This is a genomic window from Mesorhizobium sp. BHbdii (assembly GCF_053848045.1).
The window spans coordinates 57,672-158,523 of the sequence record NZ_JBSPKX010000008.1; the positions used below are offsets into that span (position 1 = coordinate 57,672).

Consider the following 100,852-nt stretch of genomic DNA (forward strand, 5'->3'; position numbering starts at 1 on the left):
CCGACGTAGTTCCGCTATCCCTCCCAGGACAGACGTCTCGGGAACCGAAGAGAGAGGAGCCCGCCTCATCGAGGATCAGGATCTCCGGATGCCGGTACAGAGCCCACGCCAACGCAAGACACTGTTTCTCGCCGCCGGAGAGGCGTCGCCGTTGTTGCCGGATAGGGCCGGAAGCCACCGGGCCAGTGCGCTGCTGTATCCCTAATTTAGCAGACTTGCTGGATATTCTCGATGTCCGGCTCGAACTCGCCTATCATGCTGTTGAGAAGTTCACCTGCGAGCGATGAAATCTGCGCGCGTCGCGTTGTTGAAGCAGGATTTTTGCCGTGTAATGGAAGCGTCTTGTTGGATTTCAGTCCTGCCGTGGCCTCTTGTCCATTCCGTCATTGCCCTGGCAGGAGAAAGCGACATAATTGCCCCGCCCGCGCCGAACATCTACCGGTGACGCAGCCGAGGCGAATTCACCGGACCCGTTGGGCCCGAAGAGGATGTAGCCGGGCTCCACCATGTTGCGATAGCTGTCAACATAGTCGGGCATCTCAACGATCCGCCAGCGGCCGAGCAGGTTCATGCCGTGGCAGCCAAATGCCTCGGCAGGCGAATGAGATTGTAGGCCGCCAGGTTCAAGGTGAAGGCAGCATTCACACGGGCACGTCGTCCAGCTTGACCTTGGCCATGCCGGCGGATGACTTGATCCACCAAACACCTCCTCGATCCGCTCGCGGCAGCGCTGGCTGGCGGCAAAACTTTGCCCTCGCGCAGGTCCCTGATGAAAGCGCGCACGTCATAGGCTTTGTCGGTGCCCAGCGTATGCGCCCTTCGTGAGGGCCGGCGCTTCACCATGGCTAGCGCCGCTCCCGCTCGGCCGATCCTGTCGGCAGAGTGACGCCGTCAATGCCGTGCTCCTGGACAACATGTCGGTCGAGCAGCTTGCTCGCGCGGTGGCGATGGTCGGCGCCGTGCGCGATCACAGAAGCACTATCGAGTAGCCAGGCTTCGGTCAGAGCCACTGGATCGAACCCGTGGCATCGAGGCGAACGGGTCGTTAGGCTGCGGGTGGCGTTCCATAACGCTGGTAAATGGCTTGAATTCCATCGAGGACCTCGCGTGAAAGGCTGACGTCCACACTGGCGATGTTGTGCTTCAGTTGCAGCACGGAGGTGCCGCCCACGAGCGTACTTGCAACGAACGGGCGGCTGGTGACGAACGACAACGCGCCATGCACCGGGTCAATGCCATGTTCTCGAAAAAGCGTGGTGTAGGCGAGGGCCGCGTGCTGGGCCCTTTCATTGCTGTAGCGAAAGAACCGTTTGAACAAGTTCAGCCGAGAGCCTGCTGGAAGCTGCCCCCCCAAATACTTGCCAGTCAATGTACCCATCGCCAGCGGCGAATAGGCTAGGAGGCCGACGCGTTCGCGCTGAGCCATCTCGGCAAGGCCGTTCTCGAAGTCGAGGTTGAGCAGATTGTACGGATTTTGTATACTTACCACGCGGGTCAAACCGTGTATTTCCGCGTAATGCAGGAAGCGCGCAAGACCCCAAGGTGTTTCGTTGCAGAGCCCGATGTGACGAACCCGACTGCTTTTGACGAGCGCGTCCAACGCTTCCAGCGTCTCCCGGATCGGGACCGTATCCTCGTCGAGTTCGTACTGATAGTCTAGCGATTGAAAGACGTTGGTGCTGCGGTCGGGCCAGTGCAGTTGGTACAGGTCAATATAGTCCGTCTGGAGCCTTTGAAGGCTGGCGTCTAGGGCCTCAAACAGATTGGCGCGTGTATAGCTGACGCGGCCGCCGCGCACATAGGGCAGGTTCGCCTTGCCTGCTCGAACCGGCCCGATAGCTTTGGTCGCGAGCACGACGTCTTGCCTGCGGCCGGTGTTGTTGCGTAGCCAACTGCCTATATAGACTTCCGAAAGTCCATGTGTCTCCGCGCGGGGTGGCACAGGGTACATCTCGGCCGTGTCGACCAGGTTTATGCCAGCCTCTAGAGCTGCATCCAGTTGCGCGTGCGCCTCGGCTTCGGTGTTCTGCTCTCCCCAGCTCATAGTGCCCAAGCCGAGCGCGCTAATCCTCAGGCCGCTCCAGCCAAGTTCACGATAGTGCATCGGGTATCTCCTTCTTCTCGTATTTGTGGTAAGTGCACCAAGGTATCAGGCGTCGACGCAATAGTGCCGCCGAAACGCCTCGATTGAGGCTCTGCCAAACGAACAGAAGGGTTTCTCTCGAGCCGGGCTGCAGACGATCATCCTCAAGGTCCCAAGTTTGAGCTTCGAATTCTTTAATGCAGCACCTTCTAAAATTGGCAAAATCGATTGTTTTGATGGCATTCATCCAAGTCGTGGATGAGGGCGCCGCGAACCTGAGCAGCATCAAGCACGACCAGCTTTCGCCCATTCCGTTTGACGCGTCTTATGTAAAGGCCGATGCGACACCATTATGCCAAGTCAACCTTGAGCAAGGCGGCCCGCTCTCGCGGGAGGATCTACAGTCGAACAGCCGACGAAAGCGGCATCAGAACGGGCTAGTTCAAGAATTTCCGTTGCAATGCCCATAAGGCGGGGGCCGCAAACATCCCACTGTAAGAGACCCACCGCAGCCGCGCCGAGAAGGGCAAGAGCGTAACAGAGCGATAGTGGGAAGGGGCGACGGCGATTCTCGAGCCGGCAGCATAGGAAGCGCCAGGATCGGATACGCCGTTGCGGGAATGTTTTCCTGTTGCGACACAACGACGTGGTCGAGGCCGTGAATGGTGGCGCCAGTCACCCTGAAAGCGCGAGAACTCGTGCTGGCGAGAGATCATGTCACGGTACTCGTCCACAAGCAGAAGCTGGGCCAATATCGCATGGCGGTGAAGATTTGGATGCCACATGCGCGCCCCCACCGTCGAGCCACTGCGCCTAGGGCAGGTAAGCTCGCGTCCGCCGGAACCCGGAGCCTAACGAGGGACAGGCCGTCATGTGAGATTGGGACGATCCTTCAGATGGTCACCGACGTCAAAAAATCTCGCATAAGGTCCGCCTGCGAAATGGCGCCGCAACTCTTCAAAATTTTCTATCGTTTGATCCAGGGGGCGCGCTTCCTGGCGCTTAAGGATAGGGTTACCAGACAGCCCAAACGCCGGAACCCCCAGGAAATCCCAAATCTTAGCCAAGCACGCCGACGGTTTGCCAAGAAGGCTCTCGTACTCGACCACATGCAAGTCAGTGGACGCGAAGGAGTGTGCGACGCGATTGTGGAATTCGTCCGCGGCCTCGAAATAAGCTTCGCAGCAGGCGATTGCCAGTTTGACGGATGGAGCCGCATCGTTGTCCGAACTGACCTTCAGCCACTGCCGGGTTTGCCTCGCCTGTGTCAGTGATCGCAGCGATTCCAAGGTGTTTTTGCGGACCAGCAGAATGACCTTGAGGCCTGGCCATCGGGCGAGCTCAGCAAAAAACCCCGGACGCTCATTGAACTGAGGTTCGTTGATCTTGCAACCAACACGCGTCACCTTCTTGTTGGTTCCGTTGGGGTAGCGCAAGTAGGCAAGCTCAAGAAGCGCGCGATCGCTGCCTGCCAAGCGATCTTTATCGAACCAATTCGTATCGTAGGTGTTGAGCAACTCACCGTTGCTCAACACGTTCGGATGCTCGTTCAGCAATTCTTCCAGGTAGTGCGTGCCCGTCCTTGGCATCGCAAGGATCACAAATGGGCCAGGCGACGGCATGGGATGGCTCATTGCCTCTGTCTCCGATCAACATTGCTGATGATAATTCGTCTGGGCCGAAAGCAAGGCAAGTGAACAGCCTCTTTATATATGTCTGAAGGTAGCTCTCGCGATTGAATTTTTTCTATGCAGGACTTAACAAACCGCGTAAAATTGATTGTTTCGATGTATCCCATCCGCGTCATGGATAATGACACATGCGCTTCAAGGGCCTTGATCTAAACCTGCTCGTCCCGCTTGACGCTTTGATGAACGAGCGGAACCTCACCGCTGCCGCACGCAGCATCAATCTGAGCCAGCCCGCCATGAGCGCGGCCGTCGCCCGGTTGCGCGACTTTTTCCGCGATGAGCTATTTACGATGAGGGGCCGCGAACTTGTCCCCACTCCGCGTGCGCAAGATCTCGCCCCCGCGGTTCGCGAAGCTCTGCTTCACATCCAGCTCTCAATCATTTCCTGGGACAGGTTCAACCCAGCACAGTCGCAGCGCCGCTTCAAGATCAGCCTTTCAGATTTCATGACCCTTATATACTTTCAAAAGGTCGTAGAGCGTGTCGCGCGGGAAGCTCCCGCCGTCAGCTTCGAGTTCGTACCTCTCACCGATCACCCTGACGAGCTTCTCCGCCGCGGTGAGATCGATTTTCTCATCCTTCCGGACGTGTTCATGTCGAGCACGCATCCCAGAGCAGCACTGTTCGACGACACACTCGTGTGCGTCGGCTGCCCCACAAACAAGCATTTATCACGCCCGCTTACGTTTGAGCGATATATGTCGATGGGACACGTTACGGTCAAATTCGGGCGTACGCGGCAGTCCTCTATCGAAGAATGGTTTTTGCTCGAGCACGCTCGCAAGAGACGTATCGAGCTCATCGTGCAGGGCTTTAGCATGATCCCGGCTATGCTGTCAGGCACAGAGCGGATAGCGACCATACCCTTGCGGTTGGTGGAATATTTCGCACAGCTGATACCGCTGAGGATTGTCGAACTTCCACTGCCCGTTCCCGTGTTCACCGAGGCCGTGCAATGGCCCGCCCTTCACAACAGCGATTCGGCAAGCATCTGGATGCGGGAGATATTATTGCAGGAGGCATCCCGCATGGCTTGTTCGCACGACGCTGGAGCGCTCAAGAGCTCCTAGTTTCGAAGAACGCAAAGAGGTTTCCATGCTGATTGCCTTGCCCAATCCGGCCTGAGGACAGTTCTTCTAGCCGTACGAGACCTCAGCAGGGGACCGGCCGCGTGGCTAACGGGGCGACATGCCCGACTCGTGTGGTTTATACTCGCCCCCACGGCGTGGGACCTGTAGGCGGAAGGCCGTACTCGAAGGCAGGTAGCGCACTCCCATTCATGACGTCGATGGTGTTAATCCAAACAACAAATTTTACCAACCTCGGCCGGGTGTTGCATGAACCACGCCCAGAGTGAAGCAGCTGTGCCTGGCACCGGACCAGTGCTTCGAATGATGTAAGCAAGGGGTAGCGTCCATGAGCTCTGAAGTGCGGTGGAAATTGTGTTGGGAGAGTGAGCTGGAACTCTCCGATCACAAAGAACTCGCCGAGTTCTTCAGAACTATCTTTGCACGGACCGGGTCCTTCAACGCGAAGCCATTCGAAAGCCACCGCAGTTGGGCCGGTGCCAGGCCTGAGCTGCGCGCAATCGCCTACGATTCGCGCGGCGTAGCGGCTCATTTGGGCGCTCTGCGCCGTTTCATAAAGGTTGGCGATGAAGATCTGCTGGTGGCCGAGCTCGGATTATACGGTGTGCGCCAGGATCTTGAAAGGCTTGGGATAAGCCATTCAATCAGCGTCATGTATCCGACGTTGCAGCAGCTTGGCGTGCCCTTTGCTTTCGGTACCGTTCGGCACGCGATGCGCAGCCACATGGAAAGGTGGTGTCGGGGCGGTCTAGCGGCCATCAAATCGGGCGTGCGCGTCCGGTCGACCCTCCGGGATGTGTTTGCCGACCTGCCGCCCACTCGCGTCGAGGACGCACTCGTGGTCGTTGTGCCAGTTGCGCGCCAGATCAATGAGTGGCCCTCGGGTACCTTGATTGACCGAAACGGCCCGGAGCTATGAAAGGACACCTATGCCCACTATCCGACAGGCCAACCAGATTTCTTGGAGCAACCGGCCGTCCTCAAACGCAGGGGCGCGGTGCTGGCACTGATCGCGGGCCCGCTGGCCCCCATCGGCCGCATGTCGAAGGAATGGGAAGGGGCCGCAACGCGCGATGCGTGCCTGCCTGGCCGATGCCGGGCAGGACGTCGAGGAAGTTGACTGTTTCAACGCGCACGGCAGCGGCACAAAAACCAACGAAACCGGAACAGTCGCGATCAAGCGTCGCCTGCGTGGATGGCCATATGTGAAGGTGTCGTGCCGCCTACGGCCAACTATCGTGAGCCGGATCCCGATTGCGATCTCGACGTTACGCCCAAGGTGGCGAGCGAGAGCGAGAGCGAGTGACGCTGAGCAACAACACTTTCGTTTTTGGCGGCACGAATGCCGTTGTGTTCCAGGAGGGTGTAGGCATCCGACACCGGACCTTGGTGACGAAGCTGTCGCCATAGGAGCGCCGCCAGCCGCACTCATCTCAGCCGGGGGCGTGATCCAGTGTCGGCTGGAGCCTGGCTCAACGGTCCTGGCCACTTGGTAACAGGCCTGAGCCGGCAAGCCGAGCCGCAGCTTCGCTTATCGGCATGTCAATGACTGTGACTGCGCACGCTGCCAGGAAACGGCGTTCGTTTCTGGTCAGCACCGACCCATCGATTAGCGCGAAATGTGGGCCGTCGGAGCGCTTCATGATCTGCCGGGCATAGGTGCGCAGCATCTGATCGTCGAAGCGGCAGCCGACGAAGAAAAACCCCCGATTGCTGCGCCGCTGCTTCACCTGATCAGGGATCGGCGTCTGGATGTCGATGTCTGTCAGCGCTTCGACATAGTCGGAATCTGAGATCAGGAAGTTTGCCGCCGGCCTGACACTGCCATGAGGCACATAGAGGACCGTCTCAACCGGTGGTACCGCGTCGAGTTCGTTTCCGGACAAATCATAGGCTTTGGTCCAAATGTCCCTGGTTTCTTTCGCCCGCGTGACGCCTTGTATCTCGACGACATCCGTTCGGCCGGTCGCGACCAGGGCCGCGCGCATGGCGCCATCATACCAACTGTCGACGATGAGCGAGAGCGGCAGCGTGGCGAGCCAGGCGTGGAGGACCGTCGGCGCTGCCGGCGCGGCGAAGATCTCGGCCATCCAACCCTGGAGCGTCCGGCGACGCCGGCGCTGCTCAATAAACTGCGCGACAGACCACATATTGGTGCGGATCTTGGATGGAGCCGGGGCGCGCTTGGTAAGGGCCGCGGCCACCGCCTCAGGACTATGCGGTACAACGGGCTTTGCGCAGCCGAGCTGGAGGAGACCCGGGCCAAGGTAAGGAATGATCGCGTCGGCGGCGAGCGCTCCCTTGAGCAGGTCAAGCCGCGTGTCTGCATGGCTGTCCCGAGTGATTAAAAGATGGCGCGGGAAGGTGTTCATGCTCAGTCCTCTTGGCTTCATGCCGTCAATCCGCCGTCCTAATCCCCGTCGGATATTTTCCTGGCCTCAACGGTGATTGGCAGGCGCGTATCTCGCGGAAGGTCGGGCAGGACGAAGCGCCAGCCGTTCCTGAGCATTACGGCCCCGCCCCACAAGCCTTCATTCTCAACCTGAATGATCGGCTCTTCGAGATCCTTCTTGGGAACATAGGCCGACAGGCCGGCGCTGGTCCTGCGGATCATCAACTTCATCCGGCTGCTCCCTTGCTAGGAGCAGACGTAATTTCCGCGCTACGAAGAGCCCCGGCATTCTCGAGGCTCACCATTTCGCGCGTCCGCATTCCCACGACTGTGCCACGGCCGATCCATTCGACCGCATAGATGTAGAACTGCTGGAGAAAGGTGCCGATGTCACGCACGTACCCTTCGTCACCCTTCAACACGAGGTTTTCTCCGATCTCCCTGCCGGGGTAGGTGCCGTCATTCTTGATGTGGCGGGTGGCGCGGACCCGTTCACCCGGCATGAATCGTGGAGGCTTGCGGATTTCGACCTCCTGTTCGCGCCAGAGCGTCATGGCTTTTCTTCCTTTTCGCGGTTGGAGGTTGGAATGAAGAACTCAAGGCGCCTCGCGAGCCGATCAGACGTCAGGCGGGAACGCAGGTCATCTCCACCGGACAGACCGAGGCGCATTGCTGTGCATCGAAGGTGTCCTTGCATTCGGTGCACTTCTCCGCGTCGATAACGTAGGCCTCGCCTTTGAATTTGATCGCACCGGAAGGACATTCGAACTCGCAGGCACCGCATTGGGTGCATTGGGATGCGATGATCTTGAACGCCATTTTTTCTTCAACTCCTGGTCAGTTGATTGAGAGATCTCAGGCCGTCGCGGCCAATGGTTTGGCCCCAAACTCGGCGGCGTAAACCGTGCTGATCGCGGTCTCGATATGCTCATAGCCATAATCATCCATTGCCCGGATTCCGGCTCCCCTGAGCTGAGCTTTCGGGCAATCCCCGATCTTGGCGCACAGCACGACGTCTATTCCTTCGAGGGCAGCGATCACGCCTTCTAGGGTGGCATCTTCGCCCCAGCCACCGAGGCAATACTGCTCGACCGTCCGATGCCCGACCAAGCTGATTCCTTTCGGCGAGGCCTCATAGACCTGGAACTCTCTCGCGTGACCGAAGTGTGCGTTGACGCGGCCGCCGCCCTTGCTGGCCACGGCGACAAGAAGTGACTTGCCCGAGCCCGCTCCTTTGACCAGTTCGGTCGCCTCGCTTTTGGCCACCGCTCGATCGCCGCGTTCGCGCGCGACCACCTCGCGATAGGCGTCGCGCCTGCTTGCGTCATAGGTGACCTCGTCGGAGATCTGACCGAGCGTGAACTCCTGGCCACGATCGTCGCCCAGCAAGCCTACGGCATCGGCCCGGCACTGCCGGCAATGGCGCATCAATTTGGCACCGCCGTCCAGACGATCTTGAAGAGCCTTCAGCTCCATCGCCTTTGGGCCTCGCTGCCCGGTCAGGCCGTAATGGGTACCGTGCTCCCGGTTCGAAATGAGCGGCATGATGTTGTGCAGGAAGGCGCCGCGCTCCTTGACCCATTTATTGACCTCGATCAGGTGCTCGTCGTTGACGCCGGGGATCATCACTGAATTGATCTTGGTCAGGATGCCGCGCGCCGTCAGCATCTCCAGGCCCAACATCTGCCGCTCGTGCAGGATCCGGGCGGCTTCGACCCCGGTGTAGCGGCGGTGCTTGTAGAAGATCCAGGGATAGATCCTTGCGCCGACTTCCGGGTCGACCATGTTGATGGTGATTGTCACGTGGTCGACATTCATGTCGCAAAGCTCCGCGACATGGTCCGGCAACGCCAGCCCGTTGGTCGAGATGCAAAGCTTGAGGTCGGGGATTTCGTTGACGATGCGTTCGAATGTGGCCTTTGTCTTGTGCCAGTCGAAGCAGGCGTCGCCGGGTCCAGCGATGCCGAGCACGGAAAGCTGCGGTACTTCATTGGCGACCGCGATCACCTTGCGCACCGCCTGGTCTGGTGTCAGCTTTTCCGAGACGACCCCAGGTCGGCTCTCGTTGGCACAGTCAAACTTGCGATTGCAGTAATTGCACTGAATGTTGCAGGCCGGGGCGACCGACACGTGCATGCGCGCGAAATAATGGTGCGCCTCTTCTGAATAGCACGGGTGGTCCTTGACCTTCTCCCAAATGGCCGGCTCCATGTCGCTAGGCCTTGCGGACGAGCCGCAGGTTGAAGACGCGCATCCAGCCGATTTCGCGGTGGTTTCGCTTTGAAGCGAAATCTTCGGTGCCGACATCGAATGGCTCTGCTCCTGGCTGACTTACACATCCAGTCGCAAGAGCTATGCCAGCCCACCAAAAGGGGACATTCACCCGAAATCTCGGCTTTTGGTGTCTGATTTGTCAGATTGCCTACGACCTGGATTTGTCGGGCTTCCGACATTGGAGAAGCGTATGGGCTCGCCAGAGCGCTTGTCTCTGGTCCCGCACAGGGCGGGGGACTCCGAAACTTCACATGGTTCAGACGTTAAGCTCGTCTAAAATTTCTTCACCTCGATACCGTGCCGGCGTAGAGCATAGCCGACTTGCCGCGGCGTGAGGCCGAGGAGACGAGCCGCTTTAGCCTGGTTGGAGCCTGCCTTTTCCATCGCGTCGATCAGCCGCTCGCGTTCCGTCAGGCGCGGGCTGCCCATTGCGTGACAGTTGGGATCGTTCCGATCGGCCGACGGCTGCGATCCATCTCGGTCCATGGTGCCGCGAGCGAGATCGGCCACGCCATTGGTACCATTCGAACAACCAGTTCCCTTCCAAATGAGCGAAGAAAGACACTGGCCATTCCTGCAGGCGAAATCCGACGGAACTATCGTCTTCGACCGGGCAAGTGTCGCCGTCCTTCGCACGCAGTTTTCCAGCTCGCGAACATTGCCAGGGAGGTAGCATTGCGACACGACGTCAAGGGCCGAGGGCGCGAAAGCAAGCTCACAATGGTTCTCCTTGTTGAACCGGTCGAGGAAGGCTTCGGCCAGACGGGGAATATCGCCAGGTCGGTCTCGCAGTGGAGGCAGGATAATCGGAATCACACTGATGCGATAATAAAGGTCAGCCCTGAACTCACCATTCACCACAGCCCTTTCAAGGTCCTTGTTGGTGGCGCATATAAGCCGAACGTCGACTTTCAGTGTTCTGTTGCCGCCGACCCGCTCCAGTTCACCTTCCTGCAACACGCGCAGCAGTTTGGCTTGAAAGGCAGGCGAAATCTCACCGATCTCATCAAGCAACAAGGTACCGCCATTCGCCAATTCGAAACGGCCGGCGCGTTGCGCGATCGCCCCGGTAAAGGCGCCCTTCTCATGGCCAAACAGCTCCGATTCCAGAACGCTTTCAGGCAATGCGGCGCAGTTCAATTTGATGAAGGCCTTCGTGCTGCGGGTCGAAAGTTTATGGATCGCTTGCGCGAAGAATTCCTTGCCGGTACCGCTTTCACCCCGCAGAAGAACGGTCGTATTGGTCCTCGCGACAATTGGAACCAGATCGAGAACCTGCTTGACTGCCGGGCTTTCCCCGATGATTCCGTCGATTTTGACGGAGGGATATCGGCCGCGATCGGACCTTTCGTCGTCGCGCCGTTTGCCCGGTCCAGCTTGCCGTTCGACCAGATGCTGAGCATCAATGTTTCGCACGCGGTGAAGATGGACAACTTGGCCGACAAGATCCGCGACCATGGTCAGGAAGCACAGGTCCTCGTTGTGATGAACGTAGCTCGGTTCTTCTTTGAGTCGCTCGATCGACAATATTCCGAGGGCTTCATCCTGCGCCCTTATCGGGATACCAACAAAGCTTAGCCCAATAGCTTCGTCGTTGGACGCCCTTGCGACGTCACCCTGAAACGGTTCGGACTTGCTGACGTCCTCTATGATGACCGGTTTCGCCGTAGCGACGATCTGGTCGATTATAGCCTGTGGTATGGCGTGCCGAGTGATGGATTGCGGTGGATTGACGTTGCCGGGCGTTGCGGCGATCTCCGGCTCTCCATCAGCGCTCAGGACAATGATTGCTCCATGACGCATTCGCACAAATGAAGACAGGATCGTGACGACATTGGCCAGTGTCGTCTCCAGCGGGGCAGGGGCGGTTAGGATCTTCGATATCTCGTACAGCCCCCTGAGCGAGATAGCCGTTATGCGCATGGTTTCGGTGGCCCAAGGCCCTGCTTTATCGCCCTCATCCCGCCGCATGTGCCCCATGGAAGTGCCTCCGAATTTGTCTAGGATGCACTCGCCAAGCACACCTTTACGCTGAGTTTCTGAGATATGTGTCCCTAGCAATCATGACAAGATCAGGGTCGACTTGCGGCTTGCGGGTGGTGCAAACGGTCGGCCGGGGCGGCCTGTACACCCAGGCACAGATCCTTGAAGCTTGCCCGCCAGCACCGCCATCACCCGATGATGGCGCAACTCGTCGCGGTCATTCAAGTCCTCATAGCCGAGCGATGGCGAAGATGCGCTGACCCACCAGCGTCCTCACCGCGTGCTCATCAATGCGGCATTGCGGACATCCATGAGCATTGGGCAAAGGGGCCAACCAACCCGATCGCCAGTGTCCGCCAGGCCCAGCAGAAGTGCGTCAGTATCCGAGCGTTCGTTCGACCGTCAAAACCGGCAATTGGCGTGCCGTTCAGGCAGGCGCAAAAATCGAATTGATCCGTCATCACTGTGGCTGCATCGGGGCGCTCCTCGATTAAGGCTAAGCTGGTTTCGTAAAACAACTTTCCCCTTTTCGGAACCCCGATGCACTTCAACAATGCGAGAGGTGCGCGGTTACCGGGTATAATGCGATGCGACGTGTTGCCACAATTATAAGTTGTACCCGGGCTCGCTCTGGTAAGAACTCTGAATGCGCCAACTATCCGAACTTGAAGAGGACACCGAAACCGCCGCGCGGATAATTCCACGTGATCTCGCCACTGGCCTCGCACAGCACTCGGCATGTGCCACACTCCATGCACCCGTCGGCGGCGATCTCAACTTGGCCCGTGGCGTTCAGCTCATAGCATTTGGCAGGGCAGATGCGTGTCAACGCGAGCAGGTTCGGGCTCGGGCTTTGGTGAGGTCGCACCTTGATATGCGGACGCCCTGCATCAATGAGATAACGGTTTTGATATAGCTTATCCTCGACGCGTACGGCCGGCACTGTGATCGTCATTTTTGCTCTCCCTCAGCGCCAGGCGAATGCCAGGCGAAGCGCGTCGCTGACCAGCCCCCAGCGCGAACGCGCTTTTATGAAGGCAGCAGTGGTCGCTTTTTCCTTATCGATTTTCGGAGTGCCGTCGACCCGCACGAGGTTCTGAGCGGCCAGAGAAATCAGCTGCGGGTATGTCATGAAGAAATTGTGCGAGTTGGTGTGCAGCAGTGCCGGCATGTCCTTATGCTTTCGCAAGTCTTTGAGGACAAACGAATTGTCCAGCATGGTTTTGTAAAGGACGAGGTTCCGCTTAGTCATCGGGGCGTTCCGGCTCTTGACCTGAACGATCGCCTCGCCTGCGATGCGGCCGGACGTCATGGCGAGGTTCGAACCCTCACGGTGAACCGCGTTGTTCAATTGCGCTGCATCACCGACTGCCACCCAACCGTCGCCGAAGAGCTGTGGGATCGCCTTATAACCACCTTCGGGAATAAGATGGGCGGCATATTCCTTCACCTCCGAGCCCGCTATCAGCGCCCGGACCGAAGGGTGGTTCTTGAATCCGTCGAGCAGGACGTAGGGGCTCTCCATCGTGGCGGCGAAATCGGAAACGAGGCAACCGATGCCAAGTGAGATCGATTCCTTGTTGGTGTAGAGAAACGCTAACCCGGTCATGCTGCGGGAGATGGTGCCCGCCGCCTCGATCACGCAGCCTTCATTGCCCTTGAGGCCGAAGCGCTGCTCGATCACCTCTTCGGGCAGGAAATGCATTTCCTTGACGGCCAGTGCCACGGTTTCTGGCCTCGGCATTTCGCGCAGGCCCGACCGCGTGCCAAGCAGCCCGTTAACGCCTTCTGCGAGTACGACCACATCCGCCAAGATCCTTTCACCGGCTCTGTCGGTGCGAACGCCTATGACCTTGCCCGTGATATCGTATGCGAGCTCCGTCGCCGTCGTCTCGCACAGGACGGTCGCGCCGGCCTCGCGCACCTTGCGTGAAAACCACTTGTCGAACTGGGCGCGGATGATTGTGTAACGGTTTGGCTTTGCCTCGTTGAAGTCGTCGGACCGATAGTGGATCCCAGCATGGGATGTCTTGTCCATCATCCAGAAGCGCTGCTCGATCAGATGCCGCTCAAGAGGCGCGTCATCCCGGAAGTCCGGGATGATCTTCTCCAGCATGTGCGCATACATGATGGCGCCCTGGACATTCTTCGAGCCCGGATACTCGCCGCGCTCCAACTGCAACACCTTCAGGCCGCAGCTTGCCATCGTGAAGGCAGCTGCGTTCCCGGCCATGCCGGCCCCTACGACGATAGCGTCGAACTTTTCCTCGAGCATAGCCGTCTCCCTTAGCTCGCAAGCTTGTCGCGACTGTGCGGCGACAGCCGCCGGGTGAAGGCTTCCGTCAACGCCGGCAGGAAGCGGATCGCATCGGTGGCGATACCGATATGGGCGAAATCGAAAATCGGCGCGTTCGGATCGGTATTGATGGCCACGATCAGATCGGCGCTTTCAATGCCCACCCGGTGCTGGATGGCGCCGGAAATTCCGGCCGCGATGTAGAGCTTCGGCCTGATGGTCTTGCCAGTCTGGCCGATCTGCCGTTCAGCCGGCATCCAGCCCTTCTGGACCAGCGGACGCGAACAGCCATATTCGGCGCCGAGCGCCCGCGCGAGCTTCGTCACAACCTGCAGGTTCTCCGCCCCGCCCAGCCCGAGGCCTCCCGCAACGACGACATCGGCATAGGCCAGATTTGCCTTTACCGACTGCGCATCGGGCAGGAAGCCAAGGACCTTGGTGACGATCTCGTCCTCGAGCATCGACACCTTGTGTTCGACGACCCGGCCGACCGGCTTTTCCATACGCTGCGGCATCGCCATGACTCTCGGTCGCACTGTCGCCATCTGCGGCCGGCAGTTGAGCGTATAGATGGTGCATAGCAAGGAACCCCCGAAAGTCGGCCGGGTCGCGGCAAGCGAACCGTCAGGATCCACGTCAAGTTGAGTGCAGTCAGCCGTGAGACCCGTCAGCAGGGTAGTCGCCACGGAGCCGGCAAGATCCCGGCCACGCATGGTGGCACCCAGAAGCAGGATCTCGGGTTTGTATGTATTGACCAGGTCAGTCATTGCCCTAGTGAAGGGCTCGTTGCGATATTCGGCGAGCAGCGGCGTCTCCACGATATAGACAAGATCGGCACCATAGGCGAAGGCCTGGGCGACGGCATACCAAGAGGCCTCTCCCGGCGGTCCGAGCACGACCCCCGCAAGCTGCACGCCAAGCTTGTCGGCCAGCTTGCGACCTTCCCCGAGCAGTTCGAAAGAAACCGGATGGACTTCGCCGCGCTCCAGCTCGATGAAGACCCAGACGTGCCGATACTCCTTGAAATGCTCGGGCAGATCCTTCTTCATGCCGGCACGACTGCCGGCAGGCGGGGTTTCTCGGTTCACGCTCGACATCCTAAGCTCCTTGCCCTGAGCCACCCTCGAAGGCCAATTCGTGTTCCAGCGCCGGCTGGCGCGCGAAAATTGCGGCAATCAGCTCGTCAGCGAGATCACGCAGCGCCTTATCTGCGGTGTCGATTTGCACCGCCTTTTCTGCCCGGCTGGTCGGGGCGAACACACGCTTCACGACAGTGGGCGATCCGCGAAGACCGCATTTGCTGAGGTCCCCGATACCGGCGTCGGCCGCACTCCACTTTACGATCTGACTGCGGGCGGCGCGCAGGGCATCGTGCAGCGAGCCGCGACGGATCTCGTTAATACCTTCCAGCACCGTAATGAGACAAGGAAGCTTGCTCTTCAGCTTCTGCGTGCCGCCCTCCGTACGGCGCTCGACCGTGATCTCGCGTGCATTGAGATCAAGGGAGCCGATCCTTGCGACGTAGGTGAGTTGCAGGAAATCGAGGCGCTTGGCGATGCCCGGCCCGACCTGGGCAGTGTCGCCGTCTATTGTCTGCTTGCCGGTAAAGACGATGTCTGGCGGGCCGAACGTCTCACCGATCTTGCCGATTGCCTGAGCGAGCGCAAAGGAGGTCGCCAGGGTGTCGGAGCCGGCAAAAAAACGATCGGTCAGGAGCACCGCGCGGTCGGCGCCGTAGGTGAGCGCCTTGCGCAGTGCGTCCTCTGCCATAGGAGGACCCATGGTGAGCACGGTGACCTCGCCGCCATCGATGTCGCGTAGTGTGAGTGCTGCTTCAAGGGCGAACAGATCGTATGGGTTGATGATGGTCGGCACACCCTGGCGCATGATCGTGTTGGTCACCGGGTGGACGCGTATCTGCGCGGAGTCCGGGACCTGCTTGATACAGACGACGATATGCATGCGGTCTCTCTGGCTCCTATCGGGATGCGGCTTGGCGCTTCATCTGCTTGCAAGCACCATTCGTGCCAACCGTTGAGCATCGCGCCATACCTTTGAGCCGCGGTACTCTGCTTCTGAGGCGTATCCCTGGGAGGCGCATTTGTCGGCGTCACGACATTGTCGTGTCGCAACCGTGTCGCGTTCACTCCTTCCCGAACGGTTTCAGGATGGAATCGAATGGGACGAAGGGGCGGCCCGGCGTGGCGGGGCGATTTGGATCGTGGTCTTTGAGCACCTTGAAGACCCGGTGCCTGAGCGGCGAGGACGTCGCGAAGTCCTCATAGGCCCGTTCCAGTGTCGCGCGCGCGCGCGCCGCGATCACCTGGTCGGTGAGACCGGAGAAATCCTCTTCGGCGAGATATTGGCCCATGCGCTTCATGATGTGGAGCCGCGAGACATCGAGCACCTTCGGATCATAGGAGACGCCAAGGGCCACGAAGAACTCCTCCGCAGCAGACAAGCCTTTCAGCCGCGTGAGAATGTCGGTGACGTCGATGATTGGCCTTTCGGTGGAACAGTGGCTCATTGTAAACTCCCTGGTAATGATGGTCTCGGGCTCGGCTTCCTTCTCGACCAAGATCCGCATTCAAATCCCATCGCCGTTTCCGGTGCAGGCCGGGAAGGGATCACGGAGCTTCGCCACGAGTGCGGGCACGACCTCGAGCACCCGGTCGATTTCCATCCCGTTGTTGTCGCGCGACAAGGAGAAGCGGATTGCCCCTTGTGCCGCGCTGCTGGCAACGTTCATTGCTTTCAGGACATGGCTGAGCTCCTGCGAGCCGCAACCGCAGGCCGAGCCAGAGGAACAGGCGATCCCCTCGCGATCGAGAAGGAGCAGCAGGCCATCGGCCTCGACATTCTCGAACGCGATGTTGGCCGTATTCGAGAGCCGATCCAGCGGATCGCCGGTCACGAAAGCGTCTGGAATGCGCTGGAGAAGCCCGCACTCCAACCGATCGCGGAGAGACTTTATGAGCTTGCTGTCCTCAGCCATGAATTTCATGGCAAGTTCGGCTGCCTTGCCAAGCCCAACGATGCCAGGGGTATTCTCCGTGCCGGCGCGCCGGTTGCGCTCCTGGTGCCCGCCCTTGATCAGCGAACGGAAGTGCACGCCGCGCTTCACATAAAGTGCACCGATCCCTTTGGGGCCGTGCAACTTGTGACCGGAGAGCGACAGCATGTCGATTGCCGTCGATTTCAGGTGGATCGGGAGTTTACCGACCGCCTGCACCGCGTCCGTATGGAACAGGGCACCGACTTCCTTGGCCAATTCAGCAAGCTCGGCGGCAGGGAAAATCGTGCCGGTCTCATTGTTCGCCCACATGATCGAGACGATTGCCACGTTCGTGGTCAGCGCCGCCTTATAGGCATCGACGTCGAGCCGGCCACGGTCATCGACCGGGATCTTGTGCACCTTGAGGCCGCACGTCTTCTCAAGATGCTCGCACAGCTTCAGCACAGCCGGATGCTCGACCGCGGAGGTCACGATCTCTGTGCGGTGAGGCATTACCCCCAGCGCCGAAAGGATCGCCGCATTGTTGCTTTCCGTTCCGCCCGATGTGAAGGCGATCTCATCGTCGAATTCCGCGCCGATCAGCGCTTGCACCTGCTGGCGCGCCTTTTTCATGGCCACGCTCACGGCAGCGCCAAATCCGTGCTTTGACGAAGGATTGCCGAACTGATCCATAAACAGCGGCCGCATTGCTTCATAGACTGCAGGATCCACTCGCGTGGTCGCGTTGTTATCGAGATAGACCGGCCTCATGAAGCTCTCCTTAGCTGACCGAAAACACGCATTAGGGCAGACCCGAACGTCGACGGGTCTCTCTCAGGCCATCAGCCGAAGGACTTCCCACAAGCGCATTTTTCACGTCCGTTCGGGTTATCGAAGACAAAGCCAGAGGATTCGAAGCTGGTGACGAAATCGACCGTCATACCGGCGACATGGAGTTGCGAGCTTACGTCCACGAACACCCTGACGCCGCCTGTCTCGATGATCGCATCGCCCTCACGTGCGAGGCTCTCCAAGCCCATCAGATACTTCAGTCCCGCGCAGCCGCCCCCCTCGACTTTAATGCGCAGGCCTTCCGCCGGCTCCTCGGCTTGGGAAAGCGCGGTCCTTACCGCGGTGACAGCATTTTCGGTGAGCGTGATCATGGGACGCCTTCTCCTCGAGTGCGCGATGCGTTCGCCGATGGCGACGCATGTGCCGTGCCAAGGAGAAAGTTGTTTTCTAAAACAACGTGATGTTTTTAGCACCGGCGCGTCGCAGGTTGTAAATCGTCGGACATCGCACAACACGCAGCCGGTGCGATGGCGTGGGTAGGGCTTTTCCCGCGCATCCGCTCTTCCTCTAGAAATGCTGGGCACCAAACACCCGCTGTCGGCTTTGTCGAACCCACAACATCGCGGTGTCCCGCCAGCCTCTCTTCAAGCCATTGAATAATCTGGAAAGCTGTTCTGTGAGGCTCTTTCGAGGCAGTTGGCATAAGTTTTGAAGCTCCTTCGTTGCGAGGCGGCAAGAAAGCGACCGCCATTCATGTCACCCGTGACATCGCAGCGAAGGAAGGACAGCATCATGTCAGGTCTGCCTCAGATCCCCATTCAATGGGCCTCGTGGCATTTACATTGGCCACCTCCCAAAACACGTTCGCCGCCATTGTCGACCTTCGGCAAAAGATCTTGATCATCAGCTGCGACCCATCGCCGATTCCATCGGCACACCGCCGCTTCTGCTTCGACGTTTCGGAAGCGCGCAGAGACCGGTAGCGAACTGATTGACGATGAGATCGCAGCCATGAAGATCGATGCCGGCGAGGCGACTACAATGGAGTCAGCCGGCTTCGCGTGGCGAGCTGCGGGACGTCCTGCCCCGCAGTCTCCTTCCCTTATCACTACCAGCGGTCTTCGCCTTCGAGATCGACCCCGACTCCGAAGTGGATGCGATCCCATACCCGCTGGCGACCCATTGGGGCGCGGTATGGCAAAGATCATCCGACGCAGTGCCGTCTCAATGACCATCTCGAAGGACTCGCGTCTTTCGATCACGCCGAGCTCAGCCGTTCTCCTGCTCGTCACACTGAACTCTAACGCCCGGAACATCGGAAAAATGGAACGCCAACCTTGGGTAATTGTGCTCCAGCAAGTGCTTGTGCCGGTAGGCCGCCCAACGTGCTCGCCAGTGCTGCGGCAAACAGATCTGGAACTTACGCCGGTGAACAGTCATGCCGATGGCGCAGCAAACAATCCGAGGAATCCGTTCGCACATGTCGAGGCGCCGGGCTGGGGCCAGGGCCTGAGAACGCTCACGCGTATTACCTATATGAATTTGCGTCACCGGTGGCAGGTTGCTTTCGCTATTGGATCGACGGTCATCGCCGCAACCCTCCAGCTGCTCATTCCTAAACTGCTCGGTCAGGCCGTTGACCAGGTCCGGATCGGTGAGGGCATCTCCGGCGGTGCCGTCGAACAAGCGCTTTGGATATCGGCTCTCCTGCTGCTCGCCGTCAGTGTGCTGCGCGGCCTATTCACATTGGCGCAGAACTACTTTGCCGAATCGGTCGGGCATCACTTCGCCTATGAGCTGCGGCTCGCCTGCTATGAGAAGATCCAGCGCCTGAGCTTCTCCTTTCACGACCAGGGGCATTCAGCCGATCTGATCACCATCTGCATGCTCGATCTCGAAGGTGTGTGCTGGTATTTCTCCACAGCGCTGGTCCGCGCTGTCCTGCTGGCCATGTTAATCGGCATTGGCGCCTACATTCTGCTCTCCACCAATCTGGAGCTCGGTGTTCTGGCGCTGAGCTTTGTGCCCTTCGTCGCATGGCGCTCATCGCGAACCCAGCTCAAGCTGCGCGCCACCTGGTTCGAACTGCAGGGGCGGCTCTCTGTTCTGAGCCGCGTCATGGAGGAAAATCTCTGCGGCATCCGCGTTGTCCGCGCTTTTGCCGCACAAGCCTATGAGATGCTGAAGTTCGAGCGTGCCTCCAAGAACGCGCTCGCACTTGCCCAGGAACGCGCCGACATCTACGCGCGCGACACTTCGGCGATGACCTTCTCCTTCTTGTTTGCCATGGGGCTGGTCCTCTGGATTGGCGGCAGCAAGGTCATCGCCGGTGAGATCAGCGTCGGAACCCTCACGACCTTCCTGACATTCATGACCGTCCTGCAAATGCCGGTCCGCCAAATCGGTTTGATGATCAACGCTTTCGCTCGCGCTTCGACATGCGGTTCACGTCTGTTCGGCTTCCTCGACCTGGACATCACGATTAAGGACGCACCCCACGCTAGTCCCCTCGAGATCAGCGAGGGCACTGTGCGCTTTGATAATGTCTCGTTCGCTTATCCTGGCGCTGAAAACCGCCAGATCCTGCGGAATATCAGTTTCCAGGCCCGTAGAGGTGAGACTATCGCTATCGTCGGTCCACCTGGCTCGGGCAAGTCGACAATCGCTCACCTGATCCCGCGTTTTTACGATGTCACCGGCGGCACCATCACGCTTGATGGGCAAGACATCCGCAATGTCACTCTTTCCTCGCTTCGCACGGCGGTCGCGGTCGTGCAGCAAGATCCATTCTTGTTCACCACAACGGTGGAGAACAACATCGCTTATGGAGACCCCTGGGCCAACGAATCGCGGATCGAGCGCGCAAGCGAATCTGCCCAGCTGCACAACTACATCCTGGGTCTGCCCGCTGGCTACAAGACGGTCGTGGGCGAACGTGGCGTTTCCCTCTCGGGCGGCCAGCGCCAGCGTCTCACAATTGCCCGCGCGATGATGCTGCGCCCATCAGTCATTGTTTTTGACGACTCGACCGCGGCGATCGACGCGGCCACCGAACAGCGCATTCGCTCGGCCATGCGCCGTTTCGCCAAAGACCGCGTGACGATCATCATTGCCCACCGGCTGAGTTCCGTCATGCACGCCGATCAAATCCTTTTCGTTGAAAATGGCGAGATCGTCGAGCGCGGGACTCATGAAGAACTTCTGGTCAATGCAGGGCGCTATGAGGCTCTTCACAATCTTCAGACGCGCCCACGCGATGATGACGGCGCGAACTGATGTCGCAGATCGCCGACGCTGAAAGCGAACGCAACGGTGTCCGCGACGGTACGCGCCCGCCGCGCGCTGTCGTCGGCTCGCATCGGATCGAAGACGAGGTGTTCGGACAGGCTTTTGACAAGAACATTGTTCGGCGGATCTGGGCATTCGTTGAGCCTTACCGGATTAAGGCTGTTATCGCGGTTGTCGCAGTCCTGATCTGCGCCGGCGTGCAGCTTCTCATCCCGCTGATCATCCGCTACGCGGTCGAGCACGCCATCACTCCGGGAAGCCGCGATCGCTCTGCGCTGCTTGCGGCCGCTGGCGCCTTTTTTCTCGCGATTCTGGTCAATCGCGTTGCCAGCTACATGCAACAGAGCGTGATCGGCAAAATGGTCGAGGTTGTGCTCTTCGACATTCGCCGCGCCATGTTCGGCCATCTGCAGAAGGTGTCCCTTTCCTTTATGGACCAGACCGAGGTCGGACGTCTGATGTCGCGACTCCAGGGCGATGTCAGTTCAATCCAGGAATTTCTCGAGACCTCAGTGCTTTCGGTGGGCGATATCGCCCTTCTATTCGGCATCATCTTCGTCATGCTGTGGCTGGACTTATCGTTGGGGCTCCTTACGCTTTCGGTCTTGCCAGTCCTCTTCATCGTCCGCATGGTCTGGCTGCCGAGCGCCCGCAATGCCTTCATGGCCGCGACTGAGACCAACTCGGCCACCAATGGCGCGCTGGCCGAGGCCATTCATGGCGTGCGGGCCGTCCAATCCATGGATCGCCAGCAGGTCAACTTTCTCCTCTATGACGACAAGGCCCATGCCAATCTCAAGACGCAACTGACAGCTGCCAAATACGCCCAGGTCATGGTGCCGATTGTCGATACCCTCACGGGCCTTGCCATGGCCGCCATCGTCCTGGGCGGTTCAAAGGTCGTGAACGACCCCACTGATGTGGGCGTGACCATAGCATTCCTGTTTTATATCCAGCGCTTCTTCGACCCGATCCGCTCGCTCACGCTGCAGTATTCTGTCATGCAACGCGCAATGGCGTCGGGCAAACGGCTGACAGAGGTGCTCGACCTGGACATCGAGATTCAGGACAAGCCGGACGCCAAGGCGCTTTCGCCGCAGATGGACGGTTCGGTCGAATTCAGGAATGTCACTTTCGGCTACGATCCCAACCATCCGGTGCTGAAAAACATTTCTTTGAAGATCAGCCCCGGGGAGACGGTCGGTCTGGTTGGCCCAACCGGTTCGGGCAAATCGAGCGCCATGGCACTCGTTCACCGCTTCTATGACGTCCAGCGCGGCCAAGTGCTGGTCGGCGGACATGATGTGCGCGATCTGACCCAGGAATCGCTCGGACCGCAGGTCGCCATGGTCCTGCAGGAGCCGTTCCTCTTCACGGGGACGATTTTCGACAACATCCGCTATCACAGGACGGACGTGACGCGCGACGCGGTCATCGAAGCCGCCAAAGCCGTCGGCGCCCATGACTTCATTGTGAGCCTGGCCGGCGGCTACGACGCCCCTTTAGGCGAGCGCGGCGGCAATCTCTCGCTCGGCCAGCGCCAGCTCATCAGTTTCGCTCGCGCTCTCGTGACCGATGCCAAGATCCTGGTCCTCGACGAGGCGACCGCCAACATCGACAGCTACACGGAAATGCTGATCCAGAAAGCTCTGACAAAGCTTCTGGAAGGCCGCACCGGCTTGGTGATTGCCCACCGTCTTGCCACGATCCGCAATGCCGACCGCATCATCGTGCTGCAGAACGGAGAAGTGATCGAAACCGGCAACCACGATCAGCTGATGGCCATGGGAGGGCTGTACTTCAAACTCTACAATCTCAATTATGCCTCGTTCGACGACCTTCCCGACGAGCAACTCGATATCACCGCGCAAACGGGGGCCGAACTTGATGCCGCGGGCAGCTGTTCACGCGATTGCCAGGACCGGGTTCAGCACCCGGCGGAGCGACCGCACCCCAGCGGGGCGCGACCTGAGCCGGACAAACGCCACAGCCACCTCTCACACCAATCAAGAACGCCCTCGACTTGAATCATGAAGCTTTCGCCGCGGGGACGAGCGGGCAGATTTGATTGCCATCAACGCCAGCCACGCTTCTCCCGGCGCCGTTGTACGGAGGAGGGGATGTTCATTGCCTCCCGGTATTTCATGACGGTGCGGCGAGCAAGGTCGATGCCGTTTTCCCTCAGCCGCACAGCAATGTCCTCATCGGAAAGCACGGCATCTTCTGCGGCGATCATCGCCTTGATCTGATGGCGAACGGCTGAGGCGGAGTGGGCGTCGCCGCCTCCGCAAGAGCCGATGGCGACGCTGAAAAAATACTTCAGTTCGAACACGCCGCGCGGCGTGGACATGTACTTGTTCGACGTCACCCGGCTGACAGTCGACTCATGCATGTTGATAGCATCAGCGACGGTTCTGAGATTGAGGGGCCGCAGATGCGCCACGCCATGTCTCAAAAAGGCATCCTGCTGGTGCACGATCTCAGCGGCCACCTTAAGGATCGTCTTGGCGCGTTGATCGAGGCTGCGGACAAGCCAATTCGCGTTCTCCATGCATTCGTTTAGGAATGCCTGATCCTGTGGGTTATGGGCGGTGAGCCGCGAGACTTTGAGGAAATAACTTTGGTCGATCAGCACCTTGGAGAGCGTGTCAGGATCAAGTTCGACATTCCATCCACCTTCGCGCGACGACTGCACCCAGACCTCAGGTTGTATTTGTTCCGGCCCTCCTGATTGGAATCGGTTGCCAGGCTTGGGATCGAGCGCATGCAGTTCGTGCAGCATGTCTACAAAGTCGTCGTCATCGACCCCGCAAAGCCGCTGCAATGCCTTGAAGTCACGGTCAGCAAACATCTCGAGATTGGCCACCAAAGCTGCCATCGCTGGGTCGAACCGGTCTTGCTGACGCAACTGTATTTCAAGGCACTCGCCGAGAGTTCGCCCAAATAGCCCCGGTGGGTCAAAAAGCTGCAAGGCTGCCAGAACCCTTTCCACGACAGACAGGGGAACATTCAGGATTCCCGCCAACTCCAAAAGGTCCACCCGAAGGTACCCGATGTCGTCCAGATGATTGGCAAGCGCGCCGGCAATCATCCGCTCCTGTGGGTTGAACGCGGTGAAGGCGATCTGGCGAGCGACATGTTCGAGCAGTGTTTCGGGATTGGCGACATAGCTTTCCGGGGTATGGTCTTCCCCTGACCCGGCAGCGGGTTTGTCGCGCGTTGACTTGTCTTCCCTGAGCCGCTCAGAAGGCTCGGCCCCGTTTTCGCGTTCGCCCCTGGGCGGATCCTCGCCCAAAACCGACGGGACATCACCATCAGCCTCACTGTCGTTTGGAGCCAGCTCCAAAAGGGGGTTCTTCTCGACTTGCTGCTCTACGAATTGGCGCAGTTCAATATGCCCCAGTTGCAGTAACCGAATCGACTCGATGAGTTGAGGTGTTAGAACCAGAGATTGCTTCTGGCTCTGAAGCAGGCTTGCTGAGGGCTTCATGATTATCGCAATGCCCCTAGCGTGCGCGCAACCGGGCTCTGTGGGACGTTGACTCCACTAGGCCATACCGCGGCCGTGGTTTTTGCGCCCCTCAGGGTTTCAAGAATGTTCTGCGGGGACGAGACGCCATAGGGGTCGGTTTCGCAGTTGTCGGAGAAACCTTCCTCCTCGAACCATTGCTCCACCACACCATCGTTGATCACGGCGGCGTAACGCCAGGAGCGCATGCCGAAGCCGACATTGTCCTTGGCCACCAGCATACCCATCTTGCGCGTGAACTCGCCCGAGCCGTCCGGAATGAGCTGAACTTTCCGCAGCCCCAGGGCCTTGCCCCAAGCATTTATGACGAAGGCGTCGTTGACCGAGACACAGTAGATCGCCTCAACCCCCTCTTTCTCGAACTCATCATAGAGCGCTTCAAAATCCGGCACTTGGTAAGTCGAGCAAGTCGGCGTGAAGGCACCAGGCAGCGAGAACAGGATGACGCGCTTGCCCCTGAAATAGTCGTCGGAAGTTTTGTCATCCCAGCGGAACGGATTTGGCCCGCCAATAGATTCGTCGCGAATACGTATGCGAAACGTCGCGAAGGGAATCCTCTTGTTCACGGTCATCAAGTATTGCTCCTATAGAAGGGAAACTGGCGCAGTGCTTCTCTGTGGGGTCGACGCAACATCGACACTGGCCGGCATGGGTCAGGGGTTCTGCGGGGCCCGATCCTTGCCGTCTGCGGCAACGGTCAGGCTCCCGCTCTTCGGCACCCGGCGACGTCGATCTGGGTGACTTAGGTTCTCTGGCACGCCTTCTACGGCCATGCCGTTGGAAGGGGTATCGACGACGAATTGCTTGTCCTCGAGTGGTGGCCAACGTAGCCGCCAAAGGCGGTCGCATATGCGTTTGCCCAGCATTCAAGCCACATCGACATTGCCCCTCGCTCTGCAAGGCTCATCTCCTCGGTCCGTGAAGCGTTCGCTCATCTCCATGCACGGATCGTGCCAAAGGAGAAATCGCTTCTAAAACAAGGTGGCGGTTCCAATTTGCTTTGTCGCATGTCGGACATCGGACACTGCGAAGGGCAGTCGGACGGCTCGCGCAATTCCGCTTCCGCTGTGGAGCACCTTGTCCAGGTTTCCTGGGATGGCTGAACGGACGTCCCAGCGTCGGGTTTGTCGAATCGGCGACGCTCGTGTCGTCCGCGTTCTTCTGCGCTCCCACTAAACGCACGAGAAATGCCTTCCAGGTTCTTGTTATGTCGCTGGCGGCGCAGTTGGCACGGCGTTTGAATCTGATCACCACGAGCGGCTGGACGCTGCCGGTAGGCTTTCAGGTCGCGGGCGACATCGCGGGTCGAGGCAACGAAGCAGGGAAGCAAAAATGTCAGGTCAGTCCCACGAGGGCATTGTTTGGAAAACGGGCGTCACCCGCCGAGTTCGAACGCCCTATCGCCCTGATCGGTTACCACACGCACAGTCACCCGGCGCCGGCCAATGGCCTTCGATCGATCCGGCGGTCAGGTTCGACGAGCATGTCCTTGCCTGTGTCCTCTCAAGAGCGCTCGAGGAGATCAATGCCGGCGAGGCGACCGCGACACAGGCAACCGGCCTTTCGCGTGCCGATCTGCGTGATGTCCTGACGGACCGTTTCCGCCATCTCCCTATCAGTGCGTTCGCCCTGGAAGAGGCGACCGACGTGGAGCCGGAGATGGAGGAACAACTCCTACGCGACCTGCTGCTGGCGCAGGCCCGGCCGGGCGACCCGGCCAGCGCCCGGTTTGCCAAACTCATCGCCCGGCGCGCCATGCGCAATGACCATCTCTGGCAGGATCTTGGCCTTTTCAACCGGGCCGAACTCAGCCTCTTGTTCGCTACGCATTTTCCGACACTGGCAGCCGGCAACACCAAGAACATGAAATGGAAGAAGTACCTTTACCGCATGCTCTGCGAGGCTGAAGGCTTTTCAATATGCACCGCGCCCAGTTGCCGCCAATGCAATGATTTCGAAAGCTGCTTTGGCTCCGAGGAAGACGAAAGCTGCCTTGCACGGATCAGGAACGACATCGGCCTGAACTAAAGGCCGCTTCCGTTAGAGGTGCGAGGCCGCCAGAGTTCACACGGCGGTGTTGCTGGGAGAAGGGAAGTTCCATCGCTTCGCACTTGTGACAGTGCGCTCGAGCCGGAGGCCGAACCCATACGATCCCAAGGAGGCGTCAGATGAAGAAAAATGAAGGTACGAGCAGTCCGGTCCCGGACCATGTGCCGCTCGAACTGGTAAGGGACTTCAGCCTGTTCACGTCGCCTGGGATGCCACCCACGGCCAACGGGGATCCCCACGCCGCCGTGGCCTGCGTCCATGCCGGGCCGCCGATCTTTTACGCCCCCCACAACACGCGCGATGGCCGGGGTACCTGGGTCATCACGCGCGCCAGAGACCAGCGCAGGGTGCTGCAGGACACCGAAACCTTTTCCAGCCACCGCAGCATCTTCGCCTCCGCGCTCGGCGAAAACTGGCCGATGATCCCACTCGAACTTGACCCACCGGCTCATGGTATTTTTCGTTCACTACTCAACCCACTGTTTTCACCCCAGCGGGTAAGAGCGCTGGAACCAGCTGTCCGGGAGCGGGCGATCGCACTCATCGACAGGATCGCCGCCTCTGGCACAAGCTGCGATGTCATGAAGGATTTCGCCTTCCCTTTCGCGGTTAACATCTTTCTTCGTTTTCTCGGGCTATCCGACCACCGCCTCGACATATTTGTCGGCTGGGGGAAGGATCTCCTCCACGGCGAGCCTGTCAAAAGGTCGGCAGCGGCCCAGCGGATTGTCTCTTTCATCGACGACCTTGCAGCCCTGCGCCGCAAGGTACCTGTCGGTGATTTCATGACCTTCGTCGTGCAGGCTAAGGTCGAGGGTCGCCCGCTGACCGACAAGGAAGTCCGCGGCATCGGGGTGCTCGTGTTCGTCGCGGGGCTCGACACGGTTGCCGCAGCGATAGGCTTTGATTTGTCCTATCTTGCGCGCAATCCGAAAGACCAGGAATGGCTGCGGAGCAAGCCCGAACGCATCGTGCTGGCAGCCGAAGAATTGCTGCGCGCCTTTCCGACCGTGCAGATGCTCCGCGTGGCAACCAAAGATATCGACTTCGAAGGCGCGCCCATCCACAAGGGCGACTATATTTCCTGTGCCACGATGATTGCCAATCGTGACCCGACGGAATTCGCATGCCCCGACACGGTCGATCTGGCACGAGAGGAGAATTGCCACACCGCCTTTGCCCATGGTCCCCACCGCTGCCTTGGCTCACACCTTGCACGGCGCGAGATTGTCATTGGCCTGGAGGAGTGGCTGGCGCGCATCCCGTCGTTCCGGATCAAGGAAGGTACAGCGCCCATCACCCACGGCGGCCATGTGTTCGGGATCGAAAATCTGATCCTGGATTGGTGCTGACCAACGCCGTCCCCGAGCCGGGAGAACAAATATGGAGCTCGTGCCATGCGCATCATCGTCGACAAGGCCAAGTGCCAGGGGCACGCGCGATGCTGGGCACAAGCACCGGACGTCTTCACGCTTGATGACGAGGGCTACATCCTGCCCGGTGACATCAAGGTGGCAGTTGGAGACGAACCGCTGGCGGCAAGGGGCGCGCGATCCTGCCCCGAACGTGCACTGGAAATCGATGGCACGGCCGCAGCCGATTGGTGACCGTCTTTGTCATCGGGCGTGTCGCGGCTTGGCCGCATCAGGCCGCGCCCAAGACACGCAAACAGCCAGGCGAGGGGCGGTCCACCGTGTCGGTCGAGCGCCGAACAATCGTTGTTGCGCAACTGAATGCGCCAAAACGCCTCTTCCAACTTAGAACTTGGGACAAAGCAATGGACCACGCAAAAGTTATCGAACTGCTCGACCGGGAGGCCATCCGCGATTGCCTTTATCGGTACTGCCGCGGAATAGACCGCGCCGACGAGGCGGCACTGCGCAGCGCGTACTGGCCCGATGCGCATGACAATCATGGTGCCTATTGCGGCCCGGCCGAGGGGTTCATCCAGTTTGCGCTGGATACCTTCAAGACCCGACCGCGCTACGTCCATCAGGTCACGAACATCCTGATCGATTTCATCAGCCCGGCTAAGGCCGCCGTCGAGAGCTATTTCACCGCGCTTCAACGCGGACCCGACAAGGCCGGCGAAATACGCCAGGAGCTTCTCTGCGGCCGCTATTGCGATGTGTTTCAGAAGCGGGAAGGGGCGTGGCGGATTGCCGAACGGACGGTGGTCTACGACTGGCAGGAGGAGCAGATCCCGCCGGCGGGCTTCGAGCCAGAGCGGTTCGGGCCCCGGCAGCCGGTCGGAGCACCGCATCCAGTCGACCCGGTCTACGCGCTCGCCGCGCGCTGCGGCGGAGGCGAAAAACTAGGACTGTGCTGCAATGTCCCATCCCCTCTTCCGGCGGAGGCCTGTCCGCTTGCCATGCTGCGGAGATAATGGGTGACCCAGAGCGGACCTGGCCCACTTGGGGCGGAAATGAACTGTCACCAGGACGTGCTGCTGTGCGGCGTCGATCCTTCCGTCACATGGCGTCGCAGGGCCGAGATCGGTGGGCGGTGATGGCAGCGAAGCTCTCATGAAGCCGCTGGCAGGACGCATCGTGATCATAACAGGCGCTGCAGGCGGGATCGGCCGTGTCCTGGCCGATACGCTTGCCGCGGATGGAGACGTCGTCGTTGCAGTAGACCTTCCCGGCAGGGGGGTGCTTGAACTGGCCCGCGGTCTCGGCCGCCCGCATCTCGGCCTCGAGTACGATGTCTCGAAAGAAGACGACATCCTTGCGCTTTACCGCCGGGTCGAAGCACAGTTCGCGCGGATCAGCGTACTCGTCAACAACGCGGGTATTGGGCCCACCGTGGACGCGACTGTCGACACCAGTATCGAGTCCTTCCGACGCACCCTGGCGGTAAACCTGATCGGGCCCTTCGTCATGGCCCGCGAAGCAGCGAGGCGGATGCAGCCGTGCGCTGTCATCGTCAACGTCGCCTCGATATCGGGCTTGGTCAGCAATCCCAAGCGCCATGTCTACGCTGCGTCGAAAGCTGGCCTGATCTCCTTCACGAAATCTTTGGCGTGCGAGTGGGCTTCGCGGGGCATTCGCGTGACGGCGGTAGCACCGGGCTATGTGCGCACTTCGATGACTGCGGCACTTGAACGTGACGGCAAAGCGGACCTGGCGGCGGTGCGCCGCCGCGTGCCGATGGGGCGCGTGGGGCGCCCCGACGAGGTCGCCCGGGCCGTACGATTTCTGGCCAGCCCGCAAGCGAGTTACATCACCGGTTCGGTGCTGACGGTTGATGGTGGTTGGATGTCCTTCAACCAGCCGGGCGATGCACATCCGCCGGTGGATGGGACGCCAGGAGCCGAACTCTCCCGTCCAGCCGAGCACACCGGCGCGCGGACCGTGCTTGTCACGGGCGGGGCAAAGGGCATAGGCGCGGCCGTCGTTCGTCGCTTTGCCGCGAACGGGGACACCGTAGTGATTGCCGACAGAGATCGCACTGCCGCGACAGAACTCGCTCGATCGCTCGGCGGCGAGCATGTCGCGAAAGCCGTGAACCTGAACGTCGAAAGCGACGTGGTGGCGCTGTTCGACGAATTGAGGGGGCGCTTCGGCCGGTTGGAGGTCCTCGTCAACAGTGCTGTTGTTGCCGACATGTCGGCGGTCGACCAAATGCCGGCACAGACCGAACACGTTCTTGATGTGACTCTTACCGGCGCCCTCACTTGCGCGCGTGAGGCGATCAAGATGATGCGCCCCGGAGGCATGGTCCTTCATATTGCACCGTTCAACACCTCTCTGCCCTTGGCACCGCGCCATGCACATGCGGCATCCAAGGCGGGGTTGGAAATCCTGACCCGGTGCATGGCGGCCGAACTGGGTCCGGACGGCATTCGGACGGCCACCGTCGCTCCTGGCTACATCCGCACGCCTGGCAGCAGCATCGACCCGAAAGCGATCAGCCGGCGCATCCCGATGGGCAGGATGGGAGAGGCGGAGGAGGTCGCGGACGCAGTGCTGTTCCTCGCTTCGCCAGACGCTTCATACATCAACGGCTCGATCCTCTACGTGGACGGCGGTTGGACTTCGTTCGGCGCTGCAGGATTCGCCAGCGAACGCGATCAGGAGGCAACCGAGGACTTGGAATGATTGTCGACTGAGCTGGCGGGCTGCGGCTGGTGCACGGAAGCGCGGCGCAAGGCGAGGCCGCATTAGCGCCAACCTTCCGGGCGCGGCTGCGATCGCCGAACCGGAAGCGGCTTGCCGCAATCGTGGTGGACTGAGCCACCACGAAGACAGCATCGACCCCGCGGCCAACGCCGTCGACACACGTCTCAAGCATCCCCCGCTCAGCCAACCTCCGTGAAACAAGGAACCACCATGGAATTCGCGACATTCATCCTGGCCGCTCAACGCGGCTATCATCAATCGTCCAGCAGTGTGATCCGCAACTCCATCGAACAGGCGGTGGTTTCGGAGCAGGCTCAATTCAACACCGCCTGGTTCGCCGAGCACCACTTCAATAATTACAGCCTGATTCCGTCGCCCTTGATGATGGTGGCGCACTGCGCCGGCATGACGAACACCATTCGGCTCGGCACTGGCGTCTGCGTTCTCCCGCTCCATCAGCCACAGCGCCTGCTCTCCGAGATCGGCTTCGCCGACGTCGTTTCGAACGGCCGCCTCGAACTCGGAGTCGGCTCGGGGTACCAGCAGTTCGAGTTCGAGCGTTTCGGCGTCGATGTCAATGAGGCGGCGGCTGTATTTTCTGAATATTTGGCGATTCTACTCAAGGGCCTCAACCAGAAGATCTTCGAACACAATGGCCAGTATGAGAAGATACCGCCGACGGCGATCTCCGTACGCACCCTTCAGAAGCCGACCCCGCCGATCTGGATCGCCGCCGGATCCGCGCGCAGCATGGGCCGGGCGTATCGTGAGGGACACAATCTTTTTGTCACAGCATTCCACAACGGCTTGGAGACCATGCGCATGCTGCGCGAAAGCATCGAGAAGGCGGCGGCTTCCGAGGCTAAGAACGTCGCGCACTCGAGGATATCGCTGCTGCGCTGCTGCTATGCCAGCGACAACGCCGCGGAAATCAACAGCTATCTCGACAATGCCCGTTTCCAGCGCCGGCTATCTGAAGCACTGCATCAGCGCCGCCAGCAGAGCCAGGACGGCTACCTGCTGCAGGAAACACCTACGCAGCAGGATCTGTCCTTCGAGAATATGCGCGAGAACTTGGCGATCGGCAGCGTGAATCGCGTGATCGATCGCCTACTGGAAGAGATAAACATCCTGAAACCGGACCAGATCGCGATTCAGACCCAATTGGGAGATTTCGACCACAACACGATGCTGCGCCAGCTCGATCTCTGGGGGGACAAGATCATCCCGGCGGTCAACAAATCGCTTGGTCACACCGTGGTTTCAAATTCGCAGCGGCCTGGTTTGAATTAGACTGCATTGGCGTGGCGCTGTTCGCCATCGGAGATCGTCACCGGACGCTTGTCGATGCTGCCAGCATATCGCTTCAGGCCGCGGTTCGGTCGGGATCCTTTTCAAACAACGTCGCTCTTGGTTCGACAAAGCGCGCCCCCGCTTTCACGGCATTTGGAATCGGAAACCAGTTTCAACCTTCGGCGTAATGGCGCCGGTTCGTCAGGCTGTCGTCAGCAATGACCTCTATCGGGGCCCTTGTGATCCGCCTGCGAGTCAAAGCCGGCAGGGTGACTTTGATCCCGAATTGATTACGGAGTAGAAATGAAGAGGTCCTTCCTGCTGGCTGCCACCGCGATTGGCTTGCTCGCTGTGTTTATGACGGCGAAATCGTTTGCGTCCGAAGTCAACGACCGCTCGGCTCCGGCACCCACGGCACCCACGGCACCCACGGCACCCACGGCACCCACGGCAATCACGGCACCAAGCGACGGCCGCCAAGATGCCACCCGCGATGCGACCAATTACCTTATGGCCGGCCAAAGACTCCTATGCCTCCTACGGCTAACGAAGTGCACCGATCCTCGGTTCTGAGCGGTGTTGGCCTCTCCATAGGAATGAGACCTTGCCGTTGGCCATGCTGATGGCCGAGATCAATCAGCATCTACGCCGATCTGCCTGGCCCGTGATGGCTGCTCCGTCAGGATGTCGTCAGCAGCGGTGCATAGGTTCATTAAATCGACCCGCCCCCACCCTGCGGCTCAAAAGCCGCAGAGTGGCTTCGACTCGATCTGCCGCTCCCAAATTGATCAGTGGAGACAGAAATGAAGAGGACCATTCTGCTGGTAGCGACCGCGATTGGCTTGCTGGATTTATTTGTGACAGCGAAATCGTTTGTGTCCCTAATCGATCAATCGGCTCCGGTAACGGCCAGGGCTCCAACCCACGATGATAGGCCATAACGCCACAACCGAAGCAGATGGTCATGCTGTAAAGGACAACTACGATTTCATCTGCCTGAACCCACCGCGATGCGCTTGCTGGGGTCACATCTGAGAGCGAAATCGTTTGCGTCCGAAGTCACGACCACTCGCCTCCAGCAACGGCCGCGGCAACAGGCGATGACAGCTTGGATGCCAGCGCCTATGCAGCCGATGATCCTGCTGGTGGCGCCGACGGCAGCACCCAGGTCGGACGCGGGCTCTCTCGCGCCGGCCACTGGCGGTTTTGGTAGAGGCGGTCGTCTCTCACGATGGCTGTATGAACGGCGTCATCCACGTGGCCATGGTCAAGGGTTAGTCGATTGCGGAGCTGTGGCTATGGGCCACTCTCGACATAACCAATCGACGCCTCTGTAGGCTTTGTCGGATCCGCGACATGGGTATTTAACCAATCAGCCGTCTGCATGAGGCTAAGCAGCTGAAAACAGCTAGTAATTTTTTCTTTCAGGTCGGTCCAGGCAGGTTGGCACGAGTTTTGATCCTCTTGGGAGCGGCATGATCTGCCGACCGGTCATTCGCGTATTGGCCCAATAGATGGAACAAGGAAGGAAAGCTACATGTCGCGTTTGCGTCAGATCGCATTCTACGGAAAGGGGGGCATCGGGAAGTCTACTACCTCCCAAAACACGCTCGCTGCCCTGGTCGACCTCGGGCAGAGGATTCTCATCGTAGGCTGCGACCCTAAGGCCGACTCTACCCGTCTCATCCTTAACGCCAAGGCGCAAGACACCGTGCTCCACCTCGCCGCACAGGAAGGGTCCGTCGAAGATCTCGAACTCCAAGACGTGCTGAAGATCGGTTACAAGGACATCAAGTGTGTCGAATCCGGTGGACCCGAGCCGGGCGTCGGTTGCGCAGGCCGCGGTGTCATCACTTCCATCAATTTTCTAGAGGAGAACGGCGCCTACGAAGACGTGGACTACGTCTCGTACGACGTGCTTGGTGACGTTGTGTGCGGCGGCTTCGCAATGCCTATCCGCGAGAATAAGGCACAGGAAATTTACATCGTCATGTCCGGTGAGATGATGGCGCTCTATGCTGCCAACAACATCGCCAAGGGTATTTTGAAATATGCCCATTCGGGAGGCGTGCGTCTCGGCGGTCTGATCTGCAACGAGCGCCAGACCGACCGCGAACTCGATCTGGCCGAGGCTCTCTCTAAAAAGCTGAATTCCAAGCTCATCCACTTCGTGCCGCGCGACAACATCGTCCAGCACGCCGAACTGCGCAAGATGACGGTGATCCAATATGCGCCGGACTCCAAGCAGGCCGGGGAATACCGCGCGCTTGCCGAAAAAATCCATGCCAATGGCGGTCAAGGTACCGTCCCGACTCCGATCACCATGGAAGAGCTGGAAGACATGCTGCTCGACTTCGGCATTATGAAGACGGAGGAGCAGATGCTTGCGGAACTTGCCGCAAAGGAAGCCACACCTGCGGCCGCTCAATAGTCCCGCCCAGGGCGCCGGGCATTCCGGCGCCTTCACCGAACAGGCGTCTAAAAGACCAGGCGCCAGCCGAAGAACCTCAAAAAGGGCAGCTTTATGAGCCTTGACTCCCAAAATGACGGCGCCTTGCACACCAAGCTCATTGAGGAAGTGCTATCGCGATATCCAGACAAGACGGCAAAGCGGCGCAAGAAACACCTGGGCGTCGCTACCAGCAGCCAAGAGGTTGCCGGAGAGGCGGAGGCTCTCTCCGAATGCGACGTCAAATCGAACATCAAGTCCATTCCCGGTGTCATGACGATCCGGGGCTGTGCCTATGCCGGTTCCAAAGGCGTGGTGTGGGGACCGGTGAAGGACATGGTCCACATCTCGCATGGGCCCGTCGGGTGTGGCCAATATTCCTGGTCGCAGCGCCGCAACTACTATGTCGGCACCACGAGCATCGACAGTTTCGTCACGATGCAGTTCACTTCCGACTTTCAGGAAAAGGATATCGTCTTCGGCGGCGATAAGAAGCTGGAAAAGATCATCGACGAGATCGAAGAGCTTTTCCCGCTGAACAAGGGCATTAGCATCCAGTCGGAATGCCCGATCGGGTTGATCGGAGACGACATCGAGGCGGTCTCGCGCAAGAAGGCCAAGCAGCACGAAAAGACCATCGTGCCGGTGCGCTGCGAGGGATTCCGCGGGGTCTCGCAGTCGCTCGGCCATCACATTGCCAATGACGCAATTCGCGACTGGGTCTTTGAGAAGAAGGACGTTGAGTTCGAGCCAGGTCCTTACGATGTCAACGTCATCGGCGACTACAATATTGGCGGTGATGCCTGGGCGTCGCGTATCCTGCTCGAGGAGATGGGTCTGCGCGTGGTCGGCAACTGGTCAGGTGACGCTACGCTCGCCGAAATCGAGCGCGCGCCGAAAGCCAAGCTCAACCTCATCCATTGCTATCGATCGATGAACTATATCTGCCGACACATGGAAGAAAAATACGGCATCCCCTGGATGGAGTACAATTTCTTCGGACCCTCCCAGATCGAGTCCTCGATGCGCACCATCGCCAAGCATTTCGGGCCGGAGATCCAGGAGAAAACCGAGTACGTGATTGCCAAATACCGCCCGCTGGTGGATGCGGTCATCGACAAGTATTGGCCGCGCCTGGAGGGCAGGACGGTCATGCTCTACGTCGGTGGCCTGCGCCCGCGGCACGTGATCTCCGCCTACGAAGACCTCGGCATGGAGATCGTCGGCACAGGCTACGAATTCGGGCACAACGACGACTATCAGCGCACCGGTCATTACGTGCAAGAGGGCACGCTGATCTATGACGACGTGACCGGTTACGAACTGGAGAAGTTCATCGAGGGGATCCGTCCTGATCTCGTCGGCTCCGGCATCAAGGAAAAGTACCCGGTCCAGAAGATGGGAATACCATTCCGCCAAATGCACTCCTGGGACTATTCCGGTCCCTATCATGGGTATGACGGCTTCGCCATCTTCGCCCGCGACATGGACTTGGCCATCAACAACCCGGTCTGGGACCTCTACGACGCGCCCTGGAAGAACAAACCCGCGGCCGCGGCCATCGCAGCCGAATAAAAACCTTGCTTCGCATCGCCTGCGAGGCCTCGAGCGCCTGCGGTCCTTGACCCGCGGGAGGCCCGAACATCCTTACGTCCCTGTGCCGCCGGATGGCGCCGCCAGATCAAAAGAGGTACCCATGCCGCAGTCGGCCGAAAAAGTTCTCGATCATGCTCCTCTGTTCCGTGAGACGGAATACAGACAGATGCTGGCCGCAAAGAAGCTGAATTTTGAATGTCCGCATCCGGACCAGATCGTCACCGACCAAAGCGAATTCACCAAAACCTGGGAATACCGGGACAAAAACCTCGCTCGCGAAGCGCTGGTCGTGAATCCCGCCAAGGCCTGCCAGCCACTTGGCGCGGTGTTCGCCGCCGCGGGTTTCGAACGCACGATGTCGTTCGTCCACGGCAGCCAGGGATGCGTGGCCTACTATCGTTCGCACCTGTCACGCCACTTCAAGGAGCCGGCGTCGGCGGTCTCGTCCTCCATGACCGAAGACGCAGCGGTGTTTGGCGGCCTGAAGAACATGATCGACGGGCTCGCCAACACCTACAAACTCTACGAGCCGAAGATGATCGCGGTCTCCACCACTTGCATGGCAGAGGTCATCGGCGACGATCTACATTCGTTCATCGAAAATGCCAGAAAGGAAGGCTCAGTCCCGCAGGACTTCGAAGTGCCTTACGCACACACCCCAGCCTTCGTCGGCAGCCATGTCGACGGCTATGATGTTATGGTCAAAGGTGTATTGGAAAACTTCTGGAAGGGGAAGCAACGCTCCGCAGTCGCCAACACGGTAAACATCATTCCCGGTTTCGACGGCTTCTGCGTCGGCAACAATCGCGAGCTTAAGCGTCTGCTGGACCTGATGGGTGTGTCCTATACGTTCATCCAGGACGCCTCCGACCAGTACGACACGCCGTCGGATGGCGAATTTCGCATGTATGACGGCGGCACCAAGATCGAGGACGTGAAAGCGGCACTCAACGCCGAGGCAACGCTGTCGCTGCAACACTACAACACCCGCAAGACGCTGGAATATTGCCAGGAGGTCGGGCAGACAACGGCCTCCTTCCACTATCCCGTCGGAGTCGAGGCCACCGACGAGCTCCTGATGAGGGTGTCGGAGATATCCGGCAAGGAAATCCCGGAGGCGATCCGCCTCGAACGTGGCCGCCTGGTGGATGCGATGGCCGACAGCCAGTCGTGGCTGCACGGGAAAAAATACGCCATCTATGGTGACCCGGACTTCGTCCACGCCATGGCCCGCTTCGTCATGGAGACAGGCGGCGAGCCGACCCACTGCTTGGCTACCAACGGCACCAGTGCCTGGGAAACTGAGATGAAGAGGCTGCTCGCAGCCTCCTCCTTTGGCAAGGACGCCCAGGTCTGGGCGGGCAAGGACCTATGGGCGATGCGCTCTCTGCTCTTTACAGAACCGGTGGACCTGCTGATCGGCAATTCTTACGGCAAGTATCTGGAGCGCGACACGGGCACGCCGCTGATCCGACTGATGTTCCCGATCTTCGACCGTCATCATCACCACCGTTTCCCGCTCATAGGCTATCAGGGTGGACTGCGCGTGCTGACGACGATCCTCGACAAGATCTTCGACAAGCTCGACCGAGAGACGATCGAGACGGGCGTGACGGACTATTCCTTCGACTTGACCCGCTAAAGCAGCGGCCAGCCACCGGGGCTGGCCGCTATTCCGGACGGACTTTTGGAGACCGGCGCAATGTTCTTGCCCAATGCCAAACTGCGGGATGCCTTCAGCGAGCCCGCTTGCGAGAAGAACCAGGGCAAGGATGCCAAAACGCGCAAAGTGGGCTGTTCCAAGCCGCTGACGCCGGGAGCTGCAGCCGGAGGCTGCGCCTTCGACGGTGCCAAGATTGCGTTGCAGCCCATCACCGACGTGGCGCATCTGATCCACGCGCCGCTCGCCTGCGAGGGCAACTCCTGGGACAATCGGGGCGCGACGTCATCCGGGTCGGCCTTGTGGCGCACAAGCTTCACGACCGATCTCACCGAACTCGACGTCGTAATGGGGCAGGGCGAGCGCAAGCTTTTCAAGGCCATTCGCGAGATCAGCCAAGCTTATGCGCCGGCGGCGATCTTCGTCTATTCAACCTGCGTGACCGGGCTGATCGGCGATGACATCGATGCCGTCTGCAAGCATGCGGCGGCAAAGTTCGGCTTGCCCGTGGTGCCGATCAATGCGCCGGGCTTCGTCGGCTCTAAAAATCTCGGCAACAAACTCGCAGGCGAGGCGTTGCTCGACCACGTCATCGGTACCGCAGAGCCCGATGATGCCGGCCCTTGCGATATCAACATCATCGGTGAGTTCAATCTCTCTGGGGAGTTCTGGCAGGTAAAGCCACTCCTTGATCGACTGGGCATCCGCGTGCGCGCCTGCATTCCGGGCGATGCACGCTACCTCGATATCGCCTGCGCGCACCGCGCCCGAGCAGCGATGATGGTCTGCTCAACCGCTCTCATCAATCTCGCCCGCAAGATGGAAGAGCGCTGGGACATCCCCTTCTTCGAGGGTTCCTTCTACGGCATCACCGCCACCTCGCAAGCACTTCGCAACATCGCTGATCTGCTCGTCAGGAAGGGGGCCGATCCGGCGCTCGTCGACCGCACCGAGGCGCTGATTGCACAGGAGGAGGCGCTTGCTTGGAAGAAGCTCGCCGCCTATCGCCCAAGGCTCGAAGGCAAGCGCGTGCTGCTCAATACCGGCGGTGTCAAGTCCTGGTCGCTCGTCGATGCGCTGATGGAGACCGGCATCGAGATCGTCGGGACCTCGGTCAAGAAATCGACCGTTGAAGACAAGGAGCGCATCAGACAGACGCTAAAGCAAGAGAACCAGATCTTCGAGTCCGTGGCACCGCGCGAACTTTACGCCATGCTCTCACAGCGCAAGGCCGACATCATGCTGTCGGGCGGGCGCACGCAATTCGTCGCGCTGAAGGCAAAGACACCCTGGCTCGACATCAACCAGGAGCGTCACCACCCCTATGCCGGTTACGACGGCATGGTTGAGCTCATACGCCAGATCGACCTCGCCATTCACAATCCAATCTGGCGCCAGGTGCGCGAGCCGGCACCGTGGGATAGCCATCCTGCCCTGTGGGATGAACTGACGAGCATAACAAGCGCCGGCACGACCGACAGCGCGCGTGGGAAATTCCCGGGGAACTCCAAGGCCGCGGGCCAGGGTTGAGCAAACCGATGGCCAGCATTATTCCCCAGACAAAATCGGCCGCGGTCAATCCGCTGAAGTCGTCACAGCCGCTGGGTGCCGCGTTCGCCTTCCTCGGAGTGGATGGTGCGGTTCCGCTTTTCCACGGCAGCCAAGGCTGCACCAGCTTCGCTTTGGTGCTCTTCGTGCGGCATTTCAAGGAAGCGGTCCCCTTGCAAACAACGGCAATGGACGAATTGGCGACGATCCTCGGCGGGGCGGACCATCTCGAAGAGGCGATCCTTAACCTCAAGACCCGCACCAAGCCAAAGCTGATCGGGGTCTGCACCACGGCACTGGTAGAAACCCGTGGCGAAGATTTCGCAGGCGACATTGCGAAAATCAAGCTCGACCACGCGGAAGAACTCGCCGGTACGGAGGTCATGCTGGCCAACACGCCGGATTTCGACGGCGCGATCGAAGAGGGCTGGGCCAAGGCTGTCACCGCGATGATCGAAGGCATTACACGGCCCGGCGAGCAGGTGCGGCAGTCCAAGAAGATCGCGATCCTGCCCGGCTGGAACCTCACCGTGGCCGACATCGAGCACTTGCGCGAGACGGTGGAAAGCTTCGGCCTCGAGCCGGTGATCCTGCCGGACGTCTCCGGCTCGCTCGATGGTACGGTACCGGACCGCTGGATTCCCACCACCTATGGCGGCACCGGCGTCGAGGACATTCGCGAGCTTGGCACAGCGGCCCATTGCATCGCCATTGGCGAGCACATGCGCTGCTCGGCGGACGCGCTGCAGCGGCTGACAGGAGTGCCTTATATGCTGTTCCACTCCCTAACCGGATTGAAGGCCGCCGATCGGCTTGTCTCGCTCCTTTCGTTGATTTCGGGCGCCGCGGTGCCGGCCAAGATACGCCGTCGTCGGGCTCAATTGCAGGATGCCTTGCTCGACGGACATTTCCATTTCGGCGGCAAGAAAATTGCGATCGCTGCCGAACCAGACCAGCTCTACCAACTGGCGACCTTTTTCGCCGGTATGGGCGCCGAAATCGCGGCGGCGGTGACCACGGCCGATAGGTCAAAGATTCTCGAGAAAATTCCCGCGCAATCGGTCCAGGTCGGCGATCTCGGAGATCTGGAAACCCTTGCTGCTGGCACTAACCTTCTTGTCACCCATTCCCACGGGCGCCAGGCGGCAGAGCGCCTCGGCATTCCGCTCATGCGCGTCGGCTTCCCCATCTTCGATCGTCTCGGCAGCCAGCACAAGCCCACAATCCTCTATCAGGGGACGCGCGACCTGATCTTCAGGGTCGCCAACATCTTCCAGGCTAACCAGCATGCGCCGAGCCCTGAGACCCTTGATCCATTCCGAAACCGAGAAATCCCAGATGACCTCGCTTCGTCGCCTCTCGCTCGTCACTGACGAGGTCCACGCCTTGCCGCCGGAAAGGCAAGCCGGGGCATTACGCGTGGCGATCGCCACGCAAGACCTGAAAGTGCTTAACGCCCATTTCGGATCGGCCAAACGCTTTGCCGTCTACGACGTGACGCCCGCCGAGTGGAATTTCGTGGAAGCAGTGGCGTTCGATGACGTTTCCGACGAAAGCGGAACGCATCGAACCGATGGCGATGACCGCATCGGCCCAAAAGTGTTGGCGTTGAAAGGCTGCCATCTATTGTTTTGTCTGGCGATCGGCGGGCCCGCCGCAGCCAGGCTCGTTGCAGCAAAAATCCATCCGATCAAAGTGCAGCACCCCGAACCTATCGCTAGCGTCCTGTCGCGAACCCAGGAGATGCTCAGGAAGGCTCCTCCGCCGTGGCTGCGCAAGGTATTAGCGGACGCGGGCGTTCCCCGAAAGAAACCGTCCTTCAAGGATGACGAAGATTGAACGAGGAGATGCGCAATGGCTGATGCGGCGGTCATCGCTGATGTCAAAGAGGTCGAGGCGGCGCTTGCCACGCCTTTCGTCAAGTGCCTCGTGCGGCTGGTTCGCGCACAGGACTCTTACGGCTCATGGGAAGGCAAACCGGACCCGGAGCTGCTGGCCGACTTCATTGTCACCAAGGAAAAGCGTCGTGAAATGCCAATCATCGGCGATCCTGATCCAGACGTGCTGTGGAGACTGGATATTTACTACGCCGCTGTCGGGCTCGCGATCGAGGAGCGCTCCGGCCTGATGGCATCGCCCATGATGAAAATTAGTCACGAGGGCTTTGGGCGCGTGCTTCTCACGGCCGGGCGATTGGTGGTTTTGTCGAAGACGCTGCGCGACGTCCACCGGTTCGGCTTCGAGACGTTTCGGAAGCTTGCTGAGGCCGGTACGAAACTGGTCGATGATGCAATCTCGGCTATCGAAATCTATCCCGACGCGGCCCGGGCGTGATGCAACGCTCAGACCTTGCCGGAACTGGGAGGGAATTCGAGGGTGCTGCAGGTCGACCATCTGTGCCAACCCAAGCGAGACAACGAACTGGCCGGCTACGCTCTCGATGAGCAGGGCGGCACACAATGAAACCAATACGGTGACCACCGCCCATTGTCCCACCTGCTGGGCAGGTGCGGCTTCGAACGCGCGCACTACAAGAATACTTGGAAAGAAGCAGTCAAATGGCTTTTAAAACCGTGCTTTGTGTGACGGAAGTTGAGCACTCCGATCAGGACGTCAGAACCGCCGCCGAGCTGTGTGCCGAGGTTGGCGCACGTCTGTCTGTACTGATCATAAAATTTGCCAGGCGTCGGCCGATCGGCGCAGGCGTCTACCCTGAGCACACATCAGACGTGGTCAGACTGGAGAGACGAATTCGCGAAATCGATACCGTTTCACAGGATATCGCCAGACTGGAAAAACGGCCCAGCGAAATCAAGACACTGCTGGAAGCCATGAGGGCTCCCTGTGAGGTGGACACCGACTATTGCGACCAGGCCTGTGTCGGTGACGTGGTGCGGCAGCGGGCGCTCTATGCAGACCTGACAGTCATCGGACCCTCACTCCTCAACGACGACGATCTCGGACCACTTGCTATTGATGCCAGTCTGGTGGAATCGGGAAAGCCGGTGCTTGTTGTTCCGCAAGGCGCCAAGGCCTCTCTGCGGCCGCGGCGCATGCTGATCGGCTGGGATTCACGAGCGGAGACGTCGCGTGCGGTTCGGGCAGCGCTGCATCTGCTATCGGGTGCAGAGGAAGTTCGTGTCGCACTGGTCGATCAGGAGGCAACCGGGAACGGCAACGGCACCGGGCAGCGAATGTACATCGAGACCTACCTCGCCCGACACAGTATTCGGGCAGCTATCGACCGGCTGCCGAGCGCCGGCCAGTCGCTGACCACAGTCCTCACGCAGCATGCGATCGACACGTCCGCCGACATGGTCGTCATGGGCGCTTATGGCCAGCGGCCGCTGCGTGCGCGGATCTTCGGCGGTGTGACCAGATGGATAGCTGAGAAGCCGCCATTGCCGCTGTTTGTGGCGCGATGAGGCTGTTGTCGCACGAAGTAATCGAGCCTCGCCGGAACGGTTCGGCTGGAGGTCAGCCGAAGAGTCACCGCCAGCGCGCGCAGTGCAACCGGTTGGTAGGAAGGAAGTCATGTCGGACTTGCACGGCCTTGCCGAGGACCTCCCGGTCGGCTGGCGCAAGATAAAGACCGTCGCCGAGAAAACGTTCGACGTTTTTGCGGAGTTGGATGCTGCAAAGAGAGAACTCGCCGCGTTGGAGAAGTCACGATGACCAGCCCGTTCGTTACCCGCGACGGCTCCAGATGGATGCCCGATTATCTGACCGCTATCGACGGCGCGACCTGCATCGGGTGCGGCCGCTGCTTCAAGGTGTGCTCGCGCGAAGTCATGCACCTTTACGGCGTCGACGACGCGGGTGAAATCCTCGGCATTTGTGACGACGAGGACGACTTCGAAGGCGAACTCAATCGCATGATCATGGTCGTCGATCATGCCGGCCGCTGTATCGGCTGCGGAGCCTGCGCCCGCGTCTGTCCGAAGAACTGCCAGACCCATCTTGCGGCCGACACCCCGCAGAATGACTGACGAACAAGCCAGGAGACGTCCGTGCCTCTCAGGATGTTTTACCGCGTCATGGCGTTGGTCCTGCCCACCAATGCTCTCATTATTCACTTCGTCTCGCACTCCATACGAGCGGCAATGGTCAAGACTCTGGTGCGCTGGTTCTCCAGGCAGGCTATTTCGCAAGCGTGCTCTTTCTGATCTGGCGGTCTGGCAGTCTGGCGAGCGCTGCACAAAAGGCCAAGCATTGCGATGGCGACCGGGAAGTTCGGCGCCAGTCGCCAACCTGCCGTGAGGACGATCGGATGTCGCAGCACCGCGTGCGCCTCGCCTCGTTTCGCCCGCCAATGAGATGAAATCAACGACGGGTTCTCTTTGGATGTCGAGGGGCGCAACTGACCCGAAAACGAGTCCGACGCTTGGAAGGACTTGTGGATAGCAGTGTTAGCTCAATCATAAACCGCCGGAGAAAACATGCTGGAGAAATTCGAACGCCACCCGCTCACCTTTGGCCCAACCCCGATCGAGAAGCTCGACCGACTCGGCCAACATCTGGGGGGAAAGGTGGACATCTACGCCAAACGCGAGGACTGCAACTCAGGTCTCGCATTCGGCGGAAACAAGCTCCGCAAGCTCGAATACATCATCCCTGACGCGATCGCGTCAAATGCCGACACGCTTGTCTCTATCGGCGGCGTCCAGTCCAACCACACACGCATGGTCGCTGCGGTCGCCGCCAAGATCGGCATGAAATGCCTCCTGGTTCAGGAGAGCTGGGTGCCGCATGAGGATGTCGTCTACGACCGGGTCGGCAACATTCTCTTGAGCCGCATCATGGGAGCAGAGGTGCGGCTGGTCGACCAGGGCTTTGACATCGGCATCCGCCGCAGTTGGGAAGAGGCACTCGATGAAGTCAAGGCAAGGGGCGGCAGACCCTACGCGATACCGGCTGGGGGCTCCGTTCACAAATATGGCGGCCTTGGCTACATCCGGTTCGCGGAGGAGGTGCGCGCGCAAGAGAAGCAGCTTGGATTTGCCTTCGACTATATCGTCGCATGCACGGTCACCGGCTCGACGCAAGCCGGCATGATCGTCGGCTTTGCTCAAGACGGCCGACAGCGCAACGTGCTCGGCATCGATGCCTCCGCAACCCCCGAGCAGACCAGCGCACAGGTGCTAGCAATTGCCAATGATACTGCGAAGCTCGTCGACCTTGGCACGGAATTCACAGAGGATGACGTGGTGCTGCTCAAGGAGTACGCATACCCGTATTATGGCATCCCGTCGGAGGAAACAAAGCAAGCCATCCGTCTGTGTGCCCGCCTCGAGGGTATGATTACAGATCCCGTCTACGAGGGCAAATCGATGCAAGGCATGATCGATCTCGTCCAGAAAGGTTTCTTTCCAGAAGGTTCGAATGTCCTCTACGTCCATCTCGGCGGGGCGCCGGCAATCAACGGTTACGGCTATACGTTTCGCAACGGCTGAGGTCTGCAGATACTACCCGCAATCCAGCTCGTATGCTTGGCGACAGGTGAACTCCAATTCCCAGTTGGGCCGCTACGCTCGCGGCGATCCGCCGCTCGAATTCCACTTCCACATGGTCGCGCGTTCAGTCAAACCGTCCGGCTTGTCGTCCCGGTCGATCAGGATGCGCTCTGCCGCTCCGTCGAGATCCTCGTATTGGCCGCTACGCAGAGCCCATAGGAAACCGGCCAATCCAAGCGCGCCCAGAAAGAGCGCAACGGGGATCAGATAGACGAGGGTCGTCATCGGGACTGGACCAGTATGTCAGGCCGTGCGCGCTTTTCGGGCAGAACATTCCCAAGCCCCGTACGCTTCGTGAAGGCGTGAAGCCGCATGGCGTTTCCGACAACGATCAGTGACGAGGTGGACATCGCGATCGCCGCGAGGAGCGGCGTCACGTACCCTGATATGGCGATCGGCACGGCAAAGATGTTGTAGACGATTGCAATGGCTACGTTCTGGCGGATCAGCCGGCCTGCCTTTCGTGAAATATCCAATGCCAAAGGCACCGCCAGAAGGCCCTCGCGCAGGAAAACGAAATCGGCGGCATTGCGACCGATATCGGCCGCGGTTGCGGGAGCCATCGAGACGTGCGCAGCCGCCAGAGCCGGCGTATCGTTGAGCCCGTCGCCTACCATCAAGACCTTGTGGCCGGCCCTGGTCAGCGCCTCGATGCGCTCCACCTTGCCGGAAGGAAGAAGCGAGGGCACGAAGTTGCTGATGCTCAAGGACTTGGCCACCTCACCGCAAGCCTTTGCGGTATCCCCGGACAGCATTTGGATGGACACGCCAGCATCCTTCAATTCCTTTACCGCGGTCCAGGCGTCGGCGCGCGCGGCGTCCTCAAAGTCAAACGAGGCGACGATCACGCCGTTCCTCGAAAGCACCGTCCCGCCGTAGCCGCCAAACTTACAGTCCCCACCGGTCCCAGCCTTCCATTCGGCCCATCCCCGTCGGCCCAGGCGCCAAGTGTTCGCCTCCGTGGTGGCCTCGATGCCGAAGCCCGGGTGCTCGCTGATCGAAGCCAGCCTCGGCTGATTGGAAGAGCTTGAAAAACCGGCGATCGCCGTCGAGAACGGATGGCGCGAATGCATGGCCATGCCGGCTGCGATCGCCAGCATGGCCGGATCGATGGAGGGCGCGTTGACAAGCCGCGGCCGTCCAAGGGTGAGCGTTCCGGTCTTGTCGAACACGGCTATGTCGATGGCCGCCAGCCGTTCCATGGCCGAACCATCCTTGACCATGACGCCGGCATCGAACAAGCGCCGCGCCGCGACCACCTGCACCATCGGCACGGCAAGGCCGAGCGCGCATGGGCATGTAATGATGAGAACAGCGATTGCGGTTGTCATAGCCAGACGCCAGTCGCCCGATGCGGCCATCCAACCAAGGAAGGTCACGAGTGCGGCCAAATGCACAACCGGGGCGTAGAGGGCAGAGACGCGGTCGGCAATCCTGCGGTACTGCGAACGACTGCCCTCGGCGGCTTCCATCAGCCGAACCATTTCCGCGAGAAACGAGTCCTTCGCGGCCGCCGTCGCCCGCATGGTGAGCGAACCAGTGAGATTGAGCGTGCCGGCCTGGATATGTGCTCCCGGGCCAACGGTACGCGGCGTGCTTTCGCCGGAAACGAGCGAGCAGTCGAGATCCGAGCTGCCATTGAGGATGTCGCCATCGACGGGCACGCGCTCTCCGGCTGCAATCACCAGATCCATACCCGGCTCGATCTCGCCGACCGGCAGGTATTCGCGGGTCCTGTCGCTGCGCAGGATGATAGCGCCGCGTGCGGCTAGCCGCGAAAGCCCACGCACGGCGGTGCGTGCCCGTTCACGCATCACATGGTCCAGCGTGCGACCGATCAACAGGAAAAAGAGCAGCGACACCGACGCATCGAAATAGGCATGCTCACCATGCGTGATCGTTTCGTAGAGGCTCATGGCATAGGCGAGTGAGATCCCGACGGCGATCGGCACGTCCATGTTCATCCGCCCATGGCGAAGCGCATTCCCCGCCGAACGGAAATAGATGCCCCCGGCGAAGGCGAGGGCAGGGATTGCAATCAGCGCCGAAACCCAATGGAAGAGGTCGCGGGTGGCTCCTTCCGCACCGGACCAAACCGACACTGAGAGCAGCATGATATTGCCGGCGGCAAAGCCGGAAACGGCAACCGCCCGGATCAGCTCCGACAAGGTCTTGTCCTCCTTGGCGGTCTGCGGGTCGAACAGATGCGCCTGAAAGCCAAGCCGTCCCAGCGTAGCGAAAATCGGTGGCACCTGGTCGCCATGCCATCGCACCGACACACGTTTGGTAGATAGATTTACGCGAGCGCTTTCGATGCCCTCCAGCTTTCTCAAGGCCGTCTCAATGGCGTGTATGCAGGCCGCGCAGTGAACTGTCGGCAACGACAGATCGGTCTGGTGCGTGTCGCCGCCCAAACTGCGGCTGGCCAGTTTGACCTCGTCGCTTGACGGCAGGGCGGATGCTGCGTCGACGACGACCAGTGCCGCGTCGGCGCCCGGCGCGCAGCAGCTCATCGCAGCGCCCCCTTCGAGATCATGATGCGGCGGACATCACGAAATGGCAGAGCAAGGCCCGCATCGGCGTCGATCTCGACGATCCAGACCCCATCTTTCGGTGTATGACGCGCGGCAAATTCCCCGAGGCTATCAGGACGGCCACCTGACGCCGCGGCAAGTGTCACAGCTCTGTCCTGCGCGTCGTAGGCCGGGTGCCGAAACAGGACCCGCACGCCGTGCAGCGGAACCATTGTGCCCTTAGCATCGGAAACGCTGTAGCGAACCTCGCCGGAGACTATGGTCAACCTGCCTTCCCAGCCAAGTGCCGCTTGTACCTGTCCTTCCCTGGCCTTTTCGTTGAACTGCTGGCTGGCCACATATGTGTTCTCCACCACAAGGCCGGTCCAACTCGTGCTGGCGAGCGTTGCCATGGTTAGGTTGACGCCGATCACGATGCCAAAGAAACCGAGAACTGTCAGGAGCATATGCTTGCCAGTGAATTCGCGTCTACTTTGCGTATTGGCTTTCATCTGGCGATCTCCGGCGCATTGAAGCTGGCGGTGTACTCGGCCGATTCAGAGCTTGCCTCGTCCCCAATCCGAAACTTGAAGCTTTGCACCGGTTTGTTGATTTGGTCCGCCGGTTGGCGGACGAAAACCTTGAGCATTGTGAGCCGGTCCGGCTCCACTGGAACGGCGAATGAGCGGCCGGCTGGAAGGTCGACACCGACGATACTCATTTCCGCGCCGGCGAGCCCTTCCAGGGTGAGCACGACCGTCCTCGGCTGGGGGATCATGTTGAGCAATTTGACGATGTAGCCGTTGCGGATCGAGCCGTCCGAAAGCGTTACAAATTGCGGATTGCGGTCGTGAAGGACATTCAATTCCAGCCGCTCACGCGTGAGCAGCCAAGTGATGAGCACCAATCCGATCGCCAACCACGCCCCGAGATAGATGAAGGTGCGCAACCGGAAGATCTTTCGCAGATGGAAGTGCGCGACCCCGTCGACGAAGGTGGTGCTCGAGTTCCTGATCAGCGCCGGGTTGATGGCACCGGTGCCGCCGGCGGTCGCCAGTGCCAAGTTGGCATTGTAGTCCGCCAGCGTTGCGTAGGAGATCAACCCGCGCGCGCGGCCGAGCTTGTCCATGACGCCATCGCAGGCATCGATGCAGAGCGCGCAGGTGATACACTCCATCTGCTGGCCATTCCGGATATCGATACCCATCGGGCAGACCGCCATGCAGGAATTGCAATCGACGCAATCGCCGACAGGCTGTCCGGAGGCCAAGGCTTTCTTGGCATGGCGCCAACGGGGTTCGCCGCGCCAGTCGTTGTATGTCACGGTCAGCGAATTTTCGTCGAGCATGGCGGCCTGGATGCGTGGCCAGGGACACATATAGGTGCAGACCTGCTCGCGCATCAGCCCGCCAAACACGTATGTGGTTCCGGTCAGGATGGCGATGGTGACATAGGCGACGGGTGCCGCCGTGCCTGTGGCGACTTCGCCGAACAGCTTCGGGGCATCGGCAAAGTAGAAGATCCAGGCCCCGCCCGTGGCAACTGCGATGACCAGCCACACGGCATGTTTGGTCGCACGCAGAAGCAATTTGCCCGCGCTCCAGGGACCAGCTTCAAGTCTTATGCGGGCATTGCGATCGCCTTCGATCGCGCGTTCAACGAAGAGGAACAGGTCGACCCAGACCGTCTGCGGACAGGTGTACCCGCACCAGGCCCGCCCGACCGTAGACGTGACCATGAAAAGGCCGATGCCGGCCAGCATCAAAAGGCCCGCGACGTAATAAAATTCCTGCGGCCAGATTTCGATGAAGAAGAGGTAGAAGCGCCGGTTCGCGAGATCGAGCAGCACGGCTTGGTCCGGCGCGAAGGGGCCTCTATCCCATCGCAGCCATGGCGTCAGATAATAGATGGCGAGTGTGATCACCATGACCAGCCATTTGAACTGGCGGAAACGGCCCGAAGCACGCTTCGGGAAAATCTTCTTGCGCGCTGCATAGAGCGGTTGCCGAACGTTGGCAGAATTTACAGCCTCGGCTGCGCGCCGTTCGATCTGCCTTTGGTCCAGCACCGCGCCTCCAGTCGAGCAGTCTGCAGCTTCCCGTCGAGCAAGCTTTGCCCCAGAGGCGGCCGCGCCACCTTGATGCAAATCAATCCCGCGAGCCATAAGGTAGGTCGAGGCCCGGCTACAGCCGGGCCTCGTCGCTTGACGGTGGTGGGTGGTGAATAGGCCGCTTCTCCTATTCCCCACCGCCAAGCGAATGCACGTACACCGCAAGCTCCTTCACTTTTGTCTCCCCCAGACGCGCGCCCCATGCTGGCATCACACCCTGCTTGGGTGCGCGGACCTGCGCGGCGATTGCGCTTTCGCCCGAGCCATAAAGCCAGATCGCGTCAGTCAGGTCGGGAGCCCCAGCCTCCCGGTTTCCCTTTGCGTTTTCGCCGTGACAGGCAGCGCAATTGTCCGCGAACACGTTGGCGCCGGACTGGATCAGGGTTTTGTCGCGCACCGGCCCTGAAAGGCTAGCCACATACGCGCTGACCTGGCTGATCTGCTCGGGTTGAAGCACGTCTGCGAAGGCCGGCATTTCCGAGTGGCGAGTATCCAGGTCGGGAGCAAAGCGGATGCCGTGGGTAATGGTCTGCTGGATCTCCTCGGCCTTGCCGCCCCACAGCCAGTCGTCGTCATTGAGATTTGGAAAGCCCTTGGAGCCTTGAGCGCCCGAGCCATGGCACTGCACGCAATTGACCTTGAACGTCGCGCCGCCGGCTGCGACAGCGAATTCACGCAGCGCATCATCGGCAGCGATTTCGGATATGGTCTTCTGCTGAATGGCGGCGATATATTTGCCTTTGGCGGCTTCCGCTGCCGCCAGCTCGTTCTTGACGTCGTTGCGGCTGGAATAGCCCAGCACGCCCCTGGTCGCTGAAGACAGCATGGGCCAGGCGGGGAAGGCAACGGTGTAGGCCAGCGCCCAGGCGATGGTGACGTAGAAGGTTATCACCCACCACCGCGGCAACGGGTTGTTAAGCTCCCTGATGCCATCCCATTCGTGACCGGTCGTTGAGATGCCAGAGACTTCGTCGATATGCTCGCAGCTCATGATCAGTCATCCTTGAAAGGGATCTGGGCGGCTTGATCGGCCCGTGTTCTGCCACCGGGGCGCAGGGCAAAGACAATGCAGCCGACGAAGAACAGCGCCATGGCAAGCAGGCCCCAGCTGTCGGCGAACTCCCGCATCAAATTATAGCCCATGCGTCCCCCCTTAGCGGTAGCCAGCTGCATCGTCGTAGGTCCTGAAATCGACCAGCGTGCCGAGCATCTGCAGATACGCGACCAGCGCGTCCATCTCGGTGACCTGGGCTGGATTGCCGTCGAAATCACCGACCTTGGCTTTGGGATAGCGCTTCTCGAGGGCCGTCGTATCCGCGGCCGGGTCTGCTTGTGCTTTCAGATCGGCGTTGGCACTGGCGATCATGTCTGGCGTGTAGGGAACGCCGACGCGAGCGTTCGCCACGAGATGGGTTGAGAAGTCTTTCACGGCGATTTGTGTGTCCTTGAGGAACCCGTAGCTCGGCATGATCGATTCAGGCACGACCGAGCGCGGGTTTGTCAGGTGCTGTGTATGCCATTCGTTGGAATATCGGTCGCCGACACGCGCCAGATCCGGACCGGTACGTTTTGAACCCCACTGAAATGGATGGTCGTACATCGACTCGGCCGCTAGGCTGTAGTGACCATATCGTTCGACCTCGTCGCGAAACGGCCTGATCATCTGGCTGTGGCAGAGATAACAGCCCTCGCGGACATAGATGTTGCGTCCGGCGAGCTCCAGCGGCGAATAGGGCCGCATGCCTTCGACTTTCTCGATCGTGTTATCGAGATAAAAGAGGGGAGCGATCTCGATGATGCCGCCGATGGTCACCACCAGCAGCGACCCGACGAGGAGGAGCGTGGCGTTTCTCTCGATGAGGGCGTGTTTGGCCATCAAGCCCATGTCTGGCTCCTTATTCGGCAGGTTGGAAAGCGGACACGGAACCCGGCAATGGCTGTTCTTCGCGCTGCCGGCCAAGAATGGTCATGGTGATGTTCCAGGCCATGATCAGCATGCCGGCGAGATACATCGAGCCGCCCGCGGCGCGCATGACGTAGTAAGGATGCATGGCGGCGACGGTCTCGGCGAAGGAATAGACGAGAAAGCCCTGCTCGTCGTATTCGCGCCACATCAACCCCTGCATGACGCCGGAGACCCACATCGCCGCCGCATAGACGACGATGCCGAGAGTCGCCAGCCAGAAGTGCCAGGTGACGAACCGCAGCGAATAGAGACGTTCGCGGTTCCAGAGTTTCGGCACCATGTAGTAGAGCGCGCCGAACGAGATCATGCCGACCCAGCCGAGCGCGCCCGAGTGAACATGGCCGATGGTCCAGTCCGTGTAGTGCGACAGCGAATTGACCGTCCTGATGGACATGACCGGACCTTCGAAGGTCGACATGCCGTAGAAGGCGATCGCGGCAACCATCATGCGAATGATCGGGTCGGTGCGGATCTTGTCCCAAGCGCCTGACAAGGTCATCAGGCCGTTGATCATGCCGCCCCATGAGGGCATCCACAGCATGATCGAGAACGCCATGCCGAGCGTCTGCGCCCAATCGGGCAGGGCGGTGTAATGCAGGTGATGCGGACCGGCCCAGATGTAGAGGAAGATCAACGCCCAGAAGTGGATGATCGACAGCCGATAGGAATAGACCGGCCGGTTCGCCTGCTTGGGCACGAAGTAATACATCATGCCGAGGAAGCCGGCCGTCAGGAAGAAGCCGACCGCATTATGCCCGTACCACCATTGCGTGAGTGCGTCCTGGACACCAGAAAATGCCGAATAGCTCTTCGATCCAAGCAACGACGCAGGCATCGTGAGGTTGTTGATCACGTGCAGCATGGCGATGGTGACGATGAAGGACAGGTAGAACCAGTTGGCGACGTAGATATGCGGTTCCCTGCGCTTCAGGATGGTGCCGAGGAAAAGGATCAGGTACGCGACCCAGACAATCGTAAGCCATATGTCGACATACCATTCCGGCTCGGCATATTCGCGGCTTTCGGTGACGCCCAGCAGATAGCCGGTCGCGGCCATGACGATGAAAAGCTGATAGCCCCAGAAGACGAACCAGGCGAGATTGCCGCCGAACAGCCGGGCGCGGCAGGTTCGTTGCACCACATAGAGCGAGGTGCAAATAAGCGCGTTGCCGCCGAAGGCGAAGACGACGCCGGATGTATGAAGGGGCCGCAATCGACCGAAGTTGAACCAGGGTTGAATGTTGATGTCCGGGTAGGCCAGCTGTAGCGCGATGACCACGCCGACCAGCATGCCCACGACGCCCCAGAACACTGTGGCGATGGCTCCATAACGGATCGGCCCATCCATATAGGCCGAAGGATCAATCGGAGCTGCCGGTTTGAATTCGATGTTGCGCAGCAGAATGGCCGTGAAACTGGCAAGGACAAAGAACAACACCCACATATGTTGCCGGAAAGGTCCGTCCACACCGAAGCCGGCGCCGACCAGGGCCGCGAATGCGCACAAGCTCAAAACGACGATCTCTGTGGCAAATCTCATGACATGTCCCTGACGCCGCATTTGACGCGGACGCGGGTCCGCTCCCAACTAATTCCGTAAACGGCGTGTTGGCGCCTTGATCCATGTCAAGGGCGATGATCGCCAGTCGGACAATTCTGCGTCTTGAATTCACGCGGAGACGCCCAGATGGCCAGCTGCAAATCTTCAATCGTCAAATGCAAAGCCTGGCCGTTTGTCGAAGGCTGCCTTCATGCCAGCCGGCCGTGCAGGATGTCTGTCATTTTCACGATCGCAAGTTGCGGATCTGCGACGAGCTGGAGGCGATAGCCGACGGATTGCCCTCGGTGGATCGGTTGAAGTGCCTGCTGATGGCAAACGAGTTGGTGCCGCTGCTGCGCATGAGCCATGCCCGTGAGGAAGAGCATCTCTTTCCTGCGTTTGCGAGAGACGCAACTGATGGCGAGAGGACGGCTTCGCTACGTCGCTTGCGGGCCGAGCACATCGAGGACGAGTGCGCGGCACAGGATTTGACCGATACCCTGCTGACAATCGGGCATGGAGGTGGCTTCGCCAACCCTGAGGCTCTCGGTTTCATGTTGAGGGCCCTTTTTTGTGCGTCACGGCGACACATCGCATTCGAGCGCGAGCACGTCCTGCCGCTTATCGCACAGCAGAATCGTACGAACCGACCGGAGACCTAAGCGTCAGAACACGCCCAAGCGCCCGAACAGCGTTGCAGCCGGCTCACGCTATCGACCACGACATGACGACTGTTCTTAATCTGGATCACGCCGTCGGCACGAAGCTTTGTCAGCTGACGGCTGATGGTCTCGACCGTCAGGCCGAGAAAGTCGGCGATATCGGCACGGGTGAGCGGCAGATCGAAAGTTGCCGATCCCTTGCTGGTGTCCGTCGCCGGGTCGATATTCCTCGCGATCAGGAAGAGAAAACTCGCTACCTTCTCAGCCGCCGTCTTACGGCCCAGAGTCACCATCCACTCGCGCGCCTCATCCAATTCCATCAGTGTCTGCTTGAGCAGGCGGTGTTCTAGAGCCGGCGCCTCCCTCATCATCCGCTCGATGGCCGCTTTCGGGAACGAGCACAGCGAGACTTCGGTCGCGGCCTCCGCGTTGATCTCGCTTTCCGACTTGAACGGCCGGCCGAGAAAATCGGGCGCGAATTGAAGCCCGACGATCTGCTGGCGTCCGTCCCCAAGAACCTTGGTCAGCTTTACAACGCCCGAGAGCAAGTTCGAATAGGTTTCGATCGGTTCGGCGTCTCCGATCAGCTCGGTTCCGGGCGGAATGCAGTGTCTCGACGATGCCTTGGCCAAGTCGACCAATTGGGCCGGCTCGAGCGCCCCGCACAGCCCGCGGTCCCGTGCATCGCAGGATTGGCAAATCACAGGAATAATATCACTTTGAACGTCTTGTCGGATGGTCATCGTACGGCCCGAAAGGATAATGATGGCAGCAAGATAGCATCGCTGCTGCGTCAGGTGTTGCGTCAGTTTGTCCTGCTCCCGCAACCGTGATCGAAATCAAGGCGGCCGCGCTTTGCACAGGGCAAGTTGCCCCCAATGCATGAAACAGCAACCGACCGCACCCGTCCCGAACTGACCGCCATGCTGCGCGAGAACGTGCCGCGTTACACAAGCTACCCGACCGCGCCACATTTTCATTCTGGTGTCGATGCCGGTCTGCTTCGAGACTGGGTCGATGCCCTCAAAGGCGACGACGAGTTGTCGCTTTATCTGCACATTCCTTATTGCCACACGCTGTGCTGGTTTTGCGCCTGCCATACCAAGCACACGCGGCACTATGCGCCGGTGGCAACCTTCCTGCGCTCTCTGCATAGCGAGATCGAAACTGTCGGGCGTCTCATAAGCGGCAAGAGCCGCGTGCGCGCTGTCCATTTTGGCGGCGGCTCCCCGACCATCCTGAAACCCTACGACATGCTCGCGCTCGGAAAGGCCTTACGGGACCGGTTCGATCTTTGCCCCGATGCCAGCATAAGCGTAGAGATCGAACCCCGCGACATCGACGAAGCCCGTCTGGATGCGCTCGCCGCGATCGGCATGACGAGAGCAAGTCTTGGCGTACAGGATTTCCATCCCAAGGTGCAGAAGGCCATCAATCGCCAGCAGAGTTTCCGGCTGACCAAGAGTGTGGTGGACGGCGTCCGCGCCCGCGGCGTGAAATCGGTTAATCTTGACCTGCTCTACGGACTGCCGCACCAGACGCTTGAAAGCCTCGCCGCGACGGTCGCGCACGCCTTGACGCTGGAGCCCGACAGGATTGCGCTGTTCGGCTATGCTCATGTGCCGTGGTTCAAGAAGCATCAAACGATGATTGACGAGGCTTGGCTGCCCGATTCCGCCGAACGGCTAGCGCAGTCGCAGCTTGCCGCCGGGATCATCGTGCGAGCCGGCTATGAGGCGATCGGGCTTGATCATTTTGCCAGGCCGGACGATTTGCTCGCCATCGCGGCTCGCACGGGCAGCCTGCGCCGCAATTTCCAGGGCTACACCGAGGACAACTGCGAAACCCTGATCGGTCTTGGCCCATCCTCCATCAGCCGCTTCCGGCAGGGCTACGCCCAGAATACCGTCGTGACGGGCGAGTATGAGAAGGCTGTGATCGCCGGCCAATTGGCAACCGCACGCGGCATAGAATTCAGCATCGATGATCTGGCAAGGGGCTGGGTCATCGAGCGCCTGATGTGCAACTTCGCCTTCTCGGCGCTCGACTTGGTGGAGCGTTTCGGTGAGGTTGGCCAAAGGCTCATCTGTCAGGCAAGCCGCGTCACGATCGGCGGCTCGGGCAGGCTGCTACAAATTGACGGCAATAATTTTGTCGTGCCGCAGGAGAGCCGTCCTCTTGTCAGGACTGTGGCGGCGAAATTCGACAAATACCTTGAGACAGGAACAGGCAGGTATTCCGTGGCCGTCTGAGTGGGTGCAGTGGGCACGTCTGGGCCAGAGGTGCTCGCCATCTCGAACACCAGCATGGGCTATGTTGCCAGAGCAAACCTTGCGCAGAACGGGGCAGTTTCGAAGTCGGGCAGAACGCAGGGATGGCTATACGGTTCGGCCCATATCCAAACTTCTGCCTTGATGTTGCGTACCGCCGCCTGTCAGCCATGGATGCGAAATCGGGCGACGCGTTGCTTCTGAGTAGAAGGGGCAAGGGACTTGTCGTGGTGCAAAATCAAAGTCGAATTCGTCGCTCGAGGCGCGGCGGTCAGCCGGCCCCGAGCCTCTAAGATCGAAACTAGCGCCTCAGCACGGCAGAAATCCCACGTCGGACAAATGGCAGATTTTGACCGAGCCGAAGGCCAACATGCCTTGCGACCTGCGCCAGCGGGCGCTCGTCTGTGTAAAGCTTAACCAGCATGTTGGTGGCATGGTAAAGCGGCGCGGCGCTCAGCCTTAGCCGGGCTTCATATCGGCGCAGCAAGGTTGGATCGGCGATATCGGTTCCTTTGCGCCAAGCCGTCAGAATTTCCTTAGCAAGCCGATGCTGACCGCCAAGGCCGATGTTGAAGCCATGCGCTGTGACCGGATGCATGCCGACGGCCGCATCCCCGATGAGCGCGGCGCGCGGCGTCCAGAACCTGTCTGCCCAAGTCGTGACGAGTGAGTAGGCGTGGCGGCTGCTGGCCAGCGACATCTTACCCAACCGTCCACCACAGCGCTTGGTCATCTCTGCGAGAAAAGCAGCATCGTTCATCAGGACAAGCCGGGAAACCTCGTTTGCGGGAAGTGTCACAAGCAGTGACGACACGCCTTTCGCAAGCGGCAGCATCGCGATCGTCTGCTTATCATCAAACCATTCCGTCGCGATGCGGTGGTGGTGCAGCTCATGCCGCACACGGGAGATCAGCATCGAGCAGCCGAGCCGATTGACGTGCGCGGCGATGCCCAGCAGATCGCGCAGGACAGACAGGCGTGAATCCGCCCCCACGAGGAGCTGGGCTTGGAGCTGTCGACCATCTGAGAGGGTCACCGTCGCGCCACCGCGATTGATTTGGGCGGCGACGACGTTGCAGCCAGCGAACACACATGCATGCTCCCGTGTGCGGACAACGCTGAAAAGGGCACTGCGAATCCAATGGTTGGGGACCAGAATCCCCAGTGGCTTCGCGCTTCCCGCTGGCGCATCGAAGCTCAGCGCGAAAGGATTCGATCCGTTGAGCACCCGCGCACCAAGCAGGGGCGATTTCTCCGAATAGGGAATGGCATCCCATGCGCCGAGCTCTCGTAGAATTTTGACTGAAGCTTGAGTGAGTGCAATCTCGCGTCCGTCGAAGCCGGGCTGCGCCAGATCTGCCATCGACCGGCGTTCGATCAACGCGACCTTGAGGTCACTTGCGGCAAGCGACGCGGCAAACGCCAGTCCAACCGGGCCGGCCCCGACGACAATGATGTCAAAGCTGGTCATCTTGCGCTAACGCCGTCGCGGTGCAGGCCAAGGCGAAAAAATGTGAAACCAGCAGAGTTGCCCGACAGTGTTTCGGATGACACGGTTCGACATTTTACCTCTCAAGTATAAGAAATTTCTGCGAAGTTGATCCAGGTCAATGCCGCCCCGCGCGTTCACACGATTCTTGTAAAAAGCGATATTAGTAGGTGATACATGACCGAAACCGTCTCGAAGCTTGTCCGGGAGTGCAATACAGCGCGGGTCAAAGGTGTGGATTTTCCAACGATCTGGCAGACAACGCTGAAACAACATCCCTATGTCGCAGGCCAGCCGCTGCAACATCGGAACGAAGCTGGCCCTGCGCTCATGATCCCGTTGATCACTGGCCGTCATCTCATATTTGACGCTTCAGGTTTTCGGCTCGGCTAAAAGGCAGCGTGATAGCGACTCGCCGCCCGGTTCCGACCAGGGATAGCCACGGGTTGCATGCTTGATGAGATTGCGAAGCAGCACAAGCCCATCATTGTCATGTAAAGTCCAACCACCAGAAATTGAGATTTCAGGCCAGGCCGAGCCGAGAACGGTGAGTTCCGAGAACCGGAGCGGAGTGTACTTTTGGTACGTGAGCCCGCGCATGATTCCGACATCGAATTTGATTTCGGAAAGGTCATGCGCAAAATCAGATTTCTACAGCGTCCTTTGCGCGCCCAAAAGGCGCGCGGCGTTGTAATAAGCGCAGGAAGTCGCCGTTCGCAGGCCGGCATCACCTGAATATCAGCACACCCTAGTTGACCTCGAAGCCCAGCTTCTGCCGCAGCCGCAGTACCCGCTGGTCGGATATCTTCACGGGTTGCTCACCAGCCTGCGCCGCGCGGTTCACCATCTGCAGCAAATCGTTTCGCTCAGTCAGATCCAGACGTTCGCGCAGGAACGGCGCCAGCTTGTCGATGACGATCGTGGCATCGTCGATCTGTGACGCCGCCCATTTGGCGTAGATCACGGCCTCATCGGTCTTCTTGTCGTCCGCAATCTCCGAAATCACCGACCGAATCGAGGCTTCGCGCTGCGGCAGGACAGGGCCGTCCTCGGAAACGATGGCGGTAATCAGCGTCGCGGCCGCCACGACCGGATCGTCGATCGCCGTCAGCGGTGAGAGCGCCGCCTGCTTGCGCAGTCTCTTGCGGCGAATATTCCCTTGCACACGCCCGACGACGTCCGCGACCTCGCGCGCCGCATCGTTCATGGCCTTCATCCGATACCACCAGAACGCCGCCGCTCCCAACAGCCCAATTGCAGAAATCAGTATATGCATGCCCGTGATCCCCAAAGGTTTCCGCCGTCAAATGCTCCTTGAAGCCGGGTGACGCCTTGATCTGGGTCAAGCACCACCGAAGATTGATCGAAAACGTGTCTGAATCGGCCGATTTGCCAAGGTTGGCGTCGGCATCTCAGCCGGAAAGCCCTTCTCTCGCGGTATGGACCAGCGTGGCATTCGGTCCGATGTCCGACGATGTCGGACATGCGACGTAGCTGTATCAACGGCATCGTCTTGTTTCAGCACGACCTCTCGTTCGGAACGATGCATGCATGGCTGTCCGTGAATCTCCCCGAGCGAGTCTGGACGCCCCATGCCTTTGCCGATCCTTGCGCTTGCCATTGCGTCCTTCTGCATCGGCACCACCGAATTCGTCATCATGGGCCTGCTGCCGGAGGTCGCCGCCGATCTCGGCGTGTCCATCCCTTCGGCGGGCAGGCTGGTCACCGGCTATGCGCTGGGGGTGGTCATCGGCGCGCCAATGGTCGCCATGGCCACCGCGCATCTGCCGCGCAAGCCAGTCCTGGTCGGGCTCGCCGCCCTGTTCGTCGTCGGCAATCTGTTTTGCGCCATCGCGCCCCACTATTGGACGCTAATGGCGGCGCGCGTCTTTACCGCTTTCGGCCACGGCGCCTTCTTCGGCATCGGTTCGGTCGTTGCCGCGAGCCTTGTGCCGCGCAACAAGCGGGCGAGCGCCATAGCGCTGATGTTCGCCGGCCTGACGATCGCCAACATCCTTGGCGTGCCCGCCGGCACGGCGCTTGGCGAAGCCTTCGGCTGGCGCGCCACCTTCCTTGCGGTGGTCGGCATCGGGTTGATCTCGGTCGCGGCGATCGCCTGGCTGGTACCGTCCGACGTCGCCGAGCCCAGCGGCGGCGGACTGCGCGGCGAGCTGCGCGTGCTCGGGAAGCTGCAAGTGTGGCTGGCCATGCTGATCGCGGCACTCGCCTCGGCCAGCCTGATTGCCGTCTTCACCTATATCAAGCCCTACCTCACCGACGTATCCGGCCTGTCCACGGCGGCAGTCACCTGGGTGCTGCTGCTGTTCGGCGCCGGCATGACCATCGGCAACATCATTGGCGGCCGGCTGGCCGACTGGAAGCTGATGCCGACGGTCATCAGCACGCTGCTGTTGCTGGCGCTGCTGTTCGTTGCCTTCGCCGAGTTCGGCGCCATCGCCACGGTGGCGGTGGGCATCGTCTTCCTGTGGGGCCTGCTTGCCTTCGTCGTGGTGCCGCCGCTTCAGATCCGCGTCGTGGAAGCCGCTTCCGAGGGGCCGAACCTCGCCGCCACGTTGAACCAGGGCGCCTTCAACGTCGGCAATGCCAGCGGCGCCTGGATCGGCAGCGTGGCTCTTTCCTGGGGCGTTTCCTATGCCAACCTGCCGCTGGTCGGCGCGGTGCTCGCTTTGCTGGCGGCGACCGTCGCGGTGCTGCTGCAGTTTCTCGATCGTCGGACTGTCCTGCAAACGCGGATGGCGTAGGCAGCATCTCGGCATCACACACATTCCGCGGGATCAGCCTGTGTCCCACCCTTGAGCAGCAGGAGCCGGAGGGTCGGATCAGAAGGATAAGAGAGATTGGTCGCTACGGCCGAAAAAGATGTGAGGGCGGCGCTGAAATGACCACGATCCACAAGGGATGGGAGTTCGAGGAATTGGGAATAAAGCAACCGACCGACTGCCGGCCCGGTCCGGCTCCTATCCACCAAAACCAAGCTCTCCTCGAAATTCTAGCAACAAAAAATCAGTGACTGGTATGAGATCATGAGACTATGTGTTTTCCTCCTTGGGCTTTCCGTGTGTGCCGTTGGGGCAGCTGTTTGGCTCGCTTCAGCGCCAAGCAGGCAATCGTCCAATTCGGCACCGGCCGCTACTGTGCTACTGTAAAGCGGGGCTCGCTGGCGGAGACCATAACTGCAATCGGGGTTCTGGAACCCTCACCGCTTGTGCAAATCGGTACGCGAGTCTCGGGCCAATTGACGGCGTTTCACGTCAGCTTGGGGGACAGCGTTCACGCAGGTGATCTTATTGCGGAAATGGATTTTTTCGAGCAGCAGAACCGATTGCACGTGGCGAGGGCTTTGCTTTCCCAGAAACAGGCAGCCCAACGCTCGAGGCAGTTCGAGCTCGACCGGGCCAAGCGTGCCCTGAGGCGTCAGCGCCAACTCTCTGCGAGCCAAGTCATTTCGAGCGCTGCTCTTCAGGATGCCGAAGTCGCCGCCGGGATTGCCAGCGCCAAGCTCGATGAATCGACAGCGCAGGTCGAAGAAGCGGCTGCCGGGGTCGAAAAGGCCCAAAAGGATCTCGGCTATACACAGATCACAGCCCCGATAGACGGACGGGTGATCGCTCTCGAGGCCAAACGGGGACAGACGCAGACCTCGCGGGTGATTGCTGTCGTCGCGCAGACCGACGTGATGAGGGCGCGAGTGCAAATTTCCGAAGCAGATGTCGAACGCGTCAAGGTCGGGCAGCCGGTGCATTTCACCACAGCAGGAGACAGAAAGACGAACCGAGCTAGCCTGGTGATGGAAGTGGAGCCGGCCCCATCCACTCTTCTGACGAACCAGGCACCTCCTGGCGGCGGCTGCTCGGGGGAGCCGCAGGCGGTCTGTTACAATGTTTTTTTTGAGGCACCCAACAAGGACGGGAAGCTTCTGCCGATGATGACCGCTGAGGTGACGATTACGGTGAGCGTGGTTGATGACGTGTTGCTTGCCCCGAGGGGTGCGCTCGTCGGGCCAGATCCGCAGGGTTTGTAGAGCGCGAGGGTCGAGACAGGGGACGGCGCGACCGAGCCACGCCGCGTGCGTGTGGGGCTGGTGAACCAAATGGACGCAGAGATCGTTGCTGGCCTTGCGGAGGGCGAAAAGATCGTTCTGCGAAAGGACAGCGGCATCACCGACACGGACTGACCGGTCCATCGCAACGTCGAAAGACAAGCGCAGCGCTGGCGGGGCGCGGACCCCGTACTGGCACCTGAGCTCGCGCGCGTCTGTGCCACATCTCTGATGGACTGCTCGAGGCCAGCTACCGCCTGCTGAGGCAGCCAAGTGCGGACACAAGGGTGGGTGTGCCTTGTGTCGGCCCTGACATTTCCCCCGCTTGACCGAACTTCCAACCCCGATGCGGTGGCGAGGAAGGGCTGGCTCCAAACCTGAGTGTAAGCCGATCCGTGTCGTCCGTTTCACCGAAATCTGCTCAACGACAGAGTGCAATCGATGATTGGCATCGCCCCGTGTCAAGAAAAGGGGTCTGCCAGCCGCAATCCGGCAGCTCTACGATATGCGCGGCGAGAGATCCAAGCGGCCTAAAATTGAGAAGCTCTCATGCAGGATTGTGTGTTGCCTTTTGCCAGAGAACCCTGTCGCTAAGAGTATGCGATTCAGGTGCTACATATGATGACAGGCTACCGGGAGCGAGAAGCCTCCGCTCGGCTACCGCCCTCTGACGTTAACTTCGTGTCCGGGGTGAGTGGGTCTTCGGGAATGGGCATCGAAGCGGGAGCGCTGTCCAGAACGTGCCTTCCCGACATACGCCAATTCTCGCCCATGGTGTGGGAGGGAGCGGCACCCGCTCAATCGAAGGTAGCCTAGCCATGTCATACGCCGTCAAGGAGATCTTTTACACGCTACAAGGTGAGGGGCGTAATGCGGGGCGGGCCGCCGTATTTTGTCGCTTCGCGGGATGTAACCTTTGGTCGGGCCGTGAAGCCGACCGCGCTACGGCAATCTGCAGATTCTGCGATACCGATTTCGTTGGTACGAGGGGCTCTGGGGGCGGACGCTTTGCGACCGCACAGGGGCTTGCATCTGCCGTTGAACGGGCCTGGCGCGGGTCTGGGCTAAGGAAGCGCCTTGTCGTTCTTACCGGAGGGGAACCCCTTCTGCAGGTTGATGAAGAGCTGATAGAGGCACTGCACGCCGCAGGTTTTGAAATTGCTGCGGAGACCAACGGCACCATCCTTCCGCCGGCTGGCATCGACTGGCTGTGTGTCAGTCCGAAAGCCGGTGCTCCACTCGTGGTCAGGGCGGGGGACGAACTCAAGCTTATTTATCCTCAGCTTAATGCCGAGCCGGAGTGCTTCGAAGGCCTGGCGTTCGACCACCTGCTGCTCCAACCGATGGATGGACCTGAACGCGACGCGAATACCGCGGCCGCGGTCGCCTATTGCCTTGCTAATCCACGCTGGCGGCTCACCCTTCAAACCCACAAGTTCTTGGGAATTCCATGAAAATCACGCAAGCTTTCACCTTTGAGGCAGCTCACCGCCTTCCCCGAGTGCCCGAATCCCATCGTTGCCATCGAATGCATGGCCACTCATACCGTGTGGATCTTCGTCTCGCAGGCTCAGTTGATCCGGACACGGGTTTTGTCGTGGACTTCTTCGATGTCGAGGCTGCTTTCGCCCCCCTTTTGCAGCGCCTTGACCATCACTGCCTAAATGAGGTCGAGGGTCTAACAAATCCGACCGCCGAAAATATCGCGATCTGGATCTGGGACCGAATAAAACCCATCCTGCCGCAAATTGCGGCGGTAATAGTTTGGGAAACGCCGCAATCCTGGGCCGAATATGAGGGGTGAGACGATGCAACAAAATTCCGAGACTGCGCTCGTTCTCTTCTCCGGCGGCCAAGATTCAACCACCTGTTTGGCTTGGGCGCTCGAGACATTCGCGCGCGTCGAGACGATCGGCTTCGATTACAGGCAGCGTCATCGGGTCGAATTAGACGTCCGGCCCCGCGTGCTCGATCAACTACGGAGGGACTTTGCGGGTTGGAGTGCTCGACTGGGCGAGGATCACCTCGTCGATATAGCGGTGCTTGGAGATCTGAGCGAAACTGCGCTCATCCACAGTGTCGAAATCGCGATGCAGGAGAATGGGCTCCCGAATACCTTCGTGCCTGGCCGCAACCTTCTCTTCTTGACGTTCGCGGCCGCTGTCGCTTATCGCAGAGGCGTGAGGCATTTGGTAGCTGGAGTCTGTGAGACGGATTACTCGGGCTACCCCGATTCCCGAGACGACACGATCAAAGCGATGCAACTCGCTCTGAACCTTGGAATGGAGACGCGCTTTGTGATCCACACTCCGTTGATGTGGATCGATAAAGCGGAGACTTGGGAGCTGGCGGAGCGGCTAGGAAACGAGGCGCTGGTCAAGCTCATCTGTGAGGAAACCCACACCTGCTACAATGGCGACCGCGAGCACGTTCACGCCTGGGGTTTCGGGTGCGGGACCTGTCCAGCATGCGAACTGCGTGCCCAAGGTTGGGAACGCTTCCTCTCCTCCAGGTCGAACCCAAACCCGCGCCCATAAGGCAATTTGGCTTCGGCGCGTTGATGGATATTTCCTTCTCGTTCCATTGAACAGCAAAAACTCAACACTGGACTTTGGAAGCCGTTGTCCCCGGTATATATTGTGGCGCCTGCGATTTGGCAAAGGCGCATACTTTTACAGCCGACTCGCTCCTCTTTAGCTAAGCTCTTCTGTGGTCCGATCGCTTGGTGACCGCAGCCTTGATGCCCTCATGGGCGTCGGAGACGACAAGCTTGACGCCACGCAGTCCGCGACGCGTCAGCTTGCGCAGGAACTCCGTCCAGATCGCTTCGGATTCCGAGGTGCCGATCTCCATGCCGAGCACCTCGCGCCGGCCGTCACTGTTGACGCCAACGGCAATGATGACAGCGACCGAGACATAGTTCTACTCCCGAGCCGGATGAGGGAGCCTGACGGCCCGCTCGCGGGCGGGGAGATGAGAGGACGACCGCTCTCGCAGCAAACCGCTCGGTGACAAGGGCCTGGCCGGGCGTTGGAAGGCGGCGGGCTTTAGGCTGGTGGAGGAGCTTCGGTCACTTGAGCGCGCATCCACTTGGGCGGCGGTCGCCATGACGTTTGCAGGGTTGATTGTATTCACGGTTAGATCCCTTTGGGGGCGAAATCGATGTCAGTGCTCACCTTCCTGATCGTCGCCCAATAGACGGTTCGACACAGTCGGTCGCGAGCAGTTCCCGTCACCACGTACACTTTCCAGGGCTGCATGTTTGTCCCGGAAGGCGCGCGTGCAGCTTCCGCAAGAATAGCTGACACAGTCTCCGAAGGAACTGGCGTCGCAAGAAATCTGCGCACTGACCGACGCCCAACGACGGCTTCTCTCACACCAAGCGTCGGGACTGCATTTCGCATCCCTCTGGCACGGCCCCCCTCGCGATGTTCGCACCGCTGAGAATCGTCATCATCCATCGGCGCGGTCCTTCAATGCAGCGAGTTTCTTACGTCGACTCTGTCTCAGAACGAAGCGCTGAACCTTGCCGATCGCCGTCTTTGGAAGCGATTCGACGAAATGAACATTGCGCGGATGGGCGTGCGCCGCATACCGGGACTTCAGCCAGTGCTGAAGATCACGCACCGTATGGATTGAGGACCTCGCATCGAGCTAAGCGCAACAAGTGCTTCGAGAAGGTCGCCGCGAACGTCGTCGGGAACTCCAATCATGGCACATTCGCTCACCGCGGGCGGACGGCGAGAGCAATTCGACTCGCTACGGACCAATTAGGTCGCCGGCAATGATGACGACTTGGTCATCCCGCGATGAAAGCGAAAATGGCCATCGTGTCCTTCCCACCAACATGACCTCTTCAAAACTTGAACTTGAAGCCGACCGATGTGGTGACGGCGTAGAAGTCCATGCCAGCTGAGCCCTTGTCGAGGTGAGCACCTTTGGCGTCGAACCTAGTCGTGTCGCCTCTCTCTTGGAGGTAGCGATCAAAGTCGGCGGCGAGGAAGATGCTGACGCTCTCAGCCACTTGATAATTGGCCTTGGCGCCGAGCGAGATGAAGTCGATCGAGCTGAAGCGATCTTCGAATAGACCTTCTCCCCAATGGTAGTCGTCAGCCTCGGGATGGACCATCCGGCCGCCACGAAGCAACCCCGATAGGGTCCAGTCGCTGAGCTTCGTGGTTATCTCCGCGCCAAGGAATACGCCCGGAAAACGCTGCTCGTAGCTGATGACGGGCTGGCCGGGCGGCCAGGACACGGGCGAGTTACGGAAGCCACCATAGCTTTGGAGTCCCCCACCGCCATATGCAGTCCACTTGATGTTGGTATATTTGAAGCCGCCATGCAGATTGAGGATCGTAGCATTGTCGATCGGGAAGTCGTGGCCGACTGCGATGTCGATGTTGATGTAGCCGTCGAGCCTGGTGTCGGGATGCACCGATCGATCCCACCAATGGTCCCAAGTAAAGTCCACGTTATCCGGAGTCTCCTCAATATTCTTTGTATCAACCCCCCAATCGTAATCCTCCATGTGGCCGTTGCCCGATAAAGCAACCACAGCGTTGGCCGACATCGTCCAACGGTCCTCGATCTCAGCCTTGAAGCCGGTGGTCAGAACCGGCGCCTGCGTTTCCCAGATCAGTTGGCTGATATGATGGCCTGCCTCGTCCAAGACGAGCTCGTTGGCTTTGAGCCAAGTATACCCGACACCACCGAGAAATATGATGCCGTCGTCAGGCGCAGCGTAGATTGTCTGATCAGCAGCCAGGGCATTTGTCGAGGACGTGCAGAAAGCAACAAGGGCGATCAAGATTGCGCGGCTGTTTTCTGCGAGCTGTGCAGTGCATGTGCGATAGAAGCGGCGGCCAACTGCGCCGAGCAGGGACTGGGAAGCGGTGTATGACATCGTGAAGGCAAGCACGGCTTTTTGCGTTATGCGCATTTTTTTCTCGTTGGCATCGCGTGTGTGGGGTGTCACTGGGCTTCCTCGTTGCTAAGATGAATGGGATTGGACGCTGTGAGCAGAGCTATGCCCCTCGCGACAAGGTCACAAAAGCTTGCTTCCGTTGCCACAGGCGAATGCCGCGATCGGCATGCTGCTCGCGGCAACACTATGCTTCAGTGGCCTGACCTGTTGATGCTCTCCCCTCCCGGGGCGTAACCCAGGCGCGTGCGTACAGGCCCACCCGATCATAGATCGTGCCAACGTAAGCTTCCTTTGAAAACAACGGGATGACCGTCAGAGGCGGTGTCTGACAGCTGACATTGTCGGATATCGGACAGGGGCATCAAGGAGGCGGTCTCCCGCGGCCAGGGGCCCCCTTTCGGACACAGCTGGCATGAGACCTTAGCTGCCTTCTCGACTTTTGACGACGAAGTCGACGCGTGGTCGAGCTTTCCCGCAACCCTCCGCTCGGGAGAAGGCGCGCACATTCCGGATTTCCTAGTCAGGCGCGAACGCCGGCACACGTTTGTCGACGCGGGATCGGGGGTCGGGACACCCTCGGCTCGAAAACGCCGCCAGCGAGCGCAGTTGCGAATACGAGGTAGCGTATGGGCGTTTCGACAGCGATCTCCTGCCCGAGTGAGCGGCGCCGATCATTGCCGAACTCGGGCTGCCGATGGCCGCCGACGCTGGCGGATCACACCGCGTTACGGCAACATTGATGGAGAATTTTTGTTGCGATAGCACGCCCATCAGCGCGCTGATGACCGTGGCCGAAGCGGAAAGGAGAGGTGGCGCCGCAGGTCGGCGGGCTGGGGCTGGGCCGCAAGGATTCACCCCGGATTCAGTGATTCTCGGTTCGCCGGGGTAGCTGGTCTCGCACGATGGAGGCGAGCATGCCCGGTTACGCACGCAGTTGTTCGAGACTGCCGCACTCTCTAGGCGATGGAAGGGCGGAAGGTGACCGGCAGGCGCTGCGGGCAGCGAATGACGTAAGACGGCATGTAGACGACATCCTCCGCGGCGATGGTCAGCGCCAGATCCTCCAGCCGCCCGAACAGCGCGGGGAAGGCGCAGCCCAATTCCAGGCGCGCCAGCGCGGCGCCCATGCAGACATGCGGCCCCTCGCCGAACGACAGGTGCGGGTTGTGCCCCCGGGTGACATCGAACCTGTCGGCGCCGGGACCGAAGGCCTTTTCGTCCCGGTTCGCCGCATGGAACGCCATCAGGACGGCGTCGCCGCGGCGGACCCTGCATCCGTCGATCTCCACGTCCTGGGTGGCATAGCGGAACGGCAGATTGGCCACTGCGCTGCCCCAGCGCAGGATCTCCTCGATCGCCTGTGACCACGGAACTTTGCCGCTGCGCACCAGGTGCAGTTGCTGCGGATGTGTGAGTAATGCCAGCACGCCATTGCCGATGACGCCGGTGGTGGTCACGAAGCCCGCAGAGAGCACCATGAACAGCATGTCGATGAGCTCGGTGTCGGAAACGATCTCGCCGTTGTCGCGCGCGACGATCAGGGCCGAAGCCAGATCGTCGCCGGGCTGGCCCCGCTTGAGAGCGATCAGGCGACGGAAGAACTCCGGGATGCGCTGCCGCGTCTGTCGCACCTCTGCGGCTGTGGCGGAGGTGTTGGCCAGGCTGTAGGTGAGCGCGACGATCTCCTCGCGCTGTTCCTCCGGCAAACCGAAAAGTTCGGCGATCACGATGGTGGGCAGCGGAACGGCGAACTCGCACATCAGATCGGCACTGCCGCCGCGCTGCGCCATCTCGGCCAGGAGCCGATCGACGCATTGTTCGATCCGTGGCGCCAGCAAGGCGATACGACTGGGCGCGAAGCTCCTGGACAGCAGGCCGCGCAAGCGCCGGTGATCGGCGCCATGCGCCGTGACCATGTTGTCCACTTTGCACATCCCGATCAGCGGATGATCCTCGGGAATCTCGCCGTCCTGCAGCGCCCGCCACTGTCGCCAGTCCCTGTTGAAACGCGGGTCGGACAGCATCCGCCTGAGCGTCTGGTGACCGCCTGCCGCCCAGGTCACCACATCGCCTGGCAGCGACACTCGCGCCATCCCTCCCTGCTGCAGAATCGCAGACGACAGCTTATCAAGTTGCGTGGGAGCGACCGACACACCGATCACATCGCGATGATGGTTTTCTACGCGCATGCCAACAACTCCTTTGAAGAACCATAATATAAAGTTACAAAATCTTTGTAGTTTCCTATAAAAAACTGAATTTCCCCTCCGGTCGCTCAGACGCGCACGCCTTGGACCAAAAACGGGGAAAAGATTAGCTTCAGAGGTCCTTTCGTCAAAGACGTGCTCGCCCGCCACTGAAGCAGGCGACCTAGCGATTGGCCGTGGCGAGCACATCGTCCACCGCACTGTGGCAGCTCCAGGTCCATCACTATCGGCCGTTGGTCGAACGCATCATCCGACAAAGCGAGCGGCGCGTGCTGGACGGCGAGCCGGTACCGGCCGGCGAGAAGTTGGTCAGCCTGTTCGAAAACCATGCCGCTATCATCGTCAAAGGCAGCCGTGACACCGAATACGGCCACAAACTCAACCTCACCACCGGCAGGAGCGGCATGATCCTCGACCTGGTGATCGAAGCCGGCAACCCGGCCGACAGTGAGCGCTTGCTGCCGATGCAGGAGCGCCACACCGCCTTCTATGGGCATGCGCCGCGGCAGGCGGCGGCCGATGGCGGCTTCGCCACTCGCAACAGCCTGGCCACAGCCAGGCGTGGGGCGTCTGCGACATGGCCTTCCACAAGAAGGCCCGCCTCAGGATCGAGGACATGGTCAACGCCCGCCTGATCCCATACTGCGCCATCATAGCGCTCAAAGCCCAGCATAAGTCCTTGCAATCGCCGCAAAATACTTGTGTTTATGGACGGAAACTAGCTAGTCGAGGACCTTTGGATCGCCAATGCACAATGCCCTAAGTATACAACTTCGCCAGCCAACCAATAAGCTTTGGTCGGAGTAGTGCTTGTCAGCGTCTTGGGTGACGGCTGGAGCTGGAGCGGTCATTACAATGGCCAACGCCGTGGCAGCAAGTATCGTTCGTGGCCAGTGAGACCGCAATTTCAGGAGCCTTGAGCGCCCCACAGCGTCTTTTTCTGAGGTAGGCATTTTTTTCCTTCCTTTTGGATCATCACGGATTTGAAGAGGATCTGGTGTTATGTGCCATTGGGAGAGCCGGCGAAGCAGCCGATATTCATGTGGTCGAGTCATAAGTTCTCCTGAATGTTTGTTTTACGAGACCCCTTATGGCAGCCCTAGCTGACAGCCTGAAAGCGGTCTGCGGGATGGCGATCCTGTCTGATCGCAGCGAGATCCAACGAAGCTGGGGCGTCCCATGGGATGCGCAGCCTGTATTGCGTTAGGACGAATGTCATGTGAACTCCTGGGCTAAAGACTGCGCGACGGGCCATGTGGGAACACGTATTATGGCTATGAATATGCAATTGGCATGCCACCAAAAGGGTTGTGAGCAGCGACCCTAAATCGGAGGAATCGCCCCGGCCGGCTTGATCCTACCCCCTAGGATGTCTGGATCTGAACACAGATTGTCGTCAATCGGACGCGGACAAAATGCTGTGACCAGCTTTGGCACCGGCTGACGCCAGAGTTCTCGGTTGAGAATTGCGCGTGTGAGAGCGGGATTGAGCAAAGCGATCGCCGGGGCCCGTCGAGTTGCGCAGCCGTGTGTTGCTGTTAGCGTGGCTGCATAGGGCCGCAGCTGTGATCCGAGCGCCGAATGCTGGCGCCGTTCGCTGCATCCGGCGACCCATCTAGCGATCACTGATCGCGCGTGATCGAGGTTTCATACTGAGAGTATCTCGTTCGCTCGCTCGTCCCGCTGCGGCCGTTCAAGGCTTCGCAGATTCCGTTCTGCATCGGCTTGGAGCGAAGGTGCTGCCCTCCTGCCGTCCAGGCGAGCTTGGCGTTCGAGATGGACCCGGTGCCGTGGTCCGACGGAAATCAGATTGCGTCTCGCCCCGACTTGGCAAGCCAGACGGATGAAAGACGAAGCCTCTATCCTTCTCTTGAAGCTGCTGCTTTGTCCTTAGCTAGTTTCCGTCCATGAACGGCAAAGTTTGAGCGAGTCGTAGCTTTGTGCAAGCAAGGCCCGGCGGCTTCAGGTAGTTTTGCATCATGCCACTGATTCCAAATCCCTGCCATCGCCGGAGCCGACAATGCGTCAAGAACGCACCGTCCAAGTCAGCTTACTCGATCTTTTCGCCGCGCACGAGATCGATCGCGAGTGGAAGCGATGTCGCGATGGCTGGATGAGTATCGCGATTTGCTTGGCTTGGTGGCTCGCGATTTGGTGTGGGTCGGGGTCAAGGCCACCGGGCGGCGGGGCCTGCCCGCTGAAGCAGTGCTACGCTGCGCTCTGCTGAAGCAATATCGGCAACTGAGCTACCAGGAGTTGGCCTTCCACCTCGAGGACTCAGCCTCGTTTCGCGCCTTTGCCCGCTTGCCGTTGTCCTGGAGCCCGCAGAAGTCGGTGCTGCAAAAGACGATCAGCGCGATCCGGTCTGAGACTTGGGAGCAGATCAATCGGATACTGCTGTCGGGTGCCCGGCAGGCGACGCGCCGATCCTTGCGGTGGAGAGGGCTGTGCACGGACCAGGACCGCTTTTGAGATCCTCACGGAAGGAACCCAAAAGAACGGTTTCACCTCTACATCGCGCCCATGGCAAAGCCGTTGACGTGCAGGCTGTGACGTCCTTCTCGTCGGCGATAGCGTCGACCCGAACAGCGCGAGGAGCTTTCGATCCCGTCGAAAGTTCGATAGGGAACGGGATGCCGTCCTGGCATGGCTCGCCGCCGGCAGGAAGGCCCCGCGGAACGGGTGGCATCGAACTCTGTCCGGGCGGCCATAGCGGGCCAGCAAGGCACGAAGCGATCAGGAAGAAGTGGCGCCCGCGCCGAGCTCAGGCAACCGCAAAGCGAAGGTGCAGCAGCTTGCCGGTCGCGTCTTCGATGTAGACGAGCAGCGTCGGCCCCTGATAGCCGGGAGTTTTGCCGGCTGAAATCAGCGGGGTCCGTTTAGGTGCGTGTCCGCCTCCCTCGGGTACGTCACGAGCCGTGGTAACCGGTCGAGCGCGATGCACGTGCTTTGGAGACCATCTTGTCTACCATCTTGTCCGGTGCTGGGAGCGCGGCGATTTGTCGGCTCTCGACGCAGGGGACCTTTGCTGGTTCCCGCTGATGACGGGCACTGCCTATGCCCCGGATGTATTCGGTCCGTCCATTTTGTAAGGAATTCGACAAACCAACGTTACCCGCTCACCTCGAGACGTGATGGAATTCAACAAGAACCGACTGCTGCGCCTCTGGCATGGCTCTTGCTCTTACAGCTGTGACATTACACGCCAACTACAGGTAGCTATCTCAGTTCGGCAAAACGACAGTCCCATCCCCATAGCGGAGAATATCCATGACACGCGCCCTTGCAGCAGCAGCTTTCCTCCTCACGGCTTTGGCCTCAGCCCAAGCCTCATCAAATGTTAGTTCGCGTTCGAGCACCTGGAACAGGCAGCCGGGACACACATTGAACCGTTCGCCGTGCGGTCCTCGCTATGTGCTGTGCTTGAAGCATTATATCCCTTGGTGCGAGCCGGACCCAGATGGTCCCGTGGCCGACCGCGATCATGCCCCAGGGGGTTCTCTAATCGCCTCTGTCAATGCGCTCCTTCCTCGCAATTGATGCAGCGCGTGCCGAGCTCAGAGTTCTCTCCGGGGTCGATCGCAAGGGTCGTCGCATGTTTGCGTTGGAACGGGTGGGTCGAAGTGGTGTTCGCGGGTTCCGTTGGCCCGCATGCCAGGGAGCAACCTCATCCGCGCCGCGTCCCGGCAGGACGCATCTCGGGAAAAGGGGTTTGGGTAGGACGGCGAAGCTCGTCCTCAGGCTGGCGCATCCGCGTAGCGGAACGGCTCCTTCGTCTTGCACATTCCGTGGAGGATGACGGCGAGCTTGCGCGCCACTGCGACCTTTGCCTTCTTGGAGCCGGCGCCCTTGAAGCCGGCGCCCTTGGCGATCTTCAGGCCCCAGGCGTTCAGAGAAGAGAAGCCAATCTGTCGCGTGAGGATCACATTGGCGGCTTCATATTGGTGGGTTCGCGTGAGCTCGTCGCCGCGCTTCGAAACGCGGACCTTTCGAGTGACCTCGCCGGATTCATAGCGCTTGGGCGCGAGACCGAGATGGGCGCCGGCAATGGAGGATCGACGAAAGCGGGAAGCATCGTCGCAGGTAGAGGCAACCGACAGCGCGATCACGCCGCCGCCGCCGGGAGCCGTCATGAACAGGCGGCCCTGGTATTCTGTTTCGCGGCAGTGCGAACGCGCGCGTCGAGAACCTTGATCCGCTCAATGGTGGATCTGCAGGCCTCCATCATCGTCTCTACGATTGCCTTGATCTCCAGCGCCTGCCGGTCACATTCCGCCCTTCCATCGCTTAGAGAGTGAAGCGCCACTATGTCCGAACAACCCTTGGCGACGCTGCCGATGTGGCGCGTCGATCACATCGAGCCCTCGCCCGAGATGTTGGCGCTACGCGCCAACGGCCCGATCCACCGCGTGCGCTTCCCGTCCGGGCACGAAGGCTGGTGGGTGACAGGCTACGATGAGGCCAAGGCGGTGCTGTCCGACGCGGCGTTCCGGCCCGCGGGAATGCCGCCGGCGGCATTCACCCCGGATTCGGTGATTCTCGGTTCGCCGGGGTGGCTGGTCTCGCACGAGGGGGGCGAGCATGCCCGGTTACGCACGATCGTGGCGCCGGCCTTCAGCAACCGCAGGGTGAAGCTGCTCGCGCACCAGGTCGAGGCGATCGCCGCGCAGTTGTTCAAGACGCTCGCGGCCCAGACCCAGCCCGCCGACCTGCGGCGCCACCTCTCCTTTCCGCTTCCGGCCATGGTCATCAGCGCGCTGATGGGCGTGCTCTACGAGGATCACGCCTTTTTCGCCGGGCTGTCCGACGAGGTGATGACGCACCAGCATGAAAGCGGCCCGCGTAGCGCGTCGCGCCTGGCCTGGGAAGAACTGCGCGCCTACATTCGCGGCAAGATGCGGGACAAGCGTCAGGATCCGGGCGACAACCTGCTGACGGATTTGCTCGCGGCGGTCGACCAGGGCAAGGCGACCGAGGAAGAGGCGATCGGCCTGGCGGCGGGCATGCTGGTGGCCGGGCACGAGAGCACCCTCGCGCAGATCGAATTCGGCCTGCTGGCCATGTTCCGCCATCCGCAACAGCGCAAACGCCTGGTCGGCGATCCATCCCTGGTGGACAAGGCGGTGGAGGAAATCATGCGCATGTACCCGCCGGGCGCGGGCTGGGACGGCATCATGCGCTATCCGAGAACCGACGTGACCATCGCAGGCGTGCATATTCCCGCGGAGAGCAAGGTGCTGGTCGGCCTGCCGGCGACGTCGTTTGATCCGCGCCATTTCGACGACCCGGAAATCTTCGACATCGCACGCGACGAAAATCCGCACCTGGCGTTCTCCCACGGGCCGCACTACTGCATCGGCATGGCGCTGGCCAGGCTGGAACTCAAGGTGGTGTTCGGTTCGATCTTCCAGCGCTTTCCCGCGCTGCGCCTGGCCGTTGCGCCCGAAGAACTGAAGTTGCGCAAGCAGATTATCACTGGCGGGTTCGAGGAGTTCCCGGTGCTCTGGTGATGCGCGGACGCCGCCGGGAATCGCGATCTTCTCCGCAATTTGCCGGCGCGCCTGGCGCGCGCCGGTCAGATCAGCCAGCCAACAGGTAACCAAGATGGACGTGCAAGAAACCACGGCAGCATGCCGGGACGCCTTCGCCGAACTGGCGTCGCCAGCGTGCATCCACGACCCGTATCCGTTCATGCGGTGGTTGCGCGAGCACGATCCGGTGCATCGCGCGGCGTCGGGCCTCTTTCTATTGAGCCGCCACGCCGACATCTACTGGGCGCTCAAGGCTACGGGCGATGCGTTTCGGGGACCGGCGCCGGGCGAACTGGCGCGCTATTTCCCGCGTGCGGCGACCAGCCTGTCGCTTAACCTGCTGGCGTCCACGCTAGCGATGAAGGAACCACCGACGCATACACGTCTGCGCCGGCTGATCTCGCGCGATTTCACCATGCTCCAGATCGACAACCTGCGGCCGAGCATCGCGCGCATCGTCGCAGCGCGCCTGGACGGCATGGCGCCCCCGCTGGAGCGCGGGGAGGCGGTGGACCTGCATCGGGAATTCGCGCTGGCCTTGCCTATGCTGGTCTTCGCCGAACTGTTCGGCATGCCCCAGGACGACATGTTCGGGTTCGCCGCAGGCATCGGCGCCATTCTGGAAGGCCTGAGGCCGCACGCCAGCGATCCCCAGCTCGCCGCGGCGGACGAGGCCAGCGCCACGGTGCAGGCCTACTTCGGCGACCTCGTAGAGCGCAAGCGCACCGATCCCCGCCACGACATCGTGTCGACGCTGGTCGGCGCACACGACCACGACACCGACACGCTGTCGGATGCGGAGTTGATCAGCATGCTGTGGGGCATGCTGCTGGGCGGCTTCGCCACCACTGCTGCGACCATCGACCATGCGGTCCTGGCGATGCTGGCGTATCCCGAACAGCGGCACTGGCTGCAGGGAGACGCCATGGGGGTGGAGGCATTCGTCGAAGAGGTCCTGCGCTGCGACGCGCCCGCCATGTTCAGCTCCATTCCGCGTATCGCCCAGCGCGACATCGAACTGAGCGGCGTGGTGATCCCGAAGAACGCGGACGTGCGCGTGCTGATCGCGGCCGGCAATCGCGACCCGGACGCCTTCGCCGATCCCGACCGCTTCGATCCCGCGCGGTTCTACGGCACCAGTCCTGGCATGTCGACCGAGGGGAAGATCATGCTGAGCTTCGGCCACGGCATCCACTTCTGCCTCGGTGCGCAACTGGCCCGGGTGCAGTTGGCCGAGAGCCTGCCGCGGATCCAGGCGCGCTTCCCCACGCTGGCATTGGCCGAGCAGCCGACCCGGGAGCCCTCCGCGTTCCTTAGGACGTTTCGCGCGCTGCCGGTGCGGCTGCATGCGCAGGCGGGGGGCTGAGATGCGCGTCGTGGTCGACCAGGATCTGTGCGGAACCACCGGCCAGTGCGTGCTGACGCTGCCGGGCACCTTTCGCCAGCGCGAACCGGACGGCGTGGCAGAAGTGTGCGTGGCGATGGTCCCGCAGGCGCTGCACGCCGCGGTGCGGCTCGCGGCCAGCCAGTGCCCGGTCGCCGCCATTCGGGTCATCGAAAGCGACGCGGGCAATGACGAGCGCGCCAGCGCCGACCCTGCGCCTTCTCCGGCGGAGGCCGAGCAGCCTGCCGCGAAAGACCAACGCAATCCAGGAGGACACGATGGGACGGTTTGAAGGCAAGGTGGCCGTGGTAACTGGCGCCGGCGCCGGCATCGGCAAGGCATGCGCCCTCGCCATCGCGCGCGAGGGCGGCAGAGTGGTGGTGGCCGACATTGACGGCTCGGCGGCCATCGCGTGCACCGCGCAAATCGCGGCCGAAGCGGGCCACGCGCTGGACCTGGCCATGGACATCGCCGATGCGGAGGCGGTGACAGCACTGTTCGAAACGGCGGAGGGGCACTTCGGTGGGGTCGACCTGCTGGTGAACAACGCGAGCGCCATGCATCTGACCCCCCGCGACCGCGCGATCCTCGACTTGGACCTGGCGGTCTGGGATCAGACCATGGCGACCAATCTGCGCGGCACGCTGCTCTGCTGCCGGCAGGCCATCCCACGGATGATCGCCCGCGGCGGTGGCGCGATCGTCAACATGTCGTCGTGCCAGGGGCTCAGCGGTGACACCGCGCAGACGTCCTACGCCGCGTCGAAGGCGGCGATGAACATGCTGTCGGCCTCGCTCGCCACCCAGTACGGCCATGCGCAGATCCGCTGCAACGCGGTTGCGCCGGGTCTCATCATGACCGAGCGTCTCCTCGCCAAGCTGGACGAGCGCATGCAACGGCATCTTCACCGGCACCAGCTCTTGCCGCGCGTCGGCCGACCCGAGGACGTGGCCGCGCTGGTGGCGTTCCTGCTCTCCGACGCTGCTGCGTTCATCACCGGCCAGGTCGTGTGTATCGACGGCGGCATGCTGGCGCATGTGCCGACATACGCCGATGGTGGCAACAGCCCCGACGCGCGGGCTGCCGGCGACACTGCCGAAGCGGCGCGCTGCTGATGAACATGCTGCTCAACCCACTGAACCGTCGGCACCGGCTGCGGTACGACATCCCGGTCGTGCCCGGCGCTTTCCCCTTGGTCGGGCATCTTCCCGCCATCGCCTGCGACCTGCCGCGGCTGCTGCGGCGCGCGGAACGGACGCTGGGCAGCCACTTCTGGCTGAATTTCGGCCCTGCCGGACACCTGATGACCTGCATGGATCCTGACGCGTTCGCACTGCTCAGGGACAAGGACGTGTCCTCGGCGCTGATCGAAGAGATCGCGCCCGAATTGCTTGGCGGAACGTTGGTCGCCCAGGACGGCGGCGCGCACCGGCAGGCGCGCGATGCGATCAAGGCGGCGTTCCTGCCCAAGGGACTGACCCAGGCCGGCATCGGCGACCTGTTCGCGCCCGTCATCCTGGCGCGGGTGCAGGCGTGGCGCGACCGCCGTGAGGTAACCATCCTGCCTGAAACCGGCGACCTGATGCTCAAGCTCATCTTCAGCCTCATGGGAATCCCCGCGCAGGACCTGCCGGGATGGCATCGCAAGTACCGGCAACTGCTGCAGTTGGTCGTCGCGCCCCCGGTCGACCTGCCCGGACTGCCCTTGCGGCGCGGCCGCGCCGCCCGCGACTGGATCGACGCGCAGTTGCGCCTGTTCGTCCGCGACGCGCGCGCGCATGCCGCGCGCACCGGGGTGATCAACGACATGGTGAGCGCCTTCGATGGCAGTGACGATGCGCTCTGTGATGACGTCCTGGTCGCCAATATCCGCGTGCTGCTGCTTGCCGGTCACGACACCACCGCCTCGACGATGGCCTGGTTGGTGATCGAGCTGGCGCGGCGGCCTGTGTTGTGGGACGCCCTGGTCGAGGAGGCGCAACGCGTGGGCGCGGTGCCGACCCGGCACGCGGACCTGGCGCAGTGTCCGGTCGCCGAGGCGCTGTTCCGCGAGACGCTGCGCGTGCATCCGGCGATCACGCTCCTGCCGCGGCGCGCGCTGCAAGAATTGCAACTCGGCCAGCGGCGGATTCCCGTGGGCACCGACCTGTGCATCCCGCTGCTGCATTTCTCGACCTCGGCGCTGCTGCACGAGGCGCCTGATCAGTTCCGCCTGGAGCGGTGGCTGCAACGCACGGAGCCGATCCGGCCGGTGGACATGCTGCAGTTCGGTACCGGCCCGCACGTCTGCATCGGCTACCACCTGGTATGGCTGGAAATGGTGCAGTTCTGCATCGCCTTGGCGCTGACCATGCACAAGGCCGGGTTGCGGCCGCGGTTGCTGAGCGGCGTCGAAAAAGGCCGGCGCTATTACCCGACCGCACATCCGTCCATGAAAATCCGCATCGGATTCTCATGATCTGGCATCGCATGTCCCGTGTGGCGAGGCAGCGGCGCCGGCGACGCGCGGCATTGCTGCACCTTGCGCGCGCTCGGTGCGACCCCGGCAACACCACGGCGGCTGCCGCTCGCGGTGGCCGTCTCCTGTCAGGTACAAGGACATGAACAACGTGCAGACCGGTTCCACGCTACACGACGACCGAACTGGCGTTTCCGCGCTCGGCAGATTGGGTGCGCAGGCGTGCGGCGCATCCGGCAGGCTGCTGCCGGAGATCTGGATGCAGGACGGCGCAAAGCGGGTCGAACAGGCGCTGGCGCGTCTTCTCGACGCCGAAGAAGACGATAAGACCGAACTGTTGGCGGCGATGCGCTACGCCACCTTGCATGGCGGGAAGCGCACCCGCGCCTTGCTCTGTCTGGCTGCCGGCGCACTGGCCGACACGCCGGCGCACATGCTCGACGACGTCGGCGCCGCCATCGAGATGATGCACGCCTGTACCCTGGTCCACGACGACCTGCCCGCGATGGACGACGACGTGCTTCGCCGCGGCCTTCCAACCGTGCACGTCAAGTTCGGCGAAGCCACTGCGATCCTCGTCGGCGATGCGCTGCAGGCGCACGCTTTCCTGACCCTGGCGAGCCTGGATGCGCCGGGCGACAACCGTATCGCGCTCGTGCGCGAACTGGCGCAGGCGGTGTCCGCCGAGGGTGCCGCAGGCGGGCAGGCCATGGATTTGTCGCTGGTCGGAAAGCACGTCGAGCTGGACACGATCGTGGCGATGCACCGGATGAAGAGCGGAGCGCTAGTGCGCGCGTCCGTTCGCATGGGCGCGCTATCCGCCATCGCGGAGGATGCCGCACGCGCTGCGCTGTACTGTGCGCTCGATCGCTACAGCGCCTGTTTCGGGCTGGCGTTGCAGGTGGTCGACGACATTCTCGACGCGACAGCGGACACCGCGACGCTGGGCAAGACCCCCGGCAAGGACGCGGCGGCGCAGAAGCCGACCTGCGCGTCGATCATGGGGCTGCAGGCAGCGCGCCAGTTCGCGCTGGATTTGTTGCGCGACGCCGGGGAGGCCATCGTCCCGCTGGGGCCGCGTGCGGAACGGTTGGCGCAGATGCTGCAGCGGGCCAATGCGTATCTGTACAAGCACGCGCCATGCGCATGAGCGCGCCCGTACGCATGGAATTGCCCCTTTGCCGTTGCGATCGGCCGGCGGCAGCGGTGCATGCTGCGCTGTGTCCGAGTCCGCGGCGCCGATTGCTGCAGTTGGCCAGCACGGCCACGGCGCATAGCGGCGCGCTGCGCGCAACAACCCTATGCGGCGGACCGGCGTCTGCCCGATCCTGGTTCTCGTCAACCGCCTGCCAGAAGGAACGTCCCGCGTGAACACGCTGTCCGAACAGATCCTTTCCGAACTGCGCCACCTGCTGAGCGAGATGAGCGACGGCGGCGGCGTCGGTCCGTCCGTCTACGACACGGCGCGAGCTCTGCAGTTCCACGGCAACGCCACCGGTCGGCAGGACGCATACGCGTGGCTCATTGCGCAGCAACAGGCCGATGGCGGATGGGGAATCGCGGACTTCCCGCTGTTCCGACATGCGCCCACGTGGGCGGCGTTGCTGGCATTGCAGCGTGCCGATCCTCTTCCCGGCGCTGCCGATGCAGTCCAGGCTGCAACCCGATTCCTCGAGCGCCAGCCCGATCCCTACGCGCATGCGGTGCCGGAAGACGCGCCGATCGGCGCGGAGCTGATCCTGCCGCAATTGTGCGGCGAGGCCGCATCCTTGCTGGGCGGCGTGGCGTTTCCGCGCCACGCGGCGCTGTTGCCGTTGCGGCAAGCGCGCATGGTCAAGCTGGGGGCGGTGGCGACGTTGCCGAGCGGCCATCCGTTGCTACACTCCTGGGAAGCCTGGGGGACGTCGCCGACCACCGCATGCCCGGATGACGACGGCAGCATCGGCATCAGTCCGGCGGCCACCGCCGCGTGGCGTGCGCACGCCGTGACACAGGGGAGCACGCCGCAGGTCGGGCGCGCCGACGCGTATCTGCAGGCGGCATCGCGGGCGACCCGCAGCGGCATCGAAGGTGTCGTTCCCGGCGTCTGGCCGATCAATGTGTTCGAGCCGTGCTGGTCGCTATACACCCTGCATCTGGCCGGGCTGTTCGCGCATCCCGCGCTCGCCGAGGCGGTGCGCGTGGTCGTCGCACAGCTCGATGCCCGGCTGGGCGTGCGCGGTCTGGGCCCGGCCTTGCACTTCGCGGCCGATGCTGATGACACCGCCGTTGCGTTGGGCGTCCTGCGCCTTGCAGGCCGCGACCCGGCGGTCGATGCGTTGCGCCATTTCGAAACCGGCGAGCTGTTCGTCACTTTCCCCGGCGAGCGCAATGCCTCGGTGTCGACCAACATCCATGCCCTGCATGCGTTGCGACTGTTGGGAAAGCCCGCTGCCGGCACCAGCGCCTACGTCGAAGCCAATCGCAACCCGAACGGTCTATGGGACAACGAAAAATGGCACGTTTCGTGGCTGTATCCCACCGCGCATGCGATCGCTGCGCTTGCGCAAGGCAAGCCCCAGTGGCGCGACGAGCGCGCGCTGGCGGCACTGCTGCAGGCGCAGAGCGACGACGGCGGCTGGGGCGCCGGTCGCGCGTCCACATTCGAGGAAACCGCCTATGCGCTGTTCGCGTTGCACGTGATCGAAGGGGGCGAAGAGCCGACAGGGCGCCGGCGCATCGCGCAGGCGGTGGCGCGTGCGCTGAAGTGGATGCTCGCCCGCCATGCGGCGCATGCCTTGCCGCAGACGCCGCTGTGGATCGGCAAGGAACTGTATTGCCCCACCCGGGTCGTGCGCGTGGCCGAACTCGCCGGGTTGTGGCTGGCGCTCGGTTGGGGGCGGCGCGTCCTGGCCGAGGGAGCAGGAGCTGCGCCATGATCCAGACCGAACGCGCGCTGCAGCAGGTGCTGGAGTGGGGGCATTCCCTGACCGGGTTCGCCGACGAGCATGCCGTGGAAGCGGTCAGGGGCGGCCAGTACATCCTGCAGCGCATCCACCCGAGCCTGCGCGACACCAGCGCCCGCACCGGCCGCGATCCGCAGGACGAAACGCTGATCGTGGCGTTTTATCGCGAATTGGCGCTGCTGTTCTGGCTCGACGACTGCAACGACCGTGGCCTGATCGGCCCGGAGCAGCTCACTGCGGTGGAGCAGGCGCTGGGGAAGGGCGTGCCGTGCGCGCTCCCCGGATTCGAGGGCTGCGCTGTGCTGCGCGCTTCGCTGACCGCGCTCGCCTACGATCGTCGCGACTATGCTCAGCTTCTCGATGATACCCGGTGTTACTGCGCGGCGCTGCGCGCCGGACACGCGAAGGCGGCAGGGGCGGAACGCTGGTCCTACGCCGAGTACCTGCACAACGGCATCGATTCGATCGCCTACGCGAACGTGCTCTGTTGCCTGTCGTTGCTGTGGGGGCTGGACATGGCGACCTTGCGCGCGCGTCCCGCGTTTCGCCAGGTCCTGCGGCTCATCTCCGCGATAGGGCGCCTGCAGAACGATCTGCATGGACGCGACAAGGACAGGTCGGACGGCGAGGCCGACAACGCGGCGGTCCTGCTGCTGCAGCGCTATCCGGCCATGCCTGTGCTGGAGTTCCTCAACGACGAGCTGGCCGGCCATACTCGCATGCTGCACCAGGCGATGGCGGAAGAACGCTTTCCCGCGCCGTGGGGACCGTTGATCGAGGCCATGGCGGCCATCCGCGCGCAGTACTATCAGACCTCGACCAGCCGCTACCGCAGCGACGCTGCGGGGGGAGGCCAGCGTGCGCCGGCCTGAACGCGCGGGAGGCGGCGGCGTGCGCGCGCTGCCGTCGGTCCGATCCGACGCAACGCCGTCGCCCGATTCGACGGATGGAGCGAGCATGAGCGACACCGCCCTGAGCCGGCGCAAGGACGACCATTTGGACATCGTGCTGGATCGGCGAACGGCGCGGGCCACGGTCGCCGCCGGCTGGGAGTACATCCGTTTCGAACACTGCGCATTGCCCGAGTTGGACCTGACGCAGATCGACCTGCGCGCCTCGCTGCTGGGCAAGACCATGCGCGCGCCGCTGCTGATCAGCTCCATGACCGGCGGCATGCCACGCGCGGAGGCCATCAACCGGCATCTGAGCGAGGCAGCGCAAGCCTTGGGCATCGCCATGTGCGTCGGTTCGCAGCGCGTGAGCCTGCAATCCCGCAACTCCCAGGGGCTGACGCACGCGGTGCGCCGTATGGCCCCAGACGTTCCCTTGCTGGCCAATATCGGCGCCGCGCAACTGCGCGAGGCCGACGGCTTGGACCTGGCGTGCCGGGCGGTGGATGCGCTGGAGGCCGATGGGCTCATCGTCCATCTCAATCCGCTGCAGGAAGCGGTACAGCCGGAGGGCGACCGCGACTGGCGCGGCATCCTGGCGCAGATCGCTCGCGCCGCGCGCAGTGTGGGCGTGCCGATCGTGGCCAAGGAAGTGGGGTCGGCCCTGTCCGCCTCGGTGGCCTGTGCGCTCGTCGAGGCGGGCGTGGCGGTGATCGATGTCGCCGGCGCTGGCGGCACCAGTTGGGCCGCGGTGGAGGGCGAGCGCGCCCGCGATGTCGCCGACCGTGCAGTGGCGATGGCGTTCGCCGATTGGGGGATTCCGACCCCGGCCAGCGTGAAGGCGGTACGTCGGGCGCTGCCAACGGTGAAGCTGATCGCCTCGGGCGGGATCCGCGACGGCGTCGACGTGGCCAAGGCCATCCGCCTGGGCGCGGACATCGCGGGGCAGGCGGCCGGCGTGCTGCGCGCGGCGACGGTGTCCACCGAGGCGGTCGTCGCGCATTTCGAGATCGTCATCCGCCAGTTGGCCGTTGCCTGCTTCTGCACCGGCTCGGCCGATCTGGCGGCGTTGCGTCAGGCGCGCTTGTTGCCCTCGGCGCATCTGCCCGCCGGTTGATGCCGGCGTCGCCCGCCCGTGGCGGCGGGCGCCTAGTTAAAATGACCCGGACAAATAGCTCCGTAGCAGGGAGAAAGCGCAGTGCCGATGTTGAGCTTTCCGATGGAGCAGCGCAGTGCCCTGTTCGAGGATTTGCTAGCCCGCATTCCTGCTGGGAGCCCTTCGATTCAAATTACCTGCGGACCTTAATTACCAGTGATCAAGATGCCGGACCGCTATGTCGTGTCGCACTATGATTTCGTCGTCCGCAACATCCCGCCCGCACAGCTCTGGACCTACCGACGGGCAGCGTGAGCGCCCCTGATCGGAGGATGAGAAGCTGGGAATCGTCGGAGGAGCTATTCGGTTCCGCCGCAGGCATCCGCCGACGTCACCTTGATCAATTACGAGGGCAGGGAGTCCCGGGAGCGATCGTACCGAGTTGAGCCTGTCTCGAAGCGTCTTCCGATGATGCGGCGCCATTATGCAGCGATCTCAACGCAACTGAAATGCCCACCTCATCAGACCGTCAAAAACAGTCCGCTCCAGAACTGCCGGGGCTGGGCAGGAAAAATCAATTCGGCATAACCATTGACCCGCTTCTTAAGGGAGGCGCTCCGCAGGAGTATTGCCTGAAACCACCCTGCCGCTCGTCCCGAAGGTCCGCCGCAATTTGCTGATCGCACTCACAGTGGGCAGGCCTATGACAATTTGCAGCTGCTTGTCACGGTTGCGGTGGCCATGAGAGCTCTCGCGAGGCCAGCCCATCTTTGATGCTGTGAACAACTTGCATGGCCTGATTGCGCTGGCTGCGGCTTCGCGCACAGTTTGCGCATGGCGGCAGACGTTGGCCTCGATGCTCTCTTGTTCGAAATGGCGGCCGCAAGCGTTCGGCTGCTGCCCCTGAGCTTTGGCGACAAGGCAGCCAGGCTAGCCCACCAGACGTCGGGGCGGTTTCTTTTTGAGGTCCGGGTCGATGGTGATCCTCAATTTCAGCGAATTGCGGCCATCCGCTATGCGACCGGCACAACCGGAATCCTCGCCTTGAGCAAGGACGGGCTGGCGGTCGTGTCCTTCACGGCCAATGGAGAACTCGCCAGCTTAATCGATCCATTGGAAAGCTGGGATCGTCTCCCGCTACGCCAACAGGCGCGCAATGACATCCACGGGCACATCGACCTGCTCCTCGCCGCGCTTCGAAACGCGGGCTGCACGCCATACCGCTAGACTTTGAATTAAAGGCCCTTGTGGATATTTCCGTTTCGTTTTGTCGGCGCATGGCACGGCTCCCTTGGGGAGCGCCACGATGGAGGCATCATTGACAACAGATTTCGCGGCTGCCTGGTTGCATCTTGATCGAGCCTATCATTATCTCAGCGGCGACGATGACACGAGCCGCAAATCCCGTGCGGCCCTGGATTTGTTGCTCGAGGCCATTGCAACGGCACAATATTCGCGCCCACGTGGCAAGGTGGTGCAGTTCCCCCGGCAAGGCCGTTAGTTTACCTACTTCTTCACCACGTTGTTCCGCACCGGCTAGGCAGGAGGCTGGGTTTCCCTGACCTATCCCCCTGACAACGCCAGCCACTCCAGACTGGACTGCGCATCTACTCGCTGTATCGCGGTCTGCACCGCGCCAGCACCGGACCAGTCGGCGAGGCATTCCGCCACCCTGCAGCAGAACGGCAATGATATGCTGAGGGCCACGGCGAGGCGCCGCCCTCAGCTACGGCGGGTAACGACGTCATTGAAACCGCCCAGGGCAAAATTCGCTTGGGGTGCTGCCGCCTCATGGTCGTGGGCGACTTTCGGACCTGCAATTTGCGGAGGCGAGGGATCGGTAACTGTCTGCGGTGCGACAGCCGGTCGGAAATGGTGGGCGCCCCCGATCTGTGCATAGCCCTGCGAACAGAGCTCTCAATTGAGCCTGTGGCCTCCGGTCAAAATGATCTGGATCCCATGCGCGACTACTGGGGCTTCCCGTGCTGGGCATTCCGGAAAGTCCGATTCGCCGGCCCGCCTATCTGAAGGACTGAAATTTCACATTCCTCGCTCGAGTTGCATGGATGGCATAGGGGAGGCGAGGTCATCGCGCTCCGCAAAGGCGGCCGCAAGCACGCCTTGCCGGTTGCTCAGTGCGTCGAAGGCAGGACCGGCCCGGGGAACACCGGAGCTGTGAGTTGGCGCATTGTTCGGAATAGCGCGGAGAAAGTTCTATTACAAAAGTAACATTTCGGGCGTTTGAGCCATTTCCTAGCGTGCGGGACCGATGGGAGTGTCGTATTGATCCGCGATATGAGCGGTTATTGAAAGATATACAATTTCATATTCATGCAACAAGACCTTGTAGTGATGGAAATGTCGCCTTACCGGCATAAAATGCTGGCGACAGGCTCGGCACTTGCGGCCTAAGTTCATTAGCAAAAGCGTCGTGGGTCATCGTGTCGGGCATGATTCTTCGCCCGAAAGCGCCCGCACCCCGCGCGGCAAGCTGCCCGGCACCACCCCGGCCGCGCCGGTCGTGGTGCCGGGCTGGCTGCGCTGGGCCGTTCCCGACGCGCAAAGCCTTGTTGGAAAAAGTTTTGAGGACGTCGCGTCGCCGCCGGCGCCGCCATCGGCAGTCTCGATGCGCTGGTTGCGCCGGCAAGAGCGCTGGGCCGGCGCCTGGCGGCAGCGGCTGGCGCTCGCTGCAGCCGCTCAGGCGGCGCGGGAGGCTGCGCGCGTCGAAGATAAATCAATACTTCGCGACGCCGTGCTGCTGACCCGCCCCAGCGATTTTTTGCCCCCGAGACCAACAAATCCCGGTCCCGCCGGGCTATTGCTCCTCGCCTGGCGGCGTCTGGCGGCCGAGCCTGCGGAGCTGGCCGAGTTGCTGGACGATTTTGGCCTGGCGCAAGACGACGCGGGCGAGCGATCTGGCCGATTCGCTTCGACAACTGGCCAACACCGAAGGCGCGGTCGGGATGCTGACCGGCAGCTAGACGCGGCAACGTCAACTTTCCATCCCGCACGCATCCCGACTCGCCGCCTCAGTCACCGAATTTTGACATCACCTTCATGATCCACTCGCGCTCAGACGACACGCGCGTATACACACCGTACTTCAGGGCCTGTCCGCAACCCTCCCCAGTGGATACAATTCCAACCAAGATGGCGTTCTGTGGGTTATTGCCTTTGGTCAGAGGACCTCCACTGTCCCCTTGGCAAGAATCGGTCCCGCCGCTGGCGCTTCCGGCGCACATCATCCCAGCAAGGATCTCCCCATTATATGACTCCGGACGATTGCACGTTTCGTTGTCTACGTACGGGACCGTGCCCTTTAGGAGCTGGTTTGATGGTTCTCCATCTTCTGATTCTCCGGCTTCTAACGTGTTTCCCCAACCCGTCACAGTAAGGTTCTCGCCAATAGCAATTTGCGTACTGGCGGTAGCAAGGGGGATGACTGCTGCGGGTTGCGTACTGTCCACCCGCACCAGCGCCACGTCATGTTCACATGTCTCCGGGTTAAAGTCTTCGTGAACAACAAAATTCTTTGCCTCGAACGAAACGCCATCATCGTAATTTGTAGCGCCTACCTTGACCTCGACCTTTGCGTCGTCTGTTACACCCGCCAAACAGTGCGCCGCTGTGACGATCCATCGCTTTGCGATCGCCGATCCACCGCACTGACGCCCGTCAAGAAAGAGTGCGACCTGCCAAGGATGCTGTCCGATCTTGGTCGGCTCGCCACCCACGATGTTCAAAGAAATCTTAGCCTCCGGCGATGACGGGCACGTTACTTGTCGAGCATGGGCGTGTTGTCCCCCAACAAGGATAGCGAGCGCGCACAGGGTAGGACGGGTGATTGGTCGCATCAGTTTTCCTCTTAACTATTTGGCTTTACATATGTACGGCCGAGTGCCGTAGGGGCAGGTTGAAATACTACATACGCCCTCCTGCTTGCCATCCCGGCGCTTAGGCCAGGAGCAGCACAACTGACGCCGGATCTACTGTCGCGCATGCACAAGCGACTATATTTGAGTGCCTTCAGCTTTGGCGGCTGCAGCTACGAGCATGGCGTCACCCATCACAGCCTCGCCTCGGGCTTTCAACGTCTCGCCGGCATTGCGAATGTCGCGTTCCTCTTTGTTCTGACTGAGCTTGGATTTGCCGACGAGCCTGGTGATCTCAATCTCGATGCCGACGATTGCCTTGAGCAAAGTGTCGATGAACTCTTTCGGACTGTCAGTCATCTTCCAGGGCACGGTCTGCTCGGCCTCCTGAGTCCTGGTCAGCCGGGCAACCATACCTCGGACATAGCGTTCGTCGTCATGGATGGTGGCACGCCCATAGGCGTGCGCGACGCGGTAATTCCAAGTCGGAACCTGTTTGTGGAAATCGTGCTTGCTGGGATACCAGTTGGGCGAGATGTAGGCGTGTGCTTCGCGGAAGATGACCAACACTTCGTCGCCGGTTGCGAGGTCCTGCCAGATCGGATTGGCTCGTGCCACGTGGGAGTGCAACACTCCATGATGCCCTTGCTCCTTACTCAGTTCGAAAGGAATGTGGCTGGCGTCGAGTCCGTTCTTGCCGTTTGTAATAAGACTACCAAACGGGTTTTTCTCGATGAGACTATGCAGCACCTCGGTGCTCGACTCGGCGAAATGTGGCGGGACGTACATGGTGTTCCTTTGGCGGCAAAATCGGAGCAGAAGAAGTTCGCGTTGCTAAGCAAGCGGCAGTTCCTATTCAGATCTCGACCATGTCGAAATCGCTCTTGGCTGTCCCGCAATCGGGGCAGATCCAGTCATCAGCAACCTCTTCCCAGCGGGTGCCAGGTGGGATGCCTTCTTCTGGTCTGCCGTCGCGTTCGTCGTAAATGAAACCGCACAGCCTGCAGAGCCAGGTCTTGTACGCAAGCCCTTCGACGGCGCCTGCAGTGGAAACGTCAATAGGTTCACTCATGGCACGTCTTGGACCCGACATGGTTCAGCAAGGCTCGCTTTGGAAGCATCTTGCATAATCCCTGGACCATACAGAAGGGCCAGTTTGATGAAATCCATGCAGTCCAGTCCCCCGGCCGTATCTTCATTAGAGGCTCATGAGCGCTCCGCGGAGCTACCCTGTGACTTCACCAGGGAGGCATTTGAGCGTCTCCGCTATTTGATGTCTTGCTGCGTCGGGCAGGGGCAAGATCGGACGCGGTGGCTCTGCCCGGCAGATCCCGATCATGTCGGCGAGGGCGTAAACCACCCGCAAGCTGGAGAATTGCCTGAACAGACTCCAAAGCGGCGCGAGCATGGCATCGAGCCGGCGCGCTTCGTCGGCGTTGCCTTGCCGGGCTGCCATTACGATCTGTTGGCACGGTCTGGGAAACAGGCCGCCCAGCACACTGTGCCAGGTATCAGCTCCGGCGATCATGGCTTCGGTCGCGTGCCAGTCTCCACTATAGCCGATGGAAAAGCTCACCGGGACGATGGCACGCTGTTCCGCTAAATGGCGCGTCGTCTCATCGCGATCGCCGGCTGGGTTCTTGATGCCGACGATACCAGGTACTGCTGCAAGCCGACCGACAAGCTCTGGAGTAAACCGAAAATGGGTCGTGCCAGGATTGTCGTAGATTAAAATCGGCAGGCCACTTTCGAGCGCCACAGTGGAGAAATGTCCAAATACTTCGTCATCGGTTAGGCTGGTATAGGATACCGCCGCCAGCAATCCAGCTGCCGCGCCGATCGCTTTCGCGTCCTGCGCCAACGTCACCGCATCGTCTGTCCGCAGCGCGCCTATCCCGACCACTATAGGCGTGCGCGCGCCAGCTTCGCCCACCGCAGTTTCCAGGGCACGGCGGCGCTCTTGCCGTGTTAAATACATGTATGTGCCGGTGCTACCCAGGAGCCCGATGGAATCGACACGCGCCGCGACCAGACGTGCCACCAGCTTCTGCAGGCCAATCTCATCGACATTGCCGTTGCTGGAACTCGGGGTGATCGGAAAGGCGGACAGGCCGCGTGGAATCGTCACTCTGGCGTACTCCCCTGGTTCGATGCGACAAACGGCAAACTCATAGGCCGCATTCGGTCGGTAAGCTTGTTTGCGGGCACGACTCGTTCCTAGATTGAATCCAGCATCAGTCGGTTCCTGTCAGGTCAGGCCAATAAAAACCATCGGGCGTCGGCCGCCTACCGAAAATCGCCTGTCCCACGCGTATTATGCTGGCCCCCTCCTCAATTGCATCCTCGAAGTCTCCTGACATGCCCATGGAAAGCTCAATCAGCGCTGGATTACGCCGCACGGCTTTGTCCCGAAGGCGACGCAGAAGCTGGAAGCACGGCCGTACCTTGTCCATGTCACTGCTAAAGAGCGCCAAGGTCATCAGGCCGCGGGGTCTGAGGCGCGGGAACTGATCGAGCGTGCCGACGAAAGACAGTAATGCGTCGGGGTCGAGGCCGAATTTGCTCTTCTCGCTGGACGTGTTCACCTGGATATAGACGTCGAGAAAGCGCCCCTCGCGTTCGAGCTGCTTGTTGAGGAGGTCGGCCAATCGTAAGCTATCGAGCGCATGGAACTCACGGGCAAACCGAGTGAGATACTTGACCTTGTTGGTCTGCATATGCCCGACGATACTCCAGTTGATCTCAAGATCGGTGAGCTTCTCGCGTTTGGCCCAGGCCTCCTGGATCCTGTTCTCTCCGAAGGTTCGAATGCCAGCCTCAAAGGCGAAGCGCAGAATATGGGCTGGCACAGTTTTGGTGATCGCTAGTAGCCGAATGGAAGCGCTGTCGCGCCCGGCGCGCTTGCAGGCAAGGGCAATACGCTCTTCCACCGCGGCGAGATTGGCCTGGAATCTGGCAACCGGATCACGTCCGAATCGATCGGCGTCCTCGGCCGAGAGTTGTGGAGCAGGGCGTTGGGCAACCACATCCTGGGCTTGGCCTGCCATTACAAGACAGCCAGGGCTTGCTGCAGATCAGCTACGAGATCTTTCGGCTCTTCCAGGCCCACGGAAAGTCGGATCAGATCTTCGCCGACACCCTCCGCAAGATGGCCGTTCTGACGGGCGCGGGTTAGGCTGGCCGGATCGCAGATGAGCGAGTGGGCGTGTCCAAGGCTGACAGCACGAGCGACGAGCCGCAGCCGGTTCATCATCATGCGGGCGCCCTCGTAGCCCGCGCGCAGCCCGAATGCCAACATTCCGGAACCGTTCGACATCTGCCTCTTGGCCACCGCGTGCCCGGGATGGGAGTCCAGGAACGGGTAGCTCACCCAGGCCACGGCCGGATGCTCTTCAAGCATACGCGCAATTGTGAGCGCGGTCGTGCTGTGCCTCTCCATGCGAAGTGTCAGAGTCTTCAAGCCTCGCAAGATCAGGAACGAGGCGAGCGGCGACAGTGTCGCACCAGTGATGTATCGCAGGCCGGTCTCATGCAATTTGTGGAGGGTCTCGGCATCGCCGAGCAGTGCCCCACCCAATGCATCGCCGTGGGCGTTGATGTACTTGGTAAGCGAGTGGAGCACGATATCCGCACCATGCTCGATCGGCCGCTGCAGCGCTGGCGAGGCGAAGGTGCTGTCGACAGCGACTTTGATGCCCCGCGCATGGGCGCGTGCTGAAATTGCAGCGATGTCAAGGATGGCGCTTAGCGGATTAACCGGCGTCTCGAAATAGACAAGACGGGTGCGGTCGGTAATTGCTGCATCGAGGTTGGCGGGTTCCGACAGATCGACAGGAACTACTTTTACGCCGAAGCGCGGCAATGCTTCCTCGACCATGGCTATGGTGTTCACGTAGAGCGTTTTATGGACGATCAGTTCGTCCCCTTGCGAGAGCAGAGAAAGCATGAGCGCGCCGACGGCCGCCATCCCGGTGGCTACCGCCAGGCCGGATTCGGCGCCTTCGAGACTGGCGAGCCGCTGCTCAAGTATTTCGGTGGTCGGATTGTGCTCACGTGCGTATAGCTTGCCACCCAGAGCCGCCGCGGCGTCGTTTGCCTCGACACTGGGGAAGCTATAGGTTGAGGTTAAGAAGACCGGCGACTGGAGCGCGTTTGAAAAGCCTGTGGGATCGTAGCCGTGGTGAATTGCGCGTGTTGCGAAGCCCAGGTCTGCCTCGCCATGACCGATCTGGTTTGTCGGATGATCGAGTTCTTCGTTGCTTCTGATCACGAGCTATTTCCTCTTGGCCCTCGCTGTAAATAGCTGCAAGCTGGATACCTAAACACGTCCAGTTGCGGAGATTTTTAATGGTCCAGTTGTCCGAAGCGGCAAAGAAAAGTCGCGCTGGTGGAATGGGCGCCAGGCAGATCTATGAGGCGCTGAAGGACCAGATCGTCAAAGGTGTCTATGGCAAGAATGGCTTGCTCCCGTCGTCGCGGGGTCTTGCTGCCGAACTTAGCGTCTCCCGAACGACGGTAACGGCTGCCTACGAACAATTGGCAGCTGAAGGGTTTGTGGACCTGCGCCAGGGGGTGCGCCCCCGCGCCATGCCAGCGTCCATAGATCAGCTTGGCACCAAACGATCCCAAGGACATCGTCCAAGCGGGCAATTGTCCGGTTACGGAGAACGACTAAAGGCTATTCCTCCGAGGCCCAAAATGCTTCATCGGAATCTGCTGGCGGATTTCCGTTACGGCGACCTGGCTCCGTCGGATTTTCCAGTTCTCGCCTGGAAGCGAGCTGTCGTCGCTGCCGCAACGCAACGGCGGGACCGGCTTGCATACGACGATCCAAGAGGCTCGCCCAAGCTGCGGGCAGCGCTGCAGGGATACCTTTGGCGGGCGAGAACCCTACGGTGCAACCTCGAGCAGATCATAATCGTCAACGGCTCGCAGCAAGGCCTCGACCTTTGTGCAAGGCTCCTGTTGGACGCAGGCGACCGGTTCGTCATCGAGAATCCTTGCTATGCCATGGCAAGGAACATCTTCTCCGCGACAGGTGCCAAGCCCATGTCGATCGAAGTCGACAAGGACGGGATGAATACGAATCTGTTGACGGGTAGGGAAGCCCGGCTCGCCTACGTTACGCCCTCTCATCAATTCCCGTTGGGGGGCGTCATGCCAATCGGACGTCGCCATCAGCTGCTCGCATGGGCACGGCGAACTGACGCCTATGTCATCGAGGACGACTACGACAGTGAATATCGCTACGACATCAGTCCTGTGCCGCCGCTTCACGGGCTGGAGGACAGCGACAACGTCATCTATGTCGGTACGGTCTCCAAAACGCTCTCACCAACGCTGCGTATCGGGTACCTGGTCGTGCCCCCCCAGCTTCAGGATGTATTTGCAACTGCCAAGCAACTCGTCGACCGGCATACTCCGCTTGCCGGCCAGGAGGCGCTCGCTGCAATGCTGGAAAGCGGCACCTATGAAAGCCACGTGCGCAAGATTCGTCGTCGAAACAATGAACGGCGAGAAACCCTTCTAAACGCACTTCACTATAAATTTGGCGATCGCATTAGCGTATCGGGAGAGAATGCGGGGCTACACATTGTCGCTTGGCTCCGGGAACTGCCCCGGTCGGCGACGGACAAGCTGATCGAGAAAGCATGGAAGACTGGCATTGGCGTCTACTCGGTGATGCCACTCTTCGATCCTCTCGTTTCCGAGGGCTCGCCGGACCATGTTGGCTTGGTGATGGGCTACGCAGCTTTGGACGTGCGCCAAATAGAGCGCGGTGTCCATTTGCTGAGTCAGGCCGTCGATCGGCTACGCAGGTGATCAACCTTTGCTGTCAATCCTCGTGCGAAGGGAGCCGGATTTCGGCGACGCTGGAAAACCTCTTGCTGGTCCCCGAAGGGCAGTTCGGCGATCGTATCCTGTCCGTGATATTGCCAGCCAATAGGGTACGCAAAGAGGAAGCCCAGAACATCGAAACTGCCCGAAGAGTTTTGCAAATGATCGGGCTTAGTGAAAAGGAGAACCATCCCGCCGCCCTTCTTTCCGGCGGCCAGAAGAAGCTTCTCGAGCTTGCGCGCTGCCTGATGGCAAATCCCAAGCTGTTGCTGCTCGACGAGCCGACCGCACGCGTCAATCCGACGTTGATCCGCCAGCTCATGGACGTTCTGCGACGCGTTCAAGCGCGAGTTCAGGAATTTCGACGACGCGGTCGAGCTCGGCACCTGCAACATCAAGGTGGCGCTGAAGCGGCTGCGCCGGCTGGGTGCGCGGTGCGCGAAGGCGCCGAGGAAGAATTCGACTTGGCCGGCACCATCCATGCCACCGCCGAGCATGGCTATCTCGATGCGAGAACCCGGCCCGAGCCCGCGCAGGGGTAATCGCCGCCCTCGGCGATTACCGTGGATTCCGATTTTATATCGGCTCCGAGGAACAGCCGAAGGTTTGATCGAGAGCGTATCTGATGTCCGCAATCAGGTCCTCGGGGTCTTCAAGGCCGATGGAAAGACGCAGGTGCCCGTACTTCTGGAAGTTGGGCGGATAGCGATCGGAGCCGCCGCGGCCGCTGCCGCCCACGTGCACGATCAGACTTTCGTCGTGACCGAGTGAGACGGCGGAGGTGATCACCTTCAGATTGGACACAAAGCGGTTCTGGGTATCGGGATCGCCCTCGACCGCGAACGCCATCACCGCGCCATAGCCCTTGCCGGCGAACTGCTTTTTCGCCAGCTGGTGCTGGTCATGGGTTTCGAGGCCGGGATAGGTGACATAGGCCATGCGCTTGTCGGTGGCGAGGTATTGCGCGACGAGCTCTGCGGTCGAGAACTGCTGCCTGAGCCGAAGCGGCAAGGTGACCGAGCCGCGCATGATCAGCCAGGCATTGAAGGGAGAGATCGTTCCTCCCAGATCGACCAGGGCATCTGTCTTGACGTGACGGATGAGCTCCTTCGAGCCGATGACGACGCCGCCCATCGCATCGCCATGGCCATTGATGTACTTGGTCAAGGAATGGATGACGAGGTCCGCTCCCAGGGCAAGCGGCCGGAAGAAAGGCGGGGGGGTGAAGGTCGAGTCCACGCTCAACAAGGCGCCGGCTTCTCTGGCGATCGAGGCCAGCGTCGCGATGTCGGCAACCTTCGTAGTCGGGTTTGCGATCGTCTCGGTATGGATCAACCTGGTGTTCGGCCGCACGGCGGCTCTCACCGCCTCCATGTCTCCCATGTCGACGAAAGTCGCTTCGATCTGGTAGCGCTGCGGCAGAAGTTCCGCAAACAGGCGCCACACGGCTTCGTAAGTGACATCGCCGACGATCACATGGTCGCCGGTCTTCAGGAAGGTGAAGAACACGGCATGCAGCGCCGCCACGCCGGTCGCAAAAACGGCGGCTTCTTCGCTGCCTTCGAGTGCTGCAAGTTTTCGCTGCAGGCAGATCTGGTTGTGGCCGGAATTGCGCGTATAGGAGGGTGTTTCGGTGTCGGACCAATCCATTGTGGAGGGATCGTAAGGAAGCACATAGGAATTGGCCATGACGATCGGTGTGCGAATGGCACCGGACGTCGTGTCGATCTCGTTGCCGCCGTGGACCGAAAGTGTATTGAAGGAAAGCGTCGACAGCTTGTGCTTGTCTGGTCTGGACATAAATTAACCTCTTATTTGCTTGAGTGTTCAAACACTGTGTCGCCGCTGAACAGGCACGGCGTTTTCCATTTTCTGGAAAACTTGAGTGATTGCGAAGGTCAGGCCAACGTAAAAGACAGTTACGAGGAGGAGCGGCTTCCGCGACAAGGCCATTGACCTCGATCGGGCCTAGATCCGCGGCGGCGAGGATCCGGTTCAGCGCCACTATGAGAATAAGCTCCGGTACCGCCCATTTTGAAGAATTGTCATGTGGGGCCAGAGGTTGAAGCTCTGGAAGACCATTCCAAGGCCGCTTCTGAGCCTCTCAATCTGCCGCCAATTCGCGGGATGGCATTTCCCGTCCCGCCCGATACAGAACGTCACCTCTTCCCCGTTTATCTGGAAGGTCCCGCGGTCCGGAATTTCGAGAAAATTGATGCAGCGCAGGAAGGTGCTTTTTCCCGAGCCCGATGAACCAATGATTGAAACAACGTCGCCTTTTTCCGCGGCGAGCGAAATGCCCTTCAGCACCTCGTGGTCCCCAAAGCTCTTATGAACATCCTTCACGAGCAGGGCGGGCGTGGATGTCTCGGTGCGCATCATGACCTCATTTGACTGTCGGCGGTTGCCTGCTCCGTTGCAGGCAAAGCTCCGCCATTGCCGCGTTTCCGCGGGTGGAAAAAGTTTTCGCGACTGATCAGCCGAAGGAGCTGCGCGCGAACAGCCGCTCATGCAGCATTGCAGCGCCGCACAGTGCGTGATTTTCTTGGTGTTTCGTCGGCCGCTGATTATTGGCCGGCCGCGACCTTGTGTTTGTAGATTTCACATCCTGGCGCTAGTTGTCTTAGACCGCCAACCAGCATGTTGCCCGCCTCATCGAGCTTCTCCTCCGGCATCGTTGCCAAGCTTTCCAATATGAACCACATTTGGCCGCCAACAGTGTCTAGCCGGGTACGTGTACCCTGTGTCCAATTCCATCGACGACATGTCACGCCTAGATCATCCCGCCAAATCACCTCGCCCTTGGCAGGATGTTCAACAATTGCCTCCCCGTTCATGACCGTATCGAAGGCCTCAGTTCCCTCGGCAATCGACAATCTTGGCTTGCTCACATAGGCATCGAAGTTTTCGCCTCCGACTGGAATGGCAAAGCGCAGGCTTACGGCGTTATAGAGGTCGACCACGGGATTGATCGATGGGATACGGCCGTCCTTCTCCACCCGCTTTCTCAAAGCTTGAGCAGAACATGGCGTTCGATTTGGTTTCGCGCCGAACCGGCAATAGGCTTCGGCCCAACTGGCCATATGTGCGTTGGCCCACTCCGGCCCTCCGGAGGATACGAAGTCGCATGCACCCAGAAGAATCTCGGGGTCAATTGTTCCCTTCTCGGCGCCGCTGGCATCGACAAAGAGACGCTGATTACCCGGAAGTCAGAAGCAACATCCGCGATCTCTTTATCAATTACCGGAAAGCCGACCATGTCCCTCTGGCTCTCAATGACCACACTGGTCTACAATATCGACCATGGACAAGAAAGTCAATATATCGACCGAGCCGGGTGCTGATGTTGAACGCGTGAGCGCGACGGTCTCCCAAAACCTCAGGAGTTTCAGGCGGCAAAGCGCCCTCACGTTGGATGAGCTCTCACGAAGGTCCGGCGTAAGCAAGGGAATGTTGGTCGAGATCGAGAAGGGAACCGCCAATCCGAGTATAGCCATTCTCTGCAGAACCGCTGCGGCTCTTGGAGTGTCAGTCGCTGACTTCGTGAATGTGGCGCCGACTGTGCCGGCCCGGATCGTCCAGCCGCATGATGCGTCCACATTGTGGCGGGGCCCCAAGGGAGGAAGCGCCACGCTGCTTGTGGGAACTCAAGGACCCGACATGATTGAGCTTTGGAGATGGACAATGTTTCCGGGCGAAACATTTGAATCGCCTGGGCACTCTCCCGGCACGCTGGAACTCATCAACGTAGAGACCGGTGAACTCACACTCAAGCTGGCCGACACGGACCTTGTGATCCAACCCGGTTCGTCGGTGTTGGCGCGAACGGAGGACAGGCACGCTTATCTCAATTGCGGGACCGAGGGGCTTCGCTTCATCATGGCAGTGGCAGAACTGCAACGAACGCGGCTGCGAGTTGAACTCTGAAACGTCAGCTTGTCAGTCGGCCGCATGTGAGCAGTGCTGAAAAAAAATGCCGCTTGTACCGGGATGAGATCGCAAATGCCTTGGATGTGGTAACGAAGACGAAGGATGGAGAATCTGCGCAGCCTGCCGCTTCCAACCCTTAGAACGTTCGAAGCTGCCGCACGACATCAAAGCCTCACCAAGGCAGCGAATGAACTGCACCTGACCGACAGCGCTGTCAGCCATCAGATTCGACGGTTGGAAGAGGCTCTGGCTTGCGCGCTTTTGTCAAAGCCGGGCGTGGTCTGATCCTGAGCGATGCAAGAAAAATCTTCGCTAAGGCTGTCTCCGGGGCACTGCAAGACATCTCGATCACCGCAATGCGGCTATCGGATTTGGAGGATGGGGGAGGGCGGCTGGATATTGCTTGCCCACCGATGTTCGGGAACACATGGCTTGCCGACAGAGTGGCTGCGACCCAAAGACCACTTTAGAAGGTGCTTAATTCCGGTGCTTCATCAGGAACTGCGCCGAGGTGAGATAGTAATTGCGGGCCGTAGCGTTTACCTGGCGTTCGCCTAGTTCGGTGAGCGCCTTGCCCTTGATCTCCTTGGCGGCGACATTGTCCGCGTCGAGTGCCACGACGTAGTCAGCCAGCTCCGCTCCCCATTGAAACTCCTTCATCTCGAGCGCTTCTTTTGCCCGAGCAAGCATCTTCCCTGGTCCTCCGGCCATCTCGACCATCTTGCGAGCGCGCTCCGCGGGCGGCAGAGGTGAAATATTCGTCGCGTTTCCGTCAAACCAACCAACGCGGTCGGCGTAGATGCCACGGACGGTCCATGCGACGCAGCCATAGTATTCCTGCAGGTACGGACTGTTTGCGAGTTCAGGGGATAGCTTGACCTCTTGGACAAGTTCATCAGGCGTTTTGCCCTGCTTGATACCGGAAAGCGTCTGCTCAAATACGGTCTTGATGCCATCCCGATAGTCTGTCAAGGCCTTGCGAACCTCGTCCCTGCCCACAATCGGCCGCATATGGCCCTGCACCATGTAGGTTGCGTTCAGCGCGAGCATCTTTTCCAGGCTGCTGATCCATGTTTCGGGCGGCCTCAGTTTAAGGCCGCGGAGCGGGGAGAGGTTCGGGTAAGACTTCAAGACGACGTCACCCGGGATAAGAACACTCTTATCAGCGAGCCACACAGCAGTGTTCTCAGGAGCTTCACCTGGGGTATGTATGAGTTGCATTCGGACGCCTGCCACCTCGACCGTTTCGCTCTCGCCGCTGAATGTGCACGTCGGCGGCAGAAAGCCTTCCCGTGTGTGCGGTGTCACCCGGCCATATTCAAGCTGCGTCCCTGCATTGATGAAGAGGTGGTCGGGCAGCGTCGTGCCGAAAACGTCTCCGCCGTCGCGCGGACCCCTTCCGAACTCTGCTGCTTCTATCAGCGACTGGTGGCTGTAAATCTGGGGACTTTCCTCTCCGGCAAACACCTTCGCGCCGCCTGAGTGGTCCGGGTGGTTGTGGGTGTAGAGGATCGCCCGGACCGGGCGCGTCAGGCGGTCGCCGAACACGTCGACAATTGCCCTCGCGTCCACTAGGTTTGCCGACGTGTCGACGATGATCGAACCGCCGTCACCCTGGACCAATGTGACATTGCTCGCCGAGTACCCGACAGCGGCAAAGACGCCATCGGTGATTTCGATGACCTCCTTCCGAAACTCAGCCGAACTTTTGCGCAATTGTTCGCGCCCTGCAAACTCACCCGCGAATGCAGACGACAGACCAAAATTTGATGCGACCATTATCGCTTGCTCCCTGACCCTGACATGATGCCTCAGTATTGGTGAGTACACACTTCTGCGACGGTCGAATTTGAGCCGGGGGCATGCAAATTCCACAGAATCCGCGTCCAACCACGCTATTGACGTCGAGAACAGCGTTTTTTTATGTTGACTTGATCGCGACACGGAAGACTACCACCTGAACAAGAACGGCCTCTCTCGTTTTGTCGGTCTCGTGTTGATTGCCGCTGAGAACTGACCCTCCACTCCAGTTGCCGGGTCAGTTCTCAGCGGCAATCAACACCGTTCAGGATTGGATTGATAAGGGTCGTATCACTTATAGGACTGATTCCGTGATCTCGAGGTCGAGCCTGTGGGATCCAATTGGGTCTCAGTCAAGGTCCGCTTAACGACCGACTCCAAAAGATGAACTTTCTCTACCGCGCGGGGGCAGCGGATTCTGACTAGAACAATTCAAACGTGGACAGAGTGGACGTTCGAAGCTCCGATCTGATTCTTTGGATCGCAGGTATTTTGGAGCGCATATACAGCTGTCACGTATGGGCTCAGTATGCTGGGCGCGGGGGAAGAAAACATCTTCAGGCAGGAGGCTAAGGAAATGTCCAAGACCACCACCGACAAGTCCAGCGAAAACGCCGAAACGATCGAATTTCGGTAATCGACCCTGGCAAGGCCACCGATCGGTCTCGCGACGTTGCCCAAAAGAACGTCGAGCAGTCGAAAGAAGCTCTTGCCAGTTAAAATCCGGTGGTGACGACGCTCATAAGGCCCTCGAGTCAACCGCCGAACCCGCGAAATCGGTCAGCAACGAGCTGTCGCTGAAGACGATCGCCGCACTGCGCGCCAATGCCGAAGCCACCTTCTCGCACCTTGAGGCCTTGGTCGGTGCAAACTCGCCTTCAGAAGTTTTGGCTTGGGCATAAGCGGGGCGATCTGCTCCCATTCGTCGTCCGTCAAATCGGATGAGTAAACCATTTCAAGTCATGCGGTTTCTCCGCTTCCTTCACAGGAAAGGCGCACCAAGAACGGGGCACACCTCAATACAAGCGTCGGCAGCCTTCAACATTCGTTCGCTCGGATTGAATCCTGGGAGCATTTGCCCCAGGATCATAGCATTAAGGAACAGCGAGCCACCTAGACGCGGATGGGTCGTGTGCCCTATCGCCAAACTAAAATTTGAAGGGCGACCACCATAGCGGAATGCAATATTGCGTGCATTCGAAACCCCAGAGATACCATGCTTCTTTTTTCCTTCCGCGCTCATGTTTGCTTTGCTTTCTATTTATTCTGTCGTCAAAATTGTGCATAAATTACTGCGCCACCGTAACCGATGACGTATGCTTCCGGCTCATTGTCTTCATGTTGCGACCCAAGGCTGTTGCCCACGGTTGCGCGACTTTTGTGGTCTTGTTTCCCTCTTAGAGGGGGTACACGGGTTCAAGGGAGGAGCGCATCGCTTCTCTTGCGCATTTGGGGGCAGTCACCCTCGTTCCGTGTTGCCACCTCTCAACTTACAAAGACCGTGCCAGCACCTCAGCGCCCAGCAAGCGCGATTTGCCGTGAAAACCTCCACAGTGCCCAGATGTCAGTTGTAGTGAACCTGAATGTCAGTTGTAGTGAACCTGACATTTTGTCTGCCGCTGTCAGCTTTTGGACACGGGATCACGCAGCTTCGCGCCGCCGGAAAAGGCGTGGCCAGCGCCCAACGTCGTCTGAAGCATCGACACCAGGCGCCACGGTGTCGCTCACGCCAGATCGTCGTGAACGAGACGTTCAAGCTTGACCCGGGAACTCGAGCCGAAAACGGCCCGAGGTTTTGGCTTTGTTTGGGGCCGCCGGATGACGACGGCGCGGAGCCGGCGGCAATGGCGGCGACTATACCACGGCGCCAATCTTCGCCCGCATTTGGAGGCTCTCCGACGACGATGTGGTGCGCCCTCACCATCGTCATGGCGAGTGGCTGGAGGGCGGGATGCGCCGTGGTCCCCGGGGGCGGTAACCATCTGAATGTCGGCATGAGCGCATTGTGGCAGCCAGACGAGACCTTCTTCGATCTGCATACGCGACAAGGAAGTAGCCAACGCGATGCTGGCCCACATCGCTGAAACGCAGGTCGCCGACGCCATGTCTCGGAGAAGGTGAAGACGCAAAAGCAGATCGTGCGCGTCTTGTCCGAAGGCACAACGGGGCGCTCGAAGCTAGCCGCCTGGATGGCGGTTCCGGTCCGCGCCTATGCCGATCGTGGCGGCTTTCCGGACCGCTGACCAGTGGGCCGAGGCCGCGCCGCTGTTTGCGCCGCCAACCGCTGAATGAGCGGACAGGGCAGGGCGGCGGGGATTCCGCCGCCGGTCCCGCCGCCCGTCGCCGAGTTGAATGTGCGGGTATTCGCCAGCAGCGAGTGCTGGAATCCGCAAAAGCGCGGCGCGAGAGGCCACCCGGAAACCTGCGCGTTTGTCGGCGCTGTTGCAATTGGCACGGAACTTGCTAAGACATTGGGCGCAACGTTCGACCGGAGCGCAGCGACGGGAGATGCCCGGGAGGGAGGAGCCCACCTTGATCCGGTCAGGAGACAGTATGTCGATACTTATGATCTGCAAACCGCAGCGCGAGTTCCGCGGTCCGCAAGCCCTCTTTGCGGCCCTGCCGTTCACTGTTGATTGGAGCCTGACCCATGCCTGAACCAAGAGCCGGCCATATCGCTCTTTTAATCCTGGCCCTGCTTCTTGCCGGGCTTGCAGCGCCTGTTAT

The 100,852-nt window shown here is 60.6% G+C and carries 88 protein-coding genes and 13 pseudogenes (1 of these 101 running past the window's edge); 53 read left to right on the plus strand and 48 right to left on the minus strand.

Annotation, left to right across the window (positions count from 1 at the left end; genetic code table 11):
- From ACWTU8_RS28045 to ACWTU8_RS28065, 5 genes and pseudogenes are all read right to left on the minus strand, one after another.
- On the minus strand, positions 1-178 hold the 5' portion of the coding sequence (locus tag ACWTU8_RS28045; RefSeq protein WP_455850686.1) for an ATP-binding cassette domain-containing protein. It extends 8 nt beyond the left edge of the window; the window shows 178 of its 186 coding nt (coding positions 1-178); the start codon lies at positions 176-178; the stop codon falls past the left edge of the window.
- A gap of 174 nt (positions 179-352) precedes the next feature.
- On the minus strand, positions 353-571 hold the full coding sequence (locus ACWTU8_RS28050; protein WP_455850687.1) for a hypothetical protein: 219 nt from the start codon (positions 569-571) through the stop codon (positions 353-355).
- Positions 568-896, minus strand: a pseudogene (locus ACWTU8_RS28055) (transposase); the annotation flags it as partial. The gene ACWTU8_RS28050 and the pseudogene ACWTU8_RS28055, both read right to left, overlap by 4 nt.
- A gap of 149 nt (positions 897-1,045) precedes the next feature.
- Positions 1,046-2,104 (minus strand): NADP(H)-dependent aldo-keto reductase, encoded by a 1,059-nt coding sequence (locus tag ACWTU8_RS28060; protein WP_455850688.1) that lies wholly within the window; start codon positions 2,102-2,104, stop codon positions 1,046-1,048.
- An 848-nt stretch (positions 2,105-2,952) separates the two neighbouring features.
- Positions 2,953-3,717 carry a sulfotransferase gene (locus ACWTU8_RS28065; RefSeq protein ID WP_455850689.1) on the minus strand — a complete coding sequence of 255 codons (765 nt, stop codon included), beginning with the start codon at positions 3,715-3,717 and terminating at the stop codon, positions 2,953-2,955.
- Between the two features lie 185 nt (positions 3,718-3,902).
- Between ACWTU8_RS28065 and ACWTU8_RS28070 the strand changes: the two genes are divergently transcribed.
- From ACWTU8_RS28070 to ACWTU8_RS28080, 3 genes and pseudogenes are all read left to right on the plus strand, one after another.
- Positions 3,903-4,844, plus strand: coding sequence for a LysR family transcriptional regulator (locus tag ACWTU8_RS28070; RefSeq protein WP_455850690.1), 942 nt, complete (start codon positions 3,903-3,905; stop codon positions 4,842-4,844).
- Between the two features lie 346 nt (positions 4,845-5,190).
- Positions 5,191-5,781, plus strand: coding sequence for a NodA family N-acyltransferase (locus ACWTU8_RS28075; RefSeq protein ID WP_027155288.1), 591 nt, complete (start codon positions 5,191-5,193; stop codon positions 5,779-5,781).
- 139 nt (positions 5,782-5,920) lie between these two features.
- Positions 5,921-6,272: pseudogene (locus tag ACWTU8_RS28080) on the plus strand (hypothetical protein); the annotation flags it as partial.
- A 62-nt stretch (positions 6,273-6,334) separates the two neighbouring features.
- Here ACWTU8_RS28080 and ACWTU8_RS28085 read toward each other — a convergent pair.
- The 13 genes from ACWTU8_RS28085 to ACWTU8_RS28145 form a co-directional block, all read right to left on the minus strand.
- Positions 6,335-7,234: an SIR2 family NAD-dependent protein deacylase gene (locus ACWTU8_RS28085; protein ID WP_455850691.1), complete on the minus strand. Its 900-nt coding sequence runs from the start codon at positions 7,232-7,234 to the stop codon at positions 6,335-6,337.
- Between the two features lie 38 nt (positions 7,235-7,272).
- Complete coding sequence (gene nifT / locus ACWTU8_RS28090; protein WP_027155285.1) at positions 7,273-7,485, minus strand: putative nitrogen fixation protein NifT; 213 nt, start codon at positions 7,483-7,485, stop codon at positions 7,273-7,275.
- Positions 7,482-7,808 (minus strand): nitrogen fixation protein NifZ, encoded by a 327-nt coding sequence (locus ACWTU8_RS28095; protein WP_455850692.1) that lies wholly within the window; start codon positions 7,806-7,808, stop codon positions 7,482-7,484. The genes nifT and ACWTU8_RS28095 overlap by 4 nt, the downstream gene beginning before the upstream one ends.
- A 70-nt stretch (positions 7,809-7,878) precedes the next feature.
- Positions 7,879-8,073, minus strand: coding sequence for a 4Fe-4S binding protein (locus ACWTU8_RS28100; RefSeq protein ID WP_027155283.1), 195 nt, complete (start codon positions 8,071-8,073; stop codon positions 7,879-7,881).
- A gap of 36 nt (positions 8,074-8,109) precedes the next feature.
- Positions 8,110-9,561 carry a nitrogenase cofactor biosynthesis protein NifB gene (gene nifB, locus ACWTU8_RS28105; protein WP_455850693.1) on the minus strand — a complete coding sequence of 484 codons (1,452 nt, stop codon included), beginning with the start codon at positions 9,559-9,561 and terminating at the stop codon, positions 8,110-8,112.
- A gap of 240 nt (positions 9,562-9,801) precedes the next feature.
- Positions 9,802-11,508 (minus strand): nif-specific transcriptional activator NifA, encoded by a 1,707-nt coding sequence (nifA, locus tag ACWTU8_RS28110; protein WP_455850694.1) that lies wholly within the window; start codon positions 11,506-11,508, stop codon positions 9,802-9,804.
- Between the two features lie 658 nt (positions 11,509-12,166).
- On the minus strand, positions 12,167-12,466 hold the full coding sequence (locus ACWTU8_RS28115) for a ferredoxin family protein (protein ID WP_455850695.1): 300 nt from the start codon (positions 12,464-12,466) through the stop codon (positions 12,167-12,169).
- Positions 12,467-12,478: 12 nt separating this feature from the next.
- Entirely contained in the window at positions 12,479-13,786 is a 1,308-nt protein-coding gene (locus ACWTU8_RS28120) for an FAD-dependent oxidoreductase (protein ID WP_027155279.1), read from the minus strand.
- Between the two features lie 11 nt (positions 13,787-13,797).
- A complete protein-coding gene (locus ACWTU8_RS28125) occupies positions 13,798-14,904 on the minus strand; it encodes an electron transfer flavoprotein subunit alpha/FixB family protein (protein ID WP_455850696.1) in 1,107 nt (368 codons plus the stop codon).
- A 1-nt stretch (position 14,905) separates the two neighbouring features.
- A complete protein-coding gene (locus ACWTU8_RS28130; RefSeq protein ID WP_455850697.1) occupies positions 14,906-15,769 on the minus strand; it encodes an electron transfer flavoprotein subunit beta/FixA family protein in 864 nt (287 codons plus the stop codon).
- A gap of 181 nt (positions 15,770-15,950) precedes the next feature.
- Positions 15,951-16,334 carry a nitrogenase stabilizing/protective protein NifW gene (gene nifW / locus ACWTU8_RS28135; RefSeq protein ID WP_455850760.1) on the minus strand — a complete coding sequence of 128 codons (384 nt, stop codon included), beginning with the start codon at positions 16,332-16,334 and terminating at the stop codon, positions 15,951-15,953.
- 60 nt (positions 16,335-16,394) lie between these two features.
- Entirely contained in the window at positions 16,395-17,573 is a 1,179-nt protein-coding gene (gene nifS / locus ACWTU8_RS28140) for a cysteine desulfurase NifS (RefSeq protein ID WP_455850698.1), read from the minus strand.
- A 71-nt stretch (positions 17,574-17,644) separates the two neighbouring features.
- Positions 17,645-17,965, minus strand: coding sequence for an iron-sulfur cluster assembly accessory protein (locus ACWTU8_RS28145; RefSeq protein WP_455850699.1), 321 nt, complete (start codon positions 17,963-17,965; stop codon positions 17,645-17,647).
- 1,165 nt (positions 17,966-19,130) lie between these two features.
- On the opposite strand from ACWTU8_RS28145, the gene ACWTU8_RS28150 reads away from it, so the two are divergent.
- Positions 19,131-20,870, plus strand: a complete 1,740-nt coding sequence (locus ACWTU8_RS28150; protein WP_455850761.1) for an ABC transporter ATP-binding protein — start codon at positions 19,131-19,133, stop codon at positions 20,868-20,870.
- Positions 20,870-22,909, plus strand: coding sequence for an ABC transporter ATP-binding protein (locus ACWTU8_RS28155; protein WP_455850700.1), 2,040 nt, complete (start codon positions 20,870-20,872; stop codon positions 22,907-22,909). Before ACWTU8_RS28150 ends, ACWTU8_RS28155 begins: the two co-directional genes overlap by 1 nt.
- Before the next feature lie 47 nt (positions 22,910-22,956).
- Here ACWTU8_RS28155 and rpoN read toward each other — a convergent pair whose 3' ends face one another.
- Complete coding sequence (rpoN, locus tag ACWTU8_RS28160) at positions 22,957-24,372, minus strand: RNA polymerase factor sigma-54 (RefSeq protein WP_455850701.1); 1,416 nt, start codon at positions 24,370-24,372, stop codon at positions 22,957-22,959.
- A 2-nt stretch (positions 24,373-24,374) separates the two neighbouring features.
- Entirely contained in the window at positions 24,375-24,983 is a 609-nt protein-coding gene (locus ACWTU8_RS28165) for a redoxin family protein (protein WP_455850702.1), read from the minus strand.
- 760 nt (positions 24,984-25,743) lie between these two features.
- Here ACWTU8_RS28165 and ACWTU8_RS28170 point away from each other — a divergent pair.
- The 17 genes and pseudogenes from ACWTU8_RS28170 (at position 25,744) to ACWTU8_RS28250 (ending at position 44,580) form a co-directional block, all read left to right on the plus strand.
- The gene (locus tag ACWTU8_RS28170) at positions 25,744-26,439 is read left to right on the plus strand and encodes a nitrogen fixation protein NifQ (RefSeq protein WP_455850703.1); all 696 of its coding nucleotides are present in this window, start codon (positions 25,744-25,746) and stop codon (positions 26,437-26,439) included.
- A 140-nt stretch (positions 26,440-26,579) separates the two neighbouring features.
- Positions 26,580-27,812, plus strand: coding sequence for a cytochrome P450 (locus ACWTU8_RS28175; protein ID WP_455850704.1), 1,233 nt, complete (start codon positions 26,580-26,582; stop codon positions 27,810-27,812).
- A gap of 45 nt (positions 27,813-27,857) precedes the next feature.
- A complete protein-coding gene (locus tag ACWTU8_RS28180) occupies positions 27,858-28,067 on the plus strand; it encodes a ferredoxin (protein ID WP_455850705.1) in 210 nt (69 codons plus the stop codon).
- 170 nt (positions 28,068-28,237) lie between these two features.
- The gene (locus ACWTU8_RS28185) at positions 28,238-28,846 is read left to right on the plus strand and encodes a nuclear transport factor 2 family protein (RefSeq protein ID WP_084646907.1); all 609 of its coding nucleotides are present in this window, start codon (positions 28,238-28,240) and stop codon (positions 28,844-28,846) included.
- A 139-nt stretch (positions 28,847-28,985) separates the two neighbouring features.
- Positions 28,986-30,560 (plus strand): SDR family oxidoreductase, encoded by a 1,575-nt coding sequence (locus tag ACWTU8_RS28190; RefSeq protein WP_455850706.1) that lies wholly within the window; start codon positions 28,986-28,988, stop codon positions 30,558-30,560.
- Positions 30,561-30,791: 231 nt separating this feature from the next.
- Complete coding sequence (locus ACWTU8_RS28195) at positions 30,792-31,874, plus strand: LLM class flavin-dependent oxidoreductase (RefSeq protein WP_455850707.1); 1,083 nt, start codon at positions 30,792-30,794, stop codon at positions 31,872-31,874.
- A 1,537-nt stretch (positions 31,875-33,411) separates the two neighbouring features.
- Entirely contained in the window at positions 33,412-34,305 is an 894-nt protein-coding gene (nifH, locus tag ACWTU8_RS28200; protein WP_027155260.1) for a nitrogenase iron protein, read from the plus strand.
- Positions 34,306-34,398: 93 nt separating this feature from the next.
- On the plus strand, positions 34,399-35,898 hold the full coding sequence (nifD, locus tag ACWTU8_RS28205; RefSeq protein WP_027155259.1) for a nitrogenase molybdenum-iron protein alpha chain: 1,500 nt from the start codon (positions 34,399-34,401) through the stop codon (positions 35,896-35,898).
- 121 nt (positions 35,899-36,019) lie between these two features.
- Entirely contained in the window at positions 36,020-37,561 is a 1,542-nt protein-coding gene (nifK, locus tag ACWTU8_RS28210) for a nitrogenase molybdenum-iron protein subunit beta (protein ID WP_455850708.1), read from the plus strand.
- Between the two features lie 60 nt (positions 37,562-37,621).
- Complete coding sequence (nifE, locus tag ACWTU8_RS28215; protein ID WP_455850709.1) at positions 37,622-39,109, plus strand: nitrogenase iron-molybdenum cofactor biosynthesis protein NifE; 1,488 nt, start codon at positions 37,622-37,624, stop codon at positions 39,107-39,109.
- A gap of 8 nt (positions 39,110-39,117) precedes the next feature.
- Entirely contained in the window at positions 39,118-40,500 is a 1,383-nt protein-coding gene (gene nifN, locus ACWTU8_RS28220) for a nitrogenase iron-molybdenum cofactor biosynthesis protein NifN (protein WP_455850710.1), read from the plus strand.
- Positions 40,466-40,966 carry a nitrogen fixation protein NifX gene (gene nifX, locus ACWTU8_RS28225; RefSeq protein WP_455850762.1) on the plus strand — a complete coding sequence of 167 codons (501 nt, stop codon included), beginning with the start codon at positions 40,466-40,468 and terminating at the stop codon, positions 40,964-40,966. Before nifN ends, nifX begins: the two co-directional genes overlap by 35 nt.
- 15 nt (positions 40,967-40,981) lie before the next feature.
- Positions 40,982-41,461: a NifX-associated nitrogen fixation protein gene (locus ACWTU8_RS28230; RefSeq protein WP_027155254.1), complete on the plus strand. Its 480-nt coding sequence runs from the start codon at positions 40,982-40,984 to the stop codon at positions 41,459-41,461.
- 206 nt (positions 41,462-41,667) lie between these two features.
- Positions 41,668-42,552, plus strand: a complete 885-nt coding sequence (locus ACWTU8_RS28235) for a universal stress protein (RefSeq protein WP_455850711.1) — start codon at positions 41,668-41,670, stop codon at positions 42,550-42,552.
- Between the two features lie 115 nt (positions 42,553-42,667).
- Positions 42,668-42,802: pseudogene (locus ACWTU8_RS28240) on the plus strand (CCE_0567 family metalloprotein); the annotation flags it as partial.
- A complete protein-coding gene (fdxB, locus tag ACWTU8_RS28245; protein ID WP_455850712.1) occupies positions 42,799-43,116 on the plus strand; it encodes a ferredoxin III, nif-specific in 318 nt (105 codons plus the stop codon). The pseudogene ACWTU8_RS28240 and the gene fdxB, both read left to right, overlap by 4 nt.
- Before the next feature lie 450 nt (positions 43,117-43,566).
- Entirely contained in the window at positions 43,567-44,580 is a 1,014-nt protein-coding gene (locus ACWTU8_RS28250) for a 1-aminocyclopropane-1-carboxylate deaminase (protein ID WP_455850713.1), read from the plus strand.
- Between the two features lie 135 nt (positions 44,581-44,715).
- Here ACWTU8_RS28250 and ccoS read toward each other — a convergent pair.
- The 8 genes and pseudogenes from ccoS to ccoN all read right to left on the minus strand — a co-directional run.
- Positions 44,716-44,865: pseudogene (ccoS, locus tag ACWTU8_RS28255) on the minus strand (cbb3-type cytochrome oxidase assembly protein CcoS); the annotation flags it as partial.
- Entirely contained in the window at positions 44,862-47,153 is a 2,292-nt protein-coding gene (locus tag ACWTU8_RS28260) for a cation-translocating P-type ATPase (protein ID WP_455850714.1), read from the minus strand. The pseudogene ccoS and the gene ACWTU8_RS28260, both read right to left, overlap by 4 nt.
- Complete coding sequence (locus ACWTU8_RS28265; protein WP_455850715.1) at positions 47,150-47,665, minus strand: FixH family protein; 516 nt, start codon at positions 47,663-47,665, stop codon at positions 47,150-47,152. The genes ACWTU8_RS28260 and ACWTU8_RS28265 overlap by 4 nt, the downstream gene beginning before the upstream one ends.
- Positions 47,662-49,221 (minus strand): cytochrome c oxidase accessory protein CcoG, encoded by a 1,560-nt coding sequence (ccoG, locus tag ACWTU8_RS28270; RefSeq protein WP_455850716.1) that lies wholly within the window; start codon positions 49,219-49,221, stop codon positions 47,662-47,664. Before ccoG ends, ACWTU8_RS28265 begins: the two co-directional genes overlap by 4 nt.
- A 169-nt stretch (positions 49,222-49,390) precedes the next feature.
- A complete protein-coding gene (gene ccoP / locus ACWTU8_RS28275; RefSeq protein ID WP_455850717.1) occupies positions 49,391-50,254 on the minus strand; it encodes a cytochrome-c oxidase, cbb3-type subunit III in 864 nt (287 codons plus the stop codon).
- A gap of 2 nt (positions 50,255-50,256) precedes the next feature.
- Positions 50,257-50,406: a CcoQ/FixQ family Cbb3-type cytochrome c oxidase assembly chaperone gene (locus tag ACWTU8_RS28280; RefSeq protein ID WP_027155246.1), complete on the minus strand. Its 150-nt coding sequence runs from the start codon at positions 50,404-50,406 to the stop codon at positions 50,257-50,259.
- 10 nt (positions 50,407-50,416) lie between these two features.
- Positions 50,417-51,148: a cytochrome-c oxidase, cbb3-type subunit II gene (gene ccoO, locus ACWTU8_RS28285; protein ID WP_455850718.1), complete on the minus strand. Its 732-nt coding sequence runs from the start codon at positions 51,146-51,148 to the stop codon at positions 50,417-50,419.
- 10 nt (positions 51,149-51,158) lie between these two features.
- Complete coding sequence (gene ccoN, locus ACWTU8_RS28290; protein WP_455850719.1) at positions 51,159-52,769, minus strand: cytochrome-c oxidase, cbb3-type subunit I; 1,611 nt, start codon at positions 52,767-52,769, stop codon at positions 51,159-51,161.
- A gap of 83 nt (positions 52,770-52,852) precedes the next feature.
- On the opposite strand from ccoN, the gene ACWTU8_RS28295 reads away from it, so the two are divergent.
- Positions 52,853-53,431 (plus strand): hemerythrin domain-containing protein, encoded by a 579-nt coding sequence (locus ACWTU8_RS28295; RefSeq protein ID WP_455850720.1) that lies wholly within the window; start codon positions 52,853-52,855, stop codon positions 53,429-53,431.
- On the opposite strand, the gene ACWTU8_RS28300 is transcribed toward ACWTU8_RS28295, so the two are convergent.
- Entirely contained in the window at positions 53,428-54,174 is a 747-nt protein-coding gene (locus ACWTU8_RS28300) for a Crp/Fnr family transcriptional regulator (protein WP_455850721.1), read from the minus strand. The two genes, ACWTU8_RS28295 and ACWTU8_RS28300, sit on opposite strands and share 4 nt — an antisense overlap.
- A gap of 135 nt (positions 54,175-54,309) precedes the next feature.
- Here ACWTU8_RS28300 and hemN point away from each other — a divergent pair, with 135 nt between their 5' ends.
- Positions 54,310-55,683 (plus strand): oxygen-independent coproporphyrinogen III oxidase, encoded by a 1,374-nt coding sequence (gene hemN, locus ACWTU8_RS28305; protein ID WP_455850722.1) that lies wholly within the window; start codon positions 54,310-54,312, stop codon positions 55,681-55,683.
- Between the two features lie 319 nt (positions 55,684-56,002).
- On the opposite strand, the gene ubiM is transcribed toward hemN, so the two are convergent.
- Positions 56,003-57,172 carry a 5-demethoxyubiquinol-8 5-hydroxylase UbiM gene (gene ubiM, locus ACWTU8_RS28310; RefSeq protein WP_455850723.1) on the minus strand — a complete coding sequence of 390 codons (1,170 nt, stop codon included), beginning with the start codon at positions 57,170-57,172 and terminating at the stop codon, positions 56,003-56,005.
- A 195-nt stretch (positions 57,173-57,367) separates the two neighbouring features.
- On the opposite strand from ubiM, the gene ACWTU8_RS28315 reads away from it, so the two are divergent.
- Positions 57,368-57,583 carry a hypothetical protein gene (locus tag ACWTU8_RS28315; RefSeq protein ID WP_027155239.1) on the plus strand — a complete coding sequence of 72 codons (216 nt, stop codon included), beginning with the start codon at positions 57,368-57,370 and terminating at the stop codon, positions 57,581-57,583.
- A 355-nt stretch (positions 57,584-57,938) separates the two neighbouring features.
- Here the strand turns inward: ACWTU8_RS28315 and ACWTU8_RS28320 are convergent, their stop codons facing one another.
- Positions 57,939-58,466: a hypothetical protein gene (locus ACWTU8_RS28320; protein ID WP_455850763.1), complete on the minus strand. Its 528-nt coding sequence runs from the start codon at positions 58,464-58,466 to the stop codon at positions 57,939-57,941.
- A 316-nt stretch (positions 58,467-58,782) separates the two neighbouring features.
- On the opposite strand from ACWTU8_RS28320, the gene ACWTU8_RS28325 reads away from it, so the two are divergent.
- From ACWTU8_RS28325 to queC, 5 genes are all read left to right on the plus strand, one after another.
- Positions 58,783-59,952: an MFS transporter gene (locus ACWTU8_RS28325; protein ID WP_455850724.1), complete on the plus strand. Its 1,170-nt coding sequence runs from the start codon at positions 58,783-58,785 to the stop codon at positions 59,950-59,952.
- 338 nt (positions 59,953-60,290) lie between these two features.
- On the plus strand, positions 60,291-61,232 hold the full coding sequence (locus tag ACWTU8_RS28330; RefSeq protein WP_455850725.1) for an efflux RND transporter periplasmic adaptor subunit: 942 nt from the start codon (positions 60,291-60,293) through the stop codon (positions 61,230-61,232).
- 836 nt (positions 61,233-62,068) lie between these two features.
- Positions 62,069-62,704, plus strand: coding sequence for a 7-carboxy-7-deazaguanine synthase (queE, locus tag ACWTU8_RS28335; RefSeq protein ID WP_455850726.1), 636 nt, complete (start codon positions 62,069-62,071; stop codon positions 62,702-62,704).
- Complete coding sequence (queD, locus tag ACWTU8_RS28340; protein ID WP_455850727.1) at positions 62,701-63,054, plus strand: 6-carboxytetrahydropterin synthase QueD; 354 nt, start codon at positions 62,701-62,703, stop codon at positions 63,052-63,054. Before queE ends, queD begins: the two co-directional genes overlap by 4 nt.
- A gap of 4 nt (positions 63,055-63,058) precedes the next feature.
- The gene (gene queC, locus ACWTU8_RS28345; protein WP_027155425.1) at positions 63,059-63,787 is read left to right on the plus strand and encodes a 7-cyano-7-deazaguanine synthase QueC; all 729 of its coding nucleotides are present in this window, start codon (positions 63,059-63,061) and stop codon (positions 63,785-63,787) included.
- Between the two features lie 184 nt (positions 63,788-63,971).
- Here queC and ACWTU8_RS28350 read toward each other — a convergent pair.
- From ACWTU8_RS28350 to ACWTU8_RS28370, 5 genes and pseudogenes are all read right to left on the minus strand, one after another.
- Positions 63,972-64,166: pseudogene (locus tag ACWTU8_RS28350) on the minus strand (transposase); the annotation flags it as partial.
- A 221-nt stretch (positions 64,167-64,387) separates the two neighbouring features.
- Entirely contained in the window at positions 64,388-64,711 is a 324-nt protein-coding gene (locus tag ACWTU8_RS28355) for a nitroreductase family protein (RefSeq protein ID WP_455850728.1), read from the minus strand.
- The gene (locus ACWTU8_RS28360) at positions 64,704-64,877 is read right to left on the minus strand and encodes an AMP-binding enzyme (protein WP_455850729.1); all 174 of its coding nucleotides are present in this window, start codon (positions 64,875-64,877) and stop codon (positions 64,704-64,706) included. Before ACWTU8_RS28360 ends, ACWTU8_RS28355 begins: the two co-directional genes overlap by 8 nt.
- Before the next feature lie 229 nt (positions 64,878-65,106).
- Positions 65,107-66,225, minus strand: coding sequence for an omptin family outer membrane protease (locus ACWTU8_RS28365; RefSeq protein ID WP_455850730.1), 1,119 nt, complete (start codon positions 66,223-66,225; stop codon positions 65,107-65,109).
- A gap of 905 nt (positions 66,226-67,130) precedes the next feature.
- Positions 67,131-68,363, minus strand: a complete 1,233-nt coding sequence (locus ACWTU8_RS28370; RefSeq protein WP_455850731.1) for a cytochrome P450 family protein — start codon at positions 68,361-68,363, stop codon at positions 67,131-67,133.
- A 185-nt stretch (positions 68,364-68,548) separates the two neighbouring features.
- On the opposite strand from ACWTU8_RS28370, the pseudogene ACWTU8_RS28375 reads away from it, so the two are divergent.
- Positions 68,549-69,018, plus strand: a pseudogene (locus ACWTU8_RS28375) (ISNCY family transposase); the annotation flags it as partial.
- Between the two features lie 1,383 nt (positions 69,019-70,401).
- Positions 70,402-70,799 (plus strand): annotated as a pseudogene (locus ACWTU8_RS28380) (transposase); the annotation flags it as partial.
- A 1,319-nt stretch (positions 70,800-72,118) separates the two neighbouring features.
- Here ACWTU8_RS28380 and ACWTU8_RS28385 read toward each other — a convergent pair.
- Complete coding sequence (locus tag ACWTU8_RS28385; protein ID WP_455850732.1) at positions 72,119-72,514, minus strand: transposase; 396 nt, start codon at positions 72,512-72,514, stop codon at positions 72,119-72,121.
- 174 nt (positions 72,515-72,688) lie between these two features.
- Here ACWTU8_RS28385 and ACWTU8_RS28390 point away from each other — a divergent pair, with 174 nt between their 5' ends.
- From ACWTU8_RS28390 to ACWTU8_RS28455, 14 genes and pseudogenes are all read left to right on the plus strand, one after another.
- Positions 72,689-73,891: a cytochrome P450 gene (locus tag ACWTU8_RS28390; RefSeq protein ID WP_455850733.1), complete on the plus strand. Its 1,203-nt coding sequence runs from the start codon at positions 72,689-72,691 to the stop codon at positions 73,889-73,891.
- 94 nt (positions 73,892-73,985) lie between these two features.
- Positions 73,986-75,278, plus strand: a complete 1,293-nt coding sequence (locus ACWTU8_RS28395; RefSeq protein WP_455850734.1) for a cytochrome P450 — start codon at positions 73,986-73,988, stop codon at positions 75,276-75,278.
- A 1-nt stretch (position 75,279) separates the two neighbouring features.
- The gene (locus ACWTU8_RS28400) at positions 75,280-75,588 is read left to right on the plus strand and encodes a ferredoxin (RefSeq protein WP_027155443.1); all 309 of its coding nucleotides are present in this window, start codon (positions 75,280-75,282) and stop codon (positions 75,586-75,588) included.
- Positions 75,575-76,411 (plus strand): SDR family oxidoreductase, encoded by an 837-nt coding sequence (locus ACWTU8_RS28405; protein ID WP_455850735.1) that lies wholly within the window; start codon positions 75,575-75,577, stop codon positions 76,409-76,411. Before ACWTU8_RS28400 ends, ACWTU8_RS28405 begins: the two co-directional genes overlap by 14 nt.
- Complete coding sequence (locus ACWTU8_RS28410; RefSeq protein ID WP_455850736.1) at positions 76,411-77,754, plus strand: cytochrome P450; 1,344 nt, start codon at positions 76,411-76,413, stop codon at positions 77,752-77,754. Before ACWTU8_RS28405 ends, ACWTU8_RS28410 begins: the two co-directional genes overlap by 1 nt.
- 142 nt (positions 77,755-77,896) lie before the next feature.
- Positions 77,897-78,904, plus strand: a complete 1,008-nt coding sequence (locus ACWTU8_RS28415; protein WP_455850737.1) for a polyprenyl synthetase family protein — start codon at positions 77,897-77,899, stop codon at positions 78,902-78,904.
- Between the two features lie 217 nt (positions 78,905-79,121).
- Positions 79,122-80,672, plus strand: coding sequence for a hypothetical protein (locus tag ACWTU8_RS28420; protein WP_455850738.1), 1,551 nt, complete (start codon positions 79,122-79,124; stop codon positions 80,670-80,672).
- Positions 80,669-81,571: a terpene synthase family protein gene (locus tag ACWTU8_RS28425; protein ID WP_455850739.1), complete on the plus strand. Its 903-nt coding sequence runs from the start codon at positions 80,669-80,671 to the stop codon at positions 81,569-81,571. The genes ACWTU8_RS28420 and ACWTU8_RS28425 overlap by 4 nt, the downstream gene beginning before the upstream one ends.
- A gap of 85 nt (positions 81,572-81,656) precedes the next feature.
- Positions 81,657-82,706 (plus strand): type 2 isopentenyl-diphosphate Delta-isomerase, encoded by a 1,050-nt coding sequence (gene fni / locus ACWTU8_RS28430; protein WP_455850740.1) that lies wholly within the window; start codon positions 81,657-81,659, stop codon positions 82,704-82,706.
- 75 nt (positions 82,707-82,781) lie between these two features.
- Positions 82,782-83,000 (plus strand): annotated as a pseudogene (locus tag ACWTU8_RS28435) (phospholipid N-methyltransferase PmtA); the annotation flags it as partial.
- A gap of 519 nt (positions 83,001-83,519) precedes the next feature.
- The gene (locus ACWTU8_RS28440) at positions 83,520-83,912 is read left to right on the plus strand and encodes a hypothetical protein (RefSeq protein ID WP_036263749.1); all 393 of its coding nucleotides are present in this window, start codon (positions 83,520-83,522) and stop codon (positions 83,910-83,912) included.
- A gap of 79 nt (positions 83,913-83,991) precedes the next feature.
- Positions 83,992-84,186, plus strand: a complete 195-nt coding sequence (locus ACWTU8_RS28445) for a hypothetical protein (protein WP_455850741.1) — start codon at positions 83,992-83,994, stop codon at positions 84,184-84,186.
- A gap of 557 nt (positions 84,187-84,743) precedes the next feature.
- Positions 84,744-84,914: an antitoxin Xre/MbcA/ParS-like domain-containing protein gene (locus tag ACWTU8_RS28450; protein ID WP_455850742.1), complete on the plus strand. Its 171-nt coding sequence runs from the start codon at positions 84,744-84,746 to the stop codon at positions 84,912-84,914.
- A gap of 172 nt (positions 84,915-85,086) precedes the next feature.
- Positions 85,087-85,746: a DUF1403 family protein gene (locus ACWTU8_RS28455; protein ID WP_455850743.1), complete on the plus strand. Its 660-nt coding sequence runs from the start codon at positions 85,087-85,089 to the stop codon at positions 85,744-85,746.
- Here ACWTU8_RS28455 and ACWTU8_RS28460 read toward each other — a convergent pair.
- From ACWTU8_RS28460 to ACWTU8_RS28485, 6 genes are all read right to left on the minus strand, one after another.
- Positions 85,715-86,419 (minus strand): serine protease, encoded by a 705-nt coding sequence (locus ACWTU8_RS28460; RefSeq protein WP_455850764.1) that lies wholly within the window; start codon positions 86,417-86,419, stop codon positions 85,715-85,717. The genes ACWTU8_RS28455 and ACWTU8_RS28460 overlap by 32 nt on opposite strands.
- Before the next feature lie 276 nt (positions 86,420-86,695).
- Positions 86,696-87,346, minus strand: coding sequence for an FMN-binding negative transcriptional regulator (locus tag ACWTU8_RS28465; protein ID WP_455850744.1), 651 nt, complete (start codon positions 87,344-87,346; stop codon positions 86,696-86,698).
- A 67-nt stretch (positions 87,347-87,413) separates the two neighbouring features.
- Positions 87,414-87,629 carry a rubredoxin gene (locus ACWTU8_RS28470; protein ID WP_455850745.1) on the minus strand — a complete coding sequence of 72 codons (216 nt, stop codon included), beginning with the start codon at positions 87,627-87,629 and terminating at the stop codon, positions 87,414-87,416.
- A gap of 153 nt (positions 87,630-87,782) precedes the next feature.
- Positions 87,783-88,685 carry a dihydrodipicolinate synthase family protein gene (locus ACWTU8_RS28475; RefSeq protein WP_455850746.1) on the minus strand — a complete coding sequence of 301 codons (903 nt, stop codon included), beginning with the start codon at positions 88,683-88,685 and terminating at the stop codon, positions 87,783-87,785.
- Between the two features lie 106 nt (positions 88,686-88,791).
- Positions 88,792-89,604: a YggS family pyridoxal phosphate-dependent enzyme gene (locus tag ACWTU8_RS28480; RefSeq protein ID WP_455850747.1), complete on the minus strand. Its 813-nt coding sequence runs from the start codon at positions 89,602-89,604 to the stop codon at positions 88,792-88,794.
- Positions 89,604-90,824: a trans-sulfuration enzyme family protein gene (locus tag ACWTU8_RS28485; protein ID WP_455850765.1), complete on the minus strand. Its 1,221-nt coding sequence runs from the start codon at positions 90,822-90,824 to the stop codon at positions 89,604-89,606. The genes ACWTU8_RS28480 and ACWTU8_RS28485 overlap by 1 nt, the downstream gene beginning before the upstream one ends.
- A gap of 80 nt (positions 90,825-90,904) precedes the next feature.
- Between ACWTU8_RS28485 and pdxR the strand changes: the two genes are divergently transcribed.
- The 3 genes and pseudogenes from pdxR to ACWTU8_RS28500 all read left to right on the plus strand — a co-directional run.
- Positions 90,905-92,380 carry a MocR-like pyridoxine biosynthesis transcription factor PdxR gene (gene pdxR / locus ACWTU8_RS28490; RefSeq protein ID WP_455850748.1) on the plus strand — a complete coding sequence of 492 codons (1,476 nt, stop codon included), beginning with the start codon at positions 90,905-90,907 and terminating at the stop codon, positions 92,378-92,380.
- Positions 92,381-92,484: 104 nt separating this feature from the next.
- Positions 92,485-92,625 (plus strand): annotated as a pseudogene (locus ACWTU8_RS28495) (ABC transporter ATP-binding protein); the annotation flags it as partial.
- Between the two features lie 112 nt (positions 92,626-92,737).
- A pseudogene (locus ACWTU8_RS28500) lies at positions 92,738-92,922 on the plus strand (VWA domain-containing protein); the annotation flags it as partial.
- Positions 92,923-92,971: 49 nt separating this feature from the next.
- Here the strand turns inward: ACWTU8_RS28500 and ACWTU8_RS28505 are convergent.
- The 3 genes and pseudogenes from ACWTU8_RS28505 to ACWTU8_RS28515 all read right to left on the minus strand — a co-directional run bounded on the left by ACWTU8_RS28505 (position 92,972) and on the right by ACWTU8_RS28515 (position 95,654).
- Positions 92,972-94,195 (minus strand): trans-sulfuration enzyme family protein, encoded by a 1,224-nt coding sequence (locus tag ACWTU8_RS28505; protein WP_455850749.1) that lies wholly within the window; start codon positions 94,193-94,195, stop codon positions 92,972-92,974.
- A gap of 231 nt (positions 94,196-94,426) precedes the next feature.
- Positions 94,427-94,774: pseudogene (locus tag ACWTU8_RS28510) on the minus strand (ATP-binding cassette domain-containing protein); the annotation flags it as partial.
- A 188-nt stretch (positions 94,775-94,962) separates the two neighbouring features.
- Positions 94,963-95,654, minus strand: a pseudogene (locus ACWTU8_RS28515) (B3/B4 domain-containing protein).
- A gap of 44 nt (positions 95,655-95,698) precedes the next feature.
- Between ACWTU8_RS28515 and ACWTU8_RS28520 the strand changes: the two are divergent.
- Positions 95,699-96,322, plus strand: coding sequence for a helix-turn-helix domain-containing protein (locus ACWTU8_RS28520; protein WP_455850750.1), 624 nt, complete (start codon positions 95,699-95,701; stop codon positions 96,320-96,322).
- A 105-nt stretch (positions 96,323-96,427) separates the two neighbouring features.
- Positions 96,428-96,610 (plus strand): LysR family transcriptional regulator, encoded by a 183-nt coding sequence (locus tag ACWTU8_RS28525; protein WP_455850751.1) that lies wholly within the window; start codon positions 96,428-96,430, stop codon positions 96,608-96,610.
- 192 nt (positions 96,611-96,802) lie between these two features.
- On the opposite strand, the gene ACWTU8_RS28530 is transcribed toward ACWTU8_RS28525, so the two are convergent.
- Positions 96,803-98,104 carry an alkyl sulfatase dimerization domain-containing protein gene (locus ACWTU8_RS28530; RefSeq protein ID WP_455850752.1) on the minus strand — a complete coding sequence of 434 codons (1,302 nt, stop codon included), beginning with the start codon at positions 98,102-98,104 and terminating at the stop codon, positions 96,803-96,805.
- A 598-nt stretch (positions 98,105-98,702) separates the two neighbouring features.
- Between ACWTU8_RS28530 and ACWTU8_RS28535 the strand changes: the two are divergent.
- Positions 98,703-99,015, plus strand: a pseudogene (locus tag ACWTU8_RS28535) (phasin); the annotation flags it as partial.
- 92 nt (positions 99,016-99,107) lie between these two features.
- On the opposite strand, the gene ACWTU8_RS28540 reads toward ACWTU8_RS28535, so the two are convergent.
- Complete coding sequence (locus ACWTU8_RS28540) at positions 99,108-99,368, minus strand: hypothetical protein (RefSeq protein ID WP_455850753.1); 261 nt, start codon at positions 99,366-99,368, stop codon at positions 99,108-99,110.
- 874 nt (positions 99,369-100,242) lie between these two features.
- Here ACWTU8_RS28540 and ACWTU8_RS28545 point away from each other — a divergent pair.
- Positions 100,243-100,368 carry a hypothetical protein gene (locus ACWTU8_RS28545; protein WP_455850754.1) on the plus strand — a complete coding sequence of 42 codons (126 nt, stop codon included), beginning with the start codon at positions 100,243-100,245 and terminating at the stop codon, positions 100,366-100,368.
- Positions 100,369-100,852 lie beyond the last annotated feature (484 nt).

Excerpts from the sequence above, each read along its gene's own strand:
- ACWTU8_RS28050 (WP_455850687.1), bottom strand. The coding sequence starts at position 571 with ATGAACCTGCTCGGCCGCTGGCGGATCGTTGAGATGCCCGACTATGTT.
- ACWTU8_RS28060 (WP_455850688.1), bottom strand. The coding sequence starts at position 2,104 with ATGCACTATCGTGAACTTGGCTGGAGCGGCCTGAGGATTAGCGCGCTC.
- ACWTU8_RS28065 (WP_455850689.1), bottom strand. The coding sequence starts at position 3,717 with ATGAGCCATCCCATGCCGTCGCCTGGCCCATTTGTGATCCTTGCGATG.
- ACWTU8_RS28070 (WP_455850690.1), top strand. The coding sequence starts at position 3,903 with ATGCGCTTCAAGGGCCTTGATCTAAACCTGCTCGTCCCGCTTGACGCT.
- ACWTU8_RS28075 (WP_027155288.1), top strand. The coding sequence starts at position 5,191 with ATGAGCTCTGAAGTGCGGTGGAAATTGTGTTGGGAGAGTGAGCTGGAA.
- ACWTU8_RS28085 (WP_455850691.1), bottom strand. The coding sequence starts at position 7,234 with ATGAACACCTTCCCGCGCCATCTTTTAATCACTCGGGACAGCCATGCA.
- nifT (WP_027155285.1), bottom strand. The coding sequence starts at position 7,485 with ATGAAGTTGATGATCCGCAGGACCAGCGCCGGCCTGTCGGCCTATGTT.
- ACWTU8_RS28095 (WP_455850692.1), bottom strand. The coding sequence starts at position 7,808 with ATGACGCTCTGGCGCGAACAGGAGGTCGAAATCCGCAAGCCTCCACGA.
- ACWTU8_RS28100 (WP_027155283.1), bottom strand. The coding sequence starts at position 8,073 with ATGGCGTTCAAGATCATCGCATCCCAATGCACCCAATGCGGTGCCTGC.
- nifB (WP_455850693.1), bottom strand. The coding sequence starts at position 9,561 with ATGTCGGCACCGAAGATTTCGCTTCAAAGCGAAACCACCGCGAAATCG.
- nifA (WP_455850694.1), bottom strand. The coding sequence starts at position 11,508 with ATGGGGCACATGCGGCGGGATGAGGGCGATAAAGCAGGGCCTTGGGCC.
- ACWTU8_RS28115 (WP_455850695.1), bottom strand. The coding sequence starts at position 12,466 with ATGACGATCACAGTGCCGGCCGTACGCGTCGAGGATAAGCTATATCAA.
- ACWTU8_RS28120 (WP_027155279.1), bottom strand. The coding sequence starts at position 13,786 with ATGCTCGAGGAAAAGTTCGACGCTATCGTCGTAGGGGCCGGCATGGCC.
- ACWTU8_RS28125 (WP_455850696.1), bottom strand. The coding sequence starts at position 14,904 with ATGTCGAGCGTGAACCGAGAAACCCCGCCTGCCGGCAGTCGTGCCGGC.
- ACWTU8_RS28130 (WP_455850697.1), bottom strand. The coding sequence starts at position 15,769 with ATGCATATCGTCGTCTGTATCAAGCAGGTCCCGGACTCCGCGCAGATA.
- nifW (WP_455850760.1), bottom strand. The coding sequence starts at position 16,334 with ATGAGCCACTGTTCCACCGAAAGGCCAATCATCGACGTCACCGACATT.
- nifS (WP_455850698.1), bottom strand. The coding sequence starts at position 17,573 with ATGAGGCCGGTCTATCTCGATAACAACGCGACCACGCGAGTGGATCCT.
- ACWTU8_RS28145 (WP_455850699.1), bottom strand. The coding sequence starts at position 17,965 with ATGATCACGCTCACCGAAAATGCTGTCACCGCGGTAAGGACCGCGCTT.
- ACWTU8_RS28150 (WP_455850761.1), top strand. The coding sequence starts at position 19,131 with ATGAATTTGCGTCACCGGTGGCAGGTTGCTTTCGCTATTGGATCGACG.
- ACWTU8_RS28155 (WP_455850700.1), top strand. The coding sequence starts at position 20,870 with ATGTCGCAGATCGCCGACGCTGAAAGCGAACGCAACGGTGTCCGCGAC.
- rpoN (WP_455850701.1), bottom strand. The coding sequence starts at position 24,372 with ATGAAGCCCTCAGCAAGCCTGCTTCAGAGCCAGAAGCAATCTCTGGTT.
- ACWTU8_RS28165 (WP_455850702.1), bottom strand. The coding sequence starts at position 24,983 with ATGACCGTGAACAAGAGGATTCCCTTCGCGACGTTTCGCATACGTATT.
- ACWTU8_RS28170 (WP_455850703.1), top strand. The coding sequence starts at position 25,744 with ATGTCAGGTCAGTCCCACGAGGGCATTGTTTGGAAAACGGGCGTCACC.
- ACWTU8_RS28175 (WP_455850704.1), top strand. The coding sequence starts at position 26,580 with ATGAAGAAAAATGAAGGTACGAGCAGTCCGGTCCCGGACCATGTGCCG.
- ACWTU8_RS28180 (WP_455850705.1), top strand. The coding sequence starts at position 27,858 with ATGCGCATCATCGTCGACAAGGCCAAGTGCCAGGGGCACGCGCGATGC.
- ACWTU8_RS28185 (WP_084646907.1), top strand. The coding sequence starts at position 28,238 with ATGGACCACGCAAAAGTTATCGAACTGCTCGACCGGGAGGCCATCCGC.
- ACWTU8_RS28190 (WP_455850706.1), top strand. The coding sequence starts at position 28,986 with ATGAAGCCGCTGGCAGGACGCATCGTGATCATAACAGGCGCTGCAGGC.
- ACWTU8_RS28195 (WP_455850707.1), top strand. The coding sequence starts at position 30,792 with ATGGAATTCGCGACATTCATCCTGGCCGCTCAACGCGGCTATCATCAA.
- nifH (WP_027155260.1), top strand. The coding sequence starts at position 33,412 with ATGTCGCGTTTGCGTCAGATCGCATTCTACGGAAAGGGGGGCATCGGG.
- nifD (WP_027155259.1), top strand. The coding sequence starts at position 34,399 with ATGAGCCTTGACTCCCAAAATGACGGCGCCTTGCACACCAAGCTCATT.
- nifK (WP_455850708.1), top strand. The coding sequence starts at position 36,020 with ATGCCGCAGTCGGCCGAAAAAGTTCTCGATCATGCTCCTCTGTTCCGT.
- nifE (WP_455850709.1), top strand. The coding sequence starts at position 37,622 with ATGTTCTTGCCCAATGCCAAACTGCGGGATGCCTTCAGCGAGCCCGCT.
- nifN (WP_455850710.1), top strand. The coding sequence starts at position 39,118 with ATGGCCAGCATTATTCCCCAGACAAAATCGGCCGCGGTCAATCCGCTG.
- nifX (WP_455850762.1), top strand. The coding sequence starts at position 40,466 with ATGACCTCGCTTCGTCGCCTCTCGCTCGTCACTGACGAGGTCCACGCC.
- ACWTU8_RS28230 (WP_027155254.1), top strand. The coding sequence starts at position 40,982 with ATGGCTGATGCGGCGGTCATCGCTGATGTCAAAGAGGTCGAGGCGGCG.
- fdxB (WP_455850712.1), top strand. The coding sequence starts at position 42,799 with ATGACCAGCCCGTTCGTTACCCGCGACGGCTCCAGATGGATGCCCGAT.
- ACWTU8_RS28250 (WP_455850713.1), top strand. The coding sequence starts at position 43,567 with ATGCTGGAGAAATTCGAACGCCACCCGCTCACCTTTGGCCCAACCCCG.
- ACWTU8_RS28260 (WP_455850714.1), bottom strand. The coding sequence starts at position 47,153 with ATGAGCTGCTGCGCGCCGGGCGCCGACGCGGCACTGGTCGTCGTCGAC.
- ACWTU8_RS28265 (WP_455850715.1), bottom strand. The coding sequence starts at position 47,665 with ATGAAAGCCAATACGCAAAGTAGACGCGAATTCACTGGCAAGCATATG.
- ccoP (WP_455850717.1), bottom strand. The coding sequence starts at position 50,254 with ATGAGCTGCGAGCATATCGACGAAGTCTCTGGCATCTCAACGACCGGT.
- ACWTU8_RS28280 (WP_027155246.1), bottom strand. The coding sequence starts at position 50,406 with ATGGGCTATAATTTGATGCGGGAGTTCGCCGACAGCTGGGGCCTGCTT.
- ccoO (WP_455850718.1), bottom strand. The coding sequence starts at position 51,148 with ATGGGCTTGATGGCCAAACACGCCCTCATCGAGAGAAACGCCACGCTC.
- ccoN (WP_455850719.1), bottom strand. The coding sequence starts at position 52,769 with ATGAGATTTGCCACAGAGATCGTCGTTTTGAGCTTGTGCGCATTCGCG.
- ACWTU8_RS28295 (WP_455850720.1), top strand. The coding sequence starts at position 52,853 with ATGTCAAGGGCGATGATCGCCAGTCGGACAATTCTGCGTCTTGAATTC.
- ACWTU8_RS28300 (WP_455850721.1), bottom strand. The coding sequence starts at position 54,174 with ATGACCATCCGACAAGACGTTCAAAGTGATATTATTCCTGTGATTTGC.
- hemN (WP_455850722.1), top strand. The coding sequence starts at position 54,310 with ATGCATGAAACAGCAACCGACCGCACCCGTCCCGAACTGACCGCCATG.
- ubiM (WP_455850723.1), bottom strand. The coding sequence starts at position 57,172 with ATGACCAGCTTTGACATCATTGTCGTCGGGGCCGGCCCGGTTGGACTG.
- ACWTU8_RS28315 (WP_027155239.1), top strand. The coding sequence starts at position 57,368 with ATGACCGAAACCGTCTCGAAGCTTGTCCGGGAGTGCAATACAGCGCGG.
- ACWTU8_RS28320 (WP_455850763.1), bottom strand. The coding sequence starts at position 58,466 with ATGCATATACTGATTTCTGCAATTGGGCTGTTGGGAGCGGCGGCGTTC.
- ACWTU8_RS28325 (WP_455850724.1), top strand. The coding sequence starts at position 58,783 with ATGCCTTTGCCGATCCTTGCGCTTGCCATTGCGTCCTTCTGCATCGGC.
- queE (WP_455850726.1), top strand. The coding sequence starts at position 62,069 with ATGTCATACGCCGTCAAGGAGATCTTTTACACGCTACAAGGTGAGGGG.
- queD (WP_455850727.1), top strand. The coding sequence starts at position 62,701 with ATGAAAATCACGCAAGCTTTCACCTTTGAGGCAGCTCACCGCCTTCCC.
- queC (WP_027155425.1), top strand. The coding sequence starts at position 63,059 with ATGCAACAAAATTCCGAGACTGCGCTCGTTCTCTTCTCCGGCGGCCAA.
- ACWTU8_RS28355 (WP_455850728.1), bottom strand. The coding sequence starts at position 64,711 with ATGGATGATGACGATTCTCAGCGGTGCGAACATCGCGAGGGGGGCCGT.
- ACWTU8_RS28370 (WP_455850731.1), bottom strand. The coding sequence starts at position 68,363 with ATGCGCGTAGAAAACCATCATCGCGATGTGATCGGTGTGTCGGTCGCT.
- ACWTU8_RS28385 (WP_455850732.1), bottom strand. The coding sequence starts at position 72,514 with ATGACGGCTCCCGGCGGCGGCGGCGTGATCGCGCTGTCGGTTGCCTCT.
- ACWTU8_RS28390 (WP_455850733.1), top strand. The coding sequence starts at position 72,689 with ATGTCCGAACAACCCTTGGCGACGCTGCCGATGTGGCGCGTCGATCAC.
- ACWTU8_RS28395 (WP_455850734.1), top strand. The coding sequence starts at position 73,986 with ATGGACGTGCAAGAAACCACGGCAGCATGCCGGGACGCCTTCGCCGAA.
- ACWTU8_RS28400 (WP_027155443.1), top strand. The coding sequence starts at position 75,280 with ATGCGCGTCGTGGTCGACCAGGATCTGTGCGGAACCACCGGCCAGTGC.
- ACWTU8_RS28405 (WP_455850735.1), top strand. The coding sequence starts at position 75,575 with ATGGGACGGTTTGAAGGCAAGGTGGCCGTGGTAACTGGCGCCGGCGCC.
- ACWTU8_RS28410 (WP_455850736.1), top strand. The coding sequence starts at position 76,411 with ATGAACATGCTGCTCAACCCACTGAACCGTCGGCACCGGCTGCGGTAC.
- ACWTU8_RS28415 (WP_455850737.1), top strand. The coding sequence starts at position 77,897 with ATGAACAACGTGCAGACCGGTTCCACGCTACACGACGACCGAACTGGC.
- ACWTU8_RS28425 (WP_455850739.1), top strand. The coding sequence starts at position 80,669 with ATGATCCAGACCGAACGCGCGCTGCAGCAGGTGCTGGAGTGGGGGCAT.
- fni (WP_455850740.1), top strand. The coding sequence starts at position 81,657 with ATGAGCGACACCGCCCTGAGCCGGCGCAAGGACGACCATTTGGACATC.
- ACWTU8_RS28440 (WP_036263749.1), top strand. The coding sequence starts at position 83,520 with ATGGCGGCAGACGTTGGCCTCGATGCTCTCTTGTTCGAAATGGCGGCC.
- ACWTU8_RS28445 (WP_455850741.1), top strand. The coding sequence starts at position 83,992 with ATGGAGGCATCATTGACAACAGATTTCGCGGCTGCCTGGTTGCATCTT.
- ACWTU8_RS28465 (WP_455850744.1), bottom strand. The coding sequence starts at position 87,346 with ATGTACGTCCCGCCACATTTCGCCGAGTCGAGCACCGAGGTGCTGCAT.
- ACWTU8_RS28470 (WP_455850745.1), bottom strand. The coding sequence starts at position 87,629 with ATGAGTGAACCTATTGACGTTTCCACTGCAGGCGCCGTCGAAGGGCTT.
- ACWTU8_RS28480 (WP_455850747.1), bottom strand. The coding sequence starts at position 89,604 with ATGGCAGGCCAAGCCCAGGATGTGGTTGCCCAACGCCCTGCTCCACAA.
- pdxR (WP_455850748.1), top strand. The coding sequence starts at position 90,905 with ATGGTCCAGTTGTCCGAAGCGGCAAAGAAAAGTCGCGCTGGTGGAATG.
- ACWTU8_RS28505 (WP_455850749.1), bottom strand. The coding sequence starts at position 94,195 with ATGTCCAGACCAGACAAGCACAAGCTGTCGACGCTTTCCTTCAATACA.
- ACWTU8_RS28520 (WP_455850750.1), top strand. The coding sequence starts at position 95,699 with ATGGACAAGAAAGTCAATATATCGACCGAGCCGGGTGCTGATGTTGAA.
- ACWTU8_RS28525 (WP_455850751.1), top strand. The coding sequence starts at position 96,428 with ATGGAGAATCTGCGCAGCCTGCCGCTTCCAACCCTTAGAACGTTCGAA.
- ACWTU8_RS28530 (WP_455850752.1), bottom strand. The coding sequence starts at position 98,104 with ATGGTCGCATCAAATTTTGGTCTGTCGTCTGCATTCGCGGGTGAGTTT.
- ACWTU8_RS28540 (WP_455850753.1), bottom strand. The coding sequence starts at position 99,368 with ATGAGCGCGGAAGGAAAAAAGAAGCATGGTATCTCTGGGGTTTCGAAT.